The organism is Sphingomonas sp. (genome assembly GCF_017304635.1).
Lineage (GTDB): Bacteria > Pseudomonadota > Alphaproteobacteria > Sphingomonadales > Sphingomonadaceae > Sphingomonas.
Genome location: NZ_JAFKMA010000001.1, coordinates 113,375 through 228,717 on the forward strand (window position 1 = coordinate 113,375; position 115,343 = coordinate 228,717).

Annotated in this window: 103 protein-coding genes, 2 tRNA genes and 1 pseudogene (2 of these 106 running past the window's edge); 64 read left to right on the top strand and 42 right to left on the bottom strand. The window is 67.1% G+C overall.

All coding sequences use genetic code 11. From position 1 onward, the window contains the following. Positions 1-1,064, bottom strand: partial view of a phosphoribosylamine--glycine ligase gene (purD, locus tag J0I47_RS00560; RefSeq protein ID WP_294044496.1) — the 5' portion only. The gene continues 244 nt to the left of window position 1, outside the view; only the first 1,064 of its 1,308 coding nucleotides appear in the window; it begins with the start codon at positions 1,062-1,064; its stop codon lies beyond the left edge, outside the window. Between purD and xseA the strand changes: the two genes are divergently transcribed. Beyond that, on the top strand, positions 1,063-2,448 hold the full coding sequence (gene xseA, locus J0I47_RS00565) for an exodeoxyribonuclease VII large subunit (RefSeq protein ID WP_294044497.1): 1,386 nt from the start codon (positions 1,063-1,065) through the stop codon (positions 2,446-2,448). The two genes, purD and xseA, sit on opposite strands and share 2 nt — an antisense overlap. Positions 2,449-2,476: 28 nt before the next feature. After that, a complete protein-coding gene (locus J0I47_RS00570) occupies positions 2,477-2,680 on the top strand; it encodes a DUF2093 domain-containing protein (RefSeq protein WP_294044498.1) in 204 nt (67 codons plus the stop codon). Between the two features lie 159 nt (positions 2,681-2,839). Here the strand turns inward: J0I47_RS00570 and J0I47_RS00575 are convergent, their stop codons facing one another. After that, positions 2,840-3,352 carry a hypothetical protein gene (locus J0I47_RS00575; RefSeq protein WP_294044499.1) on the bottom strand — a complete coding sequence of 171 codons (513 nt, stop codon included), beginning with the start codon at positions 3,350-3,352 and terminating at the stop codon, positions 2,840-2,842. A gap of 201 nt (positions 3,353-3,553) precedes the next feature. Between J0I47_RS00575 and J0I47_RS00580 the strand changes: the two genes are divergently transcribed. The 3 genes from J0I47_RS00580 (at position 3,554) to J0I47_RS00590 (ending at position 10,529) form a co-directional block, all read left to right on the top strand. After that, complete coding sequence (locus J0I47_RS00580) at positions 3,554-6,646, top strand: TonB-dependent receptor (protein WP_294044500.1); 3,093 nt, start codon at positions 3,554-3,556, stop codon at positions 6,644-6,646. A 149-nt stretch (positions 6,647-6,795) separates the two neighbouring features. Beyond that, on the top strand, positions 6,796-8,808 hold the full coding sequence (locus tag J0I47_RS00585) for a tetratricopeptide repeat-containing sulfotransferase family protein (protein ID WP_294044501.1): 2,013 nt from the start codon (positions 6,796-6,798) through the stop codon (positions 8,806-8,808). 212 nt (positions 8,809-9,020) lie between these two features. Further along, the gene (locus J0I47_RS00590) at positions 9,021-10,529 is read left to right on the top strand and encodes a putative 2OG-Fe(II) oxygenase (protein ID WP_294044502.1); all 1,509 of its coding nucleotides are present in this window, start codon (positions 9,021-9,023) and stop codon (positions 10,527-10,529) included. 5 nt (positions 10,530-10,534) lie between these two features. Here the strand turns inward: J0I47_RS00590 and J0I47_RS00595 are convergent, their stop codons facing one another. Beyond that, on the bottom strand, positions 10,535-11,491 hold the full coding sequence (locus tag J0I47_RS00595) for a hypothetical protein (RefSeq protein WP_294044503.1): 957 nt from the start codon (positions 11,489-11,491) through the stop codon (positions 10,535-10,537). A gap of 22 nt (positions 11,492-11,513) precedes the next feature. Here J0I47_RS00595 and J0I47_RS00600 point away from each other — a divergent pair, with 22 nt between their 5' ends. After that, positions 11,514-12,506, top strand: coding sequence for a TauD/TfdA family dioxygenase (locus tag J0I47_RS00600; RefSeq protein WP_294044504.1), 993 nt, complete (start codon positions 11,514-11,516; stop codon positions 12,504-12,506). Between the two features lie 7 nt (positions 12,507-12,513). Here the strand turns inward: J0I47_RS00600 and clpB are convergent, their stop codons facing one another. Then, positions 12,514-15,093 carry an ATP-dependent chaperone ClpB gene (gene clpB, locus J0I47_RS00605; protein ID WP_294044505.1) on the bottom strand — a complete coding sequence of 860 codons (2,580 nt, stop codon included), beginning with the start codon at positions 15,091-15,093 and terminating at the stop codon, positions 12,514-12,516. 179 nt (positions 15,094-15,272) lie between these two features. Here clpB and J0I47_RS00610 point away from each other — a divergent pair, with 179 nt between their 5' ends. Further along, positions 15,273-18,122, top strand: a complete 2,850-nt coding sequence (locus J0I47_RS00610) for a pitrilysin family protein (protein ID WP_294044506.1) — start codon at positions 15,273-15,275, stop codon at positions 18,120-18,122. A gap of 19 nt (positions 18,123-18,141) precedes the next feature. Next, entirely contained in the window at positions 18,142-18,444 is a 303-nt protein-coding gene (locus J0I47_RS00615; RefSeq protein ID WP_294044507.1) for a hypothetical protein, read from the top strand. A 535-nt stretch (positions 18,445-18,979) separates the two neighbouring features. Here J0I47_RS00615 and J0I47_RS00620 read toward each other — a convergent pair. Further along, positions 18,980-20,404 (bottom strand): aldehyde dehydrogenase family protein, encoded by a 1,425-nt coding sequence (locus tag J0I47_RS00620; RefSeq protein WP_294044508.1) that lies wholly within the window; start codon positions 20,402-20,404, stop codon positions 18,980-18,982. 142 nt (positions 20,405-20,546) lie between these two features. On the opposite strand from J0I47_RS00620, the gene J0I47_RS00625 reads away from it, so the two are divergent. The 16 genes from J0I47_RS00625 to J0I47_RS00700 all read left to right on the top strand — a co-directional run bounded on the left by J0I47_RS00625 (position 20,547) and on the right by J0I47_RS00700 (position 31,918). After that, complete coding sequence (locus J0I47_RS00625; RefSeq protein ID WP_294044509.1) at positions 20,547-21,290, top strand: YebC/PmpR family DNA-binding transcriptional regulator; 744 nt, start codon at positions 20,547-20,549, stop codon at positions 21,288-21,290. Between the two features lie 118 nt (positions 21,291-21,408). Further along, positions 21,409-21,897, top strand: a complete 489-nt coding sequence (gene ruvC, locus J0I47_RS00630) for a crossover junction endodeoxyribonuclease RuvC (RefSeq protein WP_294044510.1) — start codon at positions 21,409-21,411, stop codon at positions 21,895-21,897. A gap of 111 nt (positions 21,898-22,008) precedes the next feature. Further along, entirely contained in the window at positions 22,009-22,602 is a 594-nt protein-coding gene (ruvA, locus tag J0I47_RS00635; RefSeq protein WP_294045823.1) for a Holliday junction branch migration protein RuvA, read from the top strand. Positions 22,603-22,620: 18 nt separating this feature from the next. Beyond that, positions 22,621-23,001, top strand: coding sequence for a GIY-YIG nuclease family protein (locus tag J0I47_RS00640; RefSeq protein WP_294044511.1), 381 nt, complete (start codon positions 22,621-22,623; stop codon positions 22,999-23,001). Positions 23,002-23,029: 28 nt separating this feature from the next. After that, positions 23,030-23,425: a GFA family protein gene (locus J0I47_RS00645; RefSeq protein WP_294044512.1), complete on the top strand. Its 396-nt coding sequence runs from the start codon at positions 23,030-23,032 to the stop codon at positions 23,423-23,425. Further along, positions 23,418-24,440, top strand: coding sequence for a Holliday junction branch migration DNA helicase RuvB (ruvB, locus tag J0I47_RS00650; protein ID WP_294044513.1), 1,023 nt, complete (start codon positions 23,418-23,420; stop codon positions 24,438-24,440). Before J0I47_RS00645 ends, ruvB begins: the two co-directional genes overlap by 8 nt. 142 nt (positions 24,441-24,582) lie before the next feature. Then, positions 24,583-25,074 carry a tol-pal system-associated acyl-CoA thioesterase gene (ybgC, locus tag J0I47_RS00655; protein ID WP_294044514.1) on the top strand — a complete coding sequence of 164 codons (492 nt, stop codon included), beginning with the start codon at positions 24,583-24,585 and terminating at the stop codon, positions 25,072-25,074. Continuing rightward, positions 25,074-25,766, top strand: coding sequence for a protein TolQ (gene tolQ, locus J0I47_RS00660; protein WP_294044515.1), 693 nt, complete (start codon positions 25,074-25,076; stop codon positions 25,764-25,766). Before ybgC ends, tolQ begins: the two co-directional genes overlap by 1 nt. 149 nt (positions 25,767-25,915) lie before the next feature. Further along, positions 25,916-26,356: a protein TolR gene (gene tolR, locus J0I47_RS00665; protein WP_294044516.1), complete on the top strand. Its 441-nt coding sequence runs from the start codon at positions 25,916-25,918 to the stop codon at positions 26,354-26,356. Next, complete coding sequence (locus J0I47_RS00670; protein ID WP_294044517.1) at positions 26,353-27,303, top strand: cell envelope biogenesis protein TolA; 951 nt, start codon at positions 26,353-26,355, stop codon at positions 27,301-27,303. The genes tolR and J0I47_RS00670 overlap by 4 nt, the downstream gene beginning before the upstream one ends. Positions 27,304-27,450: 147 nt before the next feature. Then, complete coding sequence (tolB, locus tag J0I47_RS00675) at positions 27,451-28,845, top strand: Tol-Pal system beta propeller repeat protein TolB (RefSeq protein WP_294044518.1); 1,395 nt, start codon at positions 27,451-27,453, stop codon at positions 28,843-28,845. Positions 28,846-28,881: 36 nt separating this feature from the next. Continuing rightward, the gene (gene pal / locus J0I47_RS00680; RefSeq protein ID WP_294044519.1) at positions 28,882-29,397 is read left to right on the top strand and encodes a peptidoglycan-associated lipoprotein Pal; all 516 of its coding nucleotides are present in this window, start codon (positions 28,882-28,884) and stop codon (positions 29,395-29,397) included. A gap of 198 nt (positions 29,398-29,595) precedes the next feature. Then, positions 29,596-30,507, top strand: a complete 912-nt coding sequence (locus tag J0I47_RS00685) for an SPFH domain-containing protein (protein ID WP_294044520.1) — start codon at positions 29,596-29,598, stop codon at positions 30,505-30,507. Positions 30,508-30,516: 9 nt separating this feature from the next. Next, complete coding sequence (locus J0I47_RS00690; protein WP_294044521.1) at positions 30,517-30,726, top strand: toxin-antitoxin system HicB family antitoxin; 210 nt, start codon at positions 30,517-30,519, stop codon at positions 30,724-30,726. Beyond that, complete coding sequence (locus J0I47_RS00695; RefSeq protein ID WP_294044522.1) at positions 30,723-31,655, top strand: alpha/beta fold hydrolase; 933 nt, start codon at positions 30,723-30,725, stop codon at positions 31,653-31,655. The genes J0I47_RS00690 and J0I47_RS00695 overlap by 4 nt, the downstream gene beginning before the upstream one ends. Continuing rightward, positions 31,652-31,918 (top strand): hypothetical protein, encoded by a 267-nt coding sequence (locus tag J0I47_RS00700; RefSeq protein WP_294044523.1) that lies wholly within the window; start codon positions 31,652-31,654, stop codon positions 31,916-31,918. Before J0I47_RS00695 ends, J0I47_RS00700 begins: the two co-directional genes overlap by 4 nt. A 175-nt stretch (positions 31,919-32,093) precedes the next feature. Here J0I47_RS00700 and J0I47_RS00705 read toward each other — a convergent pair whose 3' ends face one another. Then, positions 32,094-32,954 carry a S1/P1 nuclease gene (locus J0I47_RS00705; RefSeq protein WP_294044524.1) on the bottom strand — a complete coding sequence of 287 codons (861 nt, stop codon included), beginning with the start codon at positions 32,952-32,954 and terminating at the stop codon, positions 32,094-32,096. Positions 32,955-33,175: 221 nt separating this feature from the next. Here J0I47_RS00705 and J0I47_RS00710 point away from each other — a divergent pair, with 221 nt between their 5' ends. The 3 genes from J0I47_RS00710 (at position 33,176) to J0I47_RS00720 (ending at position 35,353) form a co-directional block, all read left to right on the top strand. Then, positions 33,176-33,547, top strand: a complete 372-nt coding sequence (locus J0I47_RS00710) for a hypothetical protein (RefSeq protein WP_294044525.1) — start codon at positions 33,176-33,178, stop codon at positions 33,545-33,547. A 343-nt stretch (positions 33,548-33,890) separates the two neighbouring features. After that, complete coding sequence (locus J0I47_RS00715) at positions 33,891-34,463, top strand: sigma-70 family RNA polymerase sigma factor (RefSeq protein ID WP_294044526.1); 573 nt, start codon at positions 33,891-33,893, stop codon at positions 34,461-34,463. Positions 34,464-34,636: 173 nt separating this feature from the next. Further along, positions 34,637-35,353 carry a hypothetical protein gene (locus J0I47_RS00720; protein ID WP_294044527.1) on the top strand — a complete coding sequence of 239 codons (717 nt, stop codon included), beginning with the start codon at positions 34,637-34,639 and terminating at the stop codon, positions 35,351-35,353. A 57-nt stretch (positions 35,354-35,410) separates the two neighbouring features. Here the strand turns inward: J0I47_RS00720 and J0I47_RS00725 are convergent, their stop codons facing one another. The 4 genes from J0I47_RS00725 to J0I47_RS00740 form a co-directional block, all read right to left on the bottom strand. Further along, positions 35,411-35,746, bottom strand: coding sequence for a hypothetical protein (locus J0I47_RS00725; RefSeq protein WP_294044528.1), 336 nt, complete (start codon positions 35,744-35,746; stop codon positions 35,411-35,413). Between the two features lie 179 nt (positions 35,747-35,925). Next, the gene (locus tag J0I47_RS00730; protein ID WP_294044529.1) at positions 35,926-38,067 is read right to left on the bottom strand and encodes a TonB-dependent siderophore receptor; all 2,142 of its coding nucleotides are present in this window, start codon (positions 38,065-38,067) and stop codon (positions 35,926-35,928) included. Positions 38,068-38,076: 9 nt separating this feature from the next. Continuing rightward, positions 38,077-38,253 (bottom strand): hypothetical protein, encoded by a 177-nt coding sequence (locus tag J0I47_RS00735; protein ID WP_294044530.1) that lies wholly within the window; start codon positions 38,251-38,253, stop codon positions 38,077-38,079. Then, entirely contained in the window at positions 38,250-39,404 is a 1,155-nt protein-coding gene (locus J0I47_RS00740) for a PepSY domain-containing protein (RefSeq protein WP_294044531.1), read from the bottom strand. Before J0I47_RS00740 ends, J0I47_RS00735 begins: the two co-directional genes overlap by 4 nt. 168 nt (positions 39,405-39,572) lie before the next feature. Between J0I47_RS00740 and J0I47_RS00745 the strand changes: the two genes are divergently transcribed. The 5 genes from J0I47_RS00745 to J0I47_RS00765 all read left to right on the top strand — a co-directional run bounded on the left by J0I47_RS00745 (position 39,573) and on the right by J0I47_RS00765 (position 45,888). Continuing rightward, a complete protein-coding gene (locus J0I47_RS00745; protein ID WP_294044532.1) occupies positions 39,573-39,779 on the top strand; it encodes a TOBE domain-containing protein in 207 nt (68 codons plus the stop codon). Position 39,780: 1 nt separating this feature from the next. Next, positions 39,781-40,161 (top strand): LysR family transcriptional regulator, encoded by a 381-nt coding sequence (locus J0I47_RS00750; RefSeq protein ID WP_294044533.1) that lies wholly within the window; start codon positions 39,781-39,783, stop codon positions 40,159-40,161. A gap of 106 nt (positions 40,162-40,267) precedes the next feature. After that, positions 40,268-42,682 (top strand): TonB-dependent receptor, encoded by a 2,415-nt coding sequence (locus J0I47_RS00755; RefSeq protein ID WP_294044534.1) that lies wholly within the window; start codon positions 40,268-40,270, stop codon positions 42,680-42,682. Positions 42,683-42,949: 267 nt separating this feature from the next. Further along, a complete protein-coding gene (locus J0I47_RS00760; RefSeq protein WP_294044535.1) occupies positions 42,950-44,374 on the top strand; it encodes a DUF4139 domain-containing protein in 1,425 nt (474 codons plus the stop codon). Further along, positions 44,374-45,888, top strand: coding sequence for a hypothetical protein (locus J0I47_RS00765; RefSeq protein WP_294044536.1), 1,515 nt, complete (start codon positions 44,374-44,376; stop codon positions 45,886-45,888). Before J0I47_RS00760 ends, J0I47_RS00765 begins: the two co-directional genes overlap by 1 nt. Here J0I47_RS00765 and J0I47_RS00770 read toward each other — a convergent pair. Beyond that, a complete protein-coding gene (locus J0I47_RS00770) occupies positions 45,885-46,007 on the bottom strand; it encodes a hypothetical protein (protein ID WP_294044537.1) in 123 nt (40 codons plus the stop codon). The two genes, J0I47_RS00765 and J0I47_RS00770, sit on opposite strands and share 4 nt — an antisense overlap. A gap of 42 nt (positions 46,008-46,049) precedes the next feature. Between J0I47_RS00770 and J0I47_RS00775 the strand changes: the two genes are divergently transcribed. The 7 genes from J0I47_RS00775 (at position 46,050) to J0I47_RS00805 (ending at position 52,685) form a co-directional block, all read left to right on the top strand. Then, the gene (locus J0I47_RS00775; protein WP_294044538.1) at positions 46,050-47,264 is read left to right on the top strand and encodes a heparan-alpha-glucosaminide N-acetyltransferase domain-containing protein; all 1,215 of its coding nucleotides are present in this window, start codon (positions 46,050-46,052) and stop codon (positions 47,262-47,264) included. 66 nt (positions 47,265-47,330) lie between these two features. After that, positions 47,331-47,990: a DUF6445 family protein gene (locus tag J0I47_RS00780; RefSeq protein ID WP_294044539.1), complete on the top strand. Its 660-nt coding sequence runs from the start codon at positions 47,331-47,333 to the stop codon at positions 47,988-47,990. 499 nt (positions 47,991-48,489) lie between these two features. After that, positions 48,490-49,080, top strand: coding sequence for a sigma-70 family RNA polymerase sigma factor (locus J0I47_RS00785; protein ID WP_294044540.1), 591 nt, complete (start codon positions 48,490-48,492; stop codon positions 49,078-49,080). Then, complete coding sequence (locus tag J0I47_RS00790) at positions 49,070-49,744, top strand: anti-sigma factor (protein WP_294044541.1); 675 nt, start codon at positions 49,070-49,072, stop codon at positions 49,742-49,744. The genes J0I47_RS00785 and J0I47_RS00790 overlap by 11 nt, the downstream gene beginning before the upstream one ends. 63 nt (positions 49,745-49,807) lie before the next feature. Next, positions 49,808-50,359, top strand: coding sequence for a fasciclin domain-containing protein (locus tag J0I47_RS00795; RefSeq protein ID WP_294044542.1), 552 nt, complete (start codon positions 49,808-49,810; stop codon positions 50,357-50,359). 313 nt (positions 50,360-50,672) lie between these two features. Further along, positions 50,673-51,662, top strand: a complete 990-nt coding sequence (locus J0I47_RS00800) for a ferritin-like domain-containing protein (RefSeq protein ID WP_294045825.1) — start codon at positions 50,673-50,675, stop codon at positions 51,660-51,662. A gap of 21 nt (positions 51,663-51,683) precedes the next feature. After that, on the top strand, positions 51,684-52,685 hold the full coding sequence (locus tag J0I47_RS00805; protein WP_294044543.1) for a ferritin-like domain-containing protein: 1,002 nt from the start codon (positions 51,684-51,686) through the stop codon (positions 52,683-52,685). A gap of 420 nt (positions 52,686-53,105) precedes the next feature. On the opposite strand, the gene J0I47_RS00810 is transcribed toward J0I47_RS00805, so the two are convergent. Further along, positions 53,106-53,192: transfer RNA gene (locus J0I47_RS00810), tRNA-Tyr, on the bottom strand. A gap of 186 nt (positions 53,193-53,378) precedes the next feature. Between J0I47_RS00810 and J0I47_RS00815 the strand changes: the two genes are divergently transcribed. Beyond that, on the top strand, positions 53,379-54,980 hold the full coding sequence (locus tag J0I47_RS00815) for a M20/M25/M40 family metallo-hydrolase (protein WP_294044544.1): 1,602 nt from the start codon (positions 53,379-53,381) through the stop codon (positions 54,978-54,980). 93 nt (positions 54,981-55,073) lie between these two features. Further along, entirely contained in the window at positions 55,074-55,826 is a 753-nt protein-coding gene (gene rlmB, locus J0I47_RS00820; RefSeq protein WP_294044545.1) for a 23S rRNA (guanosine(2251)-2'-O)-methyltransferase RlmB, read from the top strand. A gap of 181 nt (positions 55,827-56,007) precedes the next feature. On the opposite strand, the gene J0I47_RS00825 is transcribed toward rlmB, so the two are convergent. Then, positions 56,008-56,325: a 2Fe-2S iron-sulfur cluster-binding protein gene (locus J0I47_RS00825; RefSeq protein WP_294044546.1), complete on the bottom strand. Its 318-nt coding sequence runs from the start codon at positions 56,323-56,325 to the stop codon at positions 56,008-56,010. Between the two features lie 66 nt (positions 56,326-56,391). Here J0I47_RS00825 and J0I47_RS00830 point away from each other — a divergent pair, with 66 nt between their 5' ends. The 6 genes from J0I47_RS00830 (at position 56,392) to hslU (ending at position 62,516) form a co-directional block, all read left to right on the top strand. Then, a complete protein-coding gene (locus J0I47_RS00830; protein ID WP_294044547.1) occupies positions 56,392-57,081 on the top strand; it encodes a DNA-3-methyladenine glycosylase 2 family protein in 690 nt (229 codons plus the stop codon). Next, positions 57,078-58,538 carry a hypothetical protein gene (locus J0I47_RS00835; protein WP_294044548.1) on the top strand — a complete coding sequence of 487 codons (1,461 nt, stop codon included), beginning with the start codon at positions 57,078-57,080 and terminating at the stop codon, positions 58,536-58,538. The genes J0I47_RS00830 and J0I47_RS00835 overlap by 4 nt, the downstream gene beginning before the upstream one ends. 7 nt (positions 58,539-58,545) lie before the next feature. Further along, a complete protein-coding gene (locus J0I47_RS00840) occupies positions 58,546-59,853 on the top strand; it encodes an Nramp family divalent metal transporter (RefSeq protein ID WP_294044549.1) in 1,308 nt (435 codons plus the stop codon). A gap of 218 nt (positions 59,854-60,071) precedes the next feature. Continuing rightward, positions 60,072-60,485: a holin family protein gene (locus tag J0I47_RS00845; RefSeq protein WP_294044550.1), complete on the top strand. Its 414-nt coding sequence runs from the start codon at positions 60,072-60,074 to the stop codon at positions 60,483-60,485. 113 nt (positions 60,486-60,598) lie between these two features. Next, positions 60,599-61,147 carry an ATP-dependent protease subunit HslV gene (gene hslV / locus J0I47_RS00850; protein WP_294044551.1) on the top strand — a complete coding sequence of 183 codons (549 nt, stop codon included), beginning with the start codon at positions 60,599-60,601 and terminating at the stop codon, positions 61,145-61,147. 76 nt (positions 61,148-61,223) lie between these two features. Then, positions 61,224-62,516 carry an ATP-dependent protease ATPase subunit HslU gene (gene hslU / locus J0I47_RS00855; RefSeq protein ID WP_294044552.1) on the top strand — a complete coding sequence of 431 codons (1,293 nt, stop codon included), beginning with the start codon at positions 61,224-61,226 and terminating at the stop codon, positions 62,514-62,516. 3 nt (positions 62,517-62,519) lie between these two features. Here hslU and J0I47_RS00860 read toward each other — a convergent pair whose 3' ends face one another. From J0I47_RS00860 to J0I47_RS00905, 10 genes are all read right to left on the bottom strand, one after another. Continuing rightward, positions 62,520-62,891, bottom strand: a complete 372-nt coding sequence (locus J0I47_RS00860; protein ID WP_294044553.1) for a DUF6232 family protein — start codon at positions 62,889-62,891, stop codon at positions 62,520-62,522. 85 nt (positions 62,892-62,976) lie between these two features. Next, positions 62,977-63,366, bottom strand: a complete 390-nt coding sequence (locus J0I47_RS00865; RefSeq protein WP_294044554.1) for a DUF6491 family protein — start codon at positions 63,364-63,366, stop codon at positions 62,977-62,979. Then, positions 63,366-63,767, bottom strand: coding sequence for a hypothetical protein (locus J0I47_RS00870; protein ID WP_294044555.1), 402 nt, complete (start codon positions 63,765-63,767; stop codon positions 63,366-63,368). Before J0I47_RS00870 ends, J0I47_RS00865 begins: the two co-directional genes overlap by 1 nt. A gap of 38 nt (positions 63,768-63,805) precedes the next feature. Further along, positions 63,806-64,543 carry a hydroxyacylglutathione hydrolase gene (gene gloB, locus J0I47_RS00875; RefSeq protein WP_294044556.1) on the bottom strand — a complete coding sequence of 246 codons (738 nt, stop codon included), beginning with the start codon at positions 64,541-64,543 and terminating at the stop codon, positions 63,806-63,808. Then, on the bottom strand, positions 64,543-64,992 hold the full coding sequence (locus tag J0I47_RS00880) for a VOC family protein (RefSeq protein ID WP_294044557.1): 450 nt from the start codon (positions 64,990-64,992) through the stop codon (positions 64,543-64,545). Before J0I47_RS00880 ends, gloB begins: the two co-directional genes overlap by 1 nt. A gap of 98 nt (positions 64,993-65,090) precedes the next feature. After that, positions 65,091-65,861 (bottom strand): tetratricopeptide repeat protein, encoded by a 771-nt coding sequence (locus J0I47_RS00885; RefSeq protein WP_294044558.1) that lies wholly within the window; start codon positions 65,859-65,861, stop codon positions 65,091-65,093. After that, on the bottom strand, positions 65,858-66,583 hold the full coding sequence (locus J0I47_RS00890) for an alpha/beta hydrolase (RefSeq protein ID WP_294044559.1): 726 nt from the start codon (positions 66,581-66,583) through the stop codon (positions 65,858-65,860). Before J0I47_RS00890 ends, J0I47_RS00885 begins: the two co-directional genes overlap by 4 nt. Positions 66,584-66,655: 72 nt before the next feature. Further along, complete coding sequence (locus tag J0I47_RS00895; protein WP_294044560.1) at positions 66,656-67,573, bottom strand: alpha/beta hydrolase; 918 nt, start codon at positions 67,571-67,573, stop codon at positions 66,656-66,658. A 1-nt stretch (position 67,574) separates the two neighbouring features. Further along, entirely contained in the window at positions 67,575-67,778 is a 204-nt protein-coding gene (locus J0I47_RS00900) for a helix-turn-helix transcriptional regulator (RefSeq protein WP_294044561.1), read from the bottom strand. Next, a complete protein-coding gene (locus J0I47_RS00905; RefSeq protein WP_294044562.1) occupies positions 67,778-68,185 on the bottom strand; it encodes a hypothetical protein in 408 nt (135 codons plus the stop codon). The genes J0I47_RS00900 and J0I47_RS00905 overlap by 1 nt, the downstream gene beginning before the upstream one ends. 146 nt (positions 68,186-68,331) lie before the next feature. On the opposite strand from J0I47_RS00905, the gene J0I47_RS00910 reads away from it, so the two are divergent. Next, complete coding sequence (locus tag J0I47_RS00910; RefSeq protein ID WP_294044563.1) at positions 68,332-68,523, top strand: hypothetical protein; 192 nt, start codon at positions 68,332-68,334, stop codon at positions 68,521-68,523. A gap of 146 nt (positions 68,524-68,669) precedes the next feature. Here the strand turns inward: J0I47_RS00910 and J0I47_RS00915 are convergent, their stop codons facing one another. Beyond that, positions 68,670-70,118 (bottom strand): Mur ligase family protein, encoded by a 1,449-nt coding sequence (locus tag J0I47_RS00915; RefSeq protein ID WP_294044564.1) that lies wholly within the window; start codon positions 70,116-70,118, stop codon positions 68,670-68,672. Positions 70,119-70,174: 56 nt separating this feature from the next. On the opposite strand from J0I47_RS00915, the gene J0I47_RS00920 reads away from it, so the two are divergent. From J0I47_RS00920 to infC, 4 genes are all read left to right on the top strand, one after another. Next, entirely contained in the window at positions 70,175-71,014 is an 840-nt protein-coding gene (locus J0I47_RS00920; RefSeq protein WP_294044565.1) for an LD-carboxypeptidase, read from the top strand. Positions 71,015-71,089: 75 nt separating this feature from the next. Next, positions 71,090-71,530, top strand: coding sequence for a hypothetical protein (locus tag J0I47_RS00925; protein WP_294044566.1), 441 nt, complete (start codon positions 71,090-71,092; stop codon positions 71,528-71,530). 235 nt (positions 71,531-71,765) lie between these two features. After that, complete coding sequence (gene thrS, locus J0I47_RS00930; protein WP_294045827.1) at positions 71,766-73,781, top strand: threonine--tRNA ligase; 2,016 nt, start codon at positions 71,766-71,768, stop codon at positions 73,779-73,781. An 86-nt stretch (positions 73,782-73,867) separates the two neighbouring features. Further along, complete coding sequence (gene infC, locus J0I47_RS00935) at positions 73,868-74,401, top strand: translation initiation factor IF-3 (RefSeq protein ID WP_294044567.1); 534 nt, start codon at positions 73,868-73,870, stop codon at positions 74,399-74,401. 233 nt (positions 74,402-74,634) lie between these two features. Here infC and J0I47_RS00940 read toward each other — a convergent pair. Both J0I47_RS00940 and J0I47_RS00945 read right to left on the bottom strand, forming a co-directional pair. Then, positions 74,635-74,709: transfer RNA gene (locus tag J0I47_RS00940), tRNA-Gln, on the bottom strand. Positions 74,710-74,796: 87 nt separating this feature from the next. Beyond that, positions 74,797-75,888, bottom strand: coding sequence for a branched-chain amino acid aminotransferase (locus tag J0I47_RS00945; RefSeq protein WP_294044568.1), 1,092 nt, complete (start codon positions 75,886-75,888; stop codon positions 74,797-74,799). A gap of 93 nt (positions 75,889-75,981) precedes the next feature. Between J0I47_RS00945 and J0I47_RS00950 the strand changes: the two genes are divergently transcribed. Then, positions 75,982-76,482 (top strand): helix-turn-helix domain-containing protein, encoded by a 501-nt coding sequence (locus tag J0I47_RS00950; RefSeq protein ID WP_294044569.1) that lies wholly within the window; start codon positions 75,982-75,984, stop codon positions 76,480-76,482. A gap of 7 nt (positions 76,483-76,489) precedes the next feature. On the opposite strand, the gene J0I47_RS00955 is transcribed toward J0I47_RS00950, so the two are convergent. The 16 genes and pseudogenes from J0I47_RS00955 to J0I47_RS01030 all read right to left on the bottom strand — a co-directional run bounded on the left by J0I47_RS00955 (position 76,490) and on the right by J0I47_RS01030 (position 94,223). Beyond that, positions 76,490-77,305 carry a pyrroline-5-carboxylate reductase dimerization domain-containing protein gene (locus tag J0I47_RS00955; protein WP_294044570.1) on the bottom strand — a complete coding sequence of 272 codons (816 nt, stop codon included), beginning with the start codon at positions 77,303-77,305 and terminating at the stop codon, positions 76,490-76,492. After that, a complete protein-coding gene (locus J0I47_RS00960; protein ID WP_294044571.1) occupies positions 77,302-77,808 on the bottom strand; it encodes a YbjN domain-containing protein in 507 nt (168 codons plus the stop codon). Before J0I47_RS00960 ends, J0I47_RS00955 begins: the two co-directional genes overlap by 4 nt. 88 nt (positions 77,809-77,896) lie before the next feature. Continuing rightward, positions 77,897-78,163 carry an accessory factor UbiK family protein gene (locus J0I47_RS00965; protein WP_294044572.1) on the bottom strand — a complete coding sequence of 89 codons (267 nt, stop codon included), beginning with the start codon at positions 78,161-78,163 and terminating at the stop codon, positions 77,897-77,899. Positions 78,164-78,188: 25 nt separating this feature from the next. Then, positions 78,189-78,740 (bottom strand): TspO/MBR family protein, encoded by a 552-nt coding sequence (locus J0I47_RS00970; RefSeq protein ID WP_294044573.1) that lies wholly within the window; start codon positions 78,738-78,740, stop codon positions 78,189-78,191. A 167-nt stretch (positions 78,741-78,907) separates the two neighbouring features. Continuing rightward, positions 78,908-79,642, bottom strand: coding sequence for a TlyA family RNA methyltransferase (locus tag J0I47_RS00975; RefSeq protein ID WP_294044574.1), 735 nt, complete (start codon positions 79,640-79,642; stop codon positions 78,908-78,910). Positions 79,643-79,693: 51 nt separating this feature from the next. Further along, positions 79,694-81,568, bottom strand: a complete 1,875-nt coding sequence (cysN, locus tag J0I47_RS00980) for a sulfate adenylyltransferase subunit CysN (protein WP_294044575.1) — start codon at positions 81,566-81,568, stop codon at positions 79,694-79,696. 31 nt (positions 81,569-81,599) lie between these two features. Next, complete coding sequence (gene cysD / locus J0I47_RS00985) at positions 81,600-82,493, bottom strand: sulfate adenylyltransferase subunit CysD (RefSeq protein ID WP_294044576.1); 894 nt, start codon at positions 82,491-82,493, stop codon at positions 81,600-81,602. 7 nt (positions 82,494-82,500) lie between these two features. Then, positions 82,501-82,842: an L-rhamnose mutarotase gene (locus tag J0I47_RS00990; RefSeq protein WP_294044577.1), complete on the bottom strand. Its 342-nt coding sequence runs from the start codon at positions 82,840-82,842 to the stop codon at positions 82,501-82,503. A gap of 5 nt (positions 82,843-82,847) precedes the next feature. Next, positions 82,848-83,699, bottom strand: a complete 852-nt coding sequence (locus tag J0I47_RS00995) for an IclR family transcriptional regulator (protein WP_294044578.1) — start codon at positions 83,697-83,699, stop codon at positions 82,848-82,850. An 89-nt stretch (positions 83,700-83,788) separates the two neighbouring features. Beyond that, the gene (nagE, locus tag J0I47_RS01000) at positions 83,789-85,492 is read right to left on the bottom strand and encodes an N-acetylglucosamine-specific PTS transporter subunit IIBC (RefSeq protein WP_294044579.1); all 1,704 of its coding nucleotides are present in this window, start codon (positions 85,490-85,492) and stop codon (positions 83,789-83,791) included. Continuing rightward, entirely contained in the window at positions 85,489-87,954 is a 2,466-nt protein-coding gene (gene ptsP / locus J0I47_RS01005) for a phosphoenolpyruvate--protein phosphotransferase (RefSeq protein WP_294044580.1), read from the bottom strand. Before ptsP ends, nagE begins: the two co-directional genes overlap by 4 nt. Positions 87,955-88,007: 53 nt before the next feature. Then, positions 88,008-90,479 (bottom strand): annotated as a pseudogene (galA, locus tag J0I47_RS01010) (beta-galactosidase GalA); the annotation flags it as partial. Next, positions 90,476-91,624 carry an N-acetylglucosamine-6-phosphate deacetylase gene (nagA, locus tag J0I47_RS01015; protein WP_294044581.1) on the bottom strand — a complete coding sequence of 383 codons (1,149 nt, stop codon included), beginning with the start codon at positions 91,622-91,624 and terminating at the stop codon, positions 90,476-90,478. The gene nagA and the pseudogene galA, both read right to left, overlap by 4 nt. Beyond that, complete coding sequence (locus J0I47_RS01020) at positions 91,621-92,661, bottom strand: SIS domain-containing protein (protein ID WP_294044582.1); 1,041 nt, start codon at positions 92,659-92,661, stop codon at positions 91,621-91,623. Before J0I47_RS01020 ends, nagA begins: the two co-directional genes overlap by 4 nt. Beyond that, on the bottom strand, positions 92,654-93,391 hold the full coding sequence (locus tag J0I47_RS01025) for a GntR family transcriptional regulator (protein WP_294044583.1): 738 nt from the start codon (positions 93,389-93,391) through the stop codon (positions 92,654-92,656). The genes J0I47_RS01020 and J0I47_RS01025 overlap by 8 nt, the downstream gene beginning before the upstream one ends. A gap of 70 nt (positions 93,392-93,461) precedes the next feature. Further along, the gene (locus tag J0I47_RS01030) at positions 93,462-94,223 is read right to left on the bottom strand and encodes a copper homeostasis protein CutC (RefSeq protein ID WP_294044584.1); all 762 of its coding nucleotides are present in this window, start codon (positions 94,221-94,223) and stop codon (positions 93,462-93,464) included. A 247-nt stretch (positions 94,224-94,470) separates the two neighbouring features. Here J0I47_RS01030 and J0I47_RS01035 point away from each other — a divergent pair, with 247 nt between their 5' ends. From J0I47_RS01035 to J0I47_RS01085, 11 genes are all read left to right on the top strand, one after another. Continuing rightward, positions 94,471-97,203: a TonB-dependent receptor gene (locus J0I47_RS01035; protein WP_294044585.1), complete on the top strand. Its 2,733-nt coding sequence runs from the start codon at positions 94,471-94,473 to the stop codon at positions 97,201-97,203. Positions 97,204-97,387: 184 nt separating this feature from the next. Continuing rightward, on the top strand, positions 97,388-99,721 hold the full coding sequence (locus J0I47_RS01040; protein ID WP_294044586.1) for a family 20 glycosylhydrolase: 2,334 nt from the start codon (positions 97,388-97,390) through the stop codon (positions 99,719-99,721). Next, a complete protein-coding gene (locus J0I47_RS01045; RefSeq protein WP_294044587.1) occupies positions 99,718-102,285 on the top strand; it encodes a glycoside hydrolase family 2 protein in 2,568 nt (855 codons plus the stop codon). Before J0I47_RS01040 ends, J0I47_RS01045 begins: the two co-directional genes overlap by 4 nt. Continuing rightward, positions 102,282-104,804 (top strand): glycoside hydrolase family 3 C-terminal domain-containing protein, encoded by a 2,523-nt coding sequence (locus J0I47_RS01050; protein WP_294044588.1) that lies wholly within the window; start codon positions 102,282-102,284, stop codon positions 104,802-104,804. The genes J0I47_RS01045 and J0I47_RS01050 overlap by 4 nt, the downstream gene beginning before the upstream one ends. After that, on the top strand, positions 104,801-106,210 hold the full coding sequence (locus tag J0I47_RS01055; RefSeq protein ID WP_294044589.1) for a glycoside hydrolase family 125 protein: 1,410 nt from the start codon (positions 104,801-104,803) through the stop codon (positions 106,208-106,210). The genes J0I47_RS01050 and J0I47_RS01055 overlap by 4 nt, the downstream gene beginning before the upstream one ends. Then, a complete protein-coding gene (locus J0I47_RS01060; RefSeq protein WP_294044590.1) occupies positions 106,207-108,531 on the top strand; it encodes a GH92 family glycosyl hydrolase in 2,325 nt (774 codons plus the stop codon). Before J0I47_RS01055 ends, J0I47_RS01060 begins: the two co-directional genes overlap by 4 nt. Then, positions 108,528-110,783, top strand: coding sequence for a hypothetical protein (locus tag J0I47_RS01065; RefSeq protein WP_294044591.1), 2,256 nt, complete (start codon positions 108,528-108,530; stop codon positions 110,781-110,783). Before J0I47_RS01060 ends, J0I47_RS01065 begins: the two co-directional genes overlap by 4 nt. Further along, positions 110,780-112,690, top strand: coding sequence for an alpha-L-fucosidase (locus tag J0I47_RS01070; RefSeq protein ID WP_294044592.1), 1,911 nt, complete (start codon positions 110,780-110,782; stop codon positions 112,688-112,690). The genes J0I47_RS01065 and J0I47_RS01070 overlap by 4 nt, the downstream gene beginning before the upstream one ends. A gap of 56 nt (positions 112,691-112,746) precedes the next feature. Next, positions 112,747-113,487 carry an SDR family oxidoreductase gene (locus J0I47_RS01075; RefSeq protein ID WP_294044593.1) on the top strand — a complete coding sequence of 247 codons (741 nt, stop codon included), beginning with the start codon at positions 112,747-112,749 and terminating at the stop codon, positions 113,485-113,487. Positions 113,488-113,497: 10 nt separating this feature from the next. Further along, a complete protein-coding gene (locus J0I47_RS01080; protein WP_294044594.1) occupies positions 113,498-114,343 on the top strand; it encodes a fumarylacetoacetate hydrolase family protein in 846 nt (281 codons plus the stop codon). Further along, positions 114,340-115,343 carry the 5' portion of an L-fuconate dehydratase gene (locus J0I47_RS01085; RefSeq protein ID WP_294044595.1) on the top strand. 274 nt of this gene lie beyond the right edge of the window, so 1,004 of the gene's 1,278 nt are visible here — the first part of the coding sequence; it begins with the start codon at positions 114,340-114,342; the stop codon falls past the right edge of the window. Before J0I47_RS01080 ends, J0I47_RS01085 begins: the two co-directional genes overlap by 4 nt.

Here is a 115,343-nt window from a genome sequence, read left to right on the forward strand (position 1 = left end):
GCCCCGTTCGCCTCGGCCTGCTCGATCCCGCGGATCGCGCCGCCGGTCGCGGGCGTGCCGGGATAGCCGTTCGCCGCCATTACCACCGTCAGCGCGACCTCATCGGCGAAGACCGGCGCGGGCGCCTCGGCCAGCCGCCCCTCCGCCACCGCCAGCATCAGCGGCAACAGGTCGCTCTCCAGCCGCATCATCAGCACCTGGCATTCGGGATCGCCGAACCGGGCATTGTATTCGATCAGCTTTGGCCCCTCGGCGGTCAGCATCAGCCCGGCATAGAGGACGCCCGAAAACCAGTTCTTCTCTTCCGCCAAGGTGCGGACCGTCGGCTCGATAATCTCGGCAATTGCACGTGCCTCAAGTTCCGCGGTCAGCACGCGCGCGGGACTGTAAGCGCCCATGCCGCCGGTATTGGGGCCAGTGTCGCCGTCGCCGACGCGCTTGTGGTCCTGCGCCGATCCGAACGGGACGATCGTTTCCCCATCGGTCAGCGCGAACAGGCTGGCTTCCTCGCCGTCCAGAAATTCCTCGATCACCGCGCTCGCGCCGGGCTCGGCGAACAGAGCTTCGATCGCGGCGTGCGCCTCGGCCAGCGTCATCGCCACCGTCACGCCCTTGCCCGCCGCCAGGCCGTCCGCCTTCACCACCACCGGCACGCCGAACGCTGTGATCGCCGCGCGCGCCTCGTCGAGCGACTGCACCGCGCGATAGCCGGCGGTCGGGATGCCGGCGCGGTCGCACAGCATCTTGGTGAACGCCTTCGATCCTTCGAGCTGCGCCGCCGCCTTGCTCGGCCCGAACACGCGGATGCCGGCAGCGGCCAGGTCGTCGGCGATCCCGGCGACCAGCGGCGCCTCCGGCCCGACCACGACCAGCCCGATGTCGCGCGTGCGGCAGAAATCGATCACCGCCGCATGGTCGGTCACGTCGATCGCGACCACCTCCGCCGCTTCCGCGATCCCCGGATTGCCCGGCGCCGCGTTCAGCCGGTCGAGCATCGGCGATTGCGCCAGCTTCCACGCAAGCCCATGTTCGCGTCCACCCGACCCGATCAGCAGGACGTTCATGCCCGACCCCTATTTCGACAAAGACGCGCGGCTGGTAGCCGAGGCGATGCCCGGCGACAATTCCGCAGCCGAGACGGTCGGCGAACTGTCGAGCCGGCTGAAGCGGATGGTCGAGGGCGAGTTTGGTCGCGTCCGGCTGCGCGGCGAGATTTCGGGGTACAAACGCGCCGCGTCGGGGCACGTCTATCTCTGCCTGAAGGACGACCAGGCGGTGATCGACGGCGTGATGTGGAAGGGGCAGGCGGCGCTGCTGCCGTTCGCCGCGCAGGACGGGGTCGAGGTGGTCGCGACGGGCAAGCTGACCACCTATCCCGGCCGGTCGAAATACCAGGTGGTGATCGACCGCATGGAACTGGCGGGCGAGGGGGCGCTGATGGCGCTGCTCGAAAAGCTCAAGCAGCAACTGGGCGCGGAGGGGCTGTTCGACCCGGCCCGCAAGCGGCCGCTGCCGTTCATGCCGCGCGTGATCGGCGTGGTGACGTCGCCGACCGGGGCGGTGATCCGTGATATTCTCCATCGCCTGGCCGACCGCTGCCCGACGCGCGTATTGGTGTGGCCGGTCAAGGTGCAGGGGGCGGGGGCGGCCGAGGAAGTGGCGGCGGCCATCCGCGGCTTCGACGCGCTGGCGGCGGACGGGACGGTGCCCCGGCCGGACCTCGTCATCGTCGCGCGCGGCGGGGGCTCGATCGAGGATCTGTGGGCGTTCAACGAGGAAGTGGTGGTGCGCGCGATCGCGGCGTGCTCGATCCCGCTGATCTCGGCGGTGGGGCATGAGACCGACACCTCGCTTGCCGACCACGCCGCCGACCTGCGCGCGCCGACCCCGACCGCGGCGGCGGAGCTGGCGGTGCCGGTGCTGGCCGAGCTAAGGCTGGCGCTCGACGCGTACGGTCAGCGCAGCGAGCGGTGCGCGCGGCGCTATGTCGAGCGCGGGCGCGAACGAGTCGAGGCGCAGGCGCGGTTGTTGCCCAAGCGCGACGCGCTGCTCGGGCCGCAACGCCAGCGCGCGGACGAGGCGGGCGGGCGGCTCGATCGCGCGCTGGAGCGGCGGGTGACGTTGGCGCGCGGGCAGCTCGACCGCTCGGCCGGGGCGCTGCGCCCGGCGATGCTGGCGCAGCGGCTGGCGGCGGCGCGGCAGCGGCTGGATGATACGTTCAAGCTGGTCGAGGCGCTCAATCCCGCCCGCGTGCTCGACCGCGGCTATGCCTGGGTCGCGGCGCGGGGCGGCAAGGGCGCGGGCGGCGTCGTGTCGAGCGCAGCGGCCGCGCGCCAGGCCGGCGCGCTGGTGCTCCATTTCGGGGACGGCGAGGTCGCCGCACGGGTTGAGGGCGCCGCGCCCAAGGCCTATGGCAAACCCGCCCCCGAGCAGCCGACCTTGCTGTAAAGCGCCGTAAACCGCGAGAACGCACCAGATGCTGATGTCCAACACCGATCGCCCCGCCCGCTTGCACTATATGGCCAACGGCTTTCGCGTGCTCAGCCCCGGCAGCCACGTGACCTGCGCCGTGTCGGGCGCCACGATCGACCTCGACGACCTGCGCTACTGGAGCGTGGCGAAGCAGGAGGCGTACGTGGACGCGGCGGCGGCATTGGCGGCCGAAACGACGAAACGATAATCGCAATTCGGCGAAGCAACCGCGCTAAGCGACGTCATGCCGACGAGTACATAAATCGTCGGTTGGAAGGAATGGCGATCTGAACGGTCCGCCAGTCAACACCGACGCATTTCATTCATTGGGCACCGATCGTACAAAGCCGATAGGAAGGTGCTATCGCTAGTTTACACGATGGACGGAAAATCCCGGACGGTGAGCGATCGTTGCGAAGTACGAGCCTAGCGCGCCTCGCTTGATCGTCACGTCGGATCCCGGATCGATTCGACCGGCAACGACCTGATCGTCATCCTGAACCCAATTGGCGCCCTCCGTCGTCGTAAACCTGACTCGCCCGTCACCTGTCGATCCAATCGAAATTATCTTTGAGGCGACTACGGATACCTCCTCGTCGCCGCGCACCGCTCCGCTGAACAACCGAATACGCGGCAGGCGCAATCCAAAGAGCGAGCGTTTGGCTTCGACAAGTTGGTAACTGTCAACCACGGCGACTTTTCCGTCACGCTCCGCTTGATCCAATTTCGAGACCTCGCGATCGAAGCAGGCAAGGCGCTGGTCGTGGTCGGTGAGCTTTTGGCACGACACAACCGACTCCAGTGCTTGTGATCGGGGCGGCTCGTTTTTGGCGCTGGCGGCGCTCGACAAACATGCCGCTATCCCGGCGATCATCGACAACGACAGGCATCGATTCCACATTGCGGGTCCCCTCGGCCGCTGTTGCCAGAAAGTGACAGTTTTTTTACTTGCGTCACCGGAAACACCTTACTCGTTTACAAGCGACAGTGCTGATTGCAAACGAGTGAAATACGACAGGGCTATTGAGCCATCCGCGAGTGATGGAGGTGCCTGCCGTGTAATTTAGCAAGGGATGTTCCGATGATGAAATCCAAGGTAGCGCTCCAGCTGAGCGCAGCGCCCGTTGCGATTGGTCTAGCAATTGTGGCGATGCCCGCCGCCGCGCAGACCACGCCCGCACCGGAAACGCAGACCACGACGACCCCCGTCGTCGCTCAGACCGATACCAGCACCACGCCGCCTGCCGACATCGTCGTTACGGGTTCGCGCATCGCGTCCCCCAACCTTGCTTCCGTATCGCCGATCACGGTCGTGACGGCGCAAGAGCTGAAGCTCCAGGGCACGACTCGCGTCGAGGATATGCTCAATTCGCTGCCGCAGGTTTTCGCGAGCCAGGCTAGCACGGTGTCCAACGGCGCGACCGGTACGGCGACCGTCAACCTTCGCGGACTTGGTTCTGTTCGCACGCTGGTCCTGATCAATGGCCGTCGCCTCCTGCCGGGCGATCCCAACGACTCGTCGGCCGACTTGAATGCGATCCCGTCGTCGCTGATCAAGCGTGTGGACGTCCTGACGGGCGGCGCTTCGGCGACGTATGGCGCGGACGCGGTTGCTGGCGTCGTCAACTTCGTCATGGATACCGACTTCACGGGTATCCGGCTCGACGGTCAGTACAGCCTGTATAACCACGACAACCGTAGTACGATCACGCCGCCGCTTCTTGATGCGCGTACGAAGGCGGGCTTTGCCAATTACGGCTATCCGACCGGTCAGGTTGCCGACGGCGGCGGTGTCGACACGACGCTCACCGTCGGTGCCGGCTTCGACGACAATCGGGGACATATCACCGGTTATTTCGGATATCGTCGAGTCGACGCCATCAAGCAGAACCGGCGCGATTACAGTGCCTGTACCGTTCAGAACGCTTCGGCGACGGCGCTGCAGTGCGGCGGTTCGTCGACGTCGACGCCCGGCAATGCGGTTGTGTATCACAGCGGCACGTCGACTTTCTATCAGATCGGCGCCAACAGAACCCTGATACCCGGCCGGACGCGTTACAACTTTGCTCCGACCAACTATTATCAGCGTCCGGACGAACGGTACACGGCGGGCTTCTTCGCGCACTATGACGTGAACGACTCGATCAAGCCGTACGCCGAGTTCATGTTCATGGACGATCGGTCGGTAGCGCAGATCGCGCCGTCGGGCGATTTCGGTAACACGCTAACGATCAATTGCGACAATCCTCTGCTCTCGTCGCAAGCCAAGACGATTGCGTGCGCGCAGGAAAACCTGGTCAATGGTTTCTTGGGTACCTTCCCGCTCACGCAGAAGACCAACGCCACCGGAACGCCGATCAACTTCATCGATCCGACCACCGGGCAGATATACAATAAGGGCTTCTTCCAGCTCCTGCGCCGCAATGTCGAAGGCGGGCCCCGTCAGGACGACCGTGAACACACCGAGTATCGCGGCCTCGTCGGTATGAAGGGCGATCTCGGCAAGCCATGGTCCTACGACGCTTATTATCAGTACGGTCGTACGCTGTTCGCCGAAACGTATAACAACGACGTCTCTGTTTCTCGACTGACCAAGGCGCTTGACGTGGTCACCGGGCCGAACGGGACGCCGATCTGTCGGTCGGTTCGGGACGGCACCGATCCCAACTGCGTTCCGTACGATATCTTCGGTCAGAACGTGACGCCGGCTGCGATTGCGTATCTGTCGACGCCGGGTTTCCAGCGCGGCGTTCTTTCCGAGCAGGTCGCCAGCGGCTCGATCACCGGCCGGCTCGGTGAGTATGGGATCAAGAGCCCGTGGGCGAACGAGGGCATTTCGATCAACGTCGGTGCGGAATATCGCAAGGAAAAGCTCGATCTCACGGTCGATCAGGAGTTCGCGACCGGCGACTTGAGCGGTCAGGGTGGTGCGACGTTGCCGATCTCGGGCAGCTATCACGTCACCGAGTTCTTCGGCGAAGCGCAGGTTCCGCTGGTCCGCGATAGTTTCTTCAACGATCTTACGCTGTCCGGTGGCTATCGCTACTCCAGCTATTCGCTGAGCAACGGTCGAGCGTTCAATACCGATACGTACAAGCTGGGTGTCGAATTCGCTCCGGTACGCGATATCCGTTTCCGTGCGAGCTATAACCGCGCGGTGCGGGCGCCGAACATTCAGGAATTGTTCGCCACGCAGCACGTGGCTCTCGACGGATCGACCGATCCGTGCGCGGGCCGCGTCATCACGGCGGCCGACGTCGGCTGTATCGCAACTGGCTTGCGCGTCGGTCAGTCGACTCCGTCCAATCCGGCTGGTCAGTATAACGGCCTGATCGGCGGCACGCCGACGCTGAACCCCGAGCGGGCGACCACCAAGTCGTTCGGCGTCGTGCTCCAGCCGCGCTTCATGCCGCGGTTTGCGCTCAGCGTCGATTATTATGACATCAAGGTGACGAACGCGATCCAGGGCTTCGGCGCGGACGCGATCATCACGACCTGCGTGGCAAGCCAGAATCCGCTGGCTTGCGGCCTTATCCATCGCAATCCGGTCAGCGGGTCGCTTTGGTTGACGACCGATGGGTATATCACGGATATCGCTGCCAATATCGGCGGCGTGAGCACGAAGGGCATCGACGTCAACGGCAGCTATTCGGCACCGGTCGGAAGCCTCGGTACGGCGTCGCTGAGCTTGGTCGGAACGTATCTCGACAAGTTCACCACCAACAACGGCCTGTCGCAGCCGTATGACTGCGCCGGATATTATGGCGTTATCTGCGGCGTGCCTGCGCCGAAGTGGCGTCACAAGTTGCGCGCTGGCTTCACGTTCCAGAACGGCATCGGCATTTCGGCGCAGTGGCGGTATTTCGGACCGGTCAAGGTCGATTATTCGAGCTCGAACCCGTCGCTTTCGCAGGCCGGATATTTCGCGTTCGGTTCGCGCATCAGCGGCCAGAGCTATTTCGATCTGGCATCGACGTTCGTCATCGGCGATCATTACACGTTCCGGCTCGGCGCGAACAATCTGCTCGACCGGCAGCCACCGCTGGTGACGTCGGGCAATGCTGCGGGTTCGCTGAGCGCGTGCCCGACCGGCTTCTGTAACGGCAATACTTATCCGGCGGTCTACGACGCGCTGGGCCGGTACCTGTACGCGTCGGTGACGCTCAAGTTCTGAGCAAGCTAACGCAGTTGAGCTGACAGGGCGGCGGGCTTTGGTCCGCCGCCTTTTTTTGCGCGTGCCCAATATGGCAAATTTGACTGTTACGGCTCGCTTTCGGCGGATTCTTTCTTTTGCAGATCGGGTTGGCGGCCTATTTGATGGAGATGAACACGACGACGATGACTGCCCGCGCGACCGAGGAGGCAATGCGTATCGCGTTGACTGCGGCGCGTCGCGGCGATGTGGCAACGGCACGCCAAATCGGTGAACAGGCGCTGCTGGGTGATCCTCAGTCTCCACAGTTGCATGCAATGTTGGGAATGCTGTGCTGTCGGATCGGTGATTTCGCCGCCGGCGCGAGCCATCTCCGGCAAGCCCACGCCGCATTTCCGAACGACGTTACCATCGCGTGCAATTTGATTACCGCGTTGACCGAACAAGGCGACATTGCAGGAGCGCTATCTGTCTGCACGCCATCGCTTGCGGATGGTGACCGCTCGTTTCGATTGTGGCGGATGCGAGGCTATCTTCTGCAGCAAAGCGAGCAATTCGCCGCGGCAGCTGATGCATATCGATGTGTCGTTCGTGAAGCTGAGGACGATTTCGAAAGCTGGAACAATCTGGGCAATGCCTGTGCAGGCGCAGGCGATCTGGAGGGGAGTGTTCAAGCGTTGCGGCGAGCCGTCGCACTTCGTCCCGATGTCGCTCCCGTGCGGATCAATCTGGCCGCGACCTTGGTTGCAGCGGAGCAGTGGGACGAGGCAATCGATGTCTTGCAAGCGATGGCGAGCGAATTTCCTGGTGACGCCAAGCCGCTGATCGAACTGTGTGCTTTGTTCAAGCAACTCGCGCGTGATCCGGAAGCGCTTGATGCGTTGGAAGAAGCAGTAAGGCGTGATGCCGGAGACTCCGATTTGCAAGTCAAGCTTGGGGTCGAGCGTATCATCGGTTGGCAGATGGATGCCGCTGGCGATGCTTTTAGGAATGCGATCAAGCTCGATCCGAGTCATCGCGATGCGCATGTCTTGCTTGGTGTCCTGCTTGAACACACGAACAGGTCGGAGGAGTTCCCGGCCCTCATCGAACTCGCGAAGCGAAACGATATCCAGTCCGGTGCGATCGATTTCATTCGTGCGCTTCAGCTTCGTCGAGAGCGACGGTTTGCCGAGGGTCTGGTTGCGCTCAAGACAGTGCCCGACGATGTCGAGCCGATCCGACGGTTGCAGTTGGCGGGCCAGTTTCACGATCGGCTGGGGGACGTCGACGCCGCTTTTACCGCATTCGCCGAAATGAACCGGATCCAGATGGAGGATCCTTCGCAACCCCTGCGGCGCGCCGCGGAATACCGCGAGGCGTTGACCGTCGATCGCAGCATCGTGACACCCGATTGGTATGAAAGCTGGATACCCTTCGTACCTGACGACGAATTCACCAGTCCGGTCTTCCTCGTGGGTTTTCCGCGATCGGGAACGACTTTGCTGGATACGATGCTGATGGGGCATCCTGACGTACAGGTGATGGAGGAACTGCCGCCCTTGACTCGGGTCGAACAGGAACTGGGGAGTATCGAGCGTCTTGCAAAGCTCGATCACGACGCCGTTTCCGCGCTCCGTCGTACATATTTCGACAATGTCGACCAGCTTATCGATCGTCGACCGGGGGCTTTGCTCGTCGACAAGTTTCCTCTGCATCTAAACAAGGTGCCGATCATTCACCGGCTATTTCCTGACGCTCGCTTCATATTGGCGATGCGTCACCCGTGCGACGTCTTGTTGAGTTGCTACATCACCAATTTCCGCCTCAACAATGCCATGGTGAACTTCCTGGATCTCGATACGGCGGCTTGGGTATACGATCAGACCTTCGCGTTCTGGAAGCAGTCGAGCTTGCTGATGCGTATTTCGCTGCATCAGGTTACCTACGAAGGAATGGTGGCCGACACCGCAGGAGAATTACGGCCACTCTTCGATTTCCTAGACCTGGATTGGCATGAATCTGCGCTCGACCATCAACGAACTGCCGCCGAACGGGGAACGATTTCCACCGCGAGCTATTCGCAGGTCACCGAACCGATCTATGCGCGTTCGGCAGGTCGTTGGCAGCGTTATCGTCGACAGTTGGCACCGATACTGCCTGTTCTCAAGCCATGGATCTCGCAATACGGATACGATGATTGAGGGCGGATCGCGATGACGGGCTCGTCCTTGCCAATGCGCCCGGATCGGTTGCATAACATGGTGTGGCCCGAATTATGACGTGCACGCTAGAATCGGGGTCGAAGGTCTCGATTCGCATTTTCCGTGCGCAGGTCGCATCGCGACGTTGTTCCTCATGACCAATATGCTGTCCGCTTTATCATGAAAGCAGACGGCGTGGACTTCATTGCTTCATGAGCTTTGCCGCCGCGCTTTCGCAGGCGCGGCGGATGCCGTTCGATGTCGCCACGCTGGAATGGTTGGCGGAAACGGCGCTTGCCGAAGACGGCGAAATCGATGCTCTGACGCTGGTCGAACGTGCGGCCGAAGCCGGAAACGACGCGCGGCTTTGGCAATGGACCGGTCTGTTATATCGGTCGCTAGCCGACCACCGCCGAGCCATCGCGGCATTCAAGCGTGCCACGATGGCGGCTCCGGATGATCCGCTGATCGCACGAGGCAGCGCTCAGGTCGCTTTGGAAGCCGGCATACCGGCAGTCGCGTCGTTTGATCGGGCATTGCAGCTTGCGCCATTATCGGACGACGCTGTGTTCGGCTTGGCGGCTGCCCGCTTGGCGTCCGGCGATGGAAGTGGCGCCATGGCTGGTCTGGCAGCCGTCGTTTCGGCACATCCGACATGGACAAGTGGTCATGAGCGGTTGAGCCAGTTGCGTTGGATGCTGGGCGACAGGACCGCGGCGACGACATCGTTCGACGAGGCGCTTGCCCAGTTACCCGACAATATTCCGCTGTGGCAGACGCTGATCGCAATCTTGTCTCGCAGTCGACAATTCGACGCGGCGCTTACCGCGATTGCACGGGCTCGGTTCCGTATCGGCGCTGCACCGTTCCTTGATGCCTACGAGGCGGTGGCCGCATCGGAACTTGGTGACGAGGCGAAAGGCGATCGGTTGTTCGCTCGCCTGGCCGAGTCAGCCGATCCGATGCTCGCTGTACATCGCGTACGCCACCTGTTGCGTTTTCGTCGCGTCGACGAAGCTGCAACGTTGATCGAGCCTCGGCTCGTTGCCGAAGATCCCTTGTTATGGCCATACGCAGCTATCGTTTGGCGTCTCAATGGCGATCCGAGAATTGCGTGGCTTGAGCAGCCCGCTCTCGTTTCGGTGATCGACTTGGCGGACGTGCTGCCTCCTTTGGACGAATTGGCCGATCATCTCACCGCGCTGCATCGTGCGACCGACCGCCATCTCGACCAGTCGGTCCGCGGCGGTACGCAAACGGATGGCGATTTGCTGTTGAGGATCGACCCGCTCATCGTCGCGCTGCGTATGGCGATATTGGACGCGGTGAAAGACCATCTCGACAAATTGCCCGTAGGCGACGGCAGGCATCCGATCTTGATGCATCGTCGTGATCGGCCAATACGGCTGGCGGGGTCGTGGTCGGTGCGTCTTGCCGGCGCTGGTTTCCATGACAGTCACATCCATCCGGCTGGCTGGTTCAGTTCGGCCCTCTACATCGCATTGCCGGATGCGGTGACACGCGGCGAAGACAATAGCGGCTGGCTGGCGCTTGGAGCACCCCCGCGAGAGTTTGCCAATGACCTCGGTCCGTCGCGATTGATCGAGCCGAAACCGGGTCGCCTTGTGCTGTTCCCTTCGACGATGTGGCACGCAACCCTGCCATTCGCTGACGGTGAACGGCTGACGGTTGCCTTCGACGTCGCTCGGCCGCGGCCGTGATTGCACTACATCGCTAACCGCGCCTCGGCTAACCGGTTGGCGGCTGCTTTGCCGCCTGCCTGATCGACCAGTTCTTGCGCCTCCGCGATTTCGGGAGCGAGCACGACTTCCAACGCCGCACGTCGAGCCAATCGCGCATCGTTATCGAACGGAATGGTCGAGTCCTTCGAATAGGTGGCCAGCAATCCGCCGTTTATCGTCGCGTCGATGGTGGCCTTTGTTGAACATATGCCGAGATGTTGCGCGGCGCGCTCAATGATGGGCGCGGGGGCGGCGAAGAACGCCTCGGTCTCGATCACTCGGGCCCGCGGCATAGTGTCGACGGCGCTGGCAAACGCACGAGTCTGCGCAAGCCAGAGCGCCGCAACTCGTCGAGCATCCGATGATCCGGATAGATCGCCGAGATACTGCGCAAGGCGCGTGGTCAACGTGCGTAACCAGGCGCGGTGACCATCGCTGCGCAGGATGGCGAGGAGATAGTCGCGAAGCTCGCAGTGCAAAAATATCGCCGGGGCGGAGGGATCAAGCTCGATGAGGCCGTCCAACAGAAAGTTGACCGGGACGTTTGCTTTGATGATGGTCGGCGCATCGGCTCGGTAGCGCTTGCTAAGCATCGCGACGACCATCGGCAGGCGAGTGCGATCGCCGATTATGGCCGTCTGGCGCAGAGCGACAGGCTCGCGCATAATGATGTTACTCGCCGGATCGTCGAGCGCTCGCGCCAAAAGGGTGGATCCACAGTGCGCCATGTGAAAGATCCAGCCCACCGGTAACGCCGGCGGCGATGATGCGATCAACTCCGTGATCGATCGGCGTCGCGACCCCTCAGCGGCAAGCGAAATACGTCCGTCGAGAAAGATCGATCGATGATAGGCGTCGCGATCCATCTCCACAAAAATCGCGTCGGGACCATCGAACGAATGGAGAAAATGATCAGGCGATGTGAAGAGGTCGTCTGTCATACGCAACCTATAGCGTGGGTGGTTGGCGGTCGCTATCCTGCTTACCGTTATGACAGCCGTGCGATTGCCCGACGCCGCCACTCCCTATGTGCTCATTGAGCGGACGAATGAGCGCGATGTTCTCGAGGTCGATCCTGCAACGATCATCGATCTGTACCGAACGCATGGCGCTATCCTGCTACGAGGATTCTGCGCGGACGCCGTTCATTTTCGAGACTTTGCGCGGCAGTTTTGCGCGACGGCGGTAGTCAACGAAAGTCGGGGGAGGCAACCGATCGACGCCGCTCATCATATCCATGCGGTGGATGCCGGAACGCGGGCATTTGCGCTTCATCCTGAGTTGGCACGCGAGCCATGGAAGCCCGACGTTGCGATGTTCGGATGCCTGTCGGCACCGAGCGTCGGCGGTCGAACCACGATTTGCGATGGCGTGGCCCTCAATCGTGCGTTGCCAGAGGTAGTCCGGTCGGGCTTGGCGGGGCGTCGCCTCGTTTATGTCATGCCGACATGGCCGGCATTGCTGGAATATTGGTTAGGTTCCGGCGAGCCCGATGATGCATTGTTGTCTAGTCCGCCGCAATCGTGCCCCTACCGTTTCGAGCGGAGGGGGGACAGGGTCGTCCGATATTTTTCAAGACCGGCATTACACCGCCCGATGTTCATCGACGCTCCCGCATTCGGAAATTTCCTGCTGTTTGCGCGATTCAATAATAACCGGACGGATTTTCCCTTGCTCGATGACGGGACGTCGGTTCCTGAGGTGTGGTTGCAGTCGATCAAGTCGGCTGGCGACCGGATTGCCACCGAGATATCGTGGCAATCCGGTGATGTGCTGATGCTCGACAACACGCGGTTCATGCACGGGAGAACCGCGATCGTCGACGGGGGAACGCGTCTGGTCGCGACCTTCTTCGGTTACCTCAAGTTTGCCTGTCCGAATCCGGAAGAACCCGTCGACGCGATATGGCGGCGAGAGGATTTTCGACCGCCACTTCCTCCAGATCTGGTACGATGAGCGTACATCACCCAACCGACAAGTTCAGCCTTCCATCCCCCTCATCCACGCTCACCGTCTGCCCATCACGCACACCGCCCGATAGGATCAGGTCGGCCAGCGGGTCCTGCAAATAGCGTTGCACCGCGCGTTTCAGGGGGCGGGCGCCGTAGACCGGGTCGTACCCCACGCGGCCGAGCCAGTCGCGGGCGGCGGGGGTCAGGTCGATGGCGATCTTGCGGTCGGCGAGCAGCTTGGCCACGCGGGTGACCTGGATGTCGACGATCGGCGCCATCTCACTCTGGCCGAGGCGGTGGAACAGGACGATCTCGTCGAGGCGGTTGAGGAATTCCGGGCGGAAGTGCGTGCGGACGATCTCCATCACTTGCGGCTCGACCGACGCGACGTCCTCGCCGTCGCCGAGCGACGTCAGGAATTGCGAGCCCAGGTTCGACGTCAGCACGATGATCGTGTTGGTGAAATCGACCGTCCGTCCCTGGCCATCCGTTAAACGCCCATCGTCGAGCACCTGGAGCAGCACGTTGAACACGTCGCCATGCGCCTTCTCGACCTCGTCGAACAGCACGACCTGGTACGGCCGCCGGCGCACCGCTTCGGTCAGCACGCCGCCTTCCTCATACCCGACATAGCCCGGGGGCGCGCCGATCAGGCGGGCGACTGAATGCTTCTCCATGAACTCGCTCATGTCGATGCGGACCATCGCCGAGGCATCGTCGAAGAGGAATTCGGCGAGCGCCTTGGTCAGCTCGGTCTTGCCGACGCCGGTCGGGCCGAGGAACAGGAAGCTGCCGAGCGGGCGGTTGGGATCCTGTAGCCCGGCGCGTGCGCGGCGGACGGCGGTCGAGACGGCGCGCACCGCCTCCGCCTGCCCGATCACGCGCTTGCCGAGCTCGGCCTCCATCGCGAGCAGCTTTTCGCGCTCGCCCTCCATCATCCGGTCGACCGGGATGCCGGTCCAGCGGCTGACGACGGCGGCGATGTCCTCGGCGGTGACTTCCTCGCGCAACATCGCGCCCGTGGTCGAGCCCGCCGCCTCGGCGAGTTGCTTTTCGAGCGTCGGGATCGTGCCGTAGGACAGCTCGCCCGCCTTGGCGAGGTCGCCCGAGCGCTGCGCCTGGTCGAGCGCGATGCGCGCGGCGTCGAGCTGTTCCTTCAGCTTGGCTTCGGCGCCGATCTTGTCCTTTTCCGCCTGCCAGCGCTGCGTGAGTTCGGCCGATTGCTGCTCAAGATTGGCAAGGTCGCCCTCCAGCGTCGCGAGCCGGTCCTGCGACGCGGCATCGGTTTCCTTCTTCAGCGCCTCGCGCTCGATCTTGAGCTGGATAATGCGGCGGTCGAGCGTCTCGATTGCCTCGGGCTTCGACTCCACTTCCATCCGGATGCGAGACGCGGCCTCGTCCATCAGGTCGATCGCCTTGTCGGGCAGGAAGCGGTCGGTGATGTAGCGGTTCGACAGCGTCGCCGCCGACACCAACGCCGCGTCGGTGATCCGCACGCCGTGGTGCAGTTCGTATTTCTCCTTCAACCCGCGCAGGATCGAGATGGTGTCCTCGACCGTCGGCTCGCCGACGAATACCGGCTGGAAGCGCCGCTGCAGCGCGGGGTCCTTCTCGACGTACTTGCGATATTCGTCGAGCGTGGTGGCGCCGACGCAATGGAGCTCGCCGCGCGCCAAGGCTGGCTTGAGCAGGTTCGATGCGTCCATCGCACCGTCGCCCTTGCCCGCGCCGATCAGCGTGTGCATCTCGTCGATGAACAGGATGATGTCGCCCTCGGCGGCCTTCACCTCGTCGAGCACGCCCTTCAGCCGCTCCTCGAATTCGCCGCGATACTTCGCGCCCGCGATCAGCGCGCCCATGTCGAGCGCCATCAGGCGGCGGTCTTTCAGCGTGTCGGGCACGTCGCCATTGGCGATGCGCAGCGCCAGCCCTTCCGCGATCGCGGTCTTGCCGACGCCGGGCTCGCCGATCAGGGCAGGGTTGTTCTTGGTCCGGCGCGCCAGGATCTGGATCGTGCGTCGGATTTCCTCGTCGCGGCCGATCACGGGGTCGAGCTTGCCGGCGCGCGCCACCTCGGTCAGGTCGCGGGCGAATTTCTTGAGCGCGTCGTAGCGATCCTCGGCCCCGGCGGTGTCGGCGGTGCGGCCGCCGCGCAGTTCGTTGATCGCGGCGTTCAGTCCCTCGGGCGTCACGCCAGCCGCCTTCAGCGCCTTGCCCGCCGCCGTGTTGAACGACAGCGTCAGCGCGACCAGCAGCCGCTCGACGGTGACGTAGCTGTCGCCCGCCTTCTTCGCGATCTCCTCGGCCTGGTCGAGAACGCGCACCGTGTCGTTGTCGAGGCCCGGCGAATTCTGCGCGCCGCTGCCCGACACCGCCGGGATCTTCGACAAAGCGAGGTCGGTCTCGCTCGCCGTTTTCTTGGCGTCGCCGCCGGCCGCTGCGATCAATCCGCTCGCCATGCCCTGTTCGTCGTCGAGCAGCGCCTTCAACACATGCTCGGGCGTGATACGCTGGTGGTTGAGTCGGATCGCGATCGTCTGCGCCGCCTGGAGGAAGCCCTTCGCGCGATCGGTGAATTTCTCGAGGTTCATGCGGAATCCCTGTCTGCCGTTGGCTGCAAGGTAGTGTTGCTATTATGCAACACAAGGGGCGATCGGATCGAACCGGCAAAACGCGCCGGAATAAGCGCAACGGCCGGCATGCCGCTTGCCGCATGCTGGATGGCATATTAGCGGCGGCGGCGACAATATCCGGGTCGGAGGGGATCATCATGCAGGCCAAATTCATCGCGCTGTGCGGCGTCGCGGCGGTCGCGCTCGTGTCGGCGGCATCGGCCGCGCCGGGGCGTCGCGCCGCGCCGGCGATCACCGCACCCGCTATCCCGGCGGCGGCACCGGTCGCGGTGCTCGCGCGCTCGATCGACATCCCCTACACCCAGTTCACGCTGAGGAACGGCCTGCGCGTCGTCGTGCATACCGACCGCAAGGCGCCCGTCGTGGCGGTCAGCGTCTGGTATAATGTCGGGTCGAAGATGGAGCCGAAGGGCAAGACCGGCTTCGCGCACCTGTTCGAGCATCTGATGTTCAACGGCAGCGAGAATGCGCCGGGCGATTTCTTCGCGCCGCTCAAGGATGTCGGCGCGACTGACCTGAACGGCACGACCTATTTCGACCGGACCAATTATTTCGAGACGGTGCCGACCCCGGCGCTGGACCGCGCGCTGTTCCTCGAAAGCGACCGCATGGGCTACCTGACGGGGGCGATCACCCAGGCCGTGCTCGACGAGCAGCGCGGCGTCGTCCAGAACGAGAAGCGGCAGGGCGACAACCAGCCTTATGGCCTGGTCCAGTACAAGCGGCTGACGGGCCTGTTCCCCGATGGGCATCCGTACCAGCATACCACGATCGGCTCGATGGCCGACCTCGACAGCGCGAGCCTGGCCGACGTCAAGGAATGGTTCCGCTCGCATTACGGGCCGAACAATGCGGTGCTGGTGCTGGCGGGCGACATCGACGTCGCGACCGCGAAGCCGCTGGTCGAGAAATATTTCGGCGCCACCCCGGCGGGGCCGAAGACCGTGCTGCCCGCCGCGCCGGTGCCGACCCTGGCCAAGCCGGTCTTCGAGACGATGAAGGATCGCGTCGCGATGACCCGGATCATCCGGTCCTGGGCGGTGCCGGGGAACGACAATCCGGATAATGTCGCACTCGACGTCGCGGCCGGCGTGCTCGGCGGTATGAGGAGCTCGCGGCTGAACCAGGAGCTGGTTCGCAAGGACAAGCTGGCGGTCGGCGTCAATGCGTTCAACGAGACCTTCGCGCAGGTCGGCATCTTCACCGTCAGCGCCGACGTGCGGCCTGGCGTTGACCCCGCACTGGTCGCCAAGCGGCTCGACGAGATGATCGCGCAGTTCGTCGCGACCGGCCCGACCGCGGACGAAGTGAAGCGCTTCCAGGTGTCGACCATCGCCGGGCGCATCCAGGGGCTCGAGTCGGTCGGCGGGTTCGGCGGCAAGGCGGTCGCTCTGGCGGAAGGGGCGCTCTACAGCAACGATCCGGGCCATTATAAGAAGGAGCTGGCCGAACTGGCGGCCGAAACCCCGGTCGGCGTCAAGGCGGTCACCGCCAGGTGGCTGGGGCGGCCGGTCTACGGCCTGACCATCGAACCCGGCCCGCGCGACGCCTATGCGGAGGCCGTGGTGCCGCCGGCCCGCGCGGTCGTCGCCGCGCCCGACGTCGCGCTCAAGGGGACGCGTGGCGCGATGCCCGTGGCGGGATCGATCGCCGACCTGACCTTCCCCCAGGTCAGGCGGGCGACGCTCGCGAACGGCATCACTGTCGTCTATGCCCGGCGCACCGCGACCCCGATGACGACCGTTCAGGTCAGCTTCGATGCCGGCATCTCCGCCGACGTGCCGACCGCGCTCGGGACGCAGCAGTTGACGTTGGCCGGTCTGGCCGCCGGCACCACCACGCTTGATGCGCAGCAGTTCGCCGAGGCGAAGGAACGGTTGGGCATCGGGATCGGCGCCGGCGCCGATTTCGATCGCACCTCGGTCGGCATGTCGGTGCCCAGCGTCAACCTGACGCCGGGTATCGCGCTGCTCGCCGACGTACTGCGCAACCCGTCGTTCCGCGCCAGCGAGATCGAATTGTCGCGCAGCCAGCAGCTCGCGGAGATCGCGTCCGAACTGACCAATCCCAATGCGCTGGTCTATCGCGCGGCGATGCCGCGGATCTATGGGGCGACCTCGCCATATGCGAAGTCGTTCGGCGGGGGCGATCGCTCTGCCGTCGCCAGGCTGACCCGCGACGACCTGATCGCGTTCCGCCAGGCATGGCTCCGCCCCGACAAGGCGACGATCTTCGTCGTCAGCGACCGCCCGCTGGCGGAAGTCGCCGCGGCGTTCGATCGCAGTCTCGGCGACTGGCGGATGACGGGTACGCCGGGCGTCAAGGGATCGGCCGACGTCGCGACCCCGGTCACGCCGCGGATCGTGCTGATCGATCGCCCGGATTCGCCGCAATCGGTGCTGCTGGGCGCGGTGCCGACGAATCTGGTGGGGACGGCGGATATGCTCCCGCTGGCGGCGGCGAACGACGGGCTGGGCGGCGGCTTCCTCGGTCGGATCAACATGGACCTGCGCGAGGGCAAGCATTGGACCTATGGCGCGAGCGGCACCTTCATGCGCGCCCGCGGTGCGACGCCCTACCTGATCTCGACCGGGGTGCAGGCCGATCGCACCGGGGACTCGATCGTCGCCGCGACCCAGGACCTGGCGGGCTATGTCGGCGACCAGCCGATGACGGCCGCCGAGTTCGACCGCGCCGTCGCCGGATCGATCCGCTCGCTGCCCGGCAATTTCGAGACGTCCGGCGCGGTGATCGGCGCGATGCAGTCCAACGTCCTTTTTGGTCGGCCCGACGATTATTACACGACCGTCGCCGCGCGCTTCCGTGCGCTGACTTTGCCCCAACTCCGTAGCGTCATGCGCGCGACGCTCGATCCCAAGCGGCTGATCTGGGTGGTGGTCGGCGACGCCCGCACCGTCCGGCCGCAGCTTGACAAGGTCGGGCTGCCTGTCGAGGTCGTTCCAGCGGCGTCGCTCGGCAGCCGCTGACACGATATCCGGGAGAGAGATGATGGCAGTCGACGGCACCTACGAAACGGTCGTGAAGTCGCCGATGGGCGACCAGAAGGCGACGCTGACCGTCAAGAGCGACGGCGACACCTGGACCGGTACCCAGGCCGGCGCGATGGGATCGATGGACATCACCGACGGCAAGGTCGACGGCGACAAGCTGACCTGGTCGGTCGCGATCACCGTGCCGATGCCGATGACGCTGACCAACGAAGCGACGGTGGACGGGGATACGATCACGGGGACGGTGACGGCGGGCGCGTTCGGGAGCTTTCCGTTGACGGGGACTCGAACCGCCTAACGCAGCTGGAGGGTGATCCGGCGGCGACAGCCGCCGGCGAGTACCGATGGCCGGCGCGGCGCCCAGCCGCGGCTGACGGCGCGGGAGCGACAGGTAAACGATGCCCCGCATCGTTCAGATCATGCCGGGGGCATGATCGACCTGACGCTCTCTCGCACCGTTCGTGTTTGGACATGGTCTCCTGAGATCTTCGTCACCTCGGCCTTGAGCCGAGGTCCCGCTTTTTTGGCGATTGATGAAGTAGCGGGCCTCTGGCTCAGGGCCGGGGTGACGGGTGGGGTAGGGGCCTTTCGCTTACTCTCCAACCGCCACCCCGGCGACGGCCGGGGCCCAGTCGGGAAGGCGGAGGTAACGGAGCGCAACGTCTCTCGCTGGCGTCCCCCGCCTGGGCCCGGCGTTTGCCGGGGTGGGGTAGTGGAGGAGGCGGGACCGCACTAACCAGCGGCCCGGGCGCGGAGTAAATCCGCGCCGTCGGACGATGCCGGAAGGCACCGCCGGCCGGGCGAACCGGTTCTGGTAAAATAGCGCCGCTATTTTACGCCGGTTCTCCAACAATCGTCTTCAACTCCATGAAGTCCGCCAGCCCATACTTACCGCCCTCGCGACCATTGCCCGATTGCTTGTACCCGCCGAACGGCGTCCCGCCGCCGCCGCTCCACGCGTTGATCGTCACCAGCCCCGCGCGCAGCTTCGGCGCGACCTTCGCCGCCTCCGCCGGATCGCCGGAGATCGTCGCGGACAGGCCATAATCGGTGTCGTTCGCCATCGCGATCGCATCGTCGTCGTCGCCGTAGCGGGTGATCGTCGCGACCGGGCCGAACGTTTCCTCGCGATAGATGCGCATCTCCGGCGTCACGTCCGCCAGCAGGGTCGGCTTGACGAAGAAGCCGGCATTGCGCCCGTCCGGGCGCCCGGTTCCGCCGGTCACCAGGGTCGCGCCCTCGTCGATCGCCGACTGGATCAGGCCCTGGATCTTCTCGTACTGCGCCTTGTTGACGACCGGGCCGATATGCCCGCCCATCACGCTCGCGGCATCGACCTGCGTCGCTTCCATGATTCCCTTCACGACATTGGTCGCATCGGCGACCTGGCTGTCGTGGACGAGCAAGCGGGTCGGGGCGATGCAGCTCTGCCCGCTGTTCGCCAGCACGCCCTGCACGGTCGGCGGCAGCACGGTGGGCAGATCGGCGCCCTTCAGCACCAGGTTCGGCGCCTTGCCGCCGAGTTCCTGGTGGACGCGCTTGACGGTCGGCGCGGCGGCCTGGGCGACGGCGATCCCGGCACGCGTCGAGCCGGTAAAGCTCACCATGTCGACATCCTTGTGGCTCGACAGCGCCGCGCCGACCCCCGGCCCGTCACCGTTGACCAGATTGAACACCCCCGCCGGCACACCGGCCTTGTCGAGGATCTCGGCCAGCACCACCGCGCAACCGGGTGCTTCCTCGGACGGTTTGAGCACCATCGTGTTCCCGGCGGCCAGCGCGGGCGCGACCTTCGCGCAGATCTGGTTGAGCGGCCAGTTCCACGGCGTAATCATGCCGACCACGCCGATCGGCTCGTGCACGACGCGGTTCTTGCCGATGCTTTCCGAAAACTTGAACTCCTTGAGCGCGGCCAGCGTGCCCATGAAATAGCCGAGCCCCGCCGGCGCCTGCGCCATGTTGGCGAACCCGATCGGCGCGCCCATCTCTTCGCTGGTGGCGGCGGCAAGGTCGGGGATGCGCGCCTTGTATTCCTCGATGATCCGCTCGAGCAACGCGACGCGGTCCTCGACCGAGGTCTGCGAATAGGTCCTGAACGCTTTCTTCGCGGCGGCGACCGCCTTGTCGACGTCGGCGGCTGTGCCGAGCGTGATTTCGCTGACCGGCTGTTCGGTCGAGGGGTCGATCACCTCGTGGCGCTTGCCGCCCTCGCTATCGACCCACGCGCCGTCGATATACTGCTTCAGGTAGCTCTTCATCCTCGCCTCCGTCTTTGGAATATCCGGTATGGCGCGTGTTGTAGGCCGTGGCGGAAGCGTTGCAAGCCGAAACCCTTCGCGCGTGCTTTGACCCGTTCCCCACCCGCGGCTAGAGGATCGCGCACAGCCCTAAGAGGACCCAATGGCCGGCCATTCCAAGTTCAAGAACATCATGCACCGCAAGGGCGCGCAAGATAAGAAGCGCTCGGGTGCCTTTTCTAAGCTCAGCCGCGAAATCACCGTCGCGGCGAAGATGGGCCTGCCTGATCCCGACATGAACCCGCGCCTGCGCGCCGCGGTCAATGCGGCCAAGGCGGCATCGATGCCGAAGGACAACATCCAGCGCTCGATCGACAAGGCGAGCCGCGGCGATGCCGAGAATTACGAGGAAATCCGCTACGAAGGGTTCGGCCCGGGCGGCGTGTCGCTCATCATCGAGGCGCTGACCGACAACCGCAACCGCACCGCGACCAACGTGCGGACGGCGGTCGCCAAGAACGGCGGCAACCTCGGCGCGCCGAACTCGGTCAGCCACGCCTTCGACCGGATGGGGCTGATCGCATATCCGGCCAAGGCCGGCGACGCCGACACGGTGTTCGAGGCGGCGCTGGAGGCCGGCGCGGAGGACGTGACGTCGAGCGAGGACGGCCACGAAATTTGGACCGAGCAGTCGAGCCTGCACGAAGTCGCCAAGGCGCTGGAGCCGGTGCTGGGCGAAGCGGAGAGCGCGAAGCTCGCCTGGCGCCCGCAGACGATGGTCGAAGTCGGCGAGGGCGACGCCGCGACCCTGTTCAAGCTGATCGACGCGCTCGACGACGACGACGACGTGCAGACCGTGTGGGGCAATTACGAGGTGTCCGACGCGGTGATGGAGAAGTTGGGGTGAGCGCATCTCCCTCTCCCATCGGGAGAGGGAAGGGTGAGGGTCGAAACCGGCGGCTCTTCTTCACCCTCACCCTTCCGCCGCTTCGCGGCTCCCTCCCTCTCCCGATGGGAGAGGGATTTTGATCGTCCTCGGCCTCGACCCCGGGCTCGGCACGACCGGCTGGGGCCTGATCCGCGCCGAGGGCAACCGGCTGTCGCATCTCGCCAACGGCCAGTTGAAGACCGACGCGAAGGAAAGCCTGGCTCGGCGGCTGGCACATCTCGACACGATGCTCACCGCGCTGATCGCCGATCACGCGCCGCAGGCGGCGGCGGTCGAAGAGGTGTTCGTCAACGCCAACCCGCAATCGACGCTGAAGCTCGGCCAGGCGCGCGGCGTCGTGCTGCTCAGCATCGCCCGCGCCGGGATCGAGCCCGGCGAATATGCCGCGCGACTGGTCAAGAAGGCGGTGGTCGGCGTCGGCGGCGCGGAAAAAGCCCAGGTCCACGCGATGGTCGCGCGCCTGTTGCCCGGCGCGAAGATCGCCGGCGCCGACGCCGCCGACGCGCTGGCGGTCGCGATCTGCCACGCGCATCATCTGGCGAGCGCGCGGCGGCTTTCCCGTTAGCCGTCACCCCGGACTTGTTCCGGGGTCCACCCTGCCGCATACGAGGCGAAAGCGGTGCTTGCCGCCCGGTGGATGCCGGGACAAGCCCGGCATGACGGGTGGTGGCAAGGCGTGATCGCGCATCTCAGGGGAAGGTTGGAAGCGACCGGCATCGACCATGCGGTGATCGATGTCGGCGGGGTCGGCTATCTGGTCGGGGCGTCGGCGAAGACGCTCGGCAGCATCGGGCCGGTGGGGGAGGCGACGACCCTGTTCACCGAGATGCTGGTGGCCGAGGATTCGATCCGGCTGGTCGGCTTCGCCCGGCCCGACGAGCGCGACTGGTTCCGCTTGCTGACCGGGGTACAGGGCGTCGGTGCGCGCGTGGCGCTCGCGATCCTGTCGGTGCTCGACCCGGCCGAGCTCGCGCGCGCGATCGGCGCGCAGGACAAGGCGATGATCGGCCGCGCGAACGGGGTGGGACCGAAACTCGCCGAACGCATCGTGCGCGAGTTGAAGGACAAGGCCGGCGGCGTGATCCCCGGCGGCGTCACCCCGGTCGCGGTGGCGGCGGGCGCGGCGCAGGACGCGGTGTCGGCGCTGCTCAACCTCGGCTTCCGCCCGCCCGAAGCGAATGCCGCGGTCGGCGCGGCGGAGGAGGAACTGGGCGCGGGCGCGGGGCTGGACGCACTGGTCCGGCTGGCGCTGCGGAAGGCGGCGAAGTGATTCCTCTCCTAGTCCGTCATGCTGAACTCGTTTCAGCATCCGTCGGGCGTCGAGCGACGTCCAGGCGGGGTGGCAATGCAACCATGCGTCTATCTGCTCGCGAGTCGGCCGCACGGCACGATCTATATCGGCGTGACGGCGCATCTGATCGAGCGGTTGCACCAGCACCGCACCGGGTCGGTGGCCGGCTTCACCTCGCGATACGGCGTCGCTCGGTTGATGCGATACGAGTTGCTCGCGTCGATGCCCGAGACGATCGCGCGCGAGAAGCAGTTGAAGCGCTGGCATCGACAATGGAAGATCAATCTGACCGAAAGCGAGAACCCCGACTGGTCGGATCTGGCGGTGGGGCTGGGGTTCGAGTCGTTGCCGGATCGCGCGCGGCGCGATGGATGCTGAAACGAGTTCAGCATGACGGAGGATCGAGGTGACTCGCACCGCCACCTGCTTCTGCGGCCAGCTCTCGCTCACCTGCGTCGGCGATCCCGTCCGTATCTCTGTGTGCCATTGCCGCGATTGCAAGCGGCGTTCGGGTAGCGCGTTCGCGGCACAGGCGCGGTTTCCGGCGGAGCAAGTGACCGTTACCGGCCGGTCGAAGACATGGTCGCGCGTGTCGGACGAAGGCAATGCGTCCGATTTCCACTTCTGTCCCGAGTGCGGCACGACGTTGTGGTACAACGCCCGCCCGCATCACGATCTGTATGCGGTGCCGATCGGTACCTTCGCCGACCCGAGCTTCCCCCCGCCCGAATATTCGGTCTACGAAAGCCGCAAGCACGATTGGGTCGAGATCGTCGGCGAGGGCATCGACCATTATGACTGACGACGATCGCCTCCTCGCTCCCGCGCGCAAGCCCGACGACGTCGACGCCGCGCTGCGCCCGAAGTCGCTCGACGAGTTCGTCGGGCAGAAGGCGGCGCGCGAGAATCTGCGGGTGTTCATCGCGGCGGCGAAGGCGCGCGGTGATGCGCTCGATCACGTGCTGTTCTTCGGGCCGCCGGGGCTGGGCAAGACGACGCTGGCGCAGATCATCGCGCGCGAGATGGGCGTGGGGTTCCGCGCGACCAGCGGCCCGGTGATCGCGAAGTCGGGCGACCTCGCCGCGCTCCTCACCAATCTCGAGGACGGCGACGTGCTGTTCATCGACGAGATCCACCGGCTCCAGCCCGCGGTCGAGGAAGTGCTGTACCCGGCGATGGAGGATCGCGCGCTCGACCTGATGATCGGCGAGGGGCCATCGGCGCGCAGCGTGCGGATCGACCTGCCGCGCTTCACGCTGGTGGGGGCGACGACGCGGCAGGGGCTGCTGACGACGCCGCTCCGCGATCGCTTCGGCATTCCGGTGCGGCTCAGTTTCTACACGGTGGACGAGCTGGAAAAGGTGGTGACGCGCGCCGCCGCCCTGCTCGACCTGCACGTCGCGCCCGATGGTGCGCAGGAGATCGCGCGGCGCAGCCGGGGCACCCCGCGGATCGCCGGGCGGCTGCTGCGGCGGGTGCGCGATTTCGCCAATGTCGCCGGGCGCGAGACGGTCGATGCGATCGCCGCCGATGCCGCGCTGTCGCGGCTGGAAGTCGACAAGCTCGGGCTCGACGCGATGGATCGCCGCTACCTACACATGATCGCGGACATCTATCGCGGCGGCCCGGTCGGGGTGGAGACGCTGGCCGCGGGGTTGAGCGAACCGCGCGATACGATCGAGGAAGTGATCGAGCCGTATCTGATCCAGCTCGGCCTGGTCGCCCGCACCGCGCGCGGGCGCTGCCTGAATGCAAGCGGGTGGAAGCACCTCGGGCTCAATCCGCCGGCTGCCACGCAGGATGGTCTGTTCGATTGAACCGTGCTCCTGCGGAAGCAGGAGCCCAGAGTGTCGAATGCGACGCTCGTGACTCTGGATTCCTGCTTTCGCAGGAATGCGGCGATCGATGACCGCGCGAGGGGTTTGCCTCGCCGCCCCGCGCCGCTACAGCGCCTTGACCATGACCGCCGTCGCCACCGACCAGCCCGTCGAAGGACGCTTCGACGGTCGCGAGCATCGCTTTCCGGTGCGGGTGTATTTCGAGGACACCGACCTATCGGGCGTGGTCTATCACGCCAATTATCTCCGCTTCATGGAGCGCGCGCGGTCGGACATGCTGCGGCTGGTCGGGATCGACCAGCGCGCGACGATGGAGGCGGGCGGGAGCGCCTATGCGGTGGCCGAACTCGCGATCAAGTACCGCCGCCCGGCCAGGCTGGACGACGCGCTGATCGTGGTGTCGCGGCTGATCCAGGTGAGGGCGGCGGCGGTCGCCATTCATCAGAGAGTCATGCGCGGGTCGGAATGGCTGGCGGCGGCGGATGTCGTCGCTGCTCTGGTCGGTCCCGACGGCCGACCGCGACGCCAGCCCGCCGCCTGGGTGTCGGCGTACGAGGCATTGATCTGGCAGCCCGAAGCGACGGGTGCGAACACAGGGGACGAGACGGACTGATGCACTGGAGCCTCGATCTTTCGAAGGATTCGACCTCGCCGCTCGCGCTGCTGCTGCATGCCGACATCGTGGTGCAGATCGTGATGCTGGGGCTGCTGGTCGCCAGTATCTGGACTTGGGCGATCATCATCGGCGCCTCGCGCAAGCTGGCCGCGACGCGGCGCCAGACCGCGAAGTTCGAGAGCGATTTCTGGACCGCCAACGACATCGACGCCTTCTACAAGGCACAAGGGGAAGCCGGCACGCCGGTCGCGCGGGTGTTCGCCGCGGGGGTGACCGAATGGCGCCGCTCGACCGCCGGCGGGATCGTCGATCGCGAGGGCGTGCGCGAGCGGCTGGCGACGGCGATGGGCGCGGCGGTCGCGAGCGAGACCGACAAGCTGGCCGACCGGCTGAACGTGCTGGCGACGGTGGCGGGTGCGGCGCCGTTCGTCGGGCTGTTCGGCACAGTGTGGGGGATCATGTCGACCTTCACCGCGATCTCGGCGCAGCAGAACACGTCGCTGGTGACGGTGGGGCCGGGCATCGCCGAAGCGCTGTTCGCGACCGCGATCGGGCTGTTCGCGGCGATCCCCGCGCTGATCGCGTACAACCGCTTCAGCCACCGCGTGAACCAGGTCGAGGCACGGCTGAACCGCTTCGCCGACGGGTTCCACTCGACCCTCAGCCGCCAGTTGGAAGCGAAACGGTGAGGGTGGCCAACCAAATCCTCCCTGGGACGGGGAGGGGGACCGGCGAAGCCGGTGGAGGGGGTTCGCCGCACGCGATCCCTCCGTGGCCCGCCCTCTCCGTCAGCGCTGCGCGCTGCCATCTCCCCGTGAACGGGGAGGATTGGTAGGCGATGGCCGTCAACCTTCCCTCGTCGCGCGGTTCGGGCCGGCGCGCGCCGATGGCGGATATCAACGTGACGCCGCTGGTCGACGTGATGCTGGTGCTCCTCATCATCTTCATGGTGACGGCGCCGCTGATGACGGCGGGCGTGCCGGTGAACCTGCCCGACAGCCGAGCGAAGGCGCTGGAGCAGGACCACAAGCCCGTTTCGATCTCGATCGAGCGCGACGGCACCATCTATCTCGAGGACAAGGCGGTGGCCGAGGATGCGCTGCCCGACGCGCTTTCCGCGATCGCCGCCAGGCCGGGGCCGGACGGCAAGCCGCCGCAAGTGCTGTTGCGCGCCGACCGGGGCCTCGATTACGGGCGGGTGATGGCGGTGATGGGCGACCTCAACCATGCCGGGCTCAACCGCGTGTCGCTGCTGTCCAACGCCAAGGAAGCGCAATGAGCGCGACCGCCGCCTCGACCGAGACGCGCGACCGCGCGATCGAGTTCGGCGCGGCGGCGTTGCTGCATGTCGGGTTGCTGGTCGGGCTGTCGGCGGTGCTGCTCAGCCCCAAGACGCCACCCCCGCCGCCGGCGCCGATGGACGTGACGATCGCCGACGACGTGGGCTTGCAGGCGACCGCGCCGCAATCGGTCACGCCGCCGGCGCAGAGCCGCGCGCCCGATCTCGGCGCGCCGGAGGACGCCGCGCCGCCTGCGCCCAGCGTCGAACCCGAACCGGTGCCCGCGAAACCGCAGCCGGTCGAGCCTGCGCCTGCGCCGGTGCCTAGACGCGCCGAGGTGCCGAAGCCGCAACCGGTCGCAAGGGTCGCGCCGGAGCCGGCGAAACCGGCCAAGTCGCAGCCGGTGAAGAGAGTCGTCGCTCCGCCGCAACCGGCGAAGCCGCAAGCGCGCCCCGCGCCGTCGGGCGCGCTCGCCGGCATCGTCGGTCGCGGCACCGGCGTGACCCAGGGCGCCAAGGCGGCTCGCCCGCGCGGCTCGTCGCTGGGCAGCGTGATGAGCGGGCTCGGCGCCGCGCCCAGCCAGTCGCGCAGCATCACGCCGCAGGCCGCGACGATGAGCCAGCGGGCGGCGATGGATATCGGCCAGAAGATCAAGCAGCAGGTCCAGCCCTGCGCCAACCAGCAGGTCAATCCAGGCCCGGGTGCGGAGAAGATCCGCGTGACGATCCGCCTGCGCATCAACCGCGACGGCACGCTGGCATCGCGCCCGACGATCGAGGGGCATGATGGCGTCGACGACGACAATCGCCGCTATCTTCGCCAGGTCGACGATCGCGCGATCGCGACGTTCATGGGCTGCCAGCCGCTGCGCGGTTTGCCGCCGGAACTGTACGACGTTCCCAATGGCTGGAGCAGTTTTTCGCTCCGCTACAAATTGCCGGGATAGATGATGAGCCGATGTGATCTTCCAACTCCCCGCCACCCCGGCGAAGGCCGGGGCCCAGCATCGGGCCGTTCGCAACTGGGCCCCGGCCTTCGTCGGGGTGGCGACAAAAGGATCGGCGTTCGACCGTCGGCACCGTTTAGGACAAGCATGATGACGAAGCCGCTCCACCTCCTGCTCGCCGCCACCGCGCTCGCATTCGCGCCCGGTGCCTACGCCCAGACGCAGCCCGCGCCGACCCCGCCGCCCGCCACGCCCGCGCAACAGCAGGGCCAGCCCGGCGGCCTGGTCGTCGATGTCGAGGGCGGCATCTCCGCGCCCATGGGGATCGCGATCCCGCCGCTGCCGACGCCGCAGGCGGTCGACACGCCGGCCGGGCGCACCGATACGCTGGGCGCCGAACTGGCCAAGGTCATCACCGGCGATCTCGGCAATTCGGGTCTGTTCAAGCCGCTGCCGGCCGGGCGCCTGCTGCCCGTCAATTTCGCCGAGGCGACCGCGCCGAATTATGCCGGGTGGAGCGCGGCGGGCGCGACCGCGCTGGTGCAAGGGTACGTCAAGGCGAACGGCGACGGCACGCTGACCGTGGGCTGCTACCTCTACGACACCGCACAGCAGGCCGAGTTGAAGCGCCAGGGCTATGTCGTGCCCTATGCCGAATGGCGCCGCGCCGCGCACAAATGCGCCGATATGGTCTATACCCGGCTGACCGGCGAAGGCCCCTATTTCGATAGCCGCGTCGTGTACGTGTCGGAGACGGGGCCGAAGGCGCGGCGGATCAAGCGGCTGGCGCTGATGGATCAGGACGGGTTCAACGGCCGCTTCCTGACCAATGGCCAGACGATCGTGCTGACGCCGACCTTGTCGCGCGACCAGCGGCGGATCGCGTATCTGTCGTACCTCGACAAGAAGCCGACCATCTACGTCTACGACATCGCCGCGGGGACGCAGCGCAAGCTGGTCACCGACGTGAGCCTCGCCTTCGCGCCGCGCTTTTCGCCGGACGGGCGCTGGGTGCTGTTCTCGATGGCGACCAACGGCAGCACCAACCTCTACCGCATCCCCTCGGGCGGCGGACAGTGGCAGAAGCTGACCAACTCGATCGGCATCGACACCGGCGGCAGCTATTCGCCCGACGGGTCGCGGATCGTGTTCGAAAGCGACCGCTCGGGCACGCAGCAGCTCTACGTGATGAACGCCGACGGCTCCGACCAGCGCCGCATCAGCTTCGGTAGCGGCCGCTACGCGACCCCGGCGTGGAGCCCGCGCGGCGACCTGATCGCGTTCACCAAGATCGGCGGCGGCTTCCATGTCGGGATCATGTCGCCGGCGGGCAGCGGCGAGAAGATCCTGACCGATGGCTGGCAGGACGAGGCGCCGAGCTGGTCGCCCAACGGCCGCGTCATTATGTTCTTCCGCTCGACGCAAGGGGGCAGCGGCGTCGCCGACCTGTGGTCGGTCGACCTGACCGGGGTCAACGAACGCCGCCTGCCGACCCCGTTCGACGGCTCCGACCCGAACTGGGGGCCGATCCGCACCGACTGACGTTTTCCAACACGCCAAAGAAGGGAGTTACCGACAATGGCCTCTACCACGACCAAGCTGATCCTGCTCGCAGGGCTCGCCGCCACCGCTGCCTGCGCGCCCAAGCGCCCGAAGGTGCTGCCACCCTCGGCCGACCAGGCGCCGATCACCGCGCCCGCGACCGGGCCGGACACGACCGGCGGGGTGATCCCGGGCAGTCCGCAGGACTTCCAGCGCTCGGTGATGAGCGACACGATCCACTTCGCGCTCGACCAGTACGACATCGATCCGACCTCGCGGCAGATTCTCGACACGCAGGCGGTGTGGCTGACCAAGTGGCCCGATCGCCGGATCACGATCGAAGGCCATGCCGACGAGCGCGGCACTCGCGAATACAATCTCGCGCTCGGCGATCGCCGCGCCAATGCGGCGAAGAACTATCTCGCGGCGAAGGGCATCAACCCGGCGCGGATCACAACGATCAGCTACGGCAAGGAACGCCCGATCGCGCTGGGCTCGGACGAGGCGAGCTGGGCCCAGAACCGCCGCGCGGTAACGGTGGTGTTGCAATAATTTTCCTCTCCCTTTGGGAGAGGAAGGGAGGCGCGAAGCGCCGGAAAGGTGAGAGCTAAGTCGAAAGCGTTTCGACTTAGCTCTCACCCCATCGGCGCTTCGCGCCTCTGCCCTCTCCCGATGGGAGAGGGCTTTTTTATTGTTGCGACTCAGTCAAATCCGATATAAATGTGATATCATATTAAACGGGAGGATCCGATGGCCACCATTGCTTCGCCGGTCGATCGCAACACCGCGCTGACGCTGTCGCACGAGCGGCCCGCCGCGACGTCGAGCGGGTATCTGATGTTGGGCGTGCTGCTGCTCGCGCTGCTCGCGATCGGCGTCGGGGCGAGCCGGGTGAATGCCGATCCGCTGCTCGGCGGGCCGGTCATCACGGTGGCCGGGTTCGTGTTTGTCTTCGTCCTGCTCGGCTTCTACATGCTTCAGCCCAACCAGGCGGCGGCGATCACCCTGTTCGGCAGCTACAAGGGCACCGACCGCACCACCGGGCTGCGCTGGGTGGTGCCGTGGTACGGCAAGAAGAAGCTGTCGGTACGCGCCAACAACGTGATTTCGGACCGGATCAAGGTCAACGACCTGCGCGGCAACCCGATCGAGATGGCGGCGCAAGTGGTGTGGCGCGTGACCGACACCGCGCAGGCGCTGTTCGACGTCGACAATTACAAGAGCTTCGTGAACGTCCAGATCGAGGCGGCGGTGCGGACGATCGGCTCACGCTATCCGTATGACGATTACGAGCATCAGGAAGTGACCCTGCGCGGCAATCACGACCAGGTCGGGGCGGAACTGCGTGCCGAACTGATCGCGCGGCTGGCGATGGCGGGGATCACGGTCGACGAATGCGGCTTCACGCACCTGGCCTATGCGCAGGAGATCGCCGGCGCGATGCTGCGGCGGCAACAGGCGCAGGCGGTGGTCGCGGCGCGCCAGACCCTGGTCGAGGGCGCGGTCGGCATGGTGCAGATGGCGCTGGACGAATTGAGCAAGAAGGGCGTGGTCGAACTGGACGACGAGCGCCGCGCGGCGATGGTGTCGAACCTGATGGTGGTGTTGTGCGGCGAGCGCGATACGCAGCCGGTGGTGAATACGGGCTCGCTCTACCAGTAACGCAGGACGATGGCCGCCCCTCCGAAAAAGGCGTTTCCGCTGCGCCTTGATCCCGCGCTCTACGCGGCGATCGAGCGCGCGGCGGCGGGCGAGTTGCGGAGCGTCAACGCGCAGGTCGAATGCCTGCTGCGCGAGGCGCTGGGGCGGCGGGGCGTGAAACTGGCCGATCCGGTCCGCGCGAAACGCGGCCGGCCGGCGAAACAGGAGGATGGGGAATGATCGCACTGGCGATGATGATGGCGGCCGCGGTAACTGGTGCCGGCGTGGAGGTGACCATCCCGGGACCGCAGGGGCCGCTCGCCGGGACGTGGCAGCCGAGTGCCACGAGTGACGTCGGGCCGGTCGTGGTGATCGTCCCCGGCTCGGGCCCGACCGATCGCAACGGCGACAATCCGCTGGGCATCAAGGCGCAACCGTACAAGCTGCTCGCCGAGGCGCTGGCCGCGCGCGGCATCGCCAGCGTGCGGATCGACAAGCGCGGCATGTTCGCCAGCCGCGCGGCGGTCGCCGACCCCAATGCGGCGACGATCGCGGGCTATGCCGACGATGCGCGCGGCTGGGCGAAGTTCGCCGCGGCGAAAGCGCATGCGAAGTGCGCCTGGGTGCTCGGGCATAGCGAGGGCGGGCTGGTCGCGTTGCAGGCGGCGCAGCGTTCGGACGGCATTTGCGGCGTGATCCTGGTGTCGGCGCCGGGCCGCCCGCTGGCGACGGTGATGCGCGAGCAGTTCAAGGCCAACCCGGCCAACGCCTATCTGTTGCCGCAGGCACTGGCGATGCTCGACGGGCTGGAGGCGGGGCGGACGACCGATCCCGCGACCCTGCCGGCGCCGTTGCCGATGATGTTCCCGGAAGCCGTGCAGCGGTACATGATCGGGCTGTTCCGCTACGATCCCACCAAGCTCGCCGCGACCGCGCGGGTGCCGGTGGTGATCGTGCAGGGCGATAACGATATGCAGGTGTCGGTCGAGGATGCCAAACGCCTCGCTGCTGCCCAGCCCAGGGCGACACTGACTATACTGCCCGGCGTCAACCATGTGCTGAAGGTCGTGCCCGCCGGCGATCGCATGGCGAACGGCGCGAGCTACGGCGATCCGACACTGCCGATCGCGCCCGGCGTGGTCGACGCGGTGGCGAGTGCCGTCAAATGAGCGCCGGCGACCGCAACTCGCGCGAGCCCGACGACTGGTTCCTGCCCAAGGCGTTCGGTTATGGCGCAAGCCTGCCGATCGCGTGGCAGGGCTGGGCGCTGCTCGCCGCGTACGTCGCGGCGCTGGCCGGGGCGGGCTGGGCGCTGATGCCGCGCCACCCGATCCTGTTCGTCGTCGTCGCGCTTCTCGTCACCGTCCCGCTGGTCGTCGTCAGCGAGCAACACACGCGCGGCGGCTGGCGCTGGCGGTGGGGTGGAAAGTAAGGCGGTTAGGTAGCGGTCCGTTCGGCGATCGGTCAGCCCGCAAATATTTCGTCACCCCGGCCTTGCGCCGGGGTCCACTACGCCGCCCGCGCCACGCCCGATTTTCTTGCTCTTGTCCAAGCCGCCTGGTGGACCCCGCACAAGGCCGGGGTGACAGTTGGCAACGTGCCGCGCCTCAGCCCAGACTCGCATCCAGCAGCTTCGCCAGCCTGAGCCCGCCACGCTCGACCTCCAGCCGCACCGTCGGCACCAGCCGCTCGATCGTCGCCTGGTCGAGCCGCGCGCGGCTCGGGGTCGGGCCGCACGGATCGCCGCCGGTCGCGGTCGCATAGGTCACGTCGTGCGCGACCTGCCAGCTCTCGCGGCTCCAGTCGGTGACGTCGCCCGCCGCGATCCGCCGCCGCGTCGCGGCCGGATAGGCTCGCACCAGGCTCGGCCCGGTCGAGATCGCGCGTTCGGCCAGATAGCCGTCCCAGATCGAATGCAGGTTGAGCCGCTGCGGCGCGTAGCCGCCATAATCGGCCTTCACGTCGTTGCCGCCCTTGTCGCCCTTCTCCCCGGCATGGAGCGGCTGGTGGAGGTCGCCGACGAAGTGGATCAGGAACACCAGCGCGCGGACGCGGTCGGCGGCGGGGGCGCGGCGGTCCTTCAGGATTTCGGCATCGCGGACGATCTGCGCCGACACGCAATTGCCGTCCTTGCACGGCTCGACCAGGTCGAACGGGCGGCAGATGTTGACGTCCTGATAATGCCACGGCTCGGTCGCGGCGAACTTGCGCGTGCCGTCGGGATTCTTGATCCCCTTGATGCAATCCGCCCAGATCGCCGCTTGGTCGAGCGTACCCGCCTGGCATTGCGGCGTGTCGAGCAGCGCCTGCTGCCTGAGCAGCGCGAGGATGCGTGTCCGCGTCGTCGGCTTGATGTTGGCCCAGGCGATCTGTGCGATCGTCTGGTGGCCATATTCCCAATAGGCGCCGGCGGGGACGGCGCCGACCAGCGCGAGCAGGGCAGCGGCAAAGGCGACGATGCGTTTCATGGCCGACCGCTTACGCCGCCGCGCGAACGCTTTCCATGCAAAAACATCGCGATGGCCACAGCGCGCGCTCTTGACCAAGCCTTCACCATTTTGGGTTTTTAAAACCGCGCCGACGCCGCATAAGGTCGCTGGATTCGGTGCAGGATTTTGCGTGCCCGGTCGGCGTGGAACCATGATAGGGACGACGTCGCCGCGCGTAGTTGGCGTTCCCAGGGGGCTTGATGAAGCGAATTCGAGTGGTGGCCGCGATCCTGGCGCTCCTGACCGCGACCATGGCCGGCCTGTTCTGGCTGGTGCCGGGGATCGGCATGGAAACGATCGCGGGCTGCGGCGTCGCCGCGCTCTGCCTGCTGATCGTCGTGCCGTTCGACGCGTCGGAGCCGCCCGCGCGCAAGCGCGTGCTGGCGGCGTGCGTCGCCTTCGTCGTCGCGGTCGGCGTCGCGCTGGGCTTCGCGATCGAGACCAGCGTCGACCTGGGCCCGCTGAGCGCGCTGGCCGGCGTCGAGTTCGTCGGCCTGATCCTCGCCGTCTGGTCCTTCACCGTCCGCAACCGCCGCCGCCGCGCGCTGTGGAGCGATTATTACGACCGGTAGTGCCGACCACGCACGACTTTAGTTGGCCGCAGGCATCGCGCTCACAAGCGCCTTGAGCGAAGTCGCGCAGCGGAAATTGACGCACAACCGACGCTCGATGTGCAGAGAGTCTATGCAACTGGTGGTACCGTTCCGTCGCTACGCACCGTAGCGGCCGACATCGTTCCGGTGGTCGAGTGCCATGTCGCGATGCTCGAGACGATGTGACGACGTGAGGCAGGCCACCCGCTCGCATGCCCTTTCGAGGCACAAATCCTCGCACACTCACGAAGGGTTTATTCCTTTCGTGCGTTGATAGGGCGTTCGAACGAAAGATGGTGCGCTGGCGATTGCCGTACGAACTGTGAGCGAACCCGAGGACGACACGCGGCTGGTCGCTGCGATGGCGCAGGGGGATACGCGTGCGCTGGAGGTGTTGGCCGACCGGCACGGGCCGCCGCTGATGCGTCTGGCCTATCGCATGCTGGACGATGCCGCCGAAGCCGAGGACGTGACGCAGGAGGCGTTCGTGCGGCTGTGGGACCGGGCGGCGGGGTGGGTCTCGCATGGCGGCGGCGTCGCTGGCTGGCTGCGGCGGACGGCGACCAATGCGTGCATCGACCGCATGCGCCGCCGCTCGCGATTGGCGGATGCACCGGACGTGGATCGGCCTGACGAGAGCCCGGGTGCGGAAAGGATGATCGACGCAGCACGATTGGGGACTCTGGTGCAGCGCGCGCTCGCGACGCTGCCCGAGCGGCAGCGGGCGGCGGTCGTCCTCACCTATTATGAGGAGATCACCAATGCCGCCGCGGCCGAGATCCTCGACATGCACCTGAAGGCGTTCGAATCGCTGCTGTTCCGCGCGCGGGCGCGACTGCGCGACGGGCTCGCCGCCGCCGGCGTGACCGCCGAAGATCTGGAGGGCTGGTCATGACGAAGGCCCATCTCGACGACCAGGCGCTCGATCGCGCGCTGTCCGCCTATGCGGCGCCCGCGCTAAAGCCCGGTCTCGGCGCACGGGTCGTGGCCGAAGCGACGCGCCCGGGTCGACCACCGGCGGCGACCGTTCGTCGTCGCGGATCGCGTCGACCCTGGACGCGGCGCGGCATGATCCTGGGTGTCGTGATGGTCAATCTGCTCGCGGTCAGTGCGATGGCGGCCATCTTCGGCGGGCATGCGCTGGTCGACAAGGTCGCGACGCTGGCGCACCGGTTGTTTGCGCCGTCTACGCCCGTTGCCCTGGCCCACACGCCGGCTCGGGTGCCGCGGCCGACGACGCACAGGGAGGCGCCAGCGCCGGTCGCGCTCGCAATGGCGGCGCCCATGGTGACGGCGGCGGACGCCGGGCGACAGCCCGGTTTCGTTCGGCCGCTGAAGGCCCAGCAGCGTCGGGCCATGCCGGCCGCGGTTCATCCCCGGTCGGAGCGGGCGGCACGAGGCCGCGCCGAACGAATGGACGTCCCTCGGCACGTCGCGCGTCCGACGGACTGGCATCCTGACCGGACGCGCCACGCCCGGTCGCGCGACCCGCTGACGTCGCGAGCGCGTCGCGCCGAACAAGCGGAGGCGGCACGTGCCATCGGTGCGCCGGTGACGACGCGCACTCTCCCCGCGCGTTCGGAAGGTACTCCGGCGATCGACCGTCAGGCCGACGCTCGGCGAGAGGAAGGCGGCCTGCGCTCGCCCGTCGACGAGCCTCGCGCCGCGCGAGAGCGTCCGGATTTCGCCCGACGCGATCGTGCGGCCGGGCGGCGTGCCGGGCAGGGAAGGCGGTTCGGCGCGGGCCAGCGGGGCGGCTTCGGTCGCGGCCGCCGCCGAATCTAGGCCAAGCGAAAGGGCCGCCGAGCACCTCGGCGACCCTCTCGAAACGGCCGCGACCGATCAGTTGTGACGATCGGTGTGGATTTGCTTGCTGACCGCCGTTTCCTGCTGGTTGAGCGAGCGCTGATCGGCGCGCGTGATGTGGCCGCCGTCGAGCTGGGCCATCTGGCGCTCCTCGTGATAGATGCCGCGGTCGTCCTTGCGCAGCGTATGCGCTTCCTGGGTGGTCAACTGGCCGTCCTTGACGCCCTGATTGATGCGATGCTGCTGGTTGAACAGCCGCCCGTTCACTTCCGCCCGGCGCGGATGCGAAACGAAGCGGGCCGACGCAGGCATGGCGGTGGCGGCAACCCCGACGGCCGAAGCGAGCAGGACGATCTTGCGGAAACCGGTCATGACAAAACTCCTCAAAACGCGCGCAGGACGAGGGCGCGAACGACGTCCGCATGCCAAACGGGCGACCGGGCGAAACCCTTCGCGCGAGATTGAGGATTGGGTCGGATGAGCGTCGGCGGTCGCTGGGCGTTCGACGTCGCCGTACTACGGATCGCTGTACCGGATACCGGCTCCCTTTCTCAAAAATCGATCGACCCCGATAGTTTAAACGTCCGCGGCGTGCCTTGGAGCAGGGCGGTGCCGAAGCTGTCGAACGACGAGGCCCAGTAGCGCCGGTTCGCGACGTTATCGACGCCCGCACGCAGCGTCAGCGGACGGCCGCCCGCCACCACCACATAGCGCGCGCCGAGGTCGAACCGGGTCCATTCGGGAATCCGGAGCGTGTTGGTCGCGTTGACCTGCTGTTTGCCGGTCTGGACGACGCGGCCGGTCAGCGTCGGCCCGGTGTGGAGCACATCCCATTCGACGTTGGCGTTGATCGTGTAGTCGGGCACGCCGACCGCGGTGTTGCCGTCGGTGCCGTTGCTGGTCTTGCGCAGCGTGGCGTCGATCACGGTGCCGCCGGCGATCACGCGCAGGCCCCTGGTCAACTCGCCGTCGAACGACAGTTCTAGGCCCCGGTTGCGCTGTTCGCCGAACAGGCCGTAACGAAACAGGCCGCCGCCGGCCGCCACGCTATAGGCGCTCGGCAACGTGGTCTGGAACGCGGCGAGGCTGGCGTTGAAGCGGCCGAGCGACAGCTTGCCGCCGACTTCGTATTGGGTCGATTTGTAGGCGGGGAAGATTTCGCCGGCGTTGACGTTGCCGACCGGCGCGACCGATCCGGGCTGCAACCCCTCGATCCGGTTGGCGAACAGCGACAGGCCGGCGACCGGCTTCACCACCAGCCCGACCACCGGGGTCGCCGCGCTCGATCGCGTCCGGGCGCTTTCGGCGCCGGTGGCGTAGGAATAGCTGATGTTGGTGATCGTCTGCAGCCGCAGCCCGGCGGTGAGCAGGATGCGGTCGCCCGCGAAGCCGAACGTGTCCGACGCGAACGCGCTGCCGAGCCGCGTGCGTGCCACGGGGAAGGGATCGGCGAGGTTGCCGCCGACCAGGGTCGAGCTCGGCAGCGCGACCTGTGGCGTGGTGTAGAGGTTGGTCGCATACCCCGCGAAGCCGGGGCCGTAGCGGAAGTCGTAGGCGTTGCGGTTGACCTGGCGGATCAGCGAGCCGCCGACATTGATCTCCTGGCTGATCCCGCCGCCCGCCAGCTTGACGCGCAGGCCAGCCTCGGCGGCTTCGTTATTGTCGGTGCGCGGCACGAACAATGCGTTGCCGGTCGCGGCGCCGGTGACGGCGTTGGTGACGGTGATGCCGTCGTAGATGCCCCGCTCCGATCCGTCGCGCGCGCCGACCGCGGCGTAGAGCATCGCGTTCGGCGCGAGGTCGTATTCGGCGCGGAACGCACCGAAGATGTCGCGGAGCGTCGTGTAGCTGAACGACTGGCCGTAATTGTGCTCGGCATCGGGCACGGCGGGGATGGCGGCGGTAGCGATCGTCACCTTGGGCCGCAGGTTGCGGACCTGAATCCGCTGGTAGGCGAGGTCGAGCGACAGGCGCAGGCCGCCGTGGCGATAATCGAGCCCGGCGCCGAGCACGGCGGCGCGGCGGAACTCGTTGTCGATCGCGACGTCGCCGGAGCGGTAGGCGCCGTTGACGCGCACGCCCCATTCGCCGTCGACACCGAAGCGGCGGCCGATATCGAAGCTGCCGCCGATATGCGATCCGCTGGTGTAATTGGCGGTCAGGCGCGTGAGCGGCGCGGTGCCGGCGCGCTTCGACACCAGGTTGACGCTGCCGCCGATCCCCGATCCGCCCGGTGCTGCTCCGTTCAGGAACGCGCTGGCGCCGTTCAGCACCTGCACGCTGTCGTACAATTCGGGCGCGACGAGCTGGCGTGGGGTGATCCCGTACAGGCCGTTGAACCCGATATCGTCGCCGTAGAGCGTGAAGCCGCGGATCACGAACTGTTCGGCGGCATTGCCGAAGCCGTAGGTCGTGCGGATCGACGGGTCGTTCTCCAGCACCTGGCCCAGCGTCTGCGGCTGCTGATTGAGGATCAGCGCGGCGTTGTAGCTCTTGATGCTGAACGGCACGTCGGCCGCGTCCTTGTCGCCCAGTACGCCGACCGACCCGCCGCGCGTCACCTCGGTACGGTTCTCCTTCTGGGCGGTGACGACGACGTCCTCGTCGCTCGCGGCGTGCGGTGCCTCCTGGGCGAGCGCGGGAGTCGCGATCGCGAGGGAGAAGAGCGAGACGGCGGTGCGGGAAAGAGTCACGTCGGTTCCTTATCTGGGCGTTCGAATGGAGCGATGGCGATAGGCCCAGCCTACCGCGACGAGGGGGATGGCGAGCGCGATCCAGCCGACCGCGTCGCGCCAGCCGTCGCCGGTCAGCGCGACGATCAGGCCGATCACGGTCGCGATCGCGATCAGGACGGGGATGGCGAAGGTGGAGCGGATCATTCGGCCGGTACCGCCGCGCCGCTCGCGACTTCGCGGACATGCGCCGCGACACCCACACGGCGGCGACCGAGCCACAGATAGAGGCCCGATCCCAGCACGACGATCGCGAACAGGTCGAGTGCCGCCCACAGCAGCTTGAGCGGCAGGCCGCCATAATCGCCAAAGTGGAGCGGACGGGACAACGACAGCGCCTTGAAATACCACGGCATCGGGCGTGCATCGGTCAGCTTGCCGGTCTCGGCATCGATCAACGCGACCGTCAGCAGCCGTTCGGTCAGCGGTGTGTTGCCCTGGAAATAGACCGCATAATGATGCCCGCTCGAGAAATTGCCGCCGGGGAAGGCGATGAACTGCGGGTTCATCCCCGGGATCGCGCGCCGCGCCGTCGCCATCGCGATGTCGAGCGAGCCGTAGCGAGACGGCGGCACGGGCGGCCGTCCGGCATAGGCACGCGTCATGTCGGCCAGCTCGTTCGCCTGCCACACCTTGGTGATCGGCGTGACGAACGAATTGACGACGCCGGTCACCCCGACCACCGTCATCCACGCCAGCCCGACGATCCCGATCAGATTGTGCCAGTCGAGCCACTTCACGCGCGCGCTCCGTCCGGTCCGCAAGGTGCCGAAGTCGAGCTTGCGCATGAACGGCGCGTAGAGGACCACGCCCGATACGATCGCCGCGACGAACAGCAGGCCCATCGCGCCCAGGAACAATTCGCCCTTCAGCCCGAGAAACATGTCGGTGTGCAGCTGAAGCAGGAAGTCGGTGATCCCGCCGCCTTCGACCCGGATCGGCCGGCCGGTCGACCGGTCGAGCAGTTGCAGGTGCATGTCGGCGCCCGGCGCGTCGGGCGTCGGCCCGGTCGTCACGGTCATCGCCGGGCGGTCATTGTCGAACGCCATGAACAGCGGCACCTCGCCCGGCCGGTCGCGCAGCGCGCGGGCGAGCATCGCGTCGAGCGAAATCAGGCCCGGCCCGTTGCCGGACGACGCTTGCCCCGTCGCCGAGACGCCGTGCCCCGTCGCCGCGTCGATCTCGTCGTGGAAGATCAGCGGCAGGCCGGTCACGCACAGCATCAGCAGGAAGAGCGTGCAGACCAGGCTCGTCCATTTGTGCGTCAGATACCAGGCGCGGATCGAGCGCTGGCTCACGGCAGGATCGTCATGGTATTGCGACGCATTCGCAGCGGTTAGCGGAGGCGCTTGTTGCGAGCAAGTCGCAAAATGGATCGATACGACGATCCCGCCGCGCCCGCTCGTTCGCCAGCGTCGGTCACCGTCGATGCGTGACGATCGCCGGGATGTGCGGTAGAAGCAGGCATGAAGATCAGCGCGCGCAATCAACTCGCCGGTCGCGTCACCGCAGTGACGCCGGGCGCCGTCAACGGAACGGTCAAGGTCGATATCGGCCATGGCCTGACCGTCACGGCCAGCATCACCGAGGAAGCGATCGCCGATCTCGCGCTGGCGGAAGGGGATGCGGTCACGGTGCTCATCAAGGCCAGCGACGTCCTGATCGGCAAATGACGTGCGAGTCGGCGCGCTCAAGCTGAAGCTACAGTTCGTCTGCGGCAACAGTTTTGCGATCGGACCGGGCAAGGCCGATATACTCACCGCGATCGACCGGGAGGGCTCGATCTCCGCCGCGGGACGCGCGATGGGCATGAGCTATCGCCGCATCTGGCTGCTGGTCGACGAGATGAACCGGTGCTTCCGCGATCCGCTGGTGGCGACGCACCCCGGTGGCGGGAGCGACCGCGGCGCGACGCTGACCGATTGCGGGCGTCAGGTGCTCGCCGCGTTCCGCGCGCTGGAGCAACAGTCCGCGACCCTGCTCGATACCGCGGCCTATCGCGATCTCGGCGAATGGGTCCGCGCGGAGCCCTTGCCGCCGAAATCCGCCGACTGAATCTGGGATCGTCGTCGTCCCGATGCAACCTTTCGCTGAGGCGAAACGCTATATACGAAAGAATATAGCAATCGCACCGCCAAGCAGCGGGCAAAAAGGGGTCATCATGCGTCGATATCTCGCGGCGGCGGCCGTTCTGGCCTCCGTCCTGCCCGGTGTGGCTGCCGCACAATCCGCAGCCGATACGCAGAGTTCGCCGCCTGGCGCCGCCGACCGAAGGGAGAATGCTGCGCCCGCGGACGACGCGACGTTGCCCGACGTCCTCGTCACGGCGCGGTTGCGCGCGGAAGATGCGCAGCGCATTCCCGGATCGCTGTCGGTGGTCGGCGGGACGCTGCTCGACCGTTCCTACACGGTCAACACGCAGCAATTGTCGTTGCTGGTGCCGACGCTCAACTACAGTTCGGCGAACCCGCGCAACACCGCCTTCACGATCCGCGGGCTCGGCAGCAGCGTGGTCGCGGTCAGCCAGGCCAATGACGGGCTGGAGCCGGGCGTCGGCTTCTACGTCGACCAGGTCTATCACGCGCGCCCGGCGACCGCGGCGTTCGATTTCAGCGACATCGACCGGATCGAAGTGCTGCGCGGGCCGCAAGGGACATTGTTCGGCAAGAACAGCACGGCGGGCGCGATCAACATCACCACGCGCGTGCCGAGCTTCACGCCCGAGGCGAGCGAGGAAATCTCCTACGGCAGCTTCCGGTATCTCCAGGCCAAGGCATCGGCGTCGCTGCCGCTCAGCGACACGGTCGCCGCGCGTATTTCGGGCGTGGTGACGCGGCGCGACGGCGTGATCGACAATGTCGTCACGGGGCAGGACCATAACGGCATCGGCAACCAGGCGGTGCGCGGGCAATTGCTGTTCAAGCCCAACGATCGCCTGTCGGTGCGTCTGATCGCCGACTTCACCAATTTCGAGAGCAATTGCTGCACGCAGGTCTATCTGCGCGTGGCGCCGACGCTGAAGTCCGCAGCGCGTCAATATCCGGCGCTGGCGGCGGGCCTCGGCTATCGGCCGGCCAGCCTGAACCCCTACGATCGCGTCACCGACATCGACGCCGCGCTGGGGGTGAACACCAACGAAGGCGGGGTGTCGGGCATCGTCGACTGGAAGCTCGGCGGCGCGACGCTGACGTCGGTCAGCGCCTGGCGGTTCTGGAACTGGGACGCGGCGAACGACCGCGACTATACCGGCATCCCGATCCAGCTTACTCAGCACATCCCCTCGCGCCAGGACCAGTATAGCCAGGAGCTACGGCTGGCCTCCGATGGCGACGGCGCGGTCAGCTATGTCGGCGGCCTCTATTTCTTTCGCCAGCGCGTGATCGGGCGCCCGATCTCGATCTACGGTCCGCTCGCGACCTATTGGCTGCTGGGCTCGACGTCACCCAATACGGCGGGCCAGCCGGTCGCCAACCCGACCTATCCCGCCAACCTGCTCGACGGCTACGGCACCGACGGCCGCACCGATTTCCAGTCGAACAGCTATGCGGCGTTCGGCGAGGTCAACTGGCGCCCGCTCGCGAAGCTGACGCTGACCGGCGGCCTGCGCTACACCTACGAGACGAAGAAGGGCGCGTACGACACCTTCACCTTCGGCGGGTTGCAGACGACGAACACCGCGCTCAACAACGCCAAGCTCTCGATCCTGCGCGGGCAGAGCTATGCCGCCCGCGTCAACGACGGCGCGCTGACCGGGCGCGGCAGCGTCTCGTACCAAGCGAGCGACGCCGTCCAGGTCTATGCCAGCTTCGCGCGCGGCCAGAAATCGGGCGGCATCAACATGTCGGGTCTGCCGCTCGACAACAACAACCAGCCCGCGCTCAACACCGCCGTCGTCCGGCCAGAGCAGAACACCAATTACGAAATCGGCCTGAAGACGCGACTGTTCGACCGGCGCCTGATCGTCAACGTCGACGCCTTCTATACCCGCGTCACCGATTTCCAGGCCAACGTCACCGATACCGGCGCGGCGGCGGCCTTGCGCACCTATCTCGCCAACATCCCGCGCGTGACGGTGAAGGGCGTCGAGGCCGACGCGATCGCGCAAGTGACGCGCCGGTTCACGTTGCGCGCGTCGCTTGCCTATGCCGACGGCCGGTATGCGTCCTACCCTAACGGCCCGTGCCCGATCGAGCGGATCGGCAGCACGACGACGATCTGCGACTTGTCGGGCGTCGGATTGCCGGGCCTGCCGCGATGGACGGCGAGCTACGGCGCGGACTACGAACTACCCGTAACCGCGCACGGCGGCATTGCGCTGCACGTCGACGGGCGGTCGCAGACGTCGCAATATGGCGACCCGACCGGATCGGTCTACACCGTCATCCCCGGCTATACGCTCGTCAACGGCAGCATCGGCTACCGCGCGAAAAACTGGGAAATCGCGGTGTTCGCGCGCAACCTGTTCGACAAGAACTACATCCAGAACGTCACGATCCAGGCCGGCAACTCCGGCCTGATCCTCGCCACCCCCAGCGACCCGCGCACGATCGGCGTGACGTTCAGGGCCAGGCAGTGATGCGGGGCGACTTTGCGCCCATTTAGGAGGTTGGCGACCGGCCAACGTTACCCTGAGTCGACGGCGCACCGGCCATCGTTGGGACTGGTACCGACGCCCGCCAATCGGGTGTGATCCCCACGCCCGAAAAATCTGGCGAAGAACAGCGATGCTCATCCGAGCGTCGCTGCGTTCGGCAAATCCGGTGGTGGTGGCTGGTCGGGCTGACAGAGCCCCTTGTCTCCGTCCACGTCGGGCGGCATCATCGGTGGTCGAGGGGGAAGGATCATGCGGATCATCGTCTTGGGTTCGTTGATGGCGGCGAGTCTGCCAGCGGCGATTTCGGCCCAGCAGCTGCCGGCACCGGCGGCGAACCCGGCGGCCGGCAGCGCGCAAGGCGACGTCTCGGTCACGATCTACAACAACGACGTGGCGCTGATTCAGGATATCAGGCAGCTCGATCTCGCCAATGGCCGCGTCCGGCAGAGTTTTCCCGACGTCAGCGCCGCGATCCGCCCGGAGACGGTCTCGCTCGCGGTACCGGGCGCGTCGATCGTCGAACAGAATTTCGACTACGACCTGCTCAGTCCTTCGAGCCTCATGGAAAAGGCGGTCGGCGAGACGATCACGGTCGTGCGCACCAATCCGGCGACGGGCGCGGAAACCCGCGAACGCGCCAAGGTGCTGGCCGTCAATGGTGGCGTGGTGCTCGAGATTGCCGGGCATGTCGAGGTTCTGCGCGACGACGGGCTGCCCGCGCGGGCCGTCTTCGACCGGGTGCCGGAATCGCTGCGAGCGCGGCCGACCCTGTCGGTGACGCTGGCCAGCGAACGCGCCGGCAGCCGCCCGGCGACATTGTCCTATCTGAGCCGCGGCCTCGGCTGGAACGCGGATTATGTCGCGCTGTTCGACGACAAGAGCGGCAAGGTGGACGTGCAGGGCTGGGTCACGCTGCGCAACACCAGCGGCACGACGTTCACCAATGCGAAGACCCTGCTGGTCGCCGGCGATGTCGGCAGCGCCGACGATGACGGCAGCGGCAATTATGTACCGCGTCCGCGACGGCAAACGCGCGTCCAGCCCGGCACCGAAAGCGCCGCACGCGAGCAACTCGGCGATTTCTACCTCTATCCCCTCAGCCAGCGGACCACGATCGCCGACAAGCAGACGAAGCAGGTCAGTTTCCTCGATGCCAAGGGCGTTGCGGCCTCGTCCGGTTATCGGTTCGAGAATGCGTGGCTCGGCAGTTCGGACGAGCCGAAGAGCGCGCAGAGCGTGCTGCGCTTTTCGAACGCCGGATCGGAAGGGCTGGGCGACGCGCTGCCCGCGGGCGTGGTTCGCGTCTATGTCCGCGATGCGCGTGGCCAGCCGCAATTCACGGGCGAGAACCGCATCGAGCACACGCCGCAAGGATCGACGATCGCCCTGCCGACGGGGGATGCTTTCGACGTGAAGGTGCAGGCGACGACGGTCGAGCGAACGCGCATCGGCGACCTGCGCTGGCGGACGCAGATGCGCTACAAGGTGACGAACGCGAGATCGCGCGCCGTGACGGTCGAGGTGGTCCAGGGCGGGCTCGACTGGAGCGATACCAGGATCACCGACGAGAGCCGCAAGAGCGAGCGGCCCGACGCCGGTTCGGCCGTGTGGCAGGTTCCGGTGCCTGCCAACGGCGAGTCGATCGTCACCGCGACGTTCGATACGCGATACTAATGCACCGGGGCGTCCTGGCGCCGATGCTGGTCGCGGCCGCGGCGAGCGCGGCGGCGCAGCCCGTCGCCACGTCGCCCAGGGCGGACAAGGTCGCGCTCACCGTCTATCGCGCGCCGTACGGCCGCGGCGCAATGGATCTGCGGTCGCTCAACGGTTTCGCGCTCGTCACGGAGACCAGGCGCATCCGCCTGCCGCGCGGCGCGGCGACGCTGCGGTTCGAGGGCGTGGCGAGCGGCATCATCCCGGCGAGTGCGGTGGTCGAGGGATTGCCGGGCGGCGTCGTCGAGAAGAACCGCGATGCACGGTTGCTGTCTCCCGCCTCGCTGATCGATGGCACGCTCGGCCGCGAGGTCACGCTCACCCGGACGAACCGGGCGACCGGCCGGCGCGAGAGCGAGACGGCGACGATCGTCGCCGGGCCGTCGCCGGGCGTCGTGCTGCGCACGGCGGCGGGGATCGAGACGCTGCGCTGTTCCGGTCTGCCCGAGAAGCTGGCGTTCGCCGGGGTACCGGACGGGCTGTCGGCCAAGCCGGTGCTGAGCGTGGAGACGGTCAGTCCCGCCGAGCGGACGGTGACCGTGCGCCTGAGCTATCTCGCGACCGGCTTCGACTGGCGAGCCAGCTATGTCGCCACCGTGCTGGCCGGTGGCAACAGACTCGACCTGTTCGCCTGGCTGACGCTGGCGAACGCGAACCCGGAGGCGTTCGTGGGCGCCGAGGTGAAGGCGGTTGCCGGACAACTGAACCGCGTATCCATGTCGGAACTGCGCAGCGCGGTGCGAGGACTGCGACTGGTCTGCTACCCGCTGGGCACCACTACGTCGGACCTGCGCGAGCGGAAGTTCGAGGAAGCCGACGATATCATCGTGACGGGATCGCGCGTGCTGGCGCCGCCAATGGTGATGATGGCGTCACCGCCGGCGCCCGCGCCCGTGCCGGTGCCACCGCCGCCCGAGAATCTGGGAGACCTGAAGCTGTACCGCGTTCCGGGGTCGACGACGGTCGCCTCCAACGCACAGAAACAGGTCGCGCTGCTGATCCGGTCGGGGGTATCGTTCGAGCGGCGATACCGGCGTCCGGTCTATGTGGGCCAGACGATCGACGCGTCGCCAACCTCCATGGTGTTCGAGCTGCGAAATACGGTGGCCTCGGGGCTCGGGATCGCACTGCCGGCTGGAAGCACGGCGATGTATGCGGATCGCGCGCCGGATCAGCGCCTGTTGCTCGGGCTCGGCGCGCTGACCGATCGCGCGGAAGGCGAGACGTTCCGCATCGCCGCCGGCACCAGCACGCAGGTGACGCTCTCGCAACGTAAGTCGGCGACCGGCGGGATGACGTTGCGTGCGACCAACGCGAACCCTTTCGCGGTGGTGCTCGACGTGCCGATCGGCTCGCCCGGCCAGAAGCTGGAGGCGGACGGCGACGCGATCCGGATGGTGGACGGCCGGCCCACCTGGTCGGTCACTTTGCCCCCCGGGCAGACCATGGAACTGCGTTACCGGTCCGTCGACTAGGCGTCGCCAGACATCTGCTGACGAACGGTCTGACGACGGCGGCGAAACGCTGCCGGATCGTCGAACAGGTCGACGAGTTGCGCCGCGAGAAGCTTGCAAAGCAAATTGAGAACGTTCACAACCGAGGCTCGATAGTCGTCGTGGGAGCGATCGTAGCTGGGATGATCGGTGGTGCGCCTGGCATGCCGGCGAAAGCGCGGATGATCGAACTGGACGTCCTGCGCGGTTTTGCGGTTACCGTCATGATCGTCGTCGTCAGCCCCGGCTCCTGGGCCTATACCTACGCGCAGTTGCAGCACGCGCAGTGGCACGGGTGGACCTTCGCGGATTTCGTCTTCCCCGACTTTCTGTTCGGGGTCGGCATGGCTATCGGGCTCACGTTCGGCCGATCGCTCGATCCCATCGGCAATCGCCAAGCGTTTTGGTTCAAGGTTGGACGGCGCGTCCTCGGCCTCGTGTTGCTGGGGCTGGCGCTCAATTACCTGAGCGTGATCGCCGGGCAGTTCGGCACGTATTCCATCGGCCCCCACGACTATCCCACCTGGCGCATACCCGGGGTTCTTCAGCGGATTGCCGGCGTTTACCTGATCGCCGTTCTCGTCGTGTCGGCAACCAAAGCGCGATCCCCGGCAGGCGCCGCCCGGCCACGACTTGGTGCGGTGGCGGCGGCGATCGCTGTATTTCTGGTCGGCTATTGGGTGATGCTGACATTCGTGCCGGTACCCGGGTTCGGCGCCGGCAATCTCGGGATGGTCGGCAACCTCCCGGCTTATATCGATCGCGCGGTTTTCGGCCCATCGCATATGTGGCCACTCGGCGCCGAGACGTGGCGCGGGCCGGTGGTGTATGACCCCGAGGGATTGCTGGCGACATTGCCGGCAAGTGCCAACGTCCTGTTCGGCGTGCTAGCCATCGGGATCTGGCAACGCGCCGGCAAATATCGCGTCCTGACCCTGGCCGGGATCGGGCTGCTCCTCATCGCGTCGGCGCTGTTGCTCGACCCCGTGTTCCCGATCAACAAGAAGATCTGGACCAGCTCATTCGCTCTGTTGACGAGCGGCTTGTCGTTTCTCGCCCTGGTCGTGGTGAGCGCACTGCTCCGTACACGGATTCGGCCGCTGCTTTGGCCGCTCAGGGTGTTCGGAGGCAATGCGATCCTCGCCTTCTCGATCTCGATCGCGCTGTCCGCGCTGGCCGGGATCCCTTTTTCGTTCGGTAATCAGCCGGAGACGCTCCAGTCCCTCGGCTTCGCGGTCGCGTCCCACGTCATTTCCGCGCCCTACATTGCCTCGCTCGCCTGCGCGCTGGCGGTGGTCACGTTCATCTTCCTGTTGATCCTTCCGTTGCATCGGAAGGGCATCCATCTTCGCCTGTGATGTCGCGTTGCGATCGGGCAAGATGACGCACGATACGCCGGCCAACCCGTCACGGATTAATCGTCGATGATCGTCGAGAGAGTGGGCAATACGCGCGAGCCGGTGCTCGTCATCGACGACTTCGTGCCCGACGCCGAGGCGCTGCGCGAATATGCGTCAAAGGTCGAGTATGCGGTGGCGGCGAACCATTATCCGGGCATTCGAGCGGACCTGCCGGCGGGTTATCTGCAAGCGCTGCGATCGCTGGCGACCCCTCCGTTGAGCGAAGCGCTGGGCCGGCCGCCCGCCATCGACGTTATCGACGCGAGCTTTTCCATCGTCACGACGCCGCGCGACGAATTGACCGTGGCGCAGCGCCTGCCGCACTGCGACGCGTTCGAGCCGAACCGCTTCGCGATGGTTCATTATCTGTCGTCGGACACGGGCGGCACGGCCTTTTATCGCCATCGCTCGACGGGGTTCGAGACGGTCGACCGGCAGCGGGCGGCGATCCTCTTCCCGCACCTCGAGGCCGAAATCCGGCACCGCGGAGCACCCGCGCCAAGCTACGTCGCCGACGGCGCGCCGCTGTTCGAACGCATGCTGGACGTGTCGGCGCGATTCAACCGGGCGATATTCTATCGAAGCTGGCTGCTTCACAGCGGATCGGTTGCGCCGGAGGCGGAACTCTCCGCGGACCCGGCGACGGGACGCCTGACGGTGACCGCCTTTTTTGCTGCCGATTGATTCCGTGCGTTCGACTCTGGGGCCCCAACTCGCCTGAAAGCTGCCATCCGATCGCCCATCGACCGACGCCCGCTTCGGATGGAGGGCGGCTGGGCCGCTCACAGTTGCGGCGTGGGCTTTTTCATCCGGTAGTGAGACAGGCAGCACAACAAAGGCACACCGTGCTGGAAATTAGCGTGACGGTGGGGCGCTCTCCGCGAGTTCCGCTTATTTATGGTTGCCTGCGCATCTGTACCCGTTTCGCCGTCGTACCTCCCAAAAACGGGGAGAGAGTGAGGATGACGAGCACACGGTTGGCAAGTGCGGCTCTTGTTGCCGCCACGCTCTTGCGGCCCGTCAGCGCACGGTTGCACGCGCGTTGCATGACGCTCAGCGACGCGCTTCTCGGTCCGGCCGTCGAGCGACTTACCGGTCGCTCATGAACCGATTGCACTGGTCGACCGTTAATCTGGCTCCTCGGACTCACTAGCGAGTGCCGGCAAACCACGAGAACCCACGGGTGGACGATGCGAAGACACGCCGCCCGATCGGGCCCAGTGCCGCGGAGGATCGCGCGCAGCTGGTCGAGATACTCGCCCGTATCGGCGAGGAGGATCGGTCGGCGCTGCGCGACGCCTATCGGCTGACGTCGGCGAAGCTGTTTGGCATCTGCCTGCGTATCTGTGGTGAACGAAGCGGCGCCGAGGACGTGTTGCAGGAAGTCTATGTCACGATCTGGAAACGGGCAGGCGCGTTCGAGCCGGGACGCGCCAGTCCGATTTCGTGGCTGGCGACGATCGCGCGCAACCGGTCTATCGATTGGGTGCGGGCGCGCGGCAAGCGCCCCACGCGACCGATCGAGGAAGCGGGCGCCATCGCCGATGATTCCCCCGATCAATTGGCCATGGCCGAAAGCGACGAGACCGTGCGGCGGCTGCACGACTGCCTCGATGCGCTGGACGCACGCCAGCGCGATGCGATCCGGACGGCGTTCTTCGACGGAATGACCTATTCGGAACTGGCGAGCGCGAAGGCGGTGCCGCTGGGGACGATGAAGAGCTGGGTCCGCCGCGGCTTGCGGCAGTTGCGGGAGTGCGTCGGTGACGACTGAGCCCGATCCCGACATGATGGCGGCCGAGCTGGCGCTTGGCGTGCTGGAGGGCGACGAGCGCGCCGTCGCGTTGCGCCGGACCCTCGCCGAGCCCGAATTCGCGCGCGAGGTCGAATGGTGGCGCGATCGGCTCGGCGGGTTGTTCGACGAATACCGGCCGGTGCCGGCGCCTGTCGACCTGGTCGATCGGCTCGATCCCGTGCGTCCGGCGCCGGCCCGGCGGTCGTGGCCGATCTTGGCGCTGGCCGGTGCGCTGGCCGCCGCGATTGCAATCTTCTTTCTCCTGCGGCCGGTTCCCGTCGTGATCCCACCGGCGGCGCAGCGGTCGCACATGATGATGCTCGCCGCGCTGGCGCCGACCGATCGCGCCGTGCCGCCGATCAGCGCGGTGGTCGACCCGGACAGCGGCGAGGTGCGCGTCGCGGCCAATGACTTGGCGCCATCGGGCAAAAGTGCGCAATTGTGGATGATAAAGGACGGCGTGCCGCATGCGATCGGGCTGCTTCACGCGGGCAGCGCGACGCGGATCGTGATGCCGGCGTCGGATCGCGCCGTCTTGGGAGCGGGTATCGTGCTGGCGGTATCGATCGAGCCGCCGGGCGGATCGCCTAAATCGACGCCGACCGGCCCGGTGATCGCCACCGGCGCGCTTTCGCTCAGCTAGACGCATCTGTCGCGCCCCGGCCATCGTATCTCCTGCCGCCATTCAACAGGCAGGAGAGACGGCATGAAATCGGTCCACAAACTGATGCTCGCGACGGCGCTCGCGATCGGCGCGGGTGCGGGCGTCGCCGCGACCAAGAATCCGATGGTCGGCGGGGCGGCGATGTATCCGACCAGGAACATCGTCCAGAACGCGGTCAACTCGAAGGACCACACCACGTTGGTCGCCGCGGTGAAGGCGGCGGGCCTGGTCGACACGCTGTCCGGTCCGGGCCCGTTCACGGTGTTCGCGCCGACCAACGCCGCGTTCGAGAAGCTGCCCGCCGGTACGGTCGACACCCTGCTCAAGCCCGAAAACAAGGACAAGCTGACCAGCGTCTTGACCTATCACGTCGTCCCCGGCCGGATCACCGCCGCCGATATCGCCGCGAAGGCCGCGGCCAACCATGGCACTGCGACCTACGCCACGGTCCAGGGCGGCTCGCTGATGTTCAGGAAGGGCATGGGCGGCTGGACGATCATGGACGGCAAGGGCGACAGGGGGAAGATCACCATCGCCAACGTCATGCAATCGAATGGCGTGATCCATGTCATCGATACCGTGATGATGCCATGATCTAAAGCCGCGCGGCTCGCCCGAAAACAGCGACCCCCTTGGGGCGGACGGACCGGTAGCCGCCGCGATAGGTTCTCGCGGCGGCCGCTGCATCGGGGCTGGTGAAGATGGCCAAATAGTGATGTAAGTTATGTAAATAATTACATTTTTCGGCGCATCCGCCAGTCTCGCACATCCGTTCCTACCGCGTGCCGGCATTCCGCTAAAGGGGGCGGAGCGTGCGGACGCGTGAGCGCGAGCCATGCGTCCCTGCCTTTCTCTCCCGCCGCACGCTTCGGCCGACGGTCGGCCATTTGGAACGGGAGAGCAGATGATGACAGCCGACGACCAGTTGATCGAGGCGCTCGACGCGCGCGTCAAACGGCGCGAGGACCGCCGCGACTTCTTCCGCCTGGCGTTCGGTGCCGCTGCGGCTGGTGCGGCGGCCGGACTGATCCCCGGCCAGGCGATGGCCCAGACCGTGACCGATGCCGATGTGCTGAATTTCGCGCTCAACCTCGAATATCTCGAGGCCAACTTCTATTCGTTTGCCGTCAACGGCACCGCGATCACCGGGATCGACGGCACCGGGGCGCAGGGTTCGGCCACTGGCGGGCGCAAGGTGAACTTCACCGATCCGGTCGTCGCGGCCTATGCCCGTGAAATCGCGCAGGACGAACTCGCGCACGTCAACTTCCTGCGGACGCAACTTGGCTCCGCGAAGGTGGCCCAGCCGACGATCGACCTCGGTACTTCGCCGAGCGGCGCGTTCAGCAGTGCGGCTCGGGCCGCGGGCATCATCACCGACGTGTCGGCCTCGTTCGATCCCTATGCCAGCGACGAGAACTTCCTGCTCGGCGCGTTCATCTTCGAAGATGTCGGGGTGACGGCGTACAAGGGCGCAGCGCCGCTCATCACCAACAAGACCTACCTGGAGGCGGCAGCCGGAATCCTCGCCGTCGAAGCCTATCATGCCGGCCTGGTCCGGACCGTGCTGTACCGCAAGGGAATCGGCACCCCGGCAACCGCCACCGCGCCGGCGATCGCCGCCAATCCCGCCCTGATTACCTATGCCGGCCAGATTTCCGACGCGCGCGACAGCCTGGACGGCAGCAGCGACGACGATCAGGGCATCGCCAACGTGACTGTCGCCGAGGGATCGGGATCGAACATCGCGCCGCTGGATGCGAACGGCATCGCCTACAGCCGGTCGACCGGCCAGGTGCTCAACATCGTCTACCTCAACAAGGCCCAGGTCACGATGGGCGGGTTCTTCCCGGCCGGTGTCAACGGCAACATCAAGACCAGCGCCAACAACGCCTGAACGGCGAGCGAGGAGATTATCATGATCGACAAGGATACGACGCTCGCCATTCTCGAAGCGAGCGACCAGCGTCGCACCGAACGGCGACGGTTTCTGGCGATGGCGGGGGGCGGTATTGCCGCCGCCGGCGGACTTGCCGTGCTGAGCGCCTGCCATAGCGACTTTCCGTCGCCCGCACCGTCACCGACGCCCACGCCGACCCCGACGGCCATCACCGATGCCGACGTGCTCAACTTCGCGCTCAACCTCGAATATCTGGAGGCGCAATTCTATCTCTACGCCGTGACCGGCGCCGGCCTCGCATCGTCGCAGCTTTCGGGCACCGGGACGCAAGGGACGGTGACGGGCGGTCGCAAGGTGACCTTCACCGATCCGGCGGTCCAGGCCTACGCGATCGAGATCGCCGCCGACGAGCGCACGCATGTCCAGTTCCTGCGCGCGCAACTGGGCAGTTCGGCGGTCGCGATGCCATCGATCAATATCGATGGCGGATCGACGGGTGCGTTCACGGCCGCGGCGCGCGCGGCCGGTGTCATTACCAGCGCCCAGACCTTCGATCCCTATGCATCCGACGAGAACTTCCTGCTGGCAGCCTTCATCTTCGAGGATGTCGGCGTGACGGCTTATAAGGGTGCTTCGCCGCTCATCACCAACAAGACGTATCTGGAGGCGGCGGCGGGCATCCTGGCGGCGGAGGCCTATCACGCCGGACTGGTGCGGACCACGCTGTACGGCAAGGGGATCCGGACCCCATCGCTCCAACTGATCGAGAGCGCGGGCAAAATCAGCGATGCGCGCGACAGCCTCGACGGATCGAGCGACGACGACCAGGGCATTGCAAGCCCCGACGGCGGCGCGACATCGAACATCGTCCCAGCGGATGCCAACGGGATCGCGTACAGCCGCAATACCAACCAGGTGCTGCACATCGTCTATCTGAACGCGGCGGCGGGAACGGCGTCGGGCGGGTTCTTCCCGAACGGCGTCAACGGCACGATCAAGACCGCCGCAGCCAACCCGTGACCACTGACCGAAACCTGCTATCGTGAAACCAACCGAGCCCGCCCGCGATTTACGAGCGCGGGCTCGGCTTTGCCGCGCATCCTATCCAGATCCTCACCGTACATCCTGAGCCTTTGCCCCGGCAGCAGGCGGGCAACAGGGGACATGCTCACGAAAAGACCGGCTGTCGCTGGCGCCTGTGTCGTTGCCACGGCGTTCGCGACCCCTGCGCCTGTTGTGTAATATTCGTTTACCTTCATCACCGACCAAGCGCTGCTCGGCGGCTCTCAGTCCGATAGCGAGGAGGGCCCTTTTTTATCCCCAACGCTTCATCGCGGCCAAGGGCGGTCAGCAAAGGGCGCGGGCGGGCATAGATGGTTAACCAACGCCTAGAAATTGGGGGCTTTTACGGGTCAGTGCTGGCCCTCGCGATTAAGGGCGTGGTGGACAGGGCTGGATTCGAACCAGCGTACGGGAAACCCGGGCAGATTTACAGTCTGCTGCCTTTAACCACTCGGCCACCTGTCCCCAGGTCGTCGCGTTCGAGAACGCGGGTCGCTCGTGGAAAGCGAGGGCGCCCAATGCCCGCGCCGGCGCGCGCTGTCAACGCACGCCGCGACATCGCTGGAATCGCCGGCAAAGCGCCTTGCGCGGGGGGCGGGGGCGCAATAGCGTGGCGGGAACGTTCGTCACGTATCCCGGGGAACATCATTCATGCGCAAGTCCGTCGCCGCCGTGATCGCGGCCGCCATCGTCGCCGTCCCGCTCGCGGTCCATTCGGCCGACTATTCGATGACCAACCGCATCATCGACGAAGGCTTCAACCGTAGCCAGGTGATGACCACCGCCGAATATCTCGCCGACCAGATCGGCCCGCGGCTGACCAACTCGCCCGCCATGCGCAAGGCGGAGGACTGGACCAGCGCCAAGTTCCGCGAATGGGGCCTGACCAACGTCCACAAGGAGCCGTTCGCGTTCGGCCGCGGCTGGTGGATCGAAAGCTCGTCGGTGCGCATGACCAGCCCACGCCCGATCCAGCTGACCGCGATCCCGATTGCCTGGACGCCCGCGACCGCCGGCACCGTGACCGGCGAGGCAGTGGTCGCGCCGATCGCCAGCCCGGCCGATTTCGCCAAGTGGCGCGGCAAGCTGCGGGGCAAGATCGTGCTGGTCACCAAGCCCGATACCGGGTCGGAGGGGACCGAGCCCGCGTTCAAGCGCTACACCGACGAGGAACTGGCCAAGATGGATCAGTTCCAGCAACCGCGCTACGATCCCGCCGCCGCCGAGCGCGGGGTGCGCCGGCTGGCGTTCGCCAAGGCGCTCGACGCGTTCCTCCAGGAAGAGGGCGCTTTGGCCTATGCCACCAAGTCGCGGCTCGACGGCAAGCTGGTCCATGGCGAGGGCTATCTGTTCGGGGTCGGCGACACGGTGAAGACGCCGGGGGTCGAGATCGCGGCGGAGGATTATCGCCGGCTCGCGCGCCTCGCCATGCTCGGGCTCGCGCCGACGGTGGCGATCAACAACGACGTCCGCTTCGACGATTCCAACGTCAACGCCAATGACATCATCGCCGACATTCCCGGCAGCGACCGCTCGGGCGAATATGTGATGGCCGGCGCGCACCTTGATTCCTGGGTGGCGGGCGACGGCGCCGCCGACAATGGCGCGGGCAGCGCGATGATTATGGAGGCGGCGCGCATCCTGTCGGCGCTGCACGTCAAGCCGAAGCGGACGATCCGCTTCGCGCTGTGGGCGGGCGAGGAGCAGGGGCTGCTGGGGAGCCTCGCCTATGTCGAGAACCATTTCGCGACGCGCGGCAATCCGAACGATCCCAAGGCGACGGGGCTCGCGCGCTACATGGGCTGGGGCAATCGCTGGCCGATCACGACCAAGCCGGAATGGGCGAAGATGGCGGCCTATTTCAACATCGACAACGGCTCGGGCCGGCTGCGCGGCATCTATGCGGAGAACAATCCGGCGGTCGTGCCGATCTTCCAGGAATGGCTGAAGCCGTTCGCGTCGATGGGCGCGTCGTCGGTGGCGATCCGCAAGACCGGCGGCACCGACCACGTCTTCATGCAGGCGGTCGGCCTGCCCGGGTTCCAGTTCATCCAGGACCCGCTCGATTACGGTAGCCGAATCCACCACACCTCGGTCGACACGTTCGATCATCTGAAGGGTGACGACATGCGCCAGGCCGCGGTGATCCTGGCGGCGTTCCTGTGGAATGCGGCGAACAGCGACGCGCTGCCGCGCCCGCCGCTCCCGACCCAGCCGGTCGCGACCGATCCGTTCGCGTATGGCGATGACTAGGATGAACGGATCGTCGCCCCGGCGCAGGCCAGGGCCGCTGGCGGCTCCTGCCCCGCATCACGACGCAGCGGCCTCCGCCGGGGCGACGGCGTAATGGCGCGTCGCGGACATCGGCCAAGCCAGGCGCCGGGCAATCGCCCGCGGCTGTGGGGGCGGCATGCGGTGGGGGCGGCGCTGGTCAACCCCGACCGCGTCGTGCGCAAGCTGTGGGTGACGCGCGAGGGCGCGGCGAGCCTAAACATCCCGGACAGCATCCCGACGACCTATGCCGACGTAGCCGACCTCGGCCGGCTGGTGCCGAGCGACGCGCCGCACCAGGGGCTGGTGGCGGAGGTCGATCCGCTCGAGGACATCTGGCTCGGCGATCTGTTGCAGCAGGGCGCGGGCGAGGGCGACCAGCGCCCGCTGCTGGTGCTCGACCAAGTGACCGATCCGCACAATGTCGGGGCGATCCTGCGCTCGGCGGCGGCGTTCGACGCGCTCGGCATCGTGACGCAGGACCGCCATGCGCCGCCCGAGAGCGGGGCGCTGGCGCGCGCGGCGTCGGGCGCGCTGGAGATCGTGCCGTGGGTGCGCGTCGTCAACCTGTCGCGCGCGCTCGACGAGATCGCCGAGGCCGGCTTCTGGCGGATCGGCCTGGCGGGCGAGGCGACCGACACGCTGGCCCAGGCGATCGGCAAGGCCCGCGTCGCGCTGGTGCTGGGCGCGGAGGGCGAGGGGATGCGGCACAACACCGCGCAGCATTGCGACCAGCTCGCGCGCCTGCCGATTTCGGAGCGGATGGAGAGTTTGAACGTGTCAAACGCCGCCGCGATCGCATTGTACGCGGTGGCAGCGCGGGGCTGAGCCACCGCTTTACCCACTGTCGTCACGCCGGCCTAGTGCCGGGGTGACGGACGAGAATGGTTCGCGTCGGCGGCCAAGCCGCCGCCATGACGTCGGTCAGGATCGGCTATCGCCGCCCTGCCGGCCGAGCCGGACGCTGCGCTGGCGCGCATCGGCGCGGGCGTGGCCGCGCCTGCGCCCGTCAGTCCTCCGCCGCGATCCGGACCTTCATCCCGTCCAGTCTGTCGGTGAACTCGATCTGGCACGACAGGCGGCTGGTCGCGTCGCGGTCGGCGGACGAATCGAGCAGGTCGTTCTCGTCCTCGCTCATTGGGGGCAGCATGCCGGCGAAGAACGGATCGACATGGACGTGGCACGTCGCGCAGCTGCAACAGCCGCCGCACAGCGCCAGGATCTCGTCGATCCCGGCATCGCGGATCACTTCCATGACCGACAGACCGGCCTCGCCCGTGATTTCCTGTTCTTCCCCGCCGCGATGGACGACGATAAGCTTGGGCATGACGATCCTTTCCCTGTCTCCCGCGCGCCATGCCGCGCCCGGTCCCCGCAATCAAGGCCGCCGCACATGGTGACGACGCCCGAGTCCCTGCGCGCCGCCTGCGACGCGCTCGCTGCGATCGACCCGGCGTTCGGCGCGGCGGTCGCGCGCGCGGGCTACCCGGAACCGCGGATGCGGGAGCGCGGCTATGGCACATTGCTCCGCACGATCATCGGCCAGCAGGTCAGCGTCGCGGCCGCCGCCTCGGTCTGGCGCAAGCTGGAGGAGCGGATCGGCGACCTGGAGGATCCGGCCAACGTGGCGCGCGCCAGCGACGAGGATCTGCGCGCCGCCGGCCTGTCGCGGCAGAAAGCCGGCTATGCGCGCAGCCTGGCCGACGAAGTGACGAGCGGCCGGCTCGACCTCGCGCACCTGCCCGAGGATGACGAGGAAGCGATCGCGCAGCTGGTCCGGGTGAAGGGGATCGGGCGCTGGTCGGCGGAAATCTACCTGCTGTTCGCCGAAGGGCGCGCCGACGTCTGGCCGGCGGGCGACCTGGCGGTGCAGATCGAGATCGGTCGTTTCCTCGGCCATGACGACCGGCCGAGCGAGAAGACGGTTCGCGACCTCGCCGAAAAGTGGCGCCCCCATCGCGGCGCCGCGGCGATCCTGGCGTGGCATCATTACGGCTTCGTCGCCGCGTCGCGCCGGAATGCCGGCAATCCCGACGACCCGGATGCGGCACCCGGTCCGAAAGTCGACAAGGCGCCGATGTGACCGCACCGACGATGGCCGCCCCGCGGGCGGACCGCTGGGCATGGGCGCGGCGATGGTATGTCGCGGTCGGCGCGGCCTGGTTGATCCGCTTCGTGACGATGGAGCATATCCCGTTCGTCCAGACGGCGATCTGGCGCGAGTGGTTCGATCAGAGCCGCTATTTCGCGTCGGCGCTGGCGCTCGCGCATGGCGACCTGTCGCCGACGTCGCACTGGTATCCGCTCGCCTATCCGCTGGTCGCGGCGCCGTTCGCCTGGATCATCGCCGGCGATCCGTTCGTGCTGCCCGATCTGGCGCTCTACCTGCTGACCGCCGCCGCGTTCCGCCGCGTCGCCGCGCGGCTGGGAATCGGCGGGCGAGCGGCGGCGCTGTGCTTCGTCGCGACGACGCTGATCCATGGCGATCAGGCGGGGGCATGGGTCCATCCCTGGACCACGACGCTGTCGGCGGCGCTGATCTGGTGGCTGGCCGAACGCACGCTGTCGGCGATGGCCGGCGAGGGTGAGGATGACGGACGGCTGGCCTTCGCGATCGGCGCGCTGGCGGCGGCGATCCCGCTGGTGCGGCCGGCCGATGTGCCGATCGGCCTGACCTGTGGGCTGGTGACGGTGGCGGCGATCGCCATGCAGCGCCGGCGGCCGTGGCGCCGGCTGGTCGCGCTCGCGGCTGGCGGCTTCGCGGTGCTGCTGCCCTATGCGATGCTGCACCTGGCGATCTACGGTCCGCACGCCACGCCCTATATGACGGCGGCGGCGGCGACCGGGTTCATCTGGTCCGATCTCGGCTGGAAGGCGTATGTCCTTCTGGTGTCGGCCCGGCCGTGGTTTCCCGATACCGATGCGATCCTTCAGGTCATGCCGTGGATCGTACCGGGCGCGGCCGGGCTGGCGGCGGCGACGCTGGCCGGGCCGGCGCGGGAGCGTCGCGTCGCGGTGCTGCTGATCGCGCTGATCGTGCCGGCGGGTGCGGTGATGCTGACCTATGCCGATCTCCAGCCGCCGGGCCTGTGGCGGTTCGGGAACATGCATTATTTCAAATGGATGATGCCCGCGTTCGGCGCCGGGCTGATCCTGGTGTGGCAGGCGTTGTGGATTCCGGCCGGGCGGCGGCGTGTCGGGGCCGCGCTGGCGGTGCTGATGCTGCCGCTGGCGATCCGTATCGTGCCGCAGCGGGTGGACGAGCGCAGCCCGGCGCGCATGCTCCAGTTCCACGGGGCGACGGACCGCGTGTGGGACGAAGCGTTCTTCGCGCCGGTGGTGATCGTCGACGCGCGCGGGCGGATGGAGAATGTCCGCAATTTCCACCAGGTGCCCGACCCGGCCGGCGAGCGCGCGATCGCGATCAGCCGCCTGTTCGCCGCCGATCCCCGCCGCGACGATCCCGGCGAACGCCCACCTTTGCCGCATCAGCCGCCCTATGCGCGATATGGCGAGCGCATCACGCTGTTCGGGTTATAGGACGACGATGCCCCCCGAACCTTCCTTGTCCGGTGCCCTGCCGTCGCTCGGCGAGAACCATCGCAGCGTCGCGGTGCCGGCGCGCGGGCTGCGGCGGTTGCTGGCGTTCGTCGGCCCCGGTTATCTCGTCGCGGTCGGGTACATGGACCCGGGCAATTGGGCGACCGATCTCGCCGGCGGGTCGGCGTTCGGGTATGCGCTGCTGTCGGTCGTGCTGCTGTCGAGCCTGATGGCGATCCTGCTCCAGACGCTGTCGGCGCGGCTCGGGATCGGCGCGGGGCTCGACCTCGCCCAGGCGTGTCGGTTGCATTATCCGAAGGCGGCGGTGATCCCGCTATGGCTGTTGTGCGAGTTGGCGATCATCGCCTGCGATCTCGCCGAAGTGCTCGGCACCGCGATCGCGCTCAAGCTGCTGTTCGGCCTGCCGCTGCTGGCGGGTGTCGTCCTCACCGCGTTCGACGTGTTGCTGCTGCTCGGGTTGCAGCGGTTCGGGTTCCGCAAGCTGGAGGCGTTCGTCGCGGCGCTGCTGATCGTGATCGCCGGCTGCTTCGCCTACGAGCTGGTGCTGGCGCGACCCGACTGGGCGGCTGTGGCGAGCGGCTTCATGCCGACGTCGCGGATCGTCGGCGACACCGCGATGCTCTACATCGCGATCGGCATCCTGGGCGCGACCGTCATGCCGCACAACCTCTATCTCCATTCGTCGGTCGTGCAGACGCGCGCGGTGGCGAAGGGGGACGAGCGCGGCGCGATCCGGCTGGCGACGCTCGACACGGTCGTCGCGCTGGGCCTCGCGCTGCTCATCAACGCGGCGATCCTGATCCTGGCGGCGGCGGCGTTCCATGCCAATGGCCATACCGGAATCGCCGATATCGAGGATGCGTATCGCCTGTTGACGCCGGTGCTGGGGGCGGGCGCGGCGAGCGTGGTGTTCGCGCTGGCGCTGTTGGCGTCGGGGCAGAACTCCACCATCACCGGGACGCTCGCCGGGCAGATCGTGATGGAGGGGTTCGTCGAGCTCCGCCTGCCGATGTGGGCGCGGCGGCTGGTCACGCGCGCGCTGGCGGTGGTGCCGGCGGCGCTGGTGATCGCGCTGGCGGGGGAGGGCGCGACGACCGGCCTGCTCGTGCTGAGCCAGGTGGTGCTGAGCCTGCAACTGCCGTTCGCGGTGATCCCGCTGGTCCATTTCACCGGGAGCCGGGCGATCATGGGCGGGTTCGTCAGCCCGCTGTGGCTGCGCGTGCTGGCGTGGGCCGTGGCGGCGGCGATCGTGGTGTTGAACGTAACCTTATTGGTTGGGTTGATGCGGGGGTGACAAGCGCTGGCCATAAACGCCGACCCCACCCGGGCGAAGGTCGGGGCCCAATTGGGATACCTTCGGTAACGACGCACGGCGCGCGCCAGGAACGTCCCCCAACTGGGCCCCGGCCTTCGCCGGGGTGCGATAAGGCACGAAGGACGGCTCGCCGTACTGTTTTCCTACACCTAACCAAATAGGATAGCATCCGCCTCCACCCACAGGAGGAACGACCCATGGCACTACTCGACGGCATCATCGGCCCGATCGCCGGGCTGCTCGACAAGATCATCCCCGACCCCAAGGCGCGCGACGAGGCGAAGCTCAAGCTGCTCGAATTGCAGGGCAACCAGCAGATGGAGGCGACCAAGACCCAGATCTCGGCGATCATGGCGGAGGCGCAGTCGACCGATCCCTGGACCAGCCGGGCGCGGCCGAGCTTCCTCTACGTGATGTATGCGCTGCTGCTCTGGTCGATCCCGATGGGCCTGATCGCCGCCGCGCAGCCGCAGATGGCGAAGGATATCGCGGCGGGCATGAACGCGTATCTCGCCGGCATTCCGGAGCCGCTCTACGCGCTCTTCGGCACCGGCTATCTCGGCTACACCGTCGCGCGGCAATGGGGAAAGGCGAACGGCACCGACAAATGAGATGACGGAGCGGGGTGGCGCGGGACCGCGCTACCCCCGTCAAGTTTGTCAAGTTTGGGCCGCCGCCGATCGCGACTGTTGCGCTCCCGCAACGCGTGCCTACATGCGGCGCCATGAGTGATACGACATGGCACGGCACGACGATCCTGTCGGTACGGCGCGGCGGCAAGGTCATCGTGATCGGCGACGGTCAGGTCTCCGCCGGGCAGACGGTGATGAAGCCCAACGCGAAGAAGGTGCGGCGGCTCGGCGACGGTAGCGTGATCGGCGGGTTCGCCGGCGCGACCGCCGACGCCTTCACCCTGTTCGAGCGGCTGGAAGCCAAGCTGGAGCGCCACAACGGCCAGTTGATGCGAGCGGCCGTGGAGCTGGCGAAGGACTGGCGGACCGACAAATACCTCCGCAACCTGGAGGCGATGATGATCGTCGCCGACAAGGAAGTCACGCTGATCCTGACCGGCAACGGCGACGTGCTGGAACCGGAGAACGGCATCGCCGCGATCGGCTCCGGCGGCAATTACGCGCTGGCGGCGGCGCGGGCGCTGGTCGATTACGAAGCCGATGCCGAGACGATCTGCCGCAAGGCGATGGCGATCGCGGCGGAGGTCTGCGTCTACACCAACGACCGGCTGACGGTGGAGAGTCTGGACTCCACCTCCTAGTTCGTCATCCCCGCGCAGGTGGGGATCCATAAACGCTGCGGGAAACTGGATTCCCGCCTTCGCGGGAATGACAAAGTTGAACGACTCCCTCACCCCCAAAGCCATCGTCGCCGCGCTCGACGCGCACATCATCGGCCAGACCGACGCCAAGAAGGCGGTCGCGGTTGCGTTGCGCAATCGCTGGCGGCGACAACGGCTCGGCGCCGACCTGCGCGACGAGGTCACGCCGAAGAACATCCTGATGATCGGCCCGACCGGGTGCGGCAAGACCGAGATCAGCCGGCGTCTCGCAAAGCTGGCCGATGCGCCGTTCGTCAAGGTCGAGGCGACCAAGTTCACCGAAGTGGGTTATGTCGGCCGCGACGTCGAACAGATCGCGCGCGACCTGGTCGAGGAAGCGATCCGGCTGGAGAAGGAACGCCGCCGCCTGGCGGTCAAGGACAAGGCCGAGGACGCGGCGATGGGCCGCCTGCTCGATGCGCTGACCGGCAAGGATTCGTCGACCGCGACGCGTGAGGCGTTCAAGCAGCGGTTCCGCGACGGCGTGCTCGACGCGACCGAGATCGAGATCGAGCTGGAGGCAGCACCCGCCATGCCGTTCGACATCCCCGGTGCCGGTGCGCAGATGATAAACCTGGGCGAGATGATGAAGGGCTTCGGCGGTCCGCAGCTCAAGCGCCGCAAGCTGACCGTCCCCGCCGCCTGGACCAAGCTGGTCGAGGAAGAGGCCGACAAGCGGCTCGACCAGGACGAGGTCAGCCGCATCGCGCTCGCCGATGCCGAGGCGAACGGGATCGTCTTCCTGGACGAGATCGACAAGATCGCGGTGTCGGACGTGCGCGGCGGATCGGTCAGCCGCGAAGGCGTGCAGCGCGACCTGCTGCCCCTGATCGAGGGCACCACGGTCGCGACCAAGTACGGGCCGATGAAGACCGACCACATCCTGTTCATCGCGAGCGGCGCGTTCCACGTCGCCAAGCCGAGCGACCTGCTGCCCGAACTCCAGGGTCGCCTGCCGATCCGGGTCGAGCTGAAGGGGCTGAGCGAGGACGATTTCGTTGCGATCCTGTCCGACACCAAGGCGTCGCTGCCCGAACAGTACAAGGCGCTGATCGGCACGGAAGGCGTGACGATCGACTTCACCGACGACGGCATCCGCGCGGTCGCGCGCATCGCCGCCGAGGTGAACGGCCAGATCGAGAATATCGGCGCGCGGCGGTTGCAGACCGTGATGGAGAAACTGCTCGAGGAAGTCAGCTTCGACGCCGAGGACCGCGCTGGCGCAACCCTGACGATCGACGCCGCCTATGTCGAGACGCAGCTGGCGAGCATCGCCCGCAACACCGACCTCAGCCGGTTCGTGCTGTAACGGTCAGCCGCGATGGACGAGTGAATCGTTCAGCGCGCCGATCACGTCGCGGATGTGCTGTTCGTCGGTACTGCGCAGCGCCTGCGTCTCACCGGACGCGCTGTGCAGTACGACGACATGTTCCGCCTTGGCATTGACGATCAGGAAGATGCCGAGCGCGATGATCGCGATCCCGAGCACCTTCACCCCGGCACTGCCGCTGACCAGCAGGAGCAGTCCGACCACGATCGCGATGATCGCGCCGGTGCGGTTGGGCGGGATGGTGATGTTCTTGACCGAGGTCACGCCGTTCATCGCATAGGTCTGGTTGGCGACGATGAAGCGCGCGTTGGTCACTTTCACGTCGGGCGTTTCGTAGAATATGTCCTCGGCCATCGGCACCTCCCCCTCTGGCGCCTAGCTTTTGGGGGAAGGAGGCGACTGTCAACGCGCCCGGGCAGAGGACGCATCCGCTTTGGTGCTACTTCTTCCGCGGCTTGTCGTAGGGGGTGAACTTGCCGAGCCGGCAGGTCGGGCCGGGGATGATCGATCCCGGATCGATCGTGCGGACGCGATCGTTGCGGCACAGTTGCGAGCCGTAGACGTTGACGATCAGCACGGTGTTGGGGCGCAGGCCGGGGCAGCTTTCGGGCAAATCGTTGCGCCACGTCCGCAATCCGCTCTCGCGATAGAGGATTGTGCGGTCGTCGATCACTTGCGGTCCCATCAGCCGCGAATTGTCGACGCAATCGACCGGTGTGCCGGCGATCCGTCCGCCGAGTTCGCGGTCGAGCGGATCCTGGCGCGATGCGGCCGGTGCCGCGCTGCCGGCCAGCGCCGCGAGCAGGATTACCGCAAGCGGGGCACGCATCACTTGCGCCACACCGTGAAGGATCCGATCGCGCAACTGCCGGTAGGAATGCGCGAGGTCTGGTCGACCGTCGTCGCGATATCGCCGCGACAGACGCGATCCTGGTTCGATCGCGTCACCAGGATGTCGCCCCGGGCCACGTTCTCGCAGCCGCCGGCCGTGTTGCTGACGTAGGCGAGGCGCGGACTGACGCGGTAGACCAGCTTGTCGCCATACGCCTTCAACGACGATTGCTGACGCGAGGGCAGGCAGTCGGTCGTTTCGCCGGGGGTCAGCCCGGCGAGCGACCGTTGCAATTCGCTCTGGTCCCTGGCGGCGCGGTCGGCGGCGGCGGCCCGTTCCTGCGGCGTCATCGCGCAACCGCCGAGCGCCACGACAGACAAGAGCAAGAGAGTACGCATCGTCATCTCCATCGTGCCCCGGCAACGCTATAACGCTTCTAGCCCGAAAAAGCATCCTTGGCGGCGCGGCGTTCCGCCAATTGTTCGACCGATGTTGCACGCAGGAACGGATTGGTCGCCAGTTCCTCGCCGATGGTCGTCGGGACGGTCGGCTCGCCGCGCTCGCGCAGGCGCTCGACCTGCGCCAATCGCTCGGCAATGGCGGCGTTGTCAGGCTCGACCACGTGAGCATAGCGCGCGTTCGACAGCGTGTATTCGTGTGCGCAATAGACGATGGTCTCGGGTGGGAGCTGGCCGAGGCGCTGCAAGGCATCGTGCATCTGCGCCGGTGTCCCTTCGAACAACCGGCCGCAGCCCATCGCGAACATCGTGTCGCCGGTGAAGACGATGCCGTCGTCGGCGAAGTGGAAGCTGACATGGCCGGCGGTGTGCGCGGGGGTTTCGATCACCCTTGCCGCGTGATCGCCCAGCATTAGCACATCGCCCTCCGCGACCAGCGTGTCCGCGGTCGGGATCTTCGCGGCTTCGGCGGCCGGGGCGACCACCTTGGCTCCGTGGGCATCCTTGATCGCCTGATTCCCGCCGGTGTGGTCGGGATGCCAGTGCGTGTTCCAGATCGCGCCGATCCGCCAGCCCCGCCGTTCCGCTTCGGCCAGCACCGGCGCGGCGTCGCCTGGATCGACTACCATCGTCTCGCCACTCGCCGCGTCATGGACCAGCCAGATGTAATTGTTGCTGAACGCCGGGATGCGTACGACCTCCAGGGTGCCGGCCATCACCATTCGCCCGTATTGGGCATCGACGCCCAGGGTTCGGCGGGTTCGAGCACGCCGTTCTGCAGCAGCTCGACCGAGATGTTGTCCGGCGTGCGGACGAACGCCATGTGGCCGTCGCGCGGCGGGCGGTTGATCGTGACGCCAGCATCCATCAGGCGCTGGCACGTCGCATAGATGTCGTCGACGCGATAGGCGAGGTGCCCGAAATTGCGTCCGCCGCTGTAGGTTTCGGCGCTGCCGTCGGCGGCCGGCCAATTGTAGGTCAGCTCGACCTCCGCGCGGCGTTTGTCGCCGAGTTCGGCATTGTCGTCCGGCGTCGCGAGGAAGATCAGCGTGAAGCGCCCCGCCTCGTTGTCGAAGCGTCGGACTTCCTTCAGACCGAGCAGTTCGAAGAACTTCACCGTCTTATCGGGATCGCTGACGCGGATCATGGTGTGGAGGTAATTCATGCGCGCGTTCCTCTTCGCTGGGCGGAAAGCGCGAGATAGGTCGGCGCGGCGCATGGCGCTACCCGTCGTCGCCCGGAGCGGGAGACGACGGGCAGGGATTATTTAGTGGCGGGCTTGACTGTTGCTGCCGGAACGGGCGCGGGCGCATCATCGAACTGCGCCAACGCCGCTCGTGCGTTCTGCCCGGCGGGAGAGGTCGGCGCGATCCGGACGGTCTGTTGCCACGCCGCCTTCGCCGCATCGACATCGCCGCCGCGCGCCGCGATATTGCCGGCTTCGAGTTGCACCGAGGCGTCGTCCGCCGACAGCTTGAGCGCCTGGGCGATGTCGGTCTGCGCGCGGGGCATGTCGTTGGTCCGCCGCGCCAGCGTCGCCGACAGCAGCCACGCGAGCGGGTCGGCCGGCACTGCCTCCAGCGCCACGTCGAGATCGGTCCGCGCCGCCGACAACCGCCCCGCCGCGACCAGCGCGCGGGCGCGGTCGAGCAATGCCTCGCCCTTGTCCTGCCCCTCCAGCGTCCCCGCGGTCAGCGCGGTGGACAACGCGTCATAGGCTTTGTTCGCTTCGCCCGCCGCGAGCCAGGCATTGCCCGCCTGCGACCAATAGCGCGCGGCGAGCAGGTCCTTGGCGCCATCGGCATCCTGCGCGGCCTGGGTGAAGGCGTTAGCCGCCTCGACCCAGCGCGATTGCTGGGCATAGGCGAGCCCCAGGCATTGTCGCGCTCTTGCCCCGCCGCCGGCGAAGCGAAAGCGTTCGGCGGCGTCGATCGCGGCCTTCGGATCGTTGACCGCGAGCTCGATGCAGGAGCGGTAGCGCGGGTCGTCGGCGACCGGCGCGGTGGCCTGGAGGGCGAAGTGGAGCAGGATCATGACGAGCGGGGCAATCCCTCGATGGCGGCGATCATCAGCGCGATGTCGCCGTCGCGCGACAGGCGATGGTCGCCGTCCTTGACCAACGTCAGCTGCACCTCGGCTGAACGCAGGATCTGGGCGAGATGGAGCGTGCGGCTCCACGGCACGTCGTCGTCGCGCTGGCCCTGGATCAGCCGCACCGGGCAATGGATCGCGATCGACCCGGCAGTCAGCCGCGACGCCTCGCCCGATTGCCAGAACCGGCTGATGAAGACGGTCGGCTGGTCCGAATACGCAGACGGGCGCTCGATCCGTCCCTGCTGCAACAGCTCCATCTTCTCGTCCATCGAGAAGCCCCAGTCGGTGAAGTCCGGCGCCGGCGCGATGCCGACCAGCCCGGCGACCAGTTCCGGTCGGTCGCGCGCGATCATCAGCGCGATCCAGCCGCCCATCGACGACCCCACCAGGATCGCCGGTTCGCCGAACAGGTCGAGCATCGCCAGCGCATCATCGCGCCATCCGGTCAACGTCTGCTCCTCGAACGCGCCCCCGCTGGCGCCGCAGCCGGCATAATCGAACCGGACGAAGGTGCGTCCGGTTCGCTCAGCCCACGCTTCGAGCGCCAGCGCCTTCGACCCCTCCATGTCCGACGCGTAGCCGGGGAGGAACAGAACCGGTGGCCCCTTGCCGGTGGTCAGGTGATAGGCGAGCGCGGGGCGGGGGGTGTCGGTTTCTGCCATACGCGCCTGCTACCAACTCCGCCACCCCCGCGAAAGCTGAGGCTTTCGCAGGAATGACGAGTTGGTTGGGTGTCAGCCGACGAAATCCGCCAACGCCTTCGCGAACGCTTCGGGCTGGTCGAGCATCACGAAATGTGCGCTGTCGTCGACGCGGACGAAGGTCATGTGCGGCGCCGCGGCGTATGCACCCTTGTAGAATGGATCGGCCATCGCGGCGGGCAGACCGGCCGAGCTCGGATAGACTAACGTAATCGGCGTCGCGATGCTGGCCAAGTCGCCGCGCAGGTCGGTCGTCATGTCCTTGTACAGTGCCTCGGCGGAGACGCGGGGGTCAGCCTTCATCACCCAATCGACCACCTTGGCCTGGCTGTCGGCCTTGAGCGCCAGCGCTTTGGCCGTGCCTTGCGCGTTCGCGGCATTGGGCTTGCCATAGGTCGCGGCCATCGCGTCGCGCATCGCCTTCGCCCGCGGCTCGACGGCGGTGACGGTCGCGGTCGGGCCGAACAGCATGCCGAACCACGGTAGCGAATCGACGATCATCAGCTTGCCGACATCCGCCGGATGCGCCTTCGCCAGCATCAGCCCGAGCAGCCCGCCCATCGAATGCCCGACCACCGCCGCGCCCTGTAACCTGTGCTTCGCGATATAGGCGTCGAGGTCGGCGACCACGCCACCGAGCATACCCGCGCCGAGGTTCTTACCGGCATCGTCACCGGCAAAACCGTTGACTTGGACCAGCACCACCATGTGCGTCTTCGCCAGCATCGGCGCGACGCCGTCCCACACGGCGCGCGGCGACGACAGGCCGGGGATCAGGATCACGGGCGACCCCTTGCCCATCGTCACGACGGAAATGTGGTCCATCCGCACCTCTGCCGGCGCCGCAACGGTTGAAGCGGGGGCGGGCGCCGCGTGACCATGCGCGACGTTCAGCGCCAGCAGCGGCAGGGCGAATGCGGCGATCCAGCGGGCTTTAATCTGGGGCGTCATGTCAATTCTCCTTGGCAGGGCTGGTGAAAATGTCCTCGATCGCGAGGCCGAACAGTTCGGCGATCTTGAAGGCGAGGGGGAGTGAGGGATCGTAGCGACCGGTCTCGATTGCATTGACGCTCTGGCGCGAGACCTCGAGCCGGTCGGCCAGGTCGCCCTGGCTCCAGTCGCGCTCGGCCCGCAGGACGCGGAGGCGGTTCTCCATCAGAACTTTCCCGCCGTCAGCTTGTTGGCGCAGGCGCCGAGCCCAAGCCCGCCGAACCACAGTACCGACACCCAATAGACGGGCACGTGACCGACCAGGTCGAAGCTTTCGAGGAAGCCCCAGATCGTCGCGATACTGAGCGAGAAACCGCTCGCCCAGAGCGTCTGGCGGATCATCAGCATCCGCAGATACTCATCCTTCTCCTCGACCAGATAGCGGCCGATCACGACGAAGAACCCGCTGATCGACAGACCGGGGAGAACCGCGACCGCCCAGGCGGACGCGCCGGCCACGAGCTGATGTTTGAAGGCGTAGACCGCCACCAGCAGCGTGATCGCATAGACCACGCTCAGTAGGAGGATGCGCTTGGTGTAGCGTCGTCCGGCGGGTGTAAGTTTCATGTTCATGTAAAGCGTCCTTCCGAATCAGTGAAGGAAACTTTACATGTAAAGCGAGCTTGTCGTCAAGTGTGCTTTACAGCTTTTGTCGCTTGCGTGTGATGGCGGTCCGACGCATCTTCGCGTTCGCCCGTTCAGGCTAAAGGAGTTGGATGATGCGCACTCTGGTTCTCGCTCTCGCCGTCGCCTCGCTGTCCGCCACGCCGGCCTTCGCCGCGCCGTGCAAGGACGCCAAGGGCAAGTTCATGAAATGTCCGGAGAAGAAGGCGGCCGCGCCGGTCCGCTGCAAGGACGCCAAGGGAAAGTTCGCCAAGTGCGGGACGCCCGGCGCCAAGCCGATGAAGTGAGACTTACGGCAGGGAAATAGCGCGAGCTGTTTCCCGCCCGGCCGCGAGCCCGGCCAGCGGTGCGCGAGCACCGGCTGACGACGCGGCTTCGCCGCGGCGGTTCGTGACGGGACACGAAAGGGGCGGGCCGCCAGCTCGCCCCTTTTCTATGCGCCGGCGATAGTGCTCAGGATGTCGGTGGCGACCTGGCTCAGCGTATCGTCGCGCGCGCCCATTACCACGATGCGGTCTCCGGGTCGGGCGAGCCGTGCGGCGGCGGCGGCGGCTTCGCTGCGATCGGCGATGTGGCGCGCGTCGCGGTCCGCCGCCACGACGTCCGCGACGATGTCCGCGCTGGTCACCTCGCGCGTGACGGTGCCGCCATAATAGGCAGGGTCGGACAGAATCAGCACGTCGTCGTCGGCGAGCCCATCGGCGAAGGCAGCGACGAGTTCGCGGCGCATTACTTTCAACGGCCCGAAACCGTGCGGCTGGAACAGAACGATCAGCCGCCCGGGATGCGCGTGCAGCGTCGCCAGCGTCGCGGCGATCTTGTCGGGGTTGTGCCCGAAATCGTCGATCACCGTCACGCCGTTCGCTTGCCCGACCAGATCGAAGCGGCGGCGCAGCCCGGTGAACCCGCCGATCGCCGTCGCGGCCTCGATCAGCGATACGCCGGCGGCGTGGGCGGCGCCGAGTGCGGCGAGGGCGTTGGCGACGTTGTGGCGGCCGGGGACTTGAAGGGTGACCTCGATCGTCGCTCCGCCGAGTTCGGCGAGGTCAAACGAGACGCCGAATTCTCGTTCGGAGATATTGTGGGCGGAAAGGCTGGCGACGATTTGCCCGGAAGGATCGGCTGGCTTCTCCAGCGCAAATCCCACCACCCGTTCGTTCGGCAACGCTGCTGCCAGCCGCGCGGCGTCCGGATTGTCGAGATTGACGACCGCCGTTGCCGCCTTGGCGATGAAGTCGCCGAACAGTTGGTTGAGCTCGTCCAGCCCCTTGTGATCGAGGCTGACATTGTTGAGCACGGCGATGCGGGGGCGGAACAATGCGATCGACCCGTCGCTTTCGTCGACCTCGCTGACGAAAGCGTCGCCCGCACCGACCAGCGCGCTGGCGAAGGGGGCATCGGGGGCGGCGAAGTTCTTCATCACCGCGCCGTTCATCACGCTCGGATCGCGGCCGGTCGCGTGCAGGATCCAGCCGATCATGCCGGTCACCGTCGACTTGCCGCTGGTGCCGGCGACCCCGATCGGCAGCGCGCTGTCGTTGAACAGATCGGCGAGCGTTTCCGCGCGGGTGCGGCGGCGGCAGCCGAGCCGGTCGGCAGCGATGATGTCCGGCACGCTCGGCTCGATCGCGGCGCTGGCGACGACGATCTGATCGGGCGACACGATCCCGCTCCCGTCCTGCGGATGGAGCGCGACGCCGAGCGCGCGCAGATAGTCGAACTTCGCCGGCAACCGGCCGGCGTCGAGGCTGCGGTCCGACCCCGCGACCGCGTTGCCGCGCGCCGCCAGGATCATCGCCAGCGGCATCATTCCCGACCCGCCGATCCCGACGAAGAAAGCGGGGGCAGCCGATGCGTCGACGGGGGGCTTGGCGTTATCCATCGCCCGGCGCTATCCCCGCTTTCGGAACGGACGGCAAGGACGGGGCGGTAGGGCAGATGAAGATCGCGGTGATGGCGCCGGCCAATCGAGTCGACGAACATGCGCTCGACGCGGTGCCTGCACTCGCCGCCGAATACGGCGTCGAACTGGTGATCGACCCGCAATGCTGGGCAAGCGGTGGCGGCCATACTTGGGCGGGTCCGGATGAGTTGCGCGCGGATACCTTCCTTAAATATGCCAACGACCCGAGCTATCAGGCGATCTGGTTCGCGCGCGGCGGCTACGGGTCGAACCGGCTGTTCCCGTTGATCTTCCCGCATCTCGAGGAAGCGGCGCGGCACAAGAGCTATGTCGGCTATTCCGACATGGGTTTCCTGCTCGGCGCGCTGTACGCGAAGAAGATCGGTCATCCGATCCACGGTCCGATGCCGATCGACATCAATCGCAAGGTCGGCGGGCGCGAGTGCGCGGCGCGGAGCCTCGCCTGGCTGACGAAAGGCGACAAGAGCGCGCTCGAACCCGGCATCGTCGGGTCGGGGCGGCCGGCAGCGGCATTCAACCTGTCGATCCTCGATTCGTTGATCGGCACCAAGTGGCTACCCGATCTCGCCGATCACGACTTGCTGGTCGAGGAGGTGGACGAGCATCTCTATCGCGTCGATCGGATGATGTTCCATGTCGCCAATGCGACGCAATTGGCGCGGATCGCGTCGCTCCGGATCGGCAGCGTCAGTTTGCCCAAGCAGGACGGCCAGGCCGATTTCGGCCATACGCCCGACCAGATCGGCTGGGACTGGTCGAAGCTGATGGGCGTGCCCTACGAAGGTCGCGCGAAGATCGGGCACGACGCCGCCAACCACGTCGTGCCGTTCGGTCAGGTCATCGCGAAGGACTGATCGCGCCGGCGTCCTCCGACGGCCAACGGATTCCTAACCAATTACCGTTAGGCGCGGTTGGAACGAGGTGCCGCGATGTCGCAAACGCTGGAAGACTATCACGAACGCCTCGAGGCGATGATGATCGAGGGCGAGGCGCTGATCGCGACTCGCGACCCGGCGCGCGAGGACCTTGTGCGGCGCAAGATCGGCCAGGCAGGTCTGGTCATGGCCTCGTATCAACTGTTCGTGCACCGCGAGGTGTTCGTGCCGCTGCTCGACCGCGCCGACCCCGCGACCCGCGCCCGCGTCACCGAGATCAAGGTCGAATGCATCGCCCTGACCGAGGATCTGCGCTTCAAGACGCGCGATTTCCTGGCGAAGACCGGCCCGCTCGATTGGGAAGCAACCGCGATCAGCATCGGATGGTTCAATACGCGGGTCCGCCAGCACATCGCCGCGATCCGCGAGTTGATGGACCCCAAGACCGGCGCCGCATTCCTCCGCCGCATCGGCACGGTCGGCGTCGCCGCCTGACGGCTGGCGCTTCGGACGCCTACACGCTATATCGCTTGCCATGAACGCTGCGTTCGCCTCGACCACTACTACCACCCTCCCGGGTTTCCGGGGGGCTGTCGGCACGCGCTAGCCAGCGTCGCCGGCGACCTCGCCCGGGAACGGGTGAGGTTGGCGTCCGCTCCCCCGTTCCAGTCTTTCTTCCGGACGCCGGCTTGTGCATAGGCGCGGGCAAACGACAGGAACGGCCATGAACATGCTCTCGATCACGCTTCCCGACGGCTCCGTGCGCGAGGTCGCGTCCGGCACCACGCCGGCGGACATCGCTGCGGCGATCGGCCCGGGCCTTGCCAAGGCGGCGATCGCGGCGCGAGTCGACGGCGAGTTGCGCGACATCACGCGCCCGCTGGAGGCGGACGCCAACCTCGCGCTCGTCACCAGCCGCGACGAGAAGGATGCGCTGGAACTCGCGCGCCACGACTTCGCGCACGTGCTGGCGGAGGCGGTGCAGAACCTGTTCCCGGGCACGCAGATCACGTTCGGCCCGGCGACCGACGATGGCTTCTATTACGATTTCGCGCCGAAGGATCGCCCGTTCACGGAAGAGGACCTGCCCGCGATCGAAGCGGAAATGCGCAAGGTCATCGCGAAGGACGAGCCGCTGATCCGCGAAGTGTGGAGCCGCGCCGACCTGATCGCGCGGTGGCGCAAGCAGGGCGAGAGCTTCAAGGCCGAATGGGCCGCCGAGCTGCCGGACGGCGAGGAACTGACGGTGTACCGCGCCGGCCGCGGCGACGACGCCTGGCTCGACATGTGCCGCGGTCCACACCTCGCATCCACCGGCAAGCTCGACCCGCAAGCCTTTAAGCTCACGCGTGTTTCCGGTGCCTATTGGCGCGGCGATCAGAACAACGCGATGCTCAGCCGTATTTACGGCACCGGCTGGCTCAACAAGAAGCAGCTCGACCAGCACCTGTTTCGACTGGAAGAGGCGGCCAAGCGCGACCATCGCAAGCTGGGGCAGGAGATGGATCTGTTCCACCTCCAGGCCGAAGCGCACGGTTCGGTGTTCTGGCATCCCAAGGGCTACATGATCTGGCGCGAGCTGGAGGCGTATATGCGCCGTGCGATCGACGCCGCCGGCTATCGCGAGGTCAAGACGCCGCAGGTGATGGACGCGCGCCAGTGGGAGCAGTCCGGCCACTGGGGCAAGTATCGCGAGAACATGTTCGTCATTCCCGACGAAGTGCCCAACGTCGAGGACGAGGGCCCGATCGTCTCGAACGATGCCGACTGGATGGCGCTCAAGCCGATGAACTGCCCGGCGCACGTCCTGATTTTCCGCCAGGGAATCAAGAGCTACCGCGATCTTCCTCTGCGGCTGTATGAAAACGGCTGTTGCCATCGCAACGAGCCGCACGGTGCGCTCCACGGCCTAATGCGCGTGCGCCAGTTCACGCAGGACGACGCGCACATCTTCTGCCGCGAGGATCAGATCGTCGATGAGGTTCAGGATTTCTGCCGCCTGGCCGATCGCATCTACAAGGATTTCGGCTTCACCTATTCGATCAAGCTGGCGCTGCGTCCCGACAAGCGCTTCGGCAGCGACGAGATGTGGGACAAGGCCGAGTCCGAGCTCCGCGACGCCGTGATGCGCGCGGGCCTCGCGACCGAGCAATATGGCTGGGAGGAACTGCCGGGCGAGGGGGCGTTCTATGCGCCCAAGCTCGAATGGCATTTGACCGATGCGATCGGACGGACGTGGCAGGTCGGCACGATCCAGTCCGATCGCGTGCTGCCCGAACGGCTCGACGCGAGCTATGTCGGCGAGGATGGCGAGCGCCATCGCCCGGTGATGCTCCACCGCGCGATCTTCGGGAGCTACGAACGCTTCATCGGTATCCTGATCGAGCATTTCGCCGGCAAGCTGCCCGCTTGGTTGGCGCCGGTACAGGCTGTCGTCGCGACGATCGTGTCGGACGCCGACGAGTATGCCGGTCACGTCGCCGCCGAATTGAGGCAGGCAGGGCTCCGCGTCGACACCGATCTCCGCAACGAGAAGATCAACTACAAGGTGCGCGAGCACAGCCTGGCTAAAGTCCCCAATCTGCTCGTTGTCGGCAAGCGCGAGGCCGACGAAGGGACCGTCGCACTGCGCCAGCTCGGCAGCGACCGGCAGCAGGTGATGACGCTGGCCGAGGCGATCGCGAAGCTGACCGGCGAGGCGCGCGCGCCCGATCTGGCGACCGCATCGGCGGCGACCGCGGCTTAATTGCCGCGGCCCGCTTTCGTTCGGGCGCGAAATTCACTATATTGGTGAAACGACAACCTACAGGAGCTCTACCTATCCCACCGCCCATGATGCGCCGGCCGATGCAGGCGCCGCCGATGAACGGCCCCCGATTCAACGAATTCATCCAATCGCCCAAGGTCCGCGTGATCGACCATGAGGGCGAGAATCTCGGCGTGATGTACACGCGCGAGGCAATCGAGCAGGCCGCCGAGGTCGGGCTCGACCTTGTCGAGGTGTCGCCCAACGCCGATCCGCCGGTGGCCAAGTTCCTCGACGTCGGCAAGTTCAAGTACGAGGCGCAGAAGAAGGCGAACCTCGCCCGCAAGTCGCAGAAGACGCAGGAGATCAAGGAGATCAAGATGCGTCCGAACATCGACGACCACGACTACGACACCAAGATGAAGAAGGTCGTCGAATTCATCGGCGAAGGTGACAAGGTGAAGGTCACGATGCGCTTCCGCGGTCGCGAGCTCAGCCACGGCCAGCTCGGCATGGCGGTGCTCCAGCGCGTGGCGGAACAGGTCAACGAAGTGGCGAAGGTCGAGGCCTATCCCCGCATGGAAGGTCGCCAGATGCTGATGGTGCTGGCGCCGAAGTGATGTCGTGCGCAGCGAGGTGAGAATGCCTCGCTGCGTCGCTGCTTACGAGCCCATCGTTCTCGAGGATCGGCGGCGATGCCTGTCACGCGATTTTCGCAGGCATCGGACCTTCTCGATCGCATTCCGTCTGATCGGCGACTTTCGAACAGCGGGCGATGCCGAACTCGCTGATCTGCAACTCGGCGGATGATGCTGGCCGCTGGCGATGTTCCGCCGCATAAAATCATCACGGTTGGCTGGGGCGCCAGGATTCGAACCTGGGAATGGCGGCACCAAAAGCCGCTGCCTTACCGCTTGGCGACGCCCCAACACGTCCGCGCCGCGCGAGCCTTGCTCGCATCGGTGCCATGGCAGAGCGCGCGCTTATAGCGGCGCGCGCGCGTCTGCAAAGTCCCTTATAGCCGTTCGAGCCAATGATGCGCGTCGGGTGCGCGGCCGGTCTGGATCGCCACCAGCGCTTCGCGAAGGCTCATGCTCAGCTGGCCCGGACCGCCCGAGCCGATCGTGAAGTCGCCCGACGTCGCCTTGACCCCGCCGATCGGCGTGACGACCGCCGCCGTACCGCACGCGAATGCCTCGATCAGCCGGCCGCTCGCGGCGTCCGCGCGCCAGTCGTCGAGCGAATAGCGCTCCTCTCGCACCGTGATGCCGCGGTCGCGCGCGAGACTGATGAGCGAATCGCGTGTGATCCCGGCCAGGATCGTGTCCGACAACGGCGGCGTCGCGATCGACCCATCGTCGAACACGAAGAACACGTTCATGCCGCCCAGTTCCTCGATCCAGCGGCGCTCGACCGCGTCGAGGAAGACGACCTGCTCGCACCCTTGCGCGATCGCCTCCGCCTGGGCGGCGAGGCTGGCAGCGTAATTGCCGCCGCACTTCGCGGCGCCCGTCCCGCCCGGCGCGGCGCGCGTGTAATTCTCCGACGCCCAGATCGTCACCGCCGACGGGCCGCCCTTGAAATAGGCGCCGACCGACGAGGCGAGCACCATGTAGACGTATTCCGCCGAGGGCTTGACGCCCAGGAACACTTCGCTCGCGATCATGAACGGGCGGAGGTAGAGCGCGCCGCCGCTGTCGGCGCCGGGAATCCAGTCGGCTTCCTGCCGAACCAGCGCGCGACACGAATCGACGAACAGTTCCTCGGGCAGTTCGGGCATCGCCAACCGCCGCGCGCTTGCCTGGAACCGGCGAGCATTGGCGTCGGCGCGGAACAGGCCGATCCCGCCATCGGCGAGACGGTATGCCTTCAGCCCCTCGAAAATCTCCTGCGCGTAATGCAGCACGGCGGAAGCGGGGTCGATCGTCAGCGGCTGGCGCGGCGCGATTGCCATGTCATGCCAGCCCTTCGCGCTGCTATATTGCGCGATCGCCATATGATCGGTGAATACGCGGCCGAAGCCGGGATCAACCATCCGCCCGACACGGACATCGTCGGGAGTGGGCGAAGCGGTGGGATTGAGCGCGAAGGCGGTCGTATAGGTCATGGCGATGCGCCCTTAGCGCGTCGAATGCGTCACGTCCAAGCCTTGCGATGTCGCGATCCCGATGGCAGACGTGGCAATATGACTGCCACAAGCATGCCGGCCTCGGCCCAGTTCCTGCGCGAATCCGAAATCCGCCGCGGCAGCGAATTGCTGTTCTTCGCCTATAGCCGCGTGACGCGCGCCGTGGACGAGCGGCTGGGCGCGAACAGCATCGGTCGCGCGCACCATCGCGCGCTCTATTTCGTCGGCCGCCATCCGGGCATTTCGGTCAGCGAATTGCTGGCGATCCTGGGGGTGACCAAGCAATCGCTCGGCCGCGTGCTGACCGATCTCGACGAACGCGGGCTGGTCGAGACGCGCATCGGCGACCGCGACCGGCGGCAACGCCTGCTGCGGCTGACCGACAAGGGCCACGCGCTCGACATGGAGCTGTTCCACGCCAGTCGCGACATCATGGCGACCGCCTACACGCAGGCTGGGCAACAGGCAGTCAGCGGGTTCTGGTCGGTGCTCGAAGGGCTGATCCCCGAAAGCGAACGCGCCCGCGTCAATTCGTGGCGCGAAACGTCGGTGCCACCGGGACAGCGGCCCTAATCCTCGTCTAACGCCGCGCTTCCTCGGCCATTTCGCGGCCACGGCGTTCGGACGCGGCCAGCGTCTCGGTCAGCAAGCGAACCAATGCATCGTCACGGTCGAGCACGTTGAGACCCTGACGCGTTGAGCCGCCCGGACTGGCGACGCGATCGGCCAGCGTCGCGGGCGGCGCGTCGGCGATCGCCGCCATCGCGGCCGAACCCTCCACGGTCGCCAGCGCCAGCCGCGCCGCTTGGTCGGCGGGGATGCCCAGCGCCTCGCCGGCCTTCGCCAGCGCATCGATGAAGCGAAACAGGAAGGCCGGACCGCATCCTTCGAGCATGCCCGCCGCGCCGTACAGCGCGTCGTCGTCGATCCACTCGACCAATCCGAGTGGTGCCATGAGCGCAGCAACCGTATCGCGTGCGGCCGGTGATGCGGCGTGCGCGTTGAGTGCCACTACTCCCTTGCCCAGCGCGACCGGCAGGTTGGGCATCGCGCGCACGATCGCGGGACCGGGAAAGCGCGCCGCCAGCGCCGCTTCGTCGGCACCCGACAGGATCGACACCAGAATCGGCGCATCGGCGATCCGTGCGCCGTGCGTCGCCGCAACCTCGTCCAGTTGCTGCGGCTTCATCCCCAGCATCACCAGATCGGGCGGCGGCCCCGCCGGCAACGTCCGCGCCTGTCGCACCCCGACCGGTAGCGCGCGATCATGGCGATTAACGACATCGACTGCCTCCGCGGCGACCGTCCCGCTCTCGATCCAGCGCGCCAGCATCGCGCCGGCCATGTTGCCGCAGCCAACCAGCCACAACCGCTTGGGAACAGCGCCCGTGCTCACGCCTCGCCCTGCGTCTCCGTCAGCGACGCGGCCAGCGCTTCCTTCGGCGTCTTGCCGCCCCACAGGACGAACTGAAACACCGGGTAGAAGCGCTCGCACTCGTCGATCGCCGATTCTATGATAAGCTCGGCACCCTCCAGGCTCAGCGTCCCGCCATCCTCGCCGCCGATCATCGCGGCGTGGCGATAGAGCACGATGCCCGACGACGACCACAGTTCGAAATGGCCGAGCCACATCTGTTCGTTGATTAGCCCGATCGCTTCGTAGATCGCGGCGCGGCGATCGTCGTCGGTAACGCGGATGTCGGGGAACGTGAGGAACTGCAATACGCTGTCCTCCTCGCGCCAAAGCGCGCGGAGCTCGTACTGCGCCCAGCTGCCCTTGACCGTCGCCACCACTTCATCGTCGTGACGCTGATGCTCCCAGCCATGCGCGGCGTAATAGCTCTCGATCATGTCGATCGGAGCGGCGTCCTCGCGACCGTAATCGGCCTCATCGAGCATGGATGGTCTCACGCTTCATCGCGGGCGAATCTGCCCGCCGCGGCCGGATCGCGCAACAACATGCGTGGAGAAAGCTGTGGAAATCAGGTTAGTCCTTTGTGGACTTGGGCTTTGCGGCCTTGGTCTCCAACGCGTCGAGCCGTGCCTTCAGCGCATCGGCTTCGTCGCGGGCGGCGGCGGCCATCGCCTTCACCGCTTCGAACTCGTCGCGGCTGACGAAGTCGAGACCGCCGATCCATTCGCGGGCGCGGGCGCGCGTCGCCGCTTCGGCCTCGCGGCCCATTCCCGCCAGCGTGCCAGCGGCGCCGTTCATGAACTTGACGACATCGTCGAACAGCCGGTTTTCGGATTGCATCTGATATTCCTCGAAAAATTATGCGTCAGATCGTCATCTGGGCATCCGACGACTGCGGCACAAGCGTGTCGGCGCCGGGATTGAGCTGGAGGATCTGCCAGTTGAGTCCGCCGGCGAAGCACAGCCACGCCAGATACGGCACCATCAACCAGGCTGCCGCGCTCCGGATCCGGCCGAACACGATCGTCGCGATCAGCGCGACGACGAAGATCGCGATCAGCAGGATCAGCGCCGCCAGCACCTTGTGCGCACCGAAGAAAATTGGTGTCCAGGCGAGGTTCAGCGCCATCTGCACCACGAACAGCCCGATCGCGAGCCCGCGATGCCGCGCGCCACGCGCGTTCAGGATCATCGCCAACGCCAGCCCGAGCAGGACATAGAGCAGGCTCCAGGCCACCGGGAACACCCAATCGGGCGGATTGACGGCGGGCTTGGTCAGCGACTGGTACCACGCGCTCTTGCCGCCCGACGGCGCGACCTGGCTCGAGGCGAAACCCAGCAACAGGATCAGCGGCACCGTCACCGCTGCCCAGCGCAGGAAGCCCCACCGCAACTGTCCCTTGGTCGCAAGTTCCATGCTCGTCCTCTCGGATGGCGTCCGCTCTCCCCTGTCGCGGGTGGGCGACGAAGGCAAGCGGATCGACGGCCAAACCGTCCTGATCTCGTCATTGCGAGCACAGCGAGGCAATCCAACGCCGGACCAGGACGCCCTGGATTGGTTCGCTACGCTCGCAACGATGGAAATCAGGAACGATGCGCGCCGATCAGGAATTCGACATTGCCCTCCGGCCCGGTAATCGGGCTGGGTGTCACACCTTCGACTCGCCAGCCTTGCGTGCTCAGCCATGCCGCGACTTCGTCGCACACGCGGACATGGACGGCGGGATCGCGCACGACGCCACCTTTGCCGACCTCGTTCCGTCCCGCCTCGAACTGCGGCTTGATGAGCGCGAGCAGGCGACCGCCCGGCTTCGCGAACCCGAGCGGCACGTCCAGCACCTTGGCCAACCCGATGAAGCTCGCATCGCAGACGATCAGGTCGACCGGTTCGGGAATGTGCGCTGCGGTCAGCACCCGCGCGCTGGTCTGTTCGTGGACGATCACGCGATCGTCCTGGCGCAGCTTCCACGCCAGCTGGTTGGTACCGCTGTCCACGGCGTAAACGCGGCTCGCGCCCCGACTGAGCAACACGTCGGTAAAGCCACCCGTCGAACTGCCGACGTCGATCGCGATGGTGCCGCTCACGTCCCAACCGAAATGGTCGAGCCCATGCGCGAGCTTGATACCGCCGCGCGAGACCCACGGATGGTCGCGCCCACGCACCTCGATCGCCGCATCGGGCGCGACCGCCTCACCAGCCTTCGCGACCTTGCGTTCGCCGACGAACACCAATCCAGCCATGATAAGCGCCTGCGCCCGCGTCCGCGATTCGGCGAGCCCGCGTTCCACGAGCAACTGGTCGATGCGTTGCTTGGCCATAGGGCCGATTGCCTGCAAATTACACTGGTCGCAATCGCCGCGTATTACGATCTAGTACCGTTCCATCAGAGCCGAAACGATCATCTCGGCTGCCTCATTCGGGCTGATGGCGGTCGTATCGATGCGAATTTCGGCCTGATCGGGCACTTCGTACGGACTGTCGATCCCCGTGAAGTTCACGAGCTCGCCGGACCGCGCTTTCTTGTAGAGACCCTTGGTATCGCGCCCTTCTGCCACCGCGAGCGGCGTGTCGATGAAGATTTCGATGAATTCCCCCGGCGCCATCATCTGGCGGACCGTCGCCCGTTCGGCGCGGAATGGCGAGATGAAGGCCGTGATGACGATCAGGCCGGCATCGGTCATCAGCTTGGCGACTTCGCCGATCCGCCGGATATTCTCGACGCGATCTGCGTCGGTGAAGCCAAGGTCGCGGTTGAGCCCGTGTCGCACATTGTCGCCGTCCAGCAGGAACGTATGCCGACCGAGCAGCGACAGCTTCTTTTCGATCAGGTTCGCGATCGTCGATTTGCCCGCCCCGGACAGGCCCGTCAGCCACAGCACCGCAGGCTTTTGCCCCTTCAACCGGGCGTGATGCTCGCGACCGACGTCCAACGCCTGCCAATGCACGTTCTGGCTGCGGCGTAGCGCGAAGTGCATCAGTCCGGCGGCGACCGTTGCGTTGGTGACCTTGTCGATCAGGATAAAGCCGCCGAGTTCGCGGCTCGTGGCGTAGGGTTCGAAGACGATCGGCCGGTCGGTCGAAAGGTTGGCGACGCCGATCGCGTTCAGTTCCAGCGTTCGCGCCGCCAGATGTTCCATCGAATTGACGTTGATCTGGTATTTCGGCTGCTGGACATTGGCAGTGACCGTCTGTGTTCCGAGCTTCAGCCAGTACGAGCGCCCCGGCAGCATCTCGTCATCCGCCATCCATATGATGGTCGATTCGAATTGGTCGGCGATCTGCGGCGGCGAGGACGTGCTTGCAATCACATCACCTCGCGAACAGTCGACCGCATCGGTCAGCGTCAGCGTCACGGACTGACCCGCGGCGGCGCTCGGCAGGTCGCCGTCCATCGTTACGATGCGATCGACCTGCGCCGTCCGGCCCGACGGCAGGATGCGGACCTCATCGCCCGCTGCGATCCGCCCGCCGACGATCCTGCCGGCAAAGCCACGGAAATCGGGGTTCGGCCGGTTGACCCATTGAACCGGCAGACGAAACGGTGCCACTTGCTGTGCGACCTGACCGACGTCCACCGTCTCCAGATATTCCATCAGGCTCGGGCCGCCATACCAAGGCGTGTTGTCCGAGCGGTTCGTCACATTGTCGCCGACCAGCCCGGAGACGGGGATCGGCACGAAATGCTCGATCGCCAGCGTGTCGGCGAACGCCCGATACTCGGCGACGATCGCGTCGAATGTCGCCCGATCGTAGCCGACCAGATCCATCTTGTTGATCGCCAGGACGATGTTTCGAATACCGAGCAGGTACGCGAGGTAGGAATGCCGCCGCGTCTGGGTGAGCACACCCCTGCGCGCATCGACCAGGATCACGGCCAGGTCGGCAGTCGACGCGCCGGTCACCATATTTCGGGTATATTGTTCATGTCCAGGCGTATCGGCGACGATGAATTTGCGTCGCTCGGTTTCGAAGAAGCGATAGGCGACGTCGATGGTGATGCCTTGCTCGCGTTCGGCGGCGAGCCCGTCGACGAGCAGCGCTAGGTCGAGCTGCACGCCCTGGGTGCCGAAACGGCGCGAGTCGGCTTCGAGCAACGTCAATTGGTCCGCCAGCACCGCCTTACTGTCGTACAGGAGCCGCCCGACCAGCGTCGATTTCCCGTCGTCAACCGAGCCGCACGTGATGAGGCGCAGCAGCGACTTGTCTTCTGTGAGAAATGCCGCGACGTCAGGCTCGCTTACCATGAGCCATCTCGGGTCTTCCGAACGGGGCGCATCAGAAGTACCCGTCCTGCTTCTTCATCTCCATCGACATGTCCGGATCGTGATCGATGGCGCGCGCGTGACGTTCCGATGTTGCGGCCATCAGGTTCTCCCGGATGACTTGCGGCAGGGTCGTCGCTTCGCTTTCGATCGCGCCCGTCAGCGGATAGCAGCCCAGCGTGCGAAACCGGATCGATCGTTCGACCGGCACTTCGCCCGGCATCAGCGGTAGCCGATCGTCGTCGACCATTATCAGTTGTCCGTCGCGAACCACTGTTGGTCGTTTGGCAGCGAAATAGAGCGGCACGACCGGAATGTTCTCGGCCCAGATATACCGCCAGACGTCGGCTTCGGTCCAGTTGGAGATCGGAAAGGCCCGGAGACTTTCGCCACGATTCTTGCGGGCATTGTAGAGATGCCAAAGCTCCGGCCGCTGGTCCTTCGGGTCCCAGCGATGGCTGGCCGATCGGAATGACAGGACACGTTCCTTCGCGCGGCTCTTTTCCTCGTCCCGACGCGCGCCACCAAATGCAGCATCGAAGTCGAACGTATCCAGCGCCTGCTTCAATCCGTCGGTCTTCCACATCGTCGTATGGAGAAAGCCGTGGTCGAACGGATTGATGCCGCGCTTCTCGGCTTCCGGGTTGCGGTGGACGATCAACGTCATGCCGCTCTCTTGTGCGGCGCGGTCCCGGAAGTCGTACATCGCCTGGAATTTCCAAGTCGTGTCGACGTGGAGCAACGGGAAGGGCGGTGGCGATGGATAAAATGCTTTCCGCGCCAGGTGCAGCATCACGGCGGAGTCCTTGCCCGCCGAAAATAGCATGACGGGATTTCGCGTTTCGGCGACCACCTCTCGCAGGATGTGGATGCTTTCCGCTTCGAGGCGCTGCAGGTGCGTCAGCATCGTACGCTTACTGGTCGGCCAGATTGAAAATCTGTGCGGCGCGTTGCCAGTGGCACTCGGCGACGCCGGGCAGCGCGCGCTGGCTGCGTTGCATCAGGGTTTCCCAACGCGTCACTACGGGGTCGGCGGCGTCGCTTGCTGCTTTCGCTTCGAAGCTGAAATCGGGGCTGGTTTCCATGACCATCACCAGGCGTGTGGCGAGACGATAGATGCGCATGGCGTGGATGCCCGACGCGCGGATCGCGGCGGTTACCTCGGGCCAGACGCGGCCGGCGGCGTGATGCGCTTCATATTCCGCGATCAAGTCGGCATCGTCGGCCAGGTCGAGGAGCAGGACGTGTTGCGCCACAGTGGTCAGTCGGCTCGGACGCGCCGCTGGCGGCGCGGCGGGGTTGCGACCGACAGCCGCGGCACGACCGGCGCCGCCTCGCGGTCGTACCAGCCGAGGATCGAGGAAATGTCGGTCGCGGTCGCCTTCAACAGCGCCAGCGTCTCGTCGAACGACAGATGCGGGGCATCGTCGATCGCGGCGAGGAAGGGGATGGTCAGCGCCGCGACGACATGGCCGTCGAACCCGAAGATCGGACAGGACAGGTCGGACACGCCGGCCATCCGCGCGCTGGGGCTGGTCGCGTAGCCCTGCGCGCGGATCGCGGCCAGTTGGTCGGTGAGCGCGCGCGGCGCCGACTTGCCGAGCAGGTCGGCCCGCCGGTCGTCCTCGGCAAAGGCGAGCAGCACGCGGCCCGAACACGTGGTCTGAAGGTCGATCGCGGTGCCCAGCCGCACCGCGAACCCGGCGGTGTCGGGGCTTTCCTGGCGCGCGACGATCAGCCCGCGCGCGCCGTTGACGACGACCAGATGGCACGACTGCAACGCGGCTGCGGCGAGTGCATGCATCAGCGGGGTCGCGACATGCGTCAGTTCCTGCGCGGGGGTCGCGCGATGCGCCAGTTCGAGCAGCTTGTAGGTCACCCGATAGCGGTCGCTGGCCATGTCCTTGTGCAGCCAGCCGCGACGGTCGAGCACGACGACGACGCGGAACAGTTCGCTGACCGACCGGCCGAGCCGCTGCGCGATTTCGGTGATGGTCAGCCCGAACGGCTCGTCGCCGAGCAGTTCGAGGATGTCGATGCCCTTTTCGAGCGCGGGCGCGCTGTAGTTGGGCGATGCCGACGATTTGTCGGCGGAAGCGGTGCGATCAGCCATTGTCGGGCATGGTAACGACCGGTGACGGGCTTGTCATGCCTCTGCCGGGACGGCGGCATTGGCGGCGTGGATCGCACGATCTCAACGGGTTAGAGCGTATCGGGAGCGATCAGCACATGGACGACGTCGGGTGCCGGCGAGACGACCGAGCGCGCGCCGAGCGAGGCCAGGGCGGACACGTCGATCCGGTCGGCGTGCGCCAGCGTGGCCCTGATCCGGCCAGGCACGACCGAACAGATTTCGACGTTATGCTCGCCGCCCAACGCCGCGAGCCAGGGTTGGGGGAGGGAGGTCGCCGCCCCGGGTGACGGCGGCGAAGGCGTCGGCGCTGACGCCGATTGATCGAGCGCCGTCCGCATCTCCATCGCGAGACCATCCGCGATGCCGCCGACGATCACCTGCACGGTGGTCGGCGAGGGGCGCAGCACGCCGCGCGCGCCGAGCCGGCGCAAGGCCGGTTCGTCGATCGCGTTGGCGTCGGCGACCGCCAGTCGCAGCCGTGTCGCGCACGCGTCGATCTGGCAAAGATTGTCCCGACCGCCCAGCGCCGCGACGAATGCCGCAGCCTTGTCGTCCGCCGCTACTGGCGCGGCCGGCGCGGTGGTATCGAGCGGCTCGCGGCCCGGCGTCGGCAGGTTGAAGCGGACGATGAACCAGCGGAACGTGGCGTAATAGATGACGGCATAGGCCAGCCCGACCGGCAGCAGCAGAATCGGGCGAGTGGCGCGGCCGAAGTTGAGGATGTAATCGAGCAGACCGGCCGAAAAGCCATAACCCAGCCGCACGCCGAGCGCATACATCACCACTTCGGCAAGGCCGGTCAGCAGCGCGTGGATCACGTATAGCACCGGGGCCAGGAACATGAAGCTGAACTCGATCGGCTCGGTAACGCCGGTCAGGAACGAGGTCAGCGCGAGGCTCAGCAGCAGGCCGCCGACCGCCGGCCGTCGCGTCGGGGCGGCCGAGCGGTACATGGCGAGGCAGGCGGCGGGCAAGCCGAACATCATGACCGGGAAGAACCCGCTCATGAACACCCCCGCGCTCGGGTCGCCGGCGAAGAAGCGCGTCAGGTCGCCGGTCTTGCCGTGATAGTCGCCGACCAGGAAATAGGCGACGTTATTGAGGATGTGGTGCAGCCCGGTGACGATCAGCAGCCGGTTGAGCACGCCGAACGCGAACAATCCCCATGCTCCCGTTGCGACGATGCCGTGGCTGAGCGCGTCGACCGCGGCGGCGATCGCGCCGTAGCTCGGGCCGAGCAAGGCGGCGAAGCCGAGTCCCGCGACACCGGCGAGGATCGGCACCAGCCGCCGCCCGCCGAAAAAGGCCAGATAATCGGGCAGCCTGACCGTCGAAAAGCGATTGTAGAAGCCGCCGCCGACCAGCCCGGCGACGATGCCGATCGGCACCTGCAGCTTGTCGATCGCTGCGGCCTTCCATGCCGCGGTCAGCGTTGTGGCGATCGCCGACGCGGTGCCCGGCGGGACCGTGTCCGGCGGCACCACGAGGAACACCTGGCTGGCATTGCCGATCACCAGATAGCAGACGACTCCTGCCATAGCAGCGGCCCCGTTGCCGTCGCGCGCTACCCCGGTCGCGACGCCGACCGCGAACAGCAGCCCGAGATGCTGGAAGATCGCATCGCCCGCCGCGCTCACGAAGCCGATATTCAGCAGATCCGGCTGCCCCAGTCGCAGCAACAGGCCCGCGACCGGCAGTACTGCGATCGGCAGCATCAGCGCGCGGCCCAGCGTCTGCAACAGCGGCATCGGCGAACGGATCGTGAGGGTCATCGGCCGTTCTCCTCGGCGAAGCGGCGGGCGAGGTCGCGAACCTCGGTCGCGGCGGCGCAGGCGAGCGCGGTGCGAGCATGGTCGGTGGCGGCCGCCAGCGTGATCGCGGTGACCAGCGCCTTGGTCGCGGGGACGCGCGACGGCGGCACCGAGAGCGTGCGCACGCCGAGCCCGATCAGGATCGGCGCGGCGAGAGGATCGGCGGCCAATCCGCCGCAGACGCTGACCGGCGTCGAACCGGCGCGCGCGCAGGTCTCGCCGATCAATCGCAACACGGCCGGGTGTAGCCCGTCGAGCATTCCAGCAACCCCCGCATTCCCGCGATCGGCGGCCAGGGTGTATTGCGTGAGGTCGTTGCTGCCGATCGACAGGAAGTCGGCCTCGCGAGCGATCAGATCGGCGCCGATCGCGGCAGCAGGCGTCTCGATCATCGCCCCCAGCGATATCGTGCGGTCGCCGCGCACCCGGTCGAGCACGGCGCGGACGGCGGCGACTTCGCTCGCGCTCGCGACCATCGGTACCATGATCCTGGCATGCGTATCGTCGTTCAGCGCCAGGATCGCCGCCACCTGCGCCTCGAGAATATCGGGACGAGCCAGCGCCACGCGGATCCCGCGCAGCCCGAGTGCGGGATTCTCTTCGGACGGCAGCGCCAGATAGGGGGCGGGCTTGTCGCCGCCGACATCGAGCAGGCGGATCGTCACCGGGCGATCGGGCAGCGCGTCGAGCACCGCGCGATACGCTTTTGTCTGTTCGGCCACATCGGGCGCGGCGTCGCGATCGAGGAACAGGAATTCGGTGCGGAGCAATCCGCAGCCGTCCGCCCCCGCCGCCATGCCGGCGGCCGCGTCGGCGGCCGACCCGCAATTGACGTGCACGGCGATCGCGATGCCGTCCGCCGTCGCCACCGACGCGCTGCCGATGTCGCGCGCGCGCGCCTCGGCGGCATGGCGGCGAGCGATCGTCGCGTCGGCATGGCCGCGCAATGCCGCATCGGGCGACGCGACGACGAAGCCGGCATCGCCGTCGAGCAGGACCGGCACGGCGTCGGCGATCGATTCCAGTGCCTCGCCGAGCGCGACCGCCATCGGCAGGCCGGCACCGGCCGCCAGGATCGCGACATGCGCGGTCGGTCCGCCGCGAACCAGCGCGACCCCGGCTACGCCCGCCGCATCGAGCGCGGCGAATTGCGACGGCAACAGGTCGTCCGCCAGCACGATCGCGCCAGCCGGTGGCGCGGCCTGTCCGCCGTGCGTGCCCAGGATGGCATGGGCGACGCGTTCGCCGACATCGACGATATCGTCGGCGCGTTCGGCGATCCGCGCGTCGCCGCTCTGGCGCAAGCCGGCGGCCTGCGACTCGGTCGCGGCCATGATCGCGGCGGCGGCGCTGTCGCCGGCTTCGATGGCGGTGATCGCGGCCGTTAGCAGCGTCGGATCGTCGAGGATTTCGCGATGCGCGCCGAAAATGCCGGCGGTGGCGCCGGGCCGTTGCGCGGCTTCGTCGAGTTCCGCGCTGACGGCCGCGATTCCCGTCGTCAGCCGCTCGCGCTCGGTCGCGACGCCGTCGCCGCGCGCCGGCGGTTCCGGGCGAATGCGGCGCAGCCAATGCGCTGAACCGATCGCCAGTCCGGGGGCGGCGGCGACACCCGGGATCGCGGCTTCCGGTCGAGCGAGCGACGGGGCAGGCGCCGGAACGCTGGTGGCCACCGGGGCTTCGACCTCATGCGCCAGCAGCGCTTCGATGGCGTCGATCGCGGCGGCGGCATCTTTGCCCGTTGCGATGATTGTCGGCTCGGCACCGTGGCTCAGGCCGAGCCCGAGCATCGTGATCGAACTCGCAGCTGAAGCGCGCTTGTCGCCAAGCTCCAGCGTCGCATCGGCGTCGAGCGCGCGCAACGCTGCGACGATCCGCGCGGCCGGGCGAGCATGCAGGCCGTGTGGCAAATCCACTCGCACGCGGCGCGCCAGCGTCGGGCCGCCGCTTGCCGCGCCGGCCTCGCGTGCGGTCCGCTCGATGCGCAGCACCAACTCGCCGACCGCGACCATGCCGCCGGCATGGCGCCATGTGACATGGCTGTCCTCGCCGACCACGATCAGCGGCGTCGCCGCCGCGCTCGCGCGCGTTACCAGCCGGTCGAGATCGAAGCGGATCAACGGATCGCCCGTCGCCACACGATCGCCCGCTTTCACCAGCGCGGTGAACCCGTCGCCCGCCATCGCGACGCTATCGATGCCGATATGCATCAGCAACTCGACGCCGTCCTCGGTCGCCAGCGTGATGGCATGGCGCGCGTCGTGGATCGTCAGGATCGTGCCGGCGCACGGCGCATGCAGCGTGTCGCCGGTCGGATCGATCGCCGCGCCATCGCCCATCATCCCTTGCGCGAAGACGGGGTCGGGCACCTCGGCGAGCGGCATCGCCCAACCGGCGAGCGGGGCGAGCAAGGTGATGTCGGTCATGCGCCCACTCCTGAACGGCCCGCATCGGTGGAGCGGCGGATCGCGACCGGTTCCTGGGGCCGCGGTGCCACCGCCAGCCGGTCGATCGTGAGCGTCGCCGGGCGCAGGCCCGGTGCCGATGCCCGCAGCGTGAGGCGTCCGCGTCCGGCATCGGCCGCGACGATAACCTGCGCGAGACCGTTGAACAGCGACCGGGCGCCACCCTTTTCGGGCTCGTGGATGTTGGGGTCGCCGTTGCCGACGCCAATGATCGCGCCGCCCGCGATCGTGAAGCGCGCGGGCAGGTTGGCGGTCGGTACGTGGCGGCCCTGTGCGTCGATCGCATCGATCGTCACCGGCTGGGCGTCCTCGCCATCGCCGGCCATCACGCGCCGCGCCGGCGTCAGGCGAAGCGCGACCGGTGCGCCCGCGGTCTCATGCACCGCGCGCGCCACTTCGCGACCGCCGCGATAGGCGATCGCCTCGATCCGGCCGGGCGCGTACGGCACCGTCCATTCGTTGCCCATGATGCGATCGACGGCGCCTTCCGCGACCTGCTTGCCGTTCAATCGTACGATGACCCGCTCGGCATTGCTCGTCACCAGCAGCTTGATAGGCTGGCCCTCGCGCCCCGGCCAGGTCCAGTGCGGCGCGATCGCCACCACGGCCATTTCGTCGATCCACTGCGCGCGGCGAATGTCATAGGCGGTCTTGGGAAAGCCGCACAAATCGAGGATGCCGAAGAAGCTCGATATGGTCGGCCAGGCATAGGGCGTCGGTTCGCCGTGATAGTCGAACCCCGTCCAGGCGAAGCCGCCGGCCACGAACGGCCGGCGCTCGATCGCCTGCCAGCTCTTGCGGTGCGTCGCGCCCCAGCTGGCCGCCTCGGTGTCGTAGGACGAGATGACGTGGCGCGCAGGGTCATTGGCGAAGGCGCCGCGGGTCATGAACGCGCTGGTATCCTCCGAACTGGTCATCGGCTTGGCCGGGTTGGCCGCGTGGAACTTGTCGTAATCGCCCTGATAGTAATTGAACCCCATCACGCCGACCACCTGCGACACGTTGGCGGGCGCGTAGAACATCCCGTTCATCGCCGCCGTCACCGGCCGGCTGTCGTCGAGCCGATGCACGGCGGCGGCCATTCGGCGCACCATCGCGACGCCGGCGGGCGTGCCCTGCATCGGTTCCTCGTTGAACACCGACCACAGGACGACGCTGGGATGGTTGCGGTCGCGCCGCACCATCCATTCGAGCTGGGCGAGGTAATCGGGCGCGGGGTCGAACCGGCGGTTCTCGTCCATCACCAGAAAGCCCATCCGGTCGGCGAGGTCGAGCAGTTCGGCGGCGGGGGCGTTGTGCGAACAGCGGATCGCGTTGCACCCCATGTCCTTCAACCGGCCGAGCCGCCACGCGAGCAACGCATCGGGAATCGCCGTGCCGACCCCGGCATGGTCCTGGTGCAGGCACACGCCCTTCAGCTTCACCGGGCGATCGTTGATCGACACGCCGTGATCGGGATCGAACGTCACCGTGCGAAACCCGATCGCCGTGCGGCGCTCGTCGGTCGTCGCGCCATCACGCACGATCCGCGTCACCAGCGTATGGAGCGTCGGCCGTTCGAGCGACCACAGGGCAGGAGTGCCGGCGTCGAGCGTCAGGCGTGCTTCGCCCCGATCGAACGTCGGCACGCGGGCGGTGGCCGTTCCCCGGGCCATGGTGCGCCCATTCGGATCGAGCAACATCGCTTCGACCGTCGCGTCGGCGTCGCTTGTCTCGATACTCTCGAGCGTCACCGTGACGGGCACGTCCCAGCCGCCGTCGCTGCGCCGTCGCGGGTCGCCATGGACGCCGTCGGTCGCGATCGACACCGGCGGCCGCCGCGCCAGCCAGACGTGGCGGTAGATGCCGGCCCCTTCGTACCACCAGCCCTCCATCGCGGTCGCATCGACGCGGACCGCGACGACGTTGAGGTCGTCGCCGAACCGCGCGAACGGGGTCAGGTCGACATAGATGCCGGTATAGCCCGACCAGCTGTGCGCGACGACGTTGCCGTTGATCCAGATCGTGGCGTTGGTCGCGATGCCGCCGAACTGCAGTTCCAGTTTGCGCCCGCGATCGGCGGGGTCGAGCCGCAGCGTGCGGCGGTACCAGCCGATGCCGCGCGGGCGATAGCCCTGGCTGACATTGGCGCTTTCGACGAACGGCTGGAACGACGCTCAGTCGTGCGGCAGTGTGACGTCCTGCCAGCCATCGTCGTCGTGGCGGATCGCGGCGGCACCGCGCGCGGCCCCGGCCTTGACGCTGTTGTACGTCTCGTCGTGCGTCGCCGGCGGCGGGGGCACGATGTCGCCCTCGTGGAACCGCCAGCCGCGATCGAGCAGGACGCGCGACGGATCGGTCTCCGGCAGGCGCGGCGGCAATCGATCGACCGGCGCTGGCATGGGAAAACCCGTCGCCGTTTCCGCTGCCGCGCCTTTGCCGGGTAGGGCGAGCACCGCGCCCAGCGCGGCCGATCCCTGCAACATCGCGCGGCGGTCGATCGTCATGCCGCCCCCGCGGCGTGATGCTTGCCGCCGATCCACGTGCCCACCGGCATCAGGTCGGCATCGAGCTGCACCCAATCAGCGCGCCGCCCCGCCGCCAACGCGCCGCGCTCCGCCGTCAGGCCGAGGAACGCGGCCGGATTGGTCGCGGCCATCTGCGCGGCGATGTCCGGCGTCACGGCCATCATGTGCACGGCATTGCGCACCGCGCCCGCCATGTCGAGATCGGAACCGGCGAGCGTGCCGTCCTCATATGCGCACTTGCCGTCGGCGACCCGGATGCGCCGCCCCTGCAACACGAAATCCTTCTCGACCGCCCCGACCGACGGCATCGCGTCGGTGACGAGCATCAGCCGATCGGTACCCCGCGCCCGCGCGGCGATCCGCAGCATCACCGGCGAGACGTGGATACCATCGGCGATCAGGCCGCACCATGGCCGTGGATCGTCGAGCGCGGCGCCGACCAGTCCGGGCTTGCGATGGAGCATCGGCAGCATGGCGTTGAACAGGTGCGTGACGGCGCCCAGCCCGGCATCGAATGCAGCGCGCGCGCCGGCCTCGTCCACTTCGGTATGCCCGGCGCTGACCAGGACGCCGGCTGCGGCCAGCGCGCGGATCTGGTCGAGTTCGGCCAGTTCGGGCGCGATCGTCACCATCACCTGCCCTCGATGCGGGCGCGACAGCAGCGCGATCATCGCATCGTCGAGCCGCCGGAACCGCGACGCGTCGTGGATGCCCTTGCGTGCATCCGCGAGGAACGGCCCCTCGATATGCACGCCCAGCACGCCGGGCACGCCGGCCGCGATCGCGGCGTCGCTCGCCTCCAGCGCCAGCGCGATGCGATCGGGATGGTCGCTGATGAGCGTCGGCAGGAAGCCGGTTGTGCCATAACCCGCATGCGCGGCGCCGATCGCGGCGATGCCCGCGACGCTCGTCGCGTCGTTGAACAGCACGCCGCCGCCGCCATTGACCTGCGTATCGATGAAGCCCGGCATGATCCAGCCGCCGGCGAGGTCGATCGCGTTCGCGGGCGTGTCGGTCAGGGGCGAGAGGTCGGCGATCCGGTCGCCCTCGACGCGCATCTCCGCGCCCGTCCAGACGCCGGCGGCGGTCGCGACATGGCCGTTGACGAAGCAATAAAGGGTCATCGCGTCTGCGTCACCTTCGCCAGATGCGGCGGCTGGTCGGGGTCGAGCCCGCGCGTCCGGGCCAGCTGCTCGGCGAGACCATAGAAGCTCGCCAATTGCAGGATCGGTTCGATCGCCGGGTGCGCGGCGATCGCGGGCAGCGTCGACTCGCCCCCCGGCCGCGCCGTCAGCACGACCGCGCCCCGCGCGGCAAATTCGCGCGCGACCGTCATCACGTCGTCGCCCGAGACGTCGGACGTCGCGAACGCCAGGATCGGGAAGCCCGGCCCGACGATCGTCATCGGCCCGTGCCGCACCTCGGCCGCGCTGAACGGCTCGGCCTGGACCGCGCAGGTCTCCTTCAACTTGAGCGCCGCTTCCTGTGCGATGCCGAAACCGTAGCCGCGGCCCAGCACGAACATCTGCCGCGCGGTCGACAGGGGAGCGAGCCCGGGGCTCCAATCGAGCTGGGCTGCCCGTGCCAGCAGGTCGGGCAACGCCGCCACCGCCTCGGCGAGCGCGTCGTCGCCGGACCATGCCGCCGCCAGCGCCGCCAGGCCGGCCATCGCCGCGATGCAGGACTTGGTGGCCGCCACCGATCGTTCCGCCCCGGCGCTGAGCGGCAATAGCCAATCGGCGCGTTCGGCCAGCGGCGACGTCTCGTCGTTGACCAGCGCCACGACCGGCACGTCCGCTTTGGCATAGGCATCGACCGTCGCCAGCAGGTCGGGACTGCGCCCCGATTGCGAGATCGCGATGCACAAGGCGTCGCCGGTCGTCACCCGCGACGCGAAGACGGAGGCGACCGAGGGCGCGGCCGAGGCGACGGGCACGCCAATCAGCGTCTCGATCAGATATTTGCCGTAGGTCGCGGCATGGTCCGACGATCCGCGCGCGCAGGTGCTGACCACATTGACCGGTCGCGCCCGCAATTGCGCGGCCAGTTCCGCCAGCGCGTCGCCGTTGCGCGCGAGCATCCGTCGGACTGCGTCGGGGGCCTCCAGCGTTTCCCGCCGCATCAGGCTTGCGGTCGGCTCGATCGTCGCGGCGTCAGACATCGGCGAGCTCTGCAACGAAGTCATAGGCGTCTCCGCGGTAATAGGATTGGGTGAATTCGACCGCCCGCCCGTCGCGCAGGAACCCGCGACGCTCGATCAACAGCCCCGGGCTGCCGGCATCGACGCCCAGCATCCGGGCATGCGTGCCGAGAAAGGGGACGGCGCGGAGCCGTTGCAGCGCGCGGGCGGGGCGGTACCCTGCCGCTTCCAACGCCGCGTAGAGCGAGTCGCCGACGTCATCGACGCTCGTCAGATAGGCGGCGGCGATCGTCGAGAATTCGAGCGCCATCGGCGCCTCGTCGGCATAGCGGATGCGGTGGAAGCGGAACACCGGCGCCCCCGGCGACAGGCCGAGCGCCAATGCCTCCTCCGGCGTCACGAAGCCAGGCGCGCGCATGATCCAGCTGCTGCTGGCGACGCGACCGCGGGCATTCATATCCTCCGAGAACGAGGAGATCTTGGCGAAATTCTTTTCGATGCGGCGCGTGACGGCCGTACCCGCGCCGCGCCGGCGGACCAGTAGGCCCTCCTCGACCAGATCGGCGAGCGCCTTGCGCACGGTGATCCGCGATACGCCGAACTCGACCGCCAGGTCGCGCTCGGCTGGAATGGCGGCATTATCGACGAGGACGCTGTTCTCGATCGCCGACCGGATCAGGCGGGCCAGCTGCACGTATAGCGGCGCCGGGTCGTCCGAGCGCACCGTGCCGATCTGATCCGAGAACGTCATGACGACGGCGGCCCCTCCATTGCAACATCTGCGTAACATCGCGATTGATGATACGCAATGGACCTATTGGTTATATACAGGTGCTATCGATTATTTGGCGGAGTTGCTGGACGATTGCGGCATCGGTCGCTGCCGGATTGATGCCGAAGCAGAGTCGATCTTCGGCGATCGGTGTTGCCTCGCCGCGCGCCGTACCGTGCAAGCCATCGACTTGCGAGTCGGTTAGAAGCTGCGCGGCAAGGTCTGGTTGGACGCCCGCTCCGGCGACAATCCGACAGCGGCTTGCTGCCGCATCGACCATGCGCGCCAGCGTCGCTCGGCCCGTCCAGGCGGTGGCTTGGCCGCCCGAACTGAGAATCTGATCGAAACCGAGCGCGATCGCCTGCTCGACGGCCGCTACCGGATCGGCGACCACATCGATCGCGCGATGCAGCGTCAGGCCGATATCGCCTCGCGCGGTGCGGGCCGCATCGACGAAGCGCGTCAATGCCTCCACGTCCAAGGCGTCATCATGGACGGCGCCGAACACCACGCCGTCGACACCCGCGGCGATCAATGTCCGGGCATCCGCCAAGGATAATGCAAGCTCGTCGGCATCGTAGGTGAAATCGCCCGGCCGCACGCGGACCATGGCGCGAACCTTCACATCGGCGACACGGCACAGTTCGATCGTCGCTTGAGCCAGGCCGGCGGATGGGGTCAGTCCACCAATCGCGAGCGCGGCGCACAATTCCACCTGGTCGGCGCCGCCGGCAATGGCCGCAGCCACGCTGCGCGGTGATTCGACGCAGATTTCCAGAATCCGTGCCGCGTCGGTTTTAATGCTCGTCATCGGCCCCCCGGCTACTTCGCGAAAGCGTCCATCGACCTCCAGCGTAGCGCAGCAAAACTGCCCCTGCGATCACGATATTACAACGGCGTTTTTATAAGCGAAACAAATTTGCAAAAAACGGTAGCGGAATGGTCCGTAATTGGTTATACCGGCCTCGAAGCTGCTCGGATGCACGCCGAAAGGGGTGCGACAAGAAGCGGCAAGACGGTCCGTCGCGGGAATGGTTCGGCTCTGGTTGGGGGTGGATATGAAGCTACGTTTTGCGCTGTTGATGGGTTCGGCGATCATGGTCGCCACGCCGGCTTTCGCTCAGGATCGCGATGGATCGGCCACGAGCGACCGCGACGACATCGTCGTCACCGGGATCCGCAAGAGTCTTCAGGATGCGATTGACACGAAGCGCAAGGCGAATTCGATCGTCGACGTCATCAGTGCCGAGGATGTCGGCAAGTTCCCCGATACCAACGTCGCCGAGTCGCTGTCGCACTTGCCTGGCGTGACGGTCGACCACCAGTTCGGCGAGGGCGAGCAGGTCTCGATCGCCGGTGTCGAGCCCGCGCTCAACCGCGTGCTGATCGACGGTCACTCGATCGCGTCGGCGGACTGGGGCGGCAACCCCGGCGACCGGTCGAGCCGCACGTTCAATTATTCGTTGCTCTCGCCCGAAATCATCAGCCAGGCGGTCGTCTACAAGACGCCCGAAGCGCGGTTGCAGGAAGGTGCGATCGGCGGCACCGTCGACATCGTCACGCGCAAGCCGCTCGATCTCAAGCCGAACACGGTCACCGCGACCGCGGGCTATGAATATAACGACCGGTCCAAGACGGGCAATTTCCGCGGGTCGGCGCTCTACAGCTGGCACAATGCCAGCGACACGTTCGCTTTCCTGGGGTCAGTCAATTACGACAAGGAAAACCTCGCTCGTGCCGGCGTCGCGGTCTACGGCTACCTGACCGGCGACAGCTTCGTGCAGCATTACACCGATGCGAGTGGCAATTCGCAAGTCCTTCGCGATGCCAATGGGCAGGCGGTTTTGCAGAATACCAGTGCCAAGGTCACCGGCGGGACCAATAACGACCTGTTGACCGCGCGCTTGCCGGCGTTCCTGGCGCACGAATATTTCCAGCAGACGCGTCAGCGGTTGGGTTTCACCGGCACGATGCAGTTCAAGCCGGCGCCGAACTTCACTTTGACCGCCAATGCGATCGTGATCCGCGGCAACTACGACAACTTCAGCAATTCCGAATACAGCTACAACGTGCGCGGGTCGCAGCTGACCGCGGCCACGATCACCAACGGCCTCATCACCTCGGCGACGTTCGCGGCGCAGCCCAGCACCAGCAAGACCTGGATGGGCGAACTCGACACCAATTTCCGTCGCACGCGGATCAAGAACGACAGCTTCAGCATGCTGTTCGACTGGGATCTGGACGGGTGGAAGATCACCGGCAACGGCGGTTACACCCGTGCGAGCGGCGGTAAGAACCCCGAATATCTGCTGAACTTCCGCACGCGCCAAGGCTTCACGGTCGGCGCGAACGGTCGCGACACGATGCTCAACTGGAACTATCCGGCGAGCGACGGCACGCAATGGATCAGCACGTCGCCGGCGGAATCGAAGCTGCGGACCGAGCCGGCCGTGCTGGCGGCGACCAACGGCGCCGGCTTCTTCGGCGCACAGATCGGCGGCATCACCAATGCCGAACAGACGGTCGACCAAGAGAAGTTCGGCCAGATCGATTTCTCGCACGATCTCGATGCCGGGCCGTTCAAGAAGGTGTGGTTCGGCGTCCGCGCCAGCATCCACAATAACCAGCAGACCACCTATGGCGGCGCGACCTTCTACAATGGCTTCTTCACGCTGGCCGATCTCGGCTCGTATACGCTCGATAGCAGCGTGTATGACGGTCTCTCGACCACCGGCAACGCGACGCCCTATGCGACGCTGACCCAGGCCAACGCGATCAAGGCGCTGAATATGCCGGGCACGCTCAACGTCACGCGTCCGCTCGACACGGGCAGCTTCTTCAAGGTCGAGGAGCGGATCGGCACCGCCTATGTCCAGCTCGACTACGAGATGGGCAAGTTCCGCGGTAATGTCGGTGGACGGTTCGTTCGGACCAAGGACATCTCGTCTTACTACCTGTCGTCCGCCGGGCAGACCCAACTCGTGGTGGCGCCACGTACCGACGATCGCTTCCTGCCGGCGGCCAACCTCGCCTATCAGGCGTCCGACGACGTCATCCTGCGCGCGGCGGCGGCGAAGGTCATTGCCCGGCCCCGCTACAGCGACCTTGCCGGTTCGCTGTCGCTCGACGACACGCAGAAGACGGGCAGCGGCGGCAACCCCGACCTGAAGCCTTATGCCGCGACCAATTTCGGCCTGTCGGCGGAATGGTATTTCGCCAAGGCGAGCTACCTGTCGGGCGAAGTATTCTACCGCGACATCTCGAACTATATCGGGAACACGACGTACAACCAGACGATCACCAACCAGCTGACCGGCCAGACCAACACGTACAGCGTGTCGCGGCCGATCAACGGCGGCAAGGCGTCGGTGACGGGCTTCTCGCTCACCGCGCAGGCCAATCTGTTCTGGGGCTTCGGCATCCAGTCCAACTACACCTTCGCCAGTGCAGATACCGGGGTGAACGGCCAGGGCCTGCCGTACCTGTCGCGCAACACGTTCAACATCATTCCGTATTTCGAGAAGGGGCCGTTCCAGGCGCGGTTGAGCTACAACTACCGTTCGAAATATTATTACGGCTATGGCCGTCTGCAGTCGGCGAACTTCACCGATGCGTATCGCCAGCTCGATTTCTCGGCGTCGTACAGCATCACGCCGAACTTCCGGGTTACCGCGAACGCGTCGAACCTGCTCGACGAGACGTACTACCAGTACAGTCAGACGCCGTCGGCACCGACCGCGCTCTACAAGAACGGCCGCGTGTTCTCGATCAACGCGACCATCAAGATGTAAGCCTTGGCTCATGCCCGGTCACATGGCCGGGCATGAGCAAACGCCAGGATGTTTCCCCGCGATGTCGGCCTCTTCCTTCCGCATCTGGCATCGCTACTCTGCCGCCGACGGTGCATGACCGTCGGCGGCATTTTTGTCGGGCGGGACGGGCGGCAGCCCGATCCACGATAGTGATGATGGGAGCATGAGCGTGCTGGTACGTCCTTGGTTGTCGATGGTTCTGGCGACGAGCGCGCTGGCGGGGCCAGTCCACGCGCAAACCCTGCCGCTGGTGCCGATGCCGGCGTCGATCGTGCCGGCCAGCGGTTCGTTCACGCTGCACGATGGCCAGGCGATCTCGGCGAAGGCGACCGATGGCGCCGCCATGACAGCGGCGCGGCTTCTGGCCGACCAGATCCGGGTGCAGCGCCATCTGACGCTGACGATCGCCGACACGCGCGGCGTGGCCATCGCTTTCGTCCGCGACGGATCGATCGCGGGTCGCGAGGCCTATCGCCTGACCGTCACCCCGCGCGGCATCACGATCGCGGCGTCGGGCGATGCCGGGTTGCTGTACGGCGCGATGACGCTCGCGCAGCTGGCGAGCCCCGACCGGAAGCTGGGCCAGCCGGTTGCGATCCCTGCGCTGACGATCGCCGACGCGCCGCGCTTCGCCTGGCGCGGGCTGATGGTCGACGTGACGCGTCATTTCCAGCCGATCGCGGTGCTGCGCACGATCGTCGACCAGATGGCCGCGGTGAAGTTGAACACGTTGCACATGCACCTGACCGACGATCAGGGTTGGCGCGTCGAGATCCGCAAATATCCCAAGTTGACGACAGTCGGCGGCTGGCGCACGCCGCCCTCGACCGGTGGCGCCCCCGGTGCGCCGGTCGGTGGATTCTACACGCAGGCCGAGTTGCGCGAGTTCGTCGCCTATGCCGCTGCGCGCGGTATCACCATTGTGCCGGAGGTCGACCTGCCCGGCCATGCGCAGGCACTGGTCGCGGCCTATCCCGAACTCGGCGTCGTCGGTGACCAGCCGGCGGTCGGCCACGATTGGGGCGTCAACCCGTACCTGTTCGACCCCGGGCCGAAGGGCATCGCATTCGTCAAGGACGTGCTCGACGAGTTGATGACGATCTTCCCCGGCACCTACATCCATCTCGGCGGCGACGAGGCGGTGAAGGAACAGTGGCAGCGCAGCCCGCGCGTCCAGGCGCAGATCGCTGCACTCGGCCTGAAGGACGAGGAAGCGCTGCAAAGCTGGATGATCGATCAGTTCGGCGGCTATCTGGAATCGAAGGGGCGTCGGCTGATCGGCTGGGACGAGATTTTGGAAGGCGGACTGCCGCCGTCCGCTTCGGTGATGTCGTGGCGCGGTGAAAAGGGCGCGGTCGATGCCGCGGGCCAAGGGCACGACGTCGTCCTGTCGCCGGGCGGGCCGCTTTATTTCGATCATTTCCAGAGCGACCGCAGCGACGAGCCGCCCGGGCGGTTCGATATCAACACGCTGGCCGCGGTCTATGCCTATGATCCGATGCCGGTGGGCATTCCGGCCGATCGCGCGGCGCACGTGCTGGGCGCGCAGGCTAACGTCTGGAGTGAGTTCCTGGTCACGCCGGCCGAGGTCGAGCACAAGATGTTCCCGCGTGCGGCGGCGCTCGCGGAGATCACATGGTCGCCCAAGGCGGCACGCGACTGGACCGGTTTCCTGCCGCGCGTCCGGAGGCAGAGCGATCGCTGGACCGCGAGTGGCGTGACCGTCGCCGATAGCGCGTTCGCCGTCGCCTTCGCGATCGACGGCGGGCGCGGTGCGGCGTTGCGCGCGGGCGTGATGCCGGTCACGCTGACGACGCAGGCCGGCTACGGCACGATCCGCTACACGCTCGACGGTAGCGAACCGACGGCGGCCTCGACCGCCTATGCCGGCAAGTTCACCGCGCCGCTGGGCGCGACCGTGCGGGCCGTCGCGTTCGACGCGAACGGTGAGGCCACCGCCGCTGTGCGCAACCTCGACACCTCGCGCGCCGCCCTGCTGAGGCGCACGAGCAGCGAGATGGAGGCGTGCCCGGCCGGCGCGCTGGGGATGCGCGTGCCGCTGACGCCGGACGCCACCGCCGCGACGCCGGCTTATGCGATCAACATCTTCGATACCTGCACGCTCTATCCCGATGCGCCGCTCGACATCGCGACCGGTTACCGCGTGGAAGTGGTCCGGCTGGCGCGCAACTATGGGCTGGCGCACGACGCGTCGGCGTTGCGGTCGCATTACGCGGTCTCCGACCATGGCGAACTGCTCGTTCAGGTCGGTTGTCGTGCGGCGGCAGCGGCGCGGGTGGCGGGCGACAAATCGGCGCGGCCGATCGCCGCCGGCATCTTCCCGTTGCCCGACCCGACCACCGCGCCGCAGCGCTTCGCCTTCACTGGCGCGTTGCCGCACGGGACGGGGGACGGCGATATCTGTTTCCAGTTCACCTCGCCGCTTTCCGACCCGTTCTACACGGTCGAGCGCGTCCAGCTGACCGAGGCGAAATGATGAAGTGGCTGGCGGCCGCCTCGCTGCTGGTCGCCATGCCGGCCATGGCAGAGCCGAAGCAGGTCACACCGCTCGACCAGGGCTGGCAAGTGCGGCTCGATCCCGCCGATCCGGCGGTCAAGGACCATCCGCGCGAGGCCGAGTGGTTCGCCGCGACCGTACCGGGCAGCGTGCAGCAGGATTTGATCGCGGCGGGCCGCGTGCCCGATCCGTATATCGGCCGTAACGAAGCGGCAATCCAATGGGTCGGGCTCGCCGGCTGGCAGTGGCGGCGGACGATCGACGTGACGCCGGCGATGCTGGCGCGGCGGCATATCGAGCTGGTCTTCGATGGCCTCGACACGTTCGCGACCGTCAGCGTCAACGGGCAGCAATTGCTGGTCGCCGCCAACGCGCATCGCCGCTGGCGGATCGATGCGAAGGCGGCGCTGCACGCCGGGCGCAACACGATCACCATCGCAATCGCTTCGCCGATCAAGCGCTTGCAGCCGATGGTACTGGCGATAGCGCATCCGCTGCCCGGCGAATATGACAGCGCGTTCGGCGACGAGCCGAAGGGGCGGCAGACCTCGCCTTACATCCGCAAGCCGAAATACCAGTACGGTTGGGACTGGGGGCCGCGCATCGTTTCGATCGGCCCGTGGCGGCCGATCCGGATCGAGGCGTGGGACGATGCCCGGCTCGATACGCTGCGGGTCGAGCAGGAAGCGCTGAACGATACCGAAGCGCGGGTAATCGCGCGGCTCGACGTGGTCGCCGACGCGGCGGTACGGCGGCGGGTGCGAGCGGTGGTGACGACGCCCGACGGGCGCACCGTTGCGGTCGAGCGCGACGTCGCGCTGGCACCCGGCGCGAATCATGTCGCCGTGCCGCTGACGATTGCTCGTCCGCAGCGCTGGTGGCCGGCCGGAGCGGGTGCGCAGCCGCTGTACAAGGTCACGGCGACGATCGGCGACGACGATCGGGCAGAGCGGCGCATCGGCTTGCACACGGTCGAGCTCGATCGTGTCAGCGGGGCGCTGACATTGCGCATCAACGGCCGGCCGATCTTCGCCAAGGGTGCCAATCTGATCCCGTTCGACGAGTTTCCGGCGCGTGTCACGCCTGCGCGGATGCGGTCGCTGCTGGCCGATGCCCGCACCGCCAATATGAACATGCTCCGCGTATGGGGTGGCGGCTATTACCTCGACGATGCGTTCTACGACGCCGCCGACGCGATGGGGCTAATGGTGTGGCAGGACTTCATGTTCGGCGGCGCGGTGACGCCGCCCGACGCCGACTTCCGCGCCAGCGTCGTCGCCGAAGCCGACGAGCAGGTTGCACGGTTGCAGGCGCATCCGTCGATCGTCCTATGGTCGGGCGGCAACGAGATCCTGGCCGGCTGGGAGAATTGGAGCGACCGCAAGGCGTTCAAACGCGCGGTCGGCGCCGATGAGCAGGAGCGGATCGGTACCGGGATGGCCGTGTTGTTCGATCGCGTGCTGCGCGACGCGGTGGTGCGCAACGCACCCGGCACGCCGTATTGGAACAACTCGCCGTCGAGCGACTATGAAGGGCCGATCGACACCGACGCGAACGGCGACCGTCATTTCTGGGACGTGTGGTCGGGGTCAAAACCGGTCGAGCGCTACCTCGACGGCTGCCCGCGCTTCATGTCAGAATATGGCTTCCAGGCGATGCCGGTGATGGTCACTATCCGCGCGTTCGCCGGCGATGGTCCGTTGACGCCCGACAGCGCGGTGATGAAGACGCATCAGAAGTTCCTCGACGGCGAGGGCAATGCACGGCTGCAATTCTACCTCGATCAACGGCTGCGGCCGGCGCGCGATTTCGCCGATTTCGTGTACCTGACGCAGGTCGACCAGGCGCAGGCGATCGCGATGGCGGCGCTGCACCATCGCGCCTGCCGGCCTGTCACGATGGGATCGCTCTATTGGCAGCTCAACGATGTCTGGCCAGGGACGTCGTGGTCGAGCATCGATTATTACGGTCGGTGGAAGCTGCTGCATTATGCCGCGCGCCGCTTCTACGCGCTGCAGGCGATCGTCGCCGAGCATGTCGGCGGTGCGACGCGGATCGCTCTCGTGTCGGATGCCGCCGCGCCGACTCCGGCAATGTGGCGAGTGCGTGCGATGGCGATGGACGGACGGTTGCTGAAACAGAGCAGCGCGACGGTCGTGCTGGCGCCCGACACCGCAATGGAGGCGGCGCGGCTCGACGATGCCGGGCTGTTCGGCGATGCGCCGGTGCCGTCGAGCTATGCGGTCGCCGAGCTGCTGGTCGGCGGCAAGGTCGTCAGCCGCACGATCGTCGAGCGCGCTGTGCCCAGGGACATGGCGTATCCAGACCCCGGCCTGACCGTACGCTGGCAGGGCAATCGCGTGACGGTCACTGCGGCGCGGCTTGCCCGCGCGGTCATGCTCGATTTCGGAGCGGTGGCGGCGCAACCGTCGGATAACGGATTCGACCTCTTGCCGGGGGAGAGCGTGACGGTCACCGTCACCGCCGACGCGACGCCGGCCATCCTGGCCGGTGCGCTGACATTGCGGAGCCTTGCCCGATGATATGGATTCTGCTCGCCGCGCAGGCGGCCGACCCGATCGCCGCCACGATCGCCACCATGACGATCGAGCAGAAGGCGGCCCAGCTGCAATCGAGCGCGCCCGCCGACGCGAAGGCGGAACTGCCCGCCTATGACTGGTGGAACGAGGGGCTGCATGGCCTGGCGCGCAACGGCCCGGCGACGGTCTTCCCGCAGGCGATCGCGCTGGCGGCGACATGGGACCCCGACCTGCTCGGCCGCATCGGCGATGTCGTTGCGACCGAGGCGCGCGCCAAGTTCAACGCGCGGCCGATCACCGCCAACCGGCGCCTGTACGAGGGGCTGACGATCTGGTCGCCCAACATCAACATCTTCCGCGATCCGCGCTGGGGGCGCGGGCAGGAAACCTATGGCGAGGACCCGTACCTGACCGGGCGGCTCGCGGTGTCGTTCATCGGCGGTTTGCAGGGGCCGGACCCGCGCCATCCCAAGGTCGTCGCCACGCCAAAGCATTTCGCGGTGCATAGCGGGCCGGAGGCGGGGCGCGACGGCTTCGACGTCGATCCGTCCCCACGCGATCTGGAGGCGACCTACTTCCCCGCCTTTCGCATGGCGATGACCGAAGGCCACGCGCGGTCGCTGATGTGCGCGTACAACGCCATTCACGGCACGCCGGTCTGCGCGCTGCCCGCGCTGCTGGTCGATCGGCTGCGGCATGATTGGGGTTTTACTGGCTTCACCGTATCGGATTGCGACGCAGTCGCGAACATCGCGACGTTCCACCATTACCGGCTCGACAGCCCCGCGGCGGCGGCGGCGGCCCTGCGTGCCGGGACCGACATCAATTGCGGCTCGACATATGCGGCGCTGCCCGCGGCGGTCGCCGGCGGCCTGGTCGGCGTCGGCGAGGTCGATGCGGCGCTGACGCGGGCGTTCACGGCGCGCCGCGACCTCGGCATCGCATTCGGCGGGACGTCGCCTTGGTCACGTATCGCGCCGAGCGAGGTGGCGACGCCGGCGCACCGTGCCGTCGCGCTGGAGGCGGCGCGCAAGTCGATCGTGCTGCTCCAGAACGCCAACGATCTGCTGCCATTGAAGGCGACGACGCGGCTCGCCGTGATCGGCGCCGATGCCGACGATCTCGGCGTGCTCCAGGGCAATTACAACGGCGCGGCGTTCGCACCGGTGACGCCGCTGGAAGGGTTGGCGGCGCGGTTCGCGAGCGTCGACTATGCGCAAGGATCGGTGCTCGCGGAAGGCGCGCCGGTCGTCATGCCGCGCACCGCGCTGCGCAACCTGACCGCAACCTACACCGTCGCGGGCAAACCGATCGTCACGCGGCGCGAGGCGCGTATCGACCTCAACCTCACGCGCATGCCGCCCGCCGCGGGCTTGCCGGTCAGTGGGTGGCAGGGGCATTGGGCCGCGACCTTCACGCCGCCGGGGCCGGGTCGCTACCGCCTGGTGCTGCAACAGGCGCAATGCTGGAAGGATTGCACGGAACATGACCGCGCCACGCTGACGCTGGGCGGTCACGTGTTGCACGACGGCGCGGTGCCGCACGGACGGGTCGAGTTGACGATCGATAGCGACGGCACACCACAGCCGCTGGTACTCGATCTCGATCATCGCAGCGAGGACGAGAGCGTGCGGCTGCTGTGGTTGCCCCCCGCCGCGCCGTTGCTCGACGAAGCGGTGGCGAAGGCGAAGGCGGCGGATGTCGTCGTGCTGGTCGCCGGCCTCTCGCCCGATCTCGAGGGGGAAGCGCTGCCGGTGCGGGTGCCTGGTTTCGTCGGCGGCGACCGCACCGACATTGCCTTGCCCGAGCCGCAGGCGAAGCTGGCCGCAGCGTTGCGCGCGACCGGCAAGCCCGTCGTCCTGGTGCTGGCGAGCGGCAGCGCGGTCTCGGTCGATCCGGCATCGGCCGACGCGATCGTTGCGGCGTGGTATTCGGGCGAAGCGGGTGGGACGGCGCTGGCCGATACACTGGTCGGTGCGAACAACCCGTCCGGGCGGTTGCCGGTGACTTTCTATCGCTCGACCGCCGATCTGCCGGCGTTCGTCGATTATGGCATGAAGGAGCGGACCTACCGCTACTTCACCGGCACGCCGCTCTGGGGTTTCGGCCATGGGCTGAGTTACACGCGGTTCGGCTATGGCGATGTTACTGCCACGGGAGCCGCGACCGGATCGCCGATCACGATCCGCGCGCGCGTCGCCAACCAGGGCGCGCGGGCTGGCGAGGAAGTCGTCCAGGCCTATGTCGTCCCGCCCGTCAGCGACGAGCAAACCGGCTTCACCGATCCCGTCCTGCAACGACAACTCGCCGGTTTCGCGCGGGTCGCGTTGCGGCCGGGGGAAGCACGCACGGTCGCGATCACGCTCGATCCGCGCCGGCTGTCGACGGTCGCGCGCGACGGCACGCGCCGAGTTCTGCCCGGACGCTACCGCATCTGGATCGGCGGCGGCCAGCCGGGCGACGGGCCGGGCCAGTGGGTCGAGGTCGACCTGACTGGCAGTGCCGTGGTGCTGCCGAAGTGATCGATCGTCGCGCGGTGCTGGCGGGCGGCGCGGCGCTGGTGGCGGGCCCGGTGCTGGCCGCCGTTCCTCGGTTCGCGTCGCGCCGACCGGCCCCGGGCGAGCGTCGCTTCGTCAGCCCGGCTGTCGAGCGGACGATCGTCGACGTCGGCCGGCGGATCGGCGATCCCAAGCTGGCCTGGATGTTCGCCAACGCCTGGCCCAACACGCTCGACACGACGGTGCTCGCGGCGAGCGAGAGCGACAGTTTCGTCATCACCGGCGACATACCGTGCCTGTGGCTGCGCGATTCCGCGGCGCAGATGCATTCGTACATGCCGCTGCTGCGCGACGATCCCAAGCTGGCAATGCTGGTTCGTGGCCTGATCGCGCGGCAGGCGCGGTCGATCCTGATCGATCCGTACGCCAACGCCTTCATGCAGGATCCCGCTGCGGCGACCAGCCTCGACTGGGCGAAGCACGACGACACGGTGATGAAGCCGGGTGTCGCCGAGCGGAAGTGGGAAGTCGATTCGCTCTGCTACGCCATCCGGCTCGCGTACGGTTACTGGCAGGCGACGCGCGATCCGCGGCCGTTCGATGCGACCTGGGCGGAGGCGGCGCGGACGATCGTGCGCACGTTCCGCGAGCAGCAGCGCAAGCACGGCGAGGGGCCGTACCGTTTCCGTCGCAGCGCGCCGGAGCCGACCGAAACGCTGTCGGGTGGGTATGGCGCGCCGACGCGCAAGATCGGGCTGATCCATTCAGGGTTCCGGCCGTCCGACGATTCGTGCACCTATCCGTTCCTGATCCCCGCCAATCTGTTTGCGGTGACGGCGCTGCGCGAGCTTGCGGTGTTGGCGCGCGATGTGCGGCCGGAGCCGACGCTGGCCGCGGAGGCGACGGCGCTGGCCGACGAAGTGGCAAAGGCGCTCACGGCGCATGGCCGGATGCGCCTGCCCGACGGCCGTGCGGTCTGGGCCTATGAAATCGATGGGTACGGCAACGCGCTGTTCATGGACGACGCCAACGTCCCGTCGCTGTCGGGGCTGGCCTATCTCGGCTGCGTGACGCCGCGTGACCCGCTGTGGCGCACGACCGCGGCGGCGGCGTGGAGCGACGCCAACCCCTGGTTCTTCCGTGGCCGCGCCGGTGAGGGGATCGGCGGGCCGCATGTCGGGCGCCGCTACATCTGGCCGATGTCGCTGATCGTCCGTGCGCTGTCGAGTGACGACGACGCCACGATCCGCGCCTGCCTCGCCACGCTGCGTGCGACCGACGCCGATACAGGCTTCATCCACGAGGCGTTCGACATGGACGATGCAGCGACGTTCACGCGGCCGTGGTTCGCCTGGGCCAATGGCCTGTTCGGCGAACTGATCCTGAAACTCGCGGCGAAGCGTCCGCATCTGTTGGAGGCGTTCGCGTGAGGATCAGCCGGCGGACGCTGCTGCAATCCTCGGCGCTCGCGCTCGCGATCCCGCGTGTCGCGCAGGCCGCGACGCGTACCGCGCCCAATCTGTTCGTCGGTACCGGCGGGCACGGGCATACCTATCCCGGCGCGACCCTGCCCTGGGGTATGGTCCAGCTGTCGCCCGACACCGATGTCGAGCGGTGGGATGCCTGTTCCGGCTATCATCGCGGCGACACTTCGATCATGGGGTTCAGCCACACGCATCTGTCGGGCACCGGGATCGGCGACATGCTCGACGTGCTAGTGGTGCCGACTGCCAGCAAGGACAGAAACGCGCCGGTGAAGCTCGTGCCGGGGACGCTTGCCGATCCGGGCGCGGGGTATCGCCAGCGCTTCACCGCAGAAGCCGCCGAGCCCGGTTATTACCGCGTCGCGCTGGAGAGCGGTGTGCGGTCCGAGTTGACGGTGACCGAGCGCACCGGCTGGCATCGGCATACGTTCCCGCCCGGACCGGGGCATGTTCTGATCGACCTGTCGCACCTTGTGCTGGACTCGTCCGACAAGCAGCCGCTGATCGACGATGCGCATATCGCGATCGATGCCAATGGCACGCTGACCGGCGGGCGGCGGGTGTTCCGCTGGGCGAAGGGGCGGCGGATCTTCTTCGCGATGCAGCTGTCGCGCCGGCCTAACCGCGTGACGCTGTACGGCGACGGCGATGTCGCGCAGCCGGGCGGTACGACGCGCGTCGACGGGCGGCGGCTGAAAGCCGTGTTGCACTATGACGATGCCGGGGCGGCACCGCTGTTGATCCGGTGCGGCCTGTCGGCGGTGAACGTCGATGGCGCGCGCGCCAATCTGGCGGCGGAGGCGCCGCATTGGCATTTCGACCATGTCCGCCACACGGCTCGCCGTCGCTGGGCGGGTTTGCTCGATCGCATCCGCGTCGACGGCGGCAGCGAGGACCAGCGCGTCATCATGGCCTCCGCGCTATATCATGCGTTGCTGGCACCGACCTTGGTATCCGACGTCAATGGGCGCTACCCGGCGCTCGACGGCAGTATCGCGCAAGTCCCGGCCAATGGCGCGGCGCACAGCACCTGGTCGCTATGGGATACGTACCGCGCGCTGCATCCCCTGATGACCCTGATCGCGCCGGAGCGCACGAAGCTGCTGATCGACGATCTGATCCGTCAGACGGCGCAGTCGCCCTACGGCCCGCTGGTCTGGCCGTTGCAGGGCAAGGAAACGGGGACGATGATCGGCTGGCACGGCGTCGTGCCGCTCGCCGAAGCGCAGGCGAAGGGCATCCCCGCCGATTACGCCGCCGCCTGGCCGGCGATCCGCAAGCGCTCGTTCGATTTTACGGCGCCCGATCAGGACAACAGCCTTGGCCGTGACCTGTACGATGCCAAGGGGTATGTCCCCGCCGATAAGGTGTTCGAAAGCGTCAGTCGAACGCAGGAATATGCCTATGACGACTGGGCGTCGTCGCATCTGGCGGGTGCGGCGGGCGCGGGCGCCGATGCCGACCGGCTGCGCCAGCGATCGGGCAATTGGCGCAACGTCATCGACGGCACGATCGGCTTCGCCCGCCCGCGGTTCGCCGACGGCAGCTGGTGGACGCCGTACGACCCGATCCAGCTCGGCCACATGCCCAAGCCGTGGTGGCGCGATTATACCGAGGCCAACGGCTGGCAGGCGACGTTCCTCAACCAGCACGACGTCTATGGCCTGATCGCACACATCGGCGGCGATGCGACGTTCGAGGCGAAGCTCGACGCGCTGTTCACCGCGCCCTCGACGCTGCCGGCGAACGCGCCACCCGACATATCGGGACTGGTCGGGCAATATGCCCACGGCAACGAGCCCGACCAGCACGCGGCCTATCTCTACGCCTTCGCCGGACTGCCGTGGAAGACGCAGGCGATGGTACGGCGTTTGTGCACCGAAATGTACCGGAACGACCCCGACGGCGTCATCGGCAACGACGATTGCGGCCAGATGAGCGCGTGGTTCGTGCTGTCGGCGCTCGGCTTTTATCCGGTCGATCCGGTCGAGGCGGTGTACGTGTTCGGATCGCCGCTGTTCGAACGTGCCGTGGTTTCGATGAGGGAGGGGCGGCGGCTCGTCATCGAAGCGCCGGGTAATAGCGCCATGACGCCATATGTGCAGTCGGTGACGTGGAACGGCGAGCCATGGACGCGGAGCTGGATCGCGCATGCCGATCTGGTGCGCGGCGGCAGGTTGCGCTTCACTATGAGCGCGACGCCCAATCGGACGTTCGGCCGCGCGCTCGCCGATCGGCCACCGTCGTTCGGTCGACAGCCCGGGTGATCGCCGCGGCGATCCTGCTGGCCGGCATGGCGCGGTTCGATTGCGTCGTCGCCGGGCCAGGCGGTGCGGTGGCGGCCGACCTGCTGGCGGCCCGATTGGCGGAGCGAACCGGACGCGCGGTGTCGCGTGAACCGTGCCGGCGGATGCTGCTGATCGCTCCGACGCCCGCGATCACCGCGCAATTGCCGCGAGGAGCGAGGGGCGAGTGGCAGCGAGTCCGTCCGCGTCGTCAACCGGCCGAGGGCTATGCGGTGCGACGCGTGGGCGAGATGACCGTGATCGCCGCGCCCCGGCTGCGCGGGCTCGTCTACGGCGCGGGGTGGGCGTTGCGCGCGCTACGCGGGGACAACAGGCTGGCAGGGGCGATGCGGATCGATGCCGCGCCAGCCTATCCGGCGCGGCTGACCCAGATCGGCTATCGTGCTAAGAACAATACCTACGATGCCTGGACGCTGGCGATGTTTCAGCGACGGATCGAGGATCTCGCGCTGTGGGGAGCAAGCGGGGTGCAGGTGATCGCGCCGGTGTCCGACGATGCGGCGGCCAGCTCGCTGTTTCCGGCACCGCCGTTGCCGACGCTCGCCGGGATCGGCCGGATCGCGCATCGGCTGGGGATCGATTTCGCGCTCTATTACCCGCTGCTCGGCGATTACGACAAGTCGGGGGAAACGGCGGCGGAGATGGGCCGGCTCCGCGATCTGCTCGCTTCCTTGCCGCAGGTCGATGCGCTCTACATTCCGGGCGGCGACCCTGGGCACAGCCCGCCGCCCACGCTGTTTCGCGTCGCGCGACAGGCGGCCGAGTTCGCGCGCGCAGCCAATCCGGCGACCCGGCTGTGGGTATCGACGCAAGGGTTCGATGCCGCGGGATACGAGGCGTTCTACGCCGAACTGGCGAAGCGGCGGGACTGGCTGACCGGCATCTTCGTGGGCCCGCAATCGCGCGACCCGCTGCCGCGGCAACGCGCGCGCATCCTGGCGCGCTATCCGGTCGAGCTCTATCCCGACATCGGCCACACGATGCACGCGCAGTTTCCGGTCGATCGCTGGCACCCGGCGTTCGCTCTAACGGAGGGACGGGAGCCGATCGACCCGCGCCCGGTCGCGTTCGCCGCGATCTTCCGCCGCTTCGCTCCCTTGTCGCAGGGGTTCGTGACCTATTCGGAGGGGGTCAATGACGACGCCAACCAGTATCTCTGGATGCGGCTCGGATGGACGCCACAAACCGATCCGGCGTCGGTGATGGCGGAATACGGGCGCACCGTCGTCGGCGACGAACGCGCGGGCGCGCTGACGGTCGCGCTCGAGCGGAACTGGGTGGGCGACCCGGCCGGCAATGACGGCATCGACGCGACGCTGGCGATGGCGGACGGGCTGCGCGGCGACGGGTGGCAGGCGGACAGCCTGCGATATCGCACAGTGTACGATGCGCTGGTTCGGGCGCGACTGATCGCGGCGCGGGCACGCGATGCGGCGGCGACGATGGCGTTGAGGCGCGGTGACGCCGATGGTGCGCTGGCGGCCTATTCGACGCCGGATGGTCAGCGCGCGACGAAGCTGCGCAACCGCCTGTTCGCGTTGGCGGCGCGCTTGTACGCCAAGGCGCGGCTGCAGCTCAGCGTGCCGCTCTATGGCGCGTCGGATGTCGAGCGCGGCGCCAATCTCGATCGCGTCGACGTGCCGCTCGACGATCGCACCTGGTTGACGCCACGGATCGCGGCGGCGCGGGGCGATCGGACGGCACTCGCGCGTCTGGCGGATAATGCGCGGGCGAGCGAAGGCGCGCTCTACGACGACCTCGGCGATCCCGATCACGAGCCGCATCTGGTGCGCGGGCAAGGGCTGACAACCGATCCGCAAGGCTTCGCGACGGCGATCGACGGCATCGCCGACCGCACGCCGGCGGACGGCTGGCGCCTGTCGCAGATCAGCTATGCCGAGACGCTCTACGACGCGCCGCTGCGGTTACATTATGCCGGGCTCGACCCGCGTCGCGCCTATCGCCTGATCGCGACTTGGGCGGGCGAGGATTACGCGCTGCCGATGCAGCTCGTCGCCAACGGCACGATCGAACTTCATCCCTTCCGCCCTCGGACCGGCAATCCCGAGACAGTCGAGATCGCGATCCCGCGCGCCGCCACCGCGCGCGGCACGCTCGACCTCGCGTGGCGACGACCGCCTGGCATGGGGGGCAGTGGACGCGGCCACCAGATCGCCGAAACCTGGCTCATCCCTGAAGGAGCGACAAAGTGACCGACCTGACCCGCCGCAGCCTCGTCGCGTCCGGCCTGGCGCTGTCCGCCGCGCCGGCGCTGGCCCGTGCCGACGTGGCGCCGCCCGCACCCTGGGGCGCCGTCCCCTCCGCGCGGCAATGGGCGTGGCATAAGCGCGAGCGCTACGCCTTCGTCCACTTCTCGATCAACACCTTCACCGACAAGGAATGGGGCTATGGCGATGAAAGCCCGGCGCTGTTCAATCCGACCGATTTCGATCCCGACCAGATCGTCGCGGCGGCGAAGTCGGCGGGGCTGACCGGGCTGATCCTGACGGCCAAACACCATGACGGCTTCTGCCTGTGGCCGACGCTGCTGACCGAGCATTGCATCCGGAATTCGCCGTACAAGGGTGGCAAGGGCGATATCGTCGGCGAACTGGAGCGCGCGGTCCGCCGCGCCGGGCTGTCGTTCGGCCTGTACCTGTCGCCGTGGGACCGCAACCACGCCGAATACGGCCGCCCGGCTTATGTCGATTATTACCGCCAGCAGGTCGTCGAGCTTTGCACGCGCTACGGCGAGTTGTTCGAGTTCTGGTTCGACGGCGCGAATGGCGGCGACGGCTATTATGGCGGGGCGCGCGAGACGCGGAAGATCGACGCGCCGCGCTACTACGACTGGCCGTCGATCATCCGGCTGGTTCACCGGCACCAGCCGATGGCATGTACGTTCGATCCGCTCGGCGCCGATATCCGCTGGGTGGGCAACGAGGACGGCGTGGCGGGCGATCCGTGCTGGCCGACCATGCCGAACCATCCCTACGTCCAGGCCGAAGGCAATAGCGGGGTGCGCGGAGCGCCGCTGTGGTGGCCGGCGGAGACCGACGTGTCGATTCGCCCCGGCTGGTTCTATCATGCCGACGAGGATGCGCGGGTGAAGACGCCCGAGCGGCTGGTGCGGCTTTACGATGAGTCGGTCGGGCGAGGAACGAACCTCAATCTCAACCTGCCGCCCGATCGGCGCGGGAGGATCGCCGATGCCGATTTGGCGTCGCTTGCGTCGTTCGGCGCGGCGATGCGCGCGACGTTCGCCAGTGATCTGGCGCGAGGAGCCGTCGCGCATGCCAGTGCGTCGCGTGGCGCGCGATTCGCGCCGTCGCGCGTGCTCGACGGGGATCGCGAGAGCTATTGGTCGACCCCGGATGACGTCACCACGCCCAGCCTCACGCTCGATCTCCCGCCGGGGCGGTCGTTCGACCTGATCCGGTTGCGCGAATATCTGCCGCTCGGCGCCCGCGTCACACGGTTCGCGCTCGATGCCGAGGTCGATGGCGCCTGGCGGACGCTGGCCGAGCATGACTGCATCGCGGCGCAGCGACTGATCCGCTTGCCGCAGCCGATCGCCGCGCGACGCGTGCGGCTGCGCATTCTCGAGGCGCCCGTCTGCCCGGCGGTCAGCGAGGTCGCGCTGTTCCGCCAAGTCGCACCGACGCCTGTCGCGGTCGCGCGCGTGAGCGATCCAACGGTGCTCTCGAATACGCATTGGTCAATAGTGACGGCGTCGGGAGGCGATGCCCGACGATCGATCGACAGCGACCCAACCACCGCCTGGGTCGTGCCGGCGCCGAACGCCGTCCGGCCAGCCAGCGTCACGATCGATCTCGGCACGCCGGAAGCGCTTGCCGGCTTTTCGCTGACTCCGAGCCGCGCCGTCATGACCGGCACCGCACCGCCGCGCGGCTACGTCGCGGAGACGAGTATCGATGGCAAGGCATGGGCCATGGCCGCGATAGGGGAGTTTCCAAACATCGCCTACGCTTTGTCGACGCAGCGCATCGTTTTTGCGGTGGCACGACCGGCGCGATTCCTGCGGCTTACCTTCGCTGCGACCGCTATCCCCGCCGAGAAGCTCGGTATCGCCGAGATCGGTGCTTTCGTCGCCAAATAATACTCTTGCTATAAAAACTATTTTGACTGATGAAATACGCAAGAGAGAGGGTGGGCATGCGCTTCGATGACAAGGTCGCGCTCGTCACGGCAGCGGGCAATGGCATCGGCCGGGCGGTCGCGGAGCGGCTGCGCGACGAGGGCGCGCGCGTCTGGGCGCTCGATCGCGATGCCGCGGCGCTGGCGACGATCGCCGGTGTCGAACGGGTGACGATCGACCTCACCGATGCGGAGGCGGTTGCGGCATTGCCTGATCGCGTCGGTCCGGTCGACGTCATCGCCAATATCGCGGGATTTGTGGCGGCAGGGGACATCCTGACGTGCAGCGATGCCGACTGGGCCTTGTCGTTCGACCTCAACGTCACCGCGATGCATCGCGTCATCCGCGCGTTCCTGCCCGGCATGCTGGCGCACGGCGGCGGTGCGATCGTCAACATGAGCAGCATCGCGTCGAGTGAGAAAGGCATCCCCGGCCGCTATGCCTATGGCGCGTCCAAGGCGGCGGTGATCGGGCTGACCAAGTCGATCGCGGCGGACTTCGTCGGTCGCGGTATCCGGTGCAACGCGGTGTGTCCGGGAACGGTCGAGACGCCTTCTTTGCGCGAGCGGATTGCCGCGCAGGCGAGTGCCACCGACAGTTCGGTCGACGAGGTTACTGCGGTCTTCGTCGCGCGCCAGCCGATGGGTCGCCTCGGCCGCGCGGACGAGATCGCCGCGCTCGTCACGTATCTTGCCAGCGACGAAGCTGGCTTCACCACCGGCGCCGTCCACGTGATCGACGGCGGCTGGCTGACATGAAGGCATTGCCATGAAGCTGCTGCGCTATGGTCCGATCGGCGAGGAACGCGCCGGTCTTCTCGATGCGGACGGGGCGATCCGCGCGTTGCCCGAGGCGCTGGGCGATCTTGGTGGCGCGCGGCTGACGCCCGCCGGCCTGGCGGAGATTGCGGCGCTCGATCCGGCCGCGCTGCCGGTCGTGCCCGGCAACCCCCGCATCGGCGCCTGCATCGCGCGGCCGGGCAAGTTCGTCTGCATCGGACTCAATTATTCGGATCACGCCGCCGAGACCGGTGCCCAGCCGCCCGCCGAGCCGATCGTGTTCGGCAAATGGACCAGCGCCGTGGTCGGGCCGGACGACGACGTCATCATTCCGCGCGGGTCGGAAAAGACCGACTGGGAGGTCGAGCTCGGTGTCGTGATCGGTAGTGCGGCGCGCCATGTCGATGCCGCCGACGCGCTGGCGCACGTCGTGGGCTATTGCGTGGTCCACGACGTGTCGGAGCGCGCGTTCCAGCTCGAGCGCGGCGGGATGTGGGACAAGGGCAAGGGGTGCGACAGCTTCGGCCCGATCGGCCCGTGGCTGGTGACGACCGACGACATTCCCGACCCGCAGGCATTGCGGCTGTGGCTGGAGGTGGACGGGCATCGCTATCAGGACGGCACCACCGCCAACATGATCTTCACCGTCGCCGAACTGGTCGCCTATGTCAGCGGGTTCTGCACGCTGGAACCTGGCGACATCATCGCGACGGGCACGCCGGCCGGTGTCGGGCTTGGGCAGAAGCCGCCGGTGTTCCTGCGGCCCGGCCAGACCGTGCGGCTCGGTATCGACGGGCTCGGCGCGCAGACCCAGCGGACGGTCGCCGCAGCATGACGCGCATCGTCGGGATGCGAACCGTGGACTTGCGGTTCCCGACCAGCCTGGCGCTGGACGGGTCCGACGCGATGAATCCCGACCCCGATTATTCGGCCGCTTATGTCATTCTCGACACCGACACGCCGGGCCTCGCGGGACATGGCCTGACCTTCACGATCGGTCGCGGCAACGAGGTGTGCATCGCCGCGATCGAGGCGATGCGGCATCTGGTGATCGGGCTCGATCTCGACTGGATCGCCGCGCATCCGGGCGAGATGTGGCGGCGGTTGACCGGCGATAGCCAGTTGCGCTGGATCGGGCCGGACAAGGGCGCGATGCATCTGGCGACCGGTGCGGTCGTCAACGCGATCTGGGATTTGTGGGCGAAGGCGGCGGGCAAGCCGCTGTGGCGGCTGGTAGCCGACATGACGCCGGCGGAGATCATCGCCGCGATCGATTTCCGCTATCTGACCGACGCGATCACCCCGGATCAGGCGCTCGCGCTGCTGACGGAACGCGCCGCCGGCAAGGCGGAGCGGATCGCGCGGCTCCAGCGCGAAGGCTATCCCTGCTACACGACCTCGGCCGGGTGGCTCGGCTATCCCGACGACAAGCTGCGCCGCCTGGCCCGCGAGGCAGCCGCGGCCGGGTTCGAGCATGTGAAGCTGAAGGTCGGCCGCGACCTTGACGACGATGTCCGCCGCGTGCGCATCGCGCGTGATGAGCTCGGGCCCGACCGGCGGCTGATGATCGACGCGAACCAGGTGTGGGAGGTCGGCCAGGCGATCGAATGGATCAACGCGCTCGCCTTCGCCGATCCGTGGTTCGTCGAGGAACCGACCAGCCCCGACGATGTGCTGGGCCATCGCGCGATCCGCGACGGCATCGGCGGGATCCGCGTTGCGACCGGCGAGATGTGCCAGAACCGCATCCTGTTCAAACAGTTCATGGCGGCGGGCGCGGTCGATGTGGTCCAGCTCGATGCGTGTCGCGTCGGCGGGGTGAACGAGGCGCTGGC

What these genes read in the sequence shown, in the direction of transcription:
- J0I47_RS00890 (WP_294044559.1), bottom strand. Translation starts at nt 66,583, where the DNA reads ATGGCAGAAACCGACACCCCCCGCCCCGCGCTCGCCTATCACCTGACC.
- J0I47_RS00970 (WP_294044573.1), bottom strand. Translation starts at nt 78,740, where the DNA reads ATGGAACTTGCGACCAAGGGACAGTTGCGGTGGGGCTTCCTGCGCTGG.
- J0I47_RS00995 (WP_294044578.1), bottom strand. Translation starts at nt 83,699, where the DNA reads ATGGCTGATCGCACCGCTTCCGCCGACAAATCGTCGGCATCGCCCAAC.
- J0I47_RS00760 (WP_294044535.1), top strand. Translation starts at nt 42,950, where the DNA reads ATGCGGATCATCGTCTTGGGTTCGTTGATGGCGGCGAGTCTGCCAGCG.
- J0I47_RS00895 (WP_294044560.1), bottom strand. Translation starts at nt 67,573, where the DNA reads ATGACGCCCCAGATTAAAGCCCGCTGGATCGCCGCATTCGCCCTGCCG.
- J0I47_RS00870 (WP_294044555.1), bottom strand. Translation starts at nt 63,767, where the DNA reads ATGCGTACTCTCTTGCTCTTGTCTGTCGTGGCGCTCGGCGGTTGCGCG.
- infC (WP_294044567.1), top strand. Translation starts at nt 73,868, where the DNA reads ATGATGCGCCGGCCGATGCAGGCGCCGCCGATGAACGGCCCCCGATTC.
- J0I47_RS00960 (WP_294044571.1), bottom strand. Translation starts at nt 77,808, where the DNA reads ATGCTCGATGAGGCCGATTACGGTCGCGAGGACGCCGCTCCGATCGAC.
- J0I47_RS00580 (WP_294044500.1), top strand. Translation starts at nt 3,554, where the DNA reads ATGATGAAATCCAAGGTAGCGCTCCAGCTGAGCGCAGCGCCCGTTGCG.
- thrS (WP_294045827.1), top strand. Translation starts at nt 71,766, where the DNA reads ATGCTCTCGATCACGCTTCCCGACGGCTCCGTGCGCGAGGTCGCGTCC.
- J0I47_RS00860 (WP_294044553.1), bottom strand. Translation starts at nt 62,891, where the DNA reads ATGGCCGAGGACATATTCTACGAAACGCCCGACGTGAAAGTGACCAAC.
- J0I47_RS00620 (WP_294044508.1), bottom strand. Translation starts at nt 20,404, where the DNA reads ATGAAGAGCTACCTGAAGCAGTATATCGACGGCGCGTGGGTCGATAGC.
- J0I47_RS00695 (WP_294044522.1), top strand. Translation starts at nt 30,723, where the DNA reads ATGATCGCACTGGCGATGATGATGGCGGCCGCGGTAACTGGTGCCGGC.
- J0I47_RS00975 (WP_294044574.1), bottom strand. Translation starts at nt 79,642, where the DNA reads ATGGCCAAGCAACGCATCGACCAGTTGCTCGTGGAACGCGGGCTCGCC.
- J0I47_RS01030 (WP_294044584.1), bottom strand. Translation starts at nt 94,223, where the DNA reads ATGACGAGCATTAAAACCGACGCGGCACGGATTCTGGAAATCTGCGTC.
- tolQ (WP_294044515.1), top strand. Translation starts at nt 25,074, where the DNA reads ATGCACTGGAGCCTCGATCTTTCGAAGGATTCGACCTCGCCGCTCGCG.
- J0I47_RS00625 (WP_294044509.1), top strand. Translation starts at nt 20,547, where the DNA reads ATGGCCGGCCATTCCAAGTTCAAGAACATCATGCACCGCAAGGGCGCG.
- J0I47_RS00845 (WP_294044550.1), top strand. Translation starts at nt 60,072, where the DNA reads ATGGCACTACTCGACGGCATCATCGGCCCGATCGCCGGGCTGCTCGAC.
- J0I47_RS01075 (WP_294044593.1), top strand. Translation starts at nt 112,747, where the DNA reads ATGCGCTTCGATGACAAGGTCGCGCTCGTCACGGCAGCGGGCAATGGC.
- J0I47_RS00800 (WP_294045825.1), top strand. Translation starts at nt 50,673, where the DNA reads ATGACAGCCGACGACCAGTTGATCGAGGCGCTCGACGCGCGCGTCAAA.
- J0I47_RS00885 (WP_294044558.1), bottom strand. Translation starts at nt 65,861, where the DNA reads ATGATCCTGCTCCACTTCGCCCTCCAGGCCACCGCGCCGGTCGCCGAC.
- J0I47_RS00720 (WP_294044527.1), top strand. Translation starts at nt 34,637, where the DNA reads ATGATCCTGGGTGTCGTGATGGTCAATCTGCTCGCGGTCAGTGCGATG.
- tolR (WP_294044516.1), top strand. Translation starts at nt 25,916, where the DNA reads ATGGCCGTCAACCTTCCCTCGTCGCGCGGTTCGGGCCGGCGCGCGCCG.
- J0I47_RS00610 (WP_294044506.1), top strand. Translation starts at nt 15,273, where the DNA reads ATGCAGGCCAAATTCATCGCGCTGTGCGGCGTCGCGGCGGTCGCGCTC.
- tolB (WP_294044518.1), top strand. Translation starts at nt 27,451, where the DNA reads ATGATGACGAAGCCGCTCCACCTCCTGCTCGCCGCCACCGCGCTCGCA.
- J0I47_RS00910 (WP_294044563.1), top strand. Translation starts at nt 68,332, where the DNA reads ATGCGCACTCTGGTTCTCGCTCTCGCCGTCGCCTCGCTGTCCGCCACG.
- J0I47_RS00710 (WP_294044525.1), top strand. Translation starts at nt 33,176, where the DNA reads ATGAAGCGAATTCGAGTGGTGGCCGCGATCCTGGCGCTCCTGACCGCG.
- J0I47_RS00705 (WP_294044524.1), bottom strand. Translation starts at nt 32,954, where the DNA reads ATGAAACGCATCGTCGCCTTTGCCGCTGCCCTGCTCGCGCTGGTCGGC.
- J0I47_RS00830 (WP_294044547.1), top strand. Translation starts at nt 56,392, where the DNA reads ATGGTGACGACGCCCGAGTCCCTGCGCGCCGCCTGCGACGCGCTCGCT.
- J0I47_RS00615 (WP_294044507.1), top strand. Translation starts at nt 18,142, where the DNA reads ATGATGGCAGTCGACGGCACCTACGAAACGGTCGTGAAGTCGCCGATG.
- J0I47_RS00775 (WP_294044538.1), top strand. Translation starts at nt 46,050, where the DNA reads ATGATCGGTGGTGCGCCTGGCATGCCGGCGAAAGCGCGGATGATCGAA.
- J0I47_RS00700 (WP_294044523.1), top strand. Translation starts at nt 31,652, where the DNA reads ATGAGCGCCGGCGACCGCAACTCGCGCGAGCCCGACGACTGGTTCCTG.
- J0I47_RS00670 (WP_294044517.1), top strand. Translation starts at nt 26,353, where the DNA reads ATGAGCGCGACCGCCGCCTCGACCGAGACGCGCGACCGCGCGATCGAG.
- J0I47_RS00840 (WP_294044549.1), top strand. Translation starts at nt 58,546, where the DNA reads ATGCCCCCCGAACCTTCCTTGTCCGGTGCCCTGCCGTCGCTCGGCGAG.
- J0I47_RS00690 (WP_294044521.1), top strand. Translation starts at nt 30,517, where the DNA reads ATGGCCGCCCCTCCGAAAAAGGCGTTTCCGCTGCGCCTTGATCCCGCG.
- J0I47_RS00945 (WP_294044568.1), bottom strand. Translation starts at nt 75,888, where the DNA reads ATGACCTATACGACCGCCTTCGCGCTCAATCCCACCGCTTCGCCCACT.
- J0I47_RS00795 (WP_294044542.1), top strand. Translation starts at nt 49,808, where the DNA reads ATGAAATCGGTCCACAAACTGATGCTCGCGACGGCGCTCGCGATCGGC.
- gloB (WP_294044556.1), bottom strand. Translation starts at nt 64,543, where the DNA reads ATGGCCGGCACCCTGGAGGTCGTACGCATCCCGGCGTTCAGCAACAAT.
- J0I47_RS01050 (WP_294044588.1), top strand. Translation starts at nt 102,282, where the DNA reads ATGATATGGATTCTGCTCGCCGCGCAGGCGGCCGACCCGATCGCCGCC.
- nagA (WP_294044581.1), bottom strand. Translation starts at nt 91,624, where the DNA reads ATGACCCTTTATTGCTTCGTCAACGGCCATGTCGCGACCGCCGCCGGC.
- J0I47_RS00590 (WP_294044502.1), top strand. Translation starts at nt 9,021, where the DNA reads ATGAGCTTTGCCGCCGCGCTTTCGCAGGCGCGGCGGATGCCGTTCGAT.
- rlmB (WP_294044545.1), top strand. Translation starts at nt 55,074, where the DNA reads ATGGCGCGTCGCGGACATCGGCCAAGCCAGGCGCCGGGCAATCGCCCG.
- cysN (WP_294044575.1), bottom strand. Translation starts at nt 81,568, where the DNA reads ATGGTAAGCGAGCCTGACGTCGCGGCATTTCTCACAGAAGACAAGTCG.
- J0I47_RS01025 (WP_294044583.1), bottom strand. Translation starts at nt 93,391, where the DNA reads ATGACGTTCTCGGATCAGATCGGCACGGTGCGCTCGGACGACCCGGCG.
- xseA (WP_294044497.1), top strand. Translation starts at nt 1,063, where the DNA reads ATGCCCGACCCCTATTTCGACAAAGACGCGCGGCTGGTAGCCGAGGCG.
- J0I47_RS01045 (WP_294044587.1), top strand. Translation starts at nt 99,718, where the DNA reads ATGATGAAGTGGCTGGCGGCCGCCTCGCTGCTGGTCGCCATGCCGGCC.
- J0I47_RS01080 (WP_294044594.1), top strand. Translation starts at nt 113,498, where the DNA reads ATGAAGCTGCTGCGCTATGGTCCGATCGGCGAGGAACGCGCCGGTCTT.
- J0I47_RS00805 (WP_294044543.1), top strand. Translation starts at nt 51,684, where the DNA reads ATGATCGACAAGGATACGACGCTCGCCATTCTCGAAGCGAGCGACCAG.
- J0I47_RS00570 (WP_294044498.1), top strand. Translation starts at nt 2,477, where the DNA reads ATGCTGATGTCCAACACCGATCGCCCCGCCCGCTTGCACTATATGGCC.
- ptsP (WP_294044580.1), bottom strand. Translation starts at nt 87,954, where the DNA reads ATGACCGACATCACCTTGCTCGCCCCGCTCGCCGGTTGGGCGATGCCG.
- J0I47_RS00965 (WP_294044572.1), bottom strand. Translation starts at nt 78,163, where the DNA reads ATGCAATCCGAAAACCGGCTGTTCGACGATGTCGTCAAGTTCATGAAC.
- J0I47_RS00905 (WP_294044562.1), bottom strand. Translation starts at nt 68,185, where the DNA reads ATGAACATGAAACTTACACCCGCCGGACGACGCTACACCAAGCGCATC.
- J0I47_RS00725 (WP_294044528.1), bottom strand. Translation starts at nt 35,746, where the DNA reads ATGACCGGTTTCCGCAAGATCGTCCTGCTCGCTTCGGCCGTCGGGGTT.
- J0I47_RS00685 (WP_294044520.1), top strand. Translation starts at nt 29,596, where the DNA reads ATGGCCACCATTGCTTCGCCGGTCGATCGCAACACCGCGCTGACGCTG.
- J0I47_RS00920 (WP_294044565.1), top strand. Translation starts at nt 70,175, where the DNA reads ATGAAGATCGCGGTGATGGCGCCGGCCAATCGAGTCGACGAACATGCG.
- J0I47_RS00865 (WP_294044554.1), bottom strand. Translation starts at nt 63,366, where the DNA reads ATGCGTGCCCCGCTTGCGGTAATCCTGCTCGCGGCGCTGGCCGGCAGC.
- cysD (WP_294044576.1), bottom strand. Translation starts at nt 82,493, where the DNA reads ATGCTGACGCACCTGCAGCGCCTCGAAGCGGAAAGCATCCACATCCTG.
- J0I47_RS01035 (WP_294044585.1), top strand. Translation starts at nt 94,471, where the DNA reads ATGAAGCTACGTTTTGCGCTGTTGATGGGTTCGGCGATCATGGTCGCC.
- J0I47_RS00640 (WP_294044511.1), top strand. Translation starts at nt 22,621, where the DNA reads ATGCTGAACTCGTTTCAGCATCCGTCGGGCGTCGAGCGACGTCCAGGC.
- pal (WP_294044519.1), top strand. Translation starts at nt 28,882, where the DNA reads ATGGCCTCTACCACGACCAAGCTGATCCTGCTCGCAGGGCTCGCCGCC.
- J0I47_RS00815 (WP_294044544.1), top strand. Translation starts at nt 53,379, where the DNA reads ATGCGCAAGTCCGTCGCCGCCGTGATCGCGGCCGCCATCGTCGCCGTC.
- hslV (WP_294044551.1), top strand. Translation starts at nt 60,599, where the DNA reads ATGAGTGATACGACATGGCACGGCACGACGATCCTGTCGGTACGGCGC.
- clpB (WP_294044505.1), bottom strand. Translation starts at nt 15,093, where the DNA reads ATGAACCTCGAGAAATTCACCGATCGCGCGAAGGGCTTCCTCCAGGCG.
- J0I47_RS01020 (WP_294044582.1), bottom strand. Translation starts at nt 92,661, where the DNA reads ATGTCTGACGCCGCGACGATCGAGCCGACCGCAAGCCTGATGCGGCGG.
- J0I47_RS00735 (WP_294044530.1), bottom strand. Translation starts at nt 38,253, where the DNA reads ATGATCCGCTCCACCTTCGCCATCCCCGTCCTGATCGCGATCGCGACC.
- J0I47_RS00950 (WP_294044569.1), top strand. Translation starts at nt 75,982, where the DNA reads ATGCCGGCCTCGGCCCAGTTCCTGCGCGAATCCGAAATCCGCCGCGGC.
- ybgC (WP_294044514.1), top strand. Translation starts at nt 24,583, where the DNA reads ATGACCGCCGTCGCCACCGACCAGCCCGTCGAAGGACGCTTCGACGGT.
- J0I47_RS00780 (WP_294044539.1), top strand. Translation starts at nt 47,331, where the DNA reads ATGATCGTCGAGAGAGTGGGCAATACGCGCGAGCCGGTGCTCGTCATC.
- J0I47_RS00745 (WP_294044532.1), top strand. Translation starts at nt 39,573, where the DNA reads ATGAAGATCAGCGCGCGCAATCAACTCGCCGGTCGCGTCACCGCAGTG.
- J0I47_RS00915 (WP_294044564.1), bottom strand. Translation starts at nt 70,118, where the DNA reads ATGGATAACGCCAAGCCCCCCGTCGACGCATCGGCTGCCCCCGCTTTC.
- J0I47_RS00880 (WP_294044557.1), bottom strand. Translation starts at nt 64,992, where the DNA reads ATGAATTACCTCCACACCATGATCCGCGTCAGCGATCCCGATAAGACG.
- J0I47_RS00755 (WP_294044534.1), top strand. Translation starts at nt 40,268, where the DNA reads ATGCGTCGATATCTCGCGGCGGCGGCCGTTCTGGCCTCCGTCCTGCCC.
- J0I47_RS01040 (WP_294044586.1), top strand. Translation starts at nt 97,388, where the DNA reads ATGAGCGTGCTGGTACGTCCTTGGTTGTCGATGGTTCTGGCGACGAGC.
- J0I47_RS00825 (WP_294044546.1), bottom strand. Translation starts at nt 56,325, where the DNA reads ATGCCCAAGCTTATCGTCGTCCATCGCGGCGGGGAAGAACAGGAAATC.
- J0I47_RS00925 (WP_294044566.1), top strand. Translation starts at nt 71,090, where the DNA reads ATGTCGCAAACGCTGGAAGACTATCACGAACGCCTCGAGGCGATGATG.
- J0I47_RS00765 (WP_294044536.1), top strand. Translation starts at nt 44,374, where the DNA reads ATGCACCGGGGCGTCCTGGCGCCGATGCTGGTCGCGGCCGCGGCGAGC.
- J0I47_RS00585 (WP_294044501.1), top strand. Translation starts at nt 6,796, where the DNA reads ATGAACACGACGACGATGACTGCCCGCGCGACCGAGGAGGCAATGCGT.
- nagE (WP_294044579.1), bottom strand. Translation starts at nt 85,492, where the DNA reads ATGACCCTCACGATCCGTTCGCCGATGCCGCTGTTGCAGACGCTGGGC.
- ruvB (WP_294044513.1), top strand. Translation starts at nt 23,418, where the DNA reads ATGACTGACGACGATCGCCTCCTCGCTCCCGCGCGCAAGCCCGACGAC.
- J0I47_RS00900 (WP_294044561.1), bottom strand. Translation starts at nt 67,778, where the DNA reads ATGGAGAACCGCCTCCGCGTCCTGCGGGCCGAGCGCGACTGGAGCCAG.
- J0I47_RS00595 (WP_294044503.1), bottom strand. Translation starts at nt 11,491, where the DNA reads ATGACAGACGACCTCTTCACATCGCCTGATCATTTTCTCCATTCGTTC.